Here is a 115,343-nt window from a genome sequence, read left to right on the forward strand (position 1 = left end):
GAAATGTAAAATCTTATGTTGCTTTTTCTAAACGATTGTAAGAAGCCTTGATAATCCCTACCAAACCTATCCCAATAAGGGTAGAAGCAATAAGTAGGTATATATGTGCTTGTGGAAGCCCTGCCGTGAACAGGGCTAAGAAGCCTTGCAGTGCCAAAACCAATTCATTTAATAAAACGCCTATAATAAATAGTGTAAAAAACTGCTTTGCGCGTGGGCTGAGTTCGAAGTAACCATATAGGTAGGCGTAACTAATTAAAAAAATAGACACGATAACCAGCAGCACGAGATGTAAGTAGCCTATAATAACAGGTCGGAAGCCATACACATATGCGCTGAGTGCAGGTATTACAGAGAGGGTTTGCAGGAAGAATTTAAAGAACAACGCAAAAGGCAGTAAGGAAAAAATGAGTTTTAAATAGTTGTCCATACATGCAAATTTCTTTCTAGTAGTCGGTGCATATAGGTGGATCATCCAATATATCCAAATCGCGAGTTGTCCTATGGCGAATATGACGATGGTTAAATATACGAGTGTGCTCGGTTTTGTCCATAGGATGGACAAGAAATACAAAGGAGCAGTCGCAATGGAAAGGATGTGAAATAGTTTGTCAGTTTCTCTTAGTGGAGCTTGCTGTTTATTCAATATATGTTGAACCAAACCCATTATAGCAAAGAAAAACCATCCATTGTATTGAAAATGTAAATAGAAGTATAGGCCCGACAAGTGTCCTTTGAGATTGGATTGTTGTGTCACCTTAAGGTAGGCGAGATAGAATGTCCCGAAGGAGGATAATACAAGAAAAACGAGGGATAGATAAAACCAACGCGCAATTTTTGGATCTAAGTTTTGTTGACGTATATCTCGCCACGTAAAAATTGCAAAGACGTAGGATACTAATATGCTACCTGTAGAGAGCGAGATGGAAAGGCTACCATAGCCTTGGTACAAAAAACTAAAAAGCATACCAAGAGAACATAGCAGGTTCGAAAACAAGATTCTGTTTTGATGTGGTGGTAGATTGTCTTTTTTTTGAAGTCGAAAAGTGACGAGCACAAGAAATAACATCAACATATGTGTTACCCATCCAGCAAAAGCAAAATGCGAATGAGCGTGTTGGACATGTTTAAGATCAAGGAAGGGAATCGGTAGAATAAACTTCAATCGCATCAGTATGCCTAGAACAGCAACGAGAAGTAGGTTTAACACGCCTATCCTTATCCATCCTTTAATACTAATCTGTTCTACAAATCTCATGTTGCTAACAAAAGTAATTGGGCTTACGGAAACATTTTATGACTGTACGCACAAAATGAGGTCTGTCCAGGGGTATGCAGTATATTGCTGGAACTTTTTGTAAATTAGGCCTAGTTTTTATATTAATAGCGTATGTTCAAAAAAACACAATTAGTAGCCGCAATGATGATATTCTCTACTTCAGTGGCTGTCAGTCAAATGAAGGTTCGTGATGAAGTCCCTGACAAGTATAAGTGGAATTTATCTGATTTATATGCGTCGGATGATACATGGAAAGCAGAGAAGGATCGGATTCAGAAAGAAATACAAAAAACGGCGCAGTATAAAGGGAAGTTAACGCAGTCTGCATCTACACTATTAGAAGCGCTGACTTTAAATAGCAAGCTTATTAAAGAGTTAGTGAGACTGTCATCTTATGCTTCTATGAAGTCAGATCAGGACACCCGGGTGACAAAATATGCAGGAATGAAGCAAGAAATGCAACAGCTTTTTTCTGAATTTGGTGCATTGACGTCTTTTATGGAACCGGAGTTACTGACGTTGAAAGAAGATCAACTAAACGCTTTCGTGACAAAGGAAAAGGGTTTGCAAACCTATAAATTTTACTTGACGGACTTACTTCGTAAACGTGCCCATAGAGGTAGTGAAGAGGTTGAGAAAGTATTGGCTTATTGTTCGTTAATGTCCGGTAATGCTGAAAACATCTTTAGCACATTTTTTAATGCTGAATTCCCACATGCCGAAGTAGAATTGGATGGTAAATCGGTAAAGCTGAATTCCGCCAATTTTAATCTCTATAGAGGTAGCGAAAACAGGGATGTTCGAAAAACTGTTTTTGAAGCGTACTTTAAAAAGCTGAATGAGTTTCAGCGGACATTTGGGGCGCAGCTGTATGGAAACATTAACGCAGGTTTGTTTTATACGAAAGCACGGAACTACAATAGTACGCTAGAAAGTGCGTTGGATGCGGGCAACGTTTCTACGGATGTGTACAACAATCTTGTAAAGAATGTGAATACAAATCTTGGAACGTTTCATCGGTATTTGAACCTACGTAAAAGGATGATGGGGGTAGATACACTTCATTATTACGATATGTATGCACCGCTAGTACAGCAAGTGGATCTATCTTACACGGTAGAAGAAGCTATTGATAATATCTTAAAGTCGTTAAAACCGTTAGGTGCAGATTATGTGTCAATCTCGAACAAAGCATTTAGCGAAAGATGGATTGATATGTATCCCAACGAAGGGAAACGATCTGGCGCTTACTCTAATGGATCGGCCTATGATGTACATCCGTATATCTTGATGAATTATAATGGTAAATATACAGATATGTCCACTTTAACACATGAATTGGGGCATACCATGCACAGTTATTTGACCAATAAGAAGCAAGAATTTGCGAATTCGGATTATTCGATTTTTGTGGCAGAAGTAGCGTCTACTTTTAATGAAGAGTTGCTGATCGATTATATTTTGAAGCAGATTAAAGACGACAAAACGAGACTCGCTATTCTAGGAAATTATCTGGAAGGAGCAAAGGGAACGCTATTCCGTCAGACGCAGTTTGCTGAGTTTGAAAAAATGATTCATGAGCGGGTAGGCAAGGGGGAAGCCCTTACCGGTGAGGACTTTGATAGTATGTATTTAGAACTCACTAAACGTTATTATGGGCATGATAAAAATATTTGTGTGGTGGATGATTACGTAAAATCTGAATGGTCTTATATTCCACATTTCTATTACAATTTTTATGTATACCAATATGCAACTTCCTTTACAGCTTCTACCGCATTATCTGAGAAAGTTTTAAAAGGTAACGATACAGATCGTAAAAGATACCTTGATTTTCTATCTGCAGGAAGCACGAAATATCCCGTAGAATTATTAGCCGATGCAGGCGTTGATATGAACACTGCAGAACCGTTTGATCTGACCATTACTAAGATTAACAAGGTAATAGCTGAAATGGAAGCTATCTTAACACGTTTAGGAAAATAAAACAACAAGTTATCGACTAATATCTAGTTCGGTAAGTACCAATAAAACGACGCTGTAGCTGTCGTTTCTGACCTCCATAATGAAATCATCATGGAGGTTTTTTTGTTTTTACTCCCTCAGTGTTTAACTTTAGTATTAAGGGAAACTTCGTGATAAGGAGCATTCCCCGTAGAGTGGGGCATGATTAAGGAAAAACAACTTTTGTAAAACATAATTACAGGTAATCAAGTTATCTATTTTAAATTTTTAATTATGGGAGAGACTAAAAAATATACGGCCAATAAAGACATTACGGTTTTATGGACTCCGTCAAAATGTATACACGCAAGAGTATGTGTTAAATCGCTACCACAGGTGTATAATCCACAAGAACGACCATGGATTGTTCCAGAAAATGCGACGGCTGAGGAATTAAAGAGACAGATTGATCGTTGTCCATCAGGCGCATTGGGTTATGAATTAAATGAAGGGTAGGGAAGCTGCTTGCCGATCAAATAAATTGGGTATTCTCCATTTTTTGCGTTTAATTTGCAAAGAAATGAATATTAGAATAGACCTCTTATGAAAAGTAGCGACCAAGGTATCGAGACGGCTGAACTGGTGAAGAGGGTCGCTTTGGGTGACGAACAGGCATATCGAATAATCTATGATAGGTATAAAACCAGCATTTACTCGACGATACTAAACCTCGGTGATGATGAGTTCTTAGCGGAAGAGGTGCTGCAAGAGTCTTTTATTCGGTTGTGGAACTATCGCGATAAATTGCATGATGTTGAAAAATTTGACGCTTGGATTTACCGAGTAGCAAAAAATGTTTTCCTGACCAAAATAAAAAGCCAATCTATACCAACCGAACCTCTTGATTTAATCTTACATGATATTTACCACGCTCCCATGAGTCACGATAGTACGGATTTTAAGGAGTTAGAGTCTGTCTTTGAGAAGGCGATTTCACATCTTTCACCGAAACAACGAATGACCTACCAGATGATTAAGTTGGAAGGTTTATCTAGAAAAGAAGTAGCACAAATATTAAATGTGTCGCCTGAAACAGTCAAATGGAATCTAGATGAGTCTGTCAAAAAAGTAAGGTCTTATATGTTACAGGCGCTCGATAAGCTCCCTTTGGTTACAGTTTTATATTTTTTGTCAAAGAAGTAGCAAATAGACGGTATGGTTTAAAGAAAGGGCCTTACGGTATTACTTACGATGCAAAAGTATTTTTAATGAATAAAGCGACTGCTAATAAAATCTATATCGGTAGGACGATGGGGGTGTTCGTTGGACAATTTAATGATAATGCCTTACACAAGCATTATGCCCTTCAAATCAGTGTGACAGCGTTCGGAGAGTTCCAAATTACAGACGAAAATAACCAGCACCTATTTTATTCTACTTGTTTTATTAGCAGTAATATAAAACACAGGTTTAGTAGTGATGAAACAACATTGATTATCTTAATTAACCCAATTAGCACGCTTGGACATCAGCTTGCTGCAAGGTACAGGGATAAGAAAATTGTAAATTTAGATCACGAACTGAAACCACTGGTAGATTTCTTGATAGCGTATCTAAACGATGGCAACAAGTTTGACATTTTGATCGATAACCTTACAACTTTTCTTACGAGATTCAAATGTGCGTGTGAAAACCATTTTGAGGACGATAGAATTTATAGTGCGATCACATACCTAGAAAATAATTTCGACCGTATAGTATCTCTTAAAGAAATTGCAGCTCAATCTTTTCTTTCTGAAACGAGATTTCTGCATCTTTTCAAAGAAAAAACCAATTTGAACTTTAGACGATACCAACTTTGGAATAAATTAGTAAAATCATTACCAGCGTTAGAAGCTCATTCTATCACTGAAACGGCCCATCGATTTGGATTTACTGATAGCTCGCACTATAGTAGAACCTTTAAAGAAACCTTTGGGCTTTCTCCTAAGTTTTTACTCTCGCTTAAATAGCCGATTTATACAAGTTTGTTCAAACAAAGCTTTTCATCTTTGTGGTATAAAAAATGCTTTATGAAAAGATACCTTAAAGAGACCAAAATTCTAAACTATTCTCATCCATCGATTCAACAGTTGATTACGGATAAAAAATGGAATCAACTTGATTCTGTGTCAAGAGTAAAATCTATTTACAATTTTGTGCGCGATGAAATAAAGTTTGGTTATAATACGTCAGATGATATTTCTGCCTCCACGATATTAGCAGATGGATATGGACAATGTAATACAAAATCGACCTTGTTGATGGCTTTGTTGCGGGCCACAGCAATACCAAACCGTATCCATGGCTTTACGATTGACAAAGCACTACAAAAGGGTGCTATTACCGGAATCTGGTATAAGCTTTCACCGAGAAATATTTTGCATAGTTGGGTGGAAGTATTATTGGATGGTGAATGGTATTTTTTGGAGGGTGTTATTTTAGATAAGCCATATTTAACGAAGTTACAAGAGGTAAATAGCGACTGTAAAACAACGTTTTGTGGTTATGGTGTATATACAGATCGTTTTGAAAATCCGCCCATAGAGTGGGATCTCAATAATACTTTTATTCAAGACCAGGGAATCAATCAGGATTTTGGTTTATTTGACACGCCAGATGCGTTTTATGCCCAGCATAAGCAAAAACTAAATTGGGTCGAACAGTTTATTTTTCGAAATGTCGTTCGACATATTATGAATAAAAATGTAAGTAAAATAAGAAATAATAATTCCATTCCCCCCCAAAGTTCAGTGTACTGAAGTCTTTAAAGTATAGGGCTTGCCAAACAGCTTACGAACGTGATCCCTCTAACCATTTTTTATGAATATAAATTACCAGTACATCGATGAGTTGATCATAAAATGTTTACGTCAGGAGGCGTCTCCGGAAGAACGTAAAACATTATTGAATATATTAAAGTACAGCGAGGATCCTGTTTTAAATGAAAAGGTTGCTGCGGCGTTTTCTGCGTCGCAAGTGGAGACCACTCCATCGGATAAGGTGTGGCAACAAATCGTATTATCTACCAGTAAATCCTCGACTAGGTCTACTGTTACCCGCTTAGTGCCGCAGATACTAAAGTATGTGGCGGCAGTTGCTTTATTCTTGAGTTTACCTCTTTACTTGTACAAACAACAGCAAAGTACAAAACAGCATGAAGTTTTGGATAAGCAGGAAATAGTGGAGTTGAACTATGAAAAGGACACTAAAGTATTACCTAGTACGAGTACAGAAATACAACTTGAACTAGCTAGCGGGAAAATAATTGACCTAATGTCTAAAGATACGGCTCGTGTCGTTACTAACGATGGGAACGTTACAGTCGTGAAACAAGGTGATAAATTACAATATATTGCAGCGACTACAGTGTCGAAGAGTGATGATGTGGTTGTTTTTCACCGTGTTAAGGTTCCGTTTGGTAAGCGTTTAACCGTTGAGTTGGTGGACGGCTCTCAAATTGAATTGAATTCAGGATCGGAATTGAAGTATCCTGTTCGAGGAAATTCAAATAGGATGGATCTATATCTTAAAGGAGAAGGTTTCTTTGATGTCGCACATGTTCCAAGTCGATTGTTTAATGTGCATGTTGATGGTTTTGGACGTCGAAGAGATTATAATGTTCAAGTTTTAGGAACACAATTTAATATTAAATCGTTCCCCGAAGATATGTCGAGTAAGACTACTTTGTTTACGGGATCCATTCAACTTACCGGGCTCGGTAAAAATGCAGTACCACTAAAGCCGAACATGGAAGTCGATGTAGAGAAGGGGTATGAAATAGGTTCAGCTGATTTAGAATCGGCTATTGCATGGCGTAAAGGAGATTTTTTCTTTAAAAAAGCAAGTCTCTATGAAGTATGTATGGAACTTGGGCGCTGGTATGGTGTCGATTTTCAATACGATAAATCGCTTGAAAATATTCAGTTTTATTTTAACGTGTCAAGATCCAAACCCTTGGAAGATGTCTTGAAAATGCTAGCTGATAATGAAAGTATTGTAATTACCAAAAGGAAATCCGTGATAGAAATTACCCATAAATAACAAACCAAAATTCAATTATTAACCACTAACGCAAATGAATAAAAAACTTTTAACAAAGATTTTATTCGTCTTTTGGTGTACACTTTTGTCGATGAATTCTTTCGCACAGAGAATCACGATATATAAGCATAGTATACCTTTAGATGAATTGTTTCGAGAAATCAAGAAGCAAACCAGTTATGACATTGTATTAAGCTCGTCACAGATTAATCTCAATCAGCTTGTCGATGCTTACTTTAAAGACGAAAGTTTGGAAACTGTTTTGAAGAGTTACTTTCACCCCAAAACAGGCTTTCAATATAGAATCGACAATAAGTCGATTGTAATTCAGGAAAAGGGCGTGAAGCAAAGCTATATAGCTGGACGTATTTTATCGTCATCCACAAGCCAACCTTTGGCGGGAGCGAGCGTGAGGCTTGGCGCTAATTCTGTTACCAAAACAGATGGAAAGGGCTTCTTCGTCCTTGATTATAAGGATGATGCCAAGCTCCAGATTAATTTCTTGGGATATAAAAGTGTGACACATGCAGTTAATCCCAATTCATTTAGTATAATACGTTTAATCGAGGATGTTGAGACCGTCGAAGAAGTCGTTGTAACGGGTATTTTTAACCGTTCTGCAGAAAGTTTTACAGGAGCTGTGACCAGTATTAGTGGTGCGGAAATTAAGAAGATAAATACCAACTCGGTTCTGGCGGCTATCTCGGCGGTGGAGCCCTCCTTTAGATTGAAGACAGATAATCAATTTGGTGGCGATATTAATCGTTTACCCGATGTGCAGATGCGCGGTGAGAATTCATTCCCTAACCTGAGCGGTGAACTATCGAATAGACCGAATGAACCATTATTTATCCTGGATGGTTTCCAAGTGAGTCTGCAACGCGTCGTAGACTTAGACATGAATCTTATTCAGTCTGTTACTTTATTGAAAGATGCTTCAGCTACCGCTATTTATGGTTCCCGAGGGGCAAATGGCGTTATGGTTATCACTACAATTCCTCCTGCCGCAGGAAAAATTCAGGTAACCTTCACGAACGATTTCAGATTAAATACACCTGAATTAAGTGTCTATAATCTCCTTAATGCACGGGAGAAATTAGATTTTGAAAAACGTGCAGGTTATTATACAGGTACGACCAATCTGCAAAACTATTTCAGGGAGGTACATTACAATTCCCGATATAAGAATGTATTAAAGGGAATAGATACCGATTGGTTGAAAATCCCTACACAGGTGGGCAAAAGCAACAGATCATCATTGCGCCTTCAGGGGGGCGACCATGTTTTTCGTTACGGCCTTCAATTCACGGCTGATTTACAGCAAGGGGTAATGAAAGGACAGGACCGAGACAACTACAGTGGACAGATTGATTTAAGCTACAATGTGAGTAAGTTTAGATTTATGAACTCGCTTCGTGTGTTCCAAAATAAAGCTAACATGTCACCGTATGGAAGCTTCAGTCAATATGTCGGCATGAATCCCTACTTTTCGCCTTATGATGATGAGGGAAATGTTCCACAGTTACTGGAACAGGTTTATTATCATTCCGCATATGAACCTTATGTTACGATCAACCCGTTTTATAACACAACATTGCACTCTGTAAATAAGTCTGAATATTTTGGTGTGACCAATAACTTCTCAGTCCGCTATAATATTTTACCCTCACTTTTTGTTGAATCGAACTTTAGTATCACCAAGCAAACAGAGGGTGCTGATCAATTTTTCTCTGCAAAAGATTCTCGTTTCGCCCGGATATCAGACCCGGGACGTCGCGGATCTTATACCGCACGTACAGGTAAGTCTTTTAATTATGAGAGTATGACTACCATAAACTATAATATAAAGAAGGATAAGCATCAGATATTTTCCATGGCAGGTTTTCACGGCGCAAGTAGTAGCAATGAGTTCTACCAAATTGTTGCGGAGGGATTTCCTTATGATCGACTTGACAACTTATTGTTTGCGAACCAGTATCAAGCCAATGGTAGACCTACTGGTGATGAAAATACATCACGTCGAGTTGGCTTATTATACTCTGGGAACTACAGTTACGATAATCGGTACCTAGTAGACCTTTCAATTAGACGGGATGGCTCTTCACAATTCGGTACTGACAAACGTTTTGGTACATTTTGGTCCGCAGGTTTAGGTTGGAATATCCATAATGAACAGTTCTTGAAGAATAATAGCAATGTAGGCAAATTGAGATTACGAGCGAATTACGGTAGTACAGGATCGCTAAATATCCCTGCGTATGCCGCACAATTTCGCTATAACTTTGGTGTATCCTCCTCGTATTACAATGAGTTAGGTGCTATTTTGAACAATTTAGGAAACTATAACCTGAGTTGGCAGAACGTTTACAAATTGAACGTTGGAATGGACGCTTCCTTGTTTGCGGATCGCCTGGACTTGCGACTAGACCTTTATCGGGACCAGACAAAAGATGCATTGACCTCTGTAACCTTAGCCCCGTCTACCGGATTTAACAATTATTCCGAAAATTTAGGTGAGCTTCAAAATACCGGTATTGAGTTTTCAGCACGATATGCCATTATCAAGCAGCCTACAAAAGGTATCCTTTGGACGGTAAATGTAAACGGTTTTTCGAACAAAAACATGCTTAAGAAGCTCTCCAATAAGCTCAAGTCAGCAAATAATGACTTAGATGCCTCAAATACTACGCAAATTTATCCTAATGTATTATTGCAGGAAGGGCAGTCCATGAACACCATTTATGCGGTACGTTCATTAGGTATTGATCCTGCGACAGGATCAGAAATGTTCTTAACCAAGGATGGACAAAAAACGTACGAATGGAATAGTCGAGATAAAGTCGCATTAGGGGTAGGCCAACCAAAATGGAACGGAAATTTTGGATCAAACGTAATCTATAAAGGTTTTGAACTCAATCTTATTTTCAATTATCAGTTTGGTGGACAGTTATATAACTATACGTTGGTCAATCGTGTAGAAAATATCGATGTAGCCAATAATGTTGACCGTAGAGCTTACGATTTGGGTTGGACAAAACCAGGGGATATTAGTTTATACAAACGTATCACGTCAACGCCAAATGAGACTCGCTCTACATCTCGGTTTGTACAGGATGATAATAACTTAAGGTTGACCTCAGCTTCTCTCGGTTATAATTTTTATGGCAAGAAATTCTTGAAACGTTGGGGGATGAACGGACTGTCTATTACAGCACTAACTAATGATCCATTTTGGTGGAGCTCTATTCAAATAGAGCGTGGTACGGATAATCCGTTCACGCGTAATTATTCTTTGTCGCTACGCGCAAGTTTTTAATTAGGATAAATTATGAAGAAATATTATTCGATTTTATTGTTGTTAAGCTTGATACTTAATAACAGTTGTTCCAAATATCTTGATGTTGCACCGAAGTCTTCCGTGGGGGAAGATCAGATGTTTGCTTCTGAAATAGGGTTCGAGCAAGCTTTAGTAGGGGTGTATTCACAATTGGGTAAACAGGAACTGTATGGTGATCGTCTTTCGCTTGGATTTGTTTCGGCATTGGCACAAAATTACGCCCAGACAAATGTTGCAGCTCCTTATTACAGGACAAGGACTTATGATTATAATACCGATGAGGTCCGTAAGCATTTATTGCAGATTTGGAGTTCAGGTTACAATGCCATTGCTGGTCTGAACAAAATTTTGGAGAAGGCAGAAACCAATCGTTCTGTGCTTTCGGCAAACGGTTATAACACGATTAAGGGGGAAGCACTGGCCCTTCGAGCGTATATTCATTTTGATTTGTTCCGTCTTTTTGGACCGGAATATCAAGGAAGCAAAGAAAATAAGGCAATACCATATGAAACACAGGTGGATGCTTTTGCAAATGTACCGAGTACAGCAAAGGATTTTTGTCAGTTGGTGTTAAACGACGCTAACCAAGCAGCCATTTTGTTGAAAGATGCCGACCCTATTTTTGTGGAAGGGAATGACTTGAATACACGCCGTATTAAGATGAACTATTATGCGGTGAAAGGGTTAGAGGCTAGAGTTAACATTTATATTGGTGAAAAACCGCTCGCATTTGCGGCTGCTAAGGAGGTTGTGGACGCAGCGAGATTTCCTTTTGTGGCCATCTCCGCTGTCAATGCAAATGCTTCCACAAAGGATCGTCTTTTTATGTCTGAATTAGTTTTCGCCTTACGGTCTAGGAATATTTTACAGTGGACAGAGAATTATTTCAAATTTTATATGAGTTCCGGAATGGGACTTACGCGTACTGCAGCAAATTTTAACACAATTTATGAGGCCTCGATAACAGATATTAGACGTTTGTATTTGTTTGAACAAGATCAAAATGTACTGTACCCTTCAAAATATTGGCAAACTTATACACCTTCAGTGACCGAAGGGCTTACCTCAGCATATCGCAAAGATCAACTCCTTCCCTTAATTCGGATATCCGAGATGTATTATATTTTAGCGGAAGCTGCGGCAACACCAACCGAAGGTGTGGTATACCTGAACATGGTTCGTTCCGCAAGAGCTATTAACAAACTCCCCGAAGGATCGACAACGACTCCTGCTTTTTTAGAATCAGAGATCCAAAAAGAGTATCACAAGGAGTTTTATGGAGAGGGACAATACTTCTTTTATTTAAAAAGAAAAAATATAAAGCGTATGCCATTTATGAATGTCGACATCCCATTAACCATCTATAAATTACCTATTCCGGATGTTGAATTAGAGTATAACCCTACTTACCAATAAGAGTATGAAAATTAAAATATTTATAATCGTTATTTTTTCTTTCATGGCATTTGTATCATGTAAGAAACAAGAGACCATGTACTATGAAGGGGGCGAGCTGATCACTTTCTATAGAGGGCGATATGATGTCGATTCGACGACATATACCTTTGCTTTTCATCCGAAACCTAAAGAACGAGACACCATTTATCTGAACATGCGTGCGCAAGGCGCCGCTCAGTCACGTCAGCGGTTAATTAAAGTCAAAGCAGGAGTAGGAACAACAGCCATTTTAGGTGAGGATTTCCTTCTTCCAGAAATATATCTTCCCGCAGATTCATTTAGCGTTAAATACCCTGTAATCATCCTTAATTCGGAGAAGATTAAGACGAAGTCGCTTAAAATAGTAGCAGAGGTCGATGCATCGACAGATTTGGTCCCTGGTGCTACAGGACGAGAAATTGGTGGAACATACGCCATGAATTCATATAAAATTTGGTTTTCCAATAAAGCCGATAAACCAGCATATTGGAGCCGAATTGAGTATTATTTTGGATCGTTTTCGGTCGCGCGCCTACGCTTTATGATCAGTACACTCGGAATTAGTGACTTTTCGGTCGAAGCTATTGGTGACTATGGCCTGTACAATTATCCCGTTACACTCCGTAATGCGATGAAGAGGTATGTAGAGGAGAATAAAGGTCCTCTTATTGATGAATTTGGAGAAATCGTGAACTTTTAGACTTCAATTATGATGAAAGATAAATTATTTAATTTTTTACCACATATACTCGTCGCATCGATTTTATCGATGTCATTACTTGGTTGTGCGAAGTATGATCAGAGTTTTAAGACGACGCCGGTTAATGAATTAACTATCGATGCCGGTGCTACGATTTTTACAGCGGTGCAGTTTGATACGTTTAAAATCCCTGTCTCTATTCGTGCTACGCAGCCGGATAAGGCAAAATACAGGTATATCTGGAAAGCTATCGCGGATGATTCGGTTTATGTATTATCGCACGAGCAAAATCTGGATATAAAAATGGAATTGCCACCGAAGCGTTATAACCTGCAGTTTACGGCAATTGATGAAGATAATGGTTTAGAACATAGTAAATTGTTTACGCTAGTGGTTACTGGTGTGTTTTCAGAGGGCTGGCTTGTTTCCCATAATATAGGGACGAACGGAAGGTTAACATTTGTACGGATGGATAATAAGATGTTTGAAAACCCAGCTGAGGAAGTTAATAATATGAAGTTTCCTGGTAAGGCAATGGCTGCTTTCTCTGCGGAAATTCCTAGTTATTCTGAGTATGCTTCCATACATTACTTTACAGAATCAGGTGTATATCGATTTGATCCAGTAGGTTTTCTTCTGACGGGCACTACCAATAATGTATTTACCAATCAAACGGTATTTAGCAATCCGGCTTACGGGGCTAATCTAACGCGTACAGACCAGTATTATGTAAACAATGGAGATGTACATGCGGGAATGGGGAGCTTTACACCGGATCAAATATCAATGCCTTTTTCTGAAGGTTTTGGCGGAGATTATTACCTTTTCCCAGTCGTTATAAATTCAGCCCAGCTCGGTACTTTCTTTTACGATAATAAGTACAAGCGTTTTTTAAATTTACCTTACTTAGATCGTCAATTAGTGCCAGCGGTAGGTTCGAGCAAAGACCTTTTTAATATGGCCGATGTTGGGAAGACGATGATAGCCGCGGATAAAGGAAGGGGGTCGTCCAGTACTGCTGTCTTCTATTTTATCATGGAGGACAATAGCGGGCGATACATTTACGGTTTAAATGCGGACAAACCAAGTTTGTTCCAGAAAATTGATCCGACGAAATGCCCAGAGATTAATCAAGCAACCGCCTTTGCTACTTCTGGTGTCTTGCAGCAAATGTATTATGCTGTGGATAATAAGATTTACCTGTATAATATAGTAGCTAATAGTGCGGAGCTCTTGTATAGCTTTCCTAATGCTACGAAAATCAGGGATATCAAAATGAAGAGAAGTACGAGCAAAACGTTAGCCGTTGCAACTTGGGCCAATTCGGCAGGTCAATTTCACACTTTTGATATTAATGATTTAGGAACTTTTGTCGGGAATAGCCCATCTAAGACTTTAAATGGTTTTGGTGAAATTGTACATATCAGTATTAAATAAAAATAGAAACCTTACTAATAAAATGAAAAAAATAATTTTAACCATCAGCCTCACAACGTTGTTGCTAACGGCTTTTGCGCAGACAGAGAAAACACAAAGTATACGCGAGCGATTAAAGGTATTAGTGGAAAATAAAGATGAAAAAGTGGTTGCTTCGTCGCTTAAGAAGCTAGAAAAAAGTAAGAATGAGAGCGATAGAATGTTGGCGTATTCCTATTATCGAAGCACGGGTAATGAGGAAAAAGAAAATGGGGTAAAAGAATCTACTATTAAAGATTTTCCAAAAGGGCAGCTCGCATACGATGCGCGGATTAAAGAGATAAGCCAGATAAAGAGTTTAGACGAAAAGGATGTCCTGTATAAAGCTTTGCTAATGGAGAATCCCGACGTTCAAGTGGGCTTTGAGATGCATATGATGGCTATGTCATATGCAGATCAGGGAAATGTAGAGAAAATGAAGGAGTATGTAACGCTTTATCGCAAATATGCGAGAGAGCGTGGCGGCAAAGAGATTGATGAGAAGAAAGCATTGGCCTCGATGGCCGTTAATCTTGTTCGCAAAAATCCTGCTGCCGCTATTCCTTTCTTAGCTGAAGGTTTAGAACTTCACCGTAAAGATCTCGCTGAACCTGAAGAAGGGGAGACGGAAGATATCCGAACACAACGTAGGGCACGCGCGGAGTCTAACTATTATGGGATGTTAACCACATATGCAGATGCCTTGATGGGAAGCGGGAAAGAAGCAGATGCGCTTCAATTGTTGGCGGCCGTACGACAAGAGGTTAAGGATAAGAGAGCATATCAATCGGTTCAGTTTAGCTATGTGAATGCGCTGCTAGCAAATAAGAAATACGCTGAAGCCTTGCCTTTCCTCGAAGAAGATTACAAGAGGCATAATATATTCGCGACAAATGAAGAGACGTTAAGAAAGGGGTACGTAGCAGCTATAGGCTCGTTGGAGGGTTTTGAGGCATATAAGGGTGGTCTTGATGATGCTAAGCGCGTGTTTGCTAAGGAAGTGTTGATGAAAAAAGTGGTAACAAAGGAAGCGCCTGATTTTGAGCTTAAAGATGTCGATGGGAATACGGTTCGCTTAGCTGATTTGAAAGGGAAGGTCGTTGTGCTTGATTTTTGGGCAACTTGGTGTGGACCTTGTAAGGCCTCATTTCCTGGTATGCAAAAGGCAGTGGACAAGTACAAAGACGATCCGAATGTACGCTTTTTGTTTATTCATACCTGGGAAAAAGGTAGCGGAGACCCGGCGGCAAATGCGAATAAGTATGTAAAGGACAATAATTATACCTTTGAAGTTCTGATGGATTTGCGAGATGCCGCAACAAAAGAGAGTGCCGTTGCTAAGGCTTATAAGGTGGACGGTATTCCTGCAAAATTTGTTATTGATCCTAAAGGTCGGATCCGTTTTGAAAATGGCGGTGCTTCCATGGATATAGAGAAAAGTGTAGAAGAGTTATCTGCAATGATTGAGTTTGCGAGAAAAGGATAAAACTGCATGGTGCGTTTAAGTTTTAGCCTCCAGGATGGTTTTCCATCTTGGAGGTTTTTTTATTTAATTTAGCTAATTTTTTGTCGAAAATGTAAATGTTTACCAACCAATTTGTAGCTTTTATTACAATTTGCATGTGCTTTCGTGGCAAAGAAGAACCTTTTGATGAGATTCCTGTAAAAAGAAGTACATTTAAACAATTAACAAAACCTTATAACTTAAATTTTAAGTAAATAAAATGGCAGGAAAGAATGTTTTATGGAGACAGCGTAGAGGAGGGAGCTTTGCTGTAATAGTGCTATGCCTTGTATTTATTCAATGTGCAGTGGGGCAAAATAAGGAATTCGTATTGCTCGAGCATCCTTCCGAACAGGATAGTTTTCAGCTTTATCATTATCGTATTAATACTTTGGATCTGTATAAGGTGGACTATAATGTGGAGCTATACAACGTTGTTTTTCCAAGAAATGAAAGGAGCTATGAGAGGATTATTTTGTTTTCTGCGCTTCCTGATTTCCATTCGAAGTCGCTATGGCGTGAAATCAAAGACACTTCGATTCTGGTAAATGTGAGAAAAGTAAAAGAGTTGGAGAATCTTTTTATGCCTTCGCTGGGGTACCATGACGGAATGGATTTGAAACGAAAATTTTTGCACGAATACATTTTGGTAAAGAAAAGCGGTGATACGTATTTCCAGGCTAAAGTGTGTTTAATGGAGATGTTTGAGGTAAAAAATATGACACCGATTATTCCTTCACCCTATGGTTTACTTAATTTACAGGAACAGCCCCTAAGTTTAGCGGCGTATCTGAAAAATTATACGGAGGATACTGTTCGTTCACAATCTTATCCAGTGCATATTTTTGGAAAGGAATATGGGGTAAACTATAAAGAAGGTTGGCGTATGTGGAAGGAATATTTATCGAGAGTCTTCGTCACCAATACAGGTCAATCTGCTTACCAGTTTTGGACATCGGCAGCGTCAAATATTGCTGATTTTCCAGATATTTCAAGGGGGATAGAAAGGTTTGTTTATGTGCCGGGGCGTGGAATAATTGGTGGATCGTATGATTTTCATTTCTTTAAGCATGATCTTAGGGTACTGGACCACAATCCTGACTTACTTCCGACGAATAGCTTAACCAAAGAAGGATGGAATGAAAATGTGTTAACAGAAAAGGTAATGATGGGGGACTTCATCCGCTAAAAGCTTGTGATAAAGTATTCAAAGGCCGTGCGTCTGTAGGCCCCACTAAAGCTCCCAAACGATTGGGAATACGTCCAATATAACCATTCACAGGCGCTTTAATCACAGCAAAACCTATGTTGACATCAGCTGAAGCCACTAAGGTTTGTTGCTGCTGTACTGAGGCTTTAGCATTTTGATAGGCTGTTTTAGCTTTTTGGTGTTGGAAATCCGCTACAACTTTTTTATTGCTTAACACTTTGTATTTATCCAATTCTAATTCAGCAGTTGCTAATTGTGATCTTGCCATTTCAAGTGAGGCTAAGGCGGTGTTTTTCTGTTCTCTATAGACAGTAGCATTAATACGAAATATAGGTTGACCACTTTGGACGTAGGCACCTTCATCTACATAAATTTTGTCGATGTAGCCACTAATTTGTGGGCGTAACTCTATATTTGTTTTACCTTGAAGATTTGTACGAAATGATTGATCAATCTGTGCATTGACAATTTGAAGGGGCAGGACTTCTGCTTCTATGGTTTGTGGACTATCTTGAGTATTCTGTTCGGTCTTATTACAACTGTGCAATGAAAGCATAGTCGTTAAGAACAAAACTAATACATTTTTTTTGCTTGTAAAACGCTTCATCGGTTATTATTTTTTATCATTATTCCTGACAGATGTACTAAAAAAGTGTTGATCGCGCAGCATATCATATTTTGCCCGATGGTCTGCCTAATCTATTATCTGAAATATCGAGTAGTTACGACTTCGAATTTGTAGATAAGATGAAATCACATGAATAACTTAACCTAAAAATGTTATTTATTAATTAGGCTGCTGATTTTTTAAAAGGTTGAATGTTTAATTTTGCTGGACATGGTATTCTAGTACGAGGAAATCTGTAACGGATTTCCTCGTACTAGAATATTAAAAGCCAGTGTTAATGACATTGTCTTTTTTTTGTAGTTTAGCTGTATAGACAAGAAGTTATTCGATATAACACCTAACCAAAATCATTCACAGATGAAAAGCATGTATTACATTTTATTTTTAGGAGTTTTATTCCTGACAAGTTGTTCGAACGCTTCAAAACAAAGTGAGCCAATTCCTGCGCATGAAACTTTTACCCTTAAATCGATACAAATTGGTGAGGATAGAGTTATCAATATCTGGATCCCAGACGATTATATAAAAAAAACAGACAGTTTGCCCGTGATGTATATGGCTGATGGTGGAATAAAGGAAGATTTCCCACACATTGCCAATACTTTGGCTAAGCTTATTAAAGAAGATAAAATCAAACCATTAATTCTTGTCGGTATTGAAAATACGCAAAGAAGAAGAGATTTGACAGGGGTTACCGAAGTGGAAAAAGATAAGGAAATTGCATCTGCTGTTGGGGGGGGTGAAAAATTCAGAGCATTTATAAACGAAGAGCTTTTTCCTGAAATCAATAGACGATATCGGACTACAGAGGAAAAGAGTATTATCGGCGAGTCTGCAGCTGGACTTTTTGTAATGGAAACCTTTTTCCTTCACCCGACGATGTTCGACAATTATATCGCTTTTGATCCATCTTTATGGTGGAACAATCATTATTTAGTAAGAACCGCAAAAGACCATTTATCGGAATTCTCAACCGATAAAAAGGTTTTGTGGTTTGCAGGTTCAGATGCAGCAGATATTTCTCCTTATACAAAGGAGTTGGCCAATATTTTGAAAACAGAAAGTCCCGTGTATTTGAAATGGGAATATTCAGACGAACCTAATGAGAAGCATACAACAATTTTTAAAGCAGCTAAAGAGAAAGCAATAATATGGACACTGAATAATGCTGAGTAAAAAAAGTTTGTTAATGCTGTAATTATCATTCTAGACCTCTATAGTATGATTAAAGTATATCCTTATGAGGGTGGTAAGAAAGTTTTATCTGAAGTGTTTGAGTGTTTTTATTATATTAGGATTGAAAAACCATTATTTCACTCACATGGATCCCGTAAGTATATTTTTTTTTGCACTAGCTTCTATTATTGGTATAGAAAGTAATAGTATCGTTAGTCAAAAAGCAACTATCACAATAAATCCCACTGATCGAACTTTTGAAATTCATCAGGAAGACCTTTTTGCAATTATCATGACAGCAGAGGACAGTTTTTCCGTAGAAGATGAATTACGACAGATACTTGAATTTCATAAGAATATAGAGAGAAAAAATACGGATAGTTTGACTGTGGAAGAAATCGTATTCACTTTAAATGATGAGCAGTTAAATACCACTTTAAAAGGAAGTTATTTCGATTCGACTGTGCTTGAGGATGCTGGCATCTATCTTGACAAAATTACAAAGGACAGATTTTACTTGATGAATTTTCCGGACTGGAACATTAGGTCATCTGACGCTGTTTTGAAAGAAAACTATTGGAGCTGGCCGGTAGACAAGACCGTGACGATCATAATGGAGCCATTTAATGATATTCCGGATGAGTATAGGCAGCATCGACGAAGTATATTGACCTACTGGAAGCAACAGACGGGTCACCAATCGGAGTAAAGAAAAATACTTAGATGATAAAAATATTGAGGAGAAATAGAGGTACCTATTATCTCCCTGGTACAAAGAACGGGTCTAGTAAAATGTCCAATTACGATAACTTGCGATTTCCGGTTTCATAAATATCACCGTACTAGATGAAGATTTGTATGTGGTCGATGAACCGTTGCCGGCACATGGTTATGTACCTGTGTTTTTTATGGCTTTTTCATAGCCTAAAAAAATGGGTCTCGATTTTGCCCTTTTGCATATGAGAAATTGGAAATCTTAGGGAGGGGTTTAAAAGCAGAAAACCCCATAAATAGTGTTGTTTATAGGGTTCTGACATTATTTGCTGCCATTTGGCGGAGAGAGTGGGATTGGTTCAGCCCCTACATGCCCCAAGCACAACCCTGAGCCTCCTGTGGATCGAACCCGTGGGGTCTCATCCCTAAATGCTATTGCATAAAAAAAATCCAATCTTTTGGATTGAACTTTTTTTAGTCTTAGCGGAGAGAGTGGGATTCGAACCCACGGTACCGTTTCCAGTACGACAGTTTAGCAAACTGTTCCTTTCGGCCACTCAGGCATCTCTCCGTGTTTTGACATTGCAAACATAAGGCAAATATTTCAATCTGCAAAGCGTAAAACGGCTTTTTTTAGTAAATTTCAATAACTTTCTGAAACTCAAAACTATTATTTACACCGGTCATTTTTTAGGCCTGCTTTTTACTTGCTTCGTAATCGATTCGTACGTGATAAATACTCTTCAACATCGACTTAAAGATATCAGATACCTCCGTTATATCCCGCATGGTGATGTTCGCATGAATAAATTGACGTTGCGTAATTTTGTAGTCAATAATTTTATCCACCAAGGTATTGATTGACTCCTCGGTTGGTTCCTTCATCGCTCTAGAAGCCGCTTCCACAGAATCTGCAATCATCAGGACAGCGGTCTCCTTTGAGATTGGTACAGGCCCCGGATAGCGAAAGATACTCTCGTCAACCAGTTTGTTCGGGTTGTTCTTAATAAACATATTGTAGAAGTAATCCACTCGGGTGGTACCATGGTGCGTACGAATGAAATCAATAACCACTTCTGGTAATTGATTCTTCTTAGCCATCTCAATACCTTTGTGAACGTGTGAAATGATAATCTGTGCAGACTGCTCTGGTGTAAGCTCACTGTGGGGATTGCTGTCAGCCTTCTGGTTCTCAATAAAGAAAAGCGGATTAAGCATTTTTCCAATATCATGATACAAGGCCCCTGCGCGAACCAAGAGTGGGTTTCCTCCAATTTTGTATATGGCTGCCTCCGCGAGATTAGCCACCTGGAGGGAGTGTTGAAAAGTACCCGGCGCTTTGAGTGAGAGTTCCCGCAACAGCTTTGAATTACTGTTCGTCAGTTCCATCAACGTTAAATCCGAAACAATACCAAACAAACGCTCAAAAGCATAAATCAAAGGATAGGCGAGGAGGGTCAAACCCACACTCACAACAAAAGGTACAATGTCAGACCAGTAAATACTGTGCAGTGATCCATTACGCGTAAGGAACAAGCCGATATAGCCGATGATATAAGTGCTTAAAATTATGATGGCTGATATTAAGAACTGCTCACGTTTTACAAGCGTTTTAATACTATAAATGGCAACCATACCGGTCGTAAATTGCAAGAACACAAATTCATAACTATTCGGTACAAAAAGTGCGGCAATCAAAACCATTAATAAATGGATATTAAGCGCTACCCTTGTATCAAATAATACACGTATAATGATCGGTACGGAACAATAAGGAATGTAATATAAACTTGGTATCTTAACCGTAATGGCCCATGAAAGGACAGCTAGCATGGATAAGATAACGATCATGATGATCGATATAAGCCTGTTGTTGTAAAATATAGACTCACGAAAGAAAAACAGGAACACCATAAGCAATACCACGCATAGAGAGATCATGAGGAATTGACCTAAAGCAACATAGCTTTGGTTTCCACTAATCTTGGACTCATCCTCAAAAGCCCGTCGTAGCGACTCCAGTTTTTGGTAAATATCATTGTTTATGACTTTATCCTTCTCTACGATTAACTCTCCCTTTTGTACCATACCTCTTGTACTGGAGATATTAGCCAACGCGGTTTGTTCGATTTTGTTCGTTAGGTTCTCGTCAAAAATAAAATTGATGGTAATATAGTTTTTAAGGATCTCCGTTAACCACGCCTTACGGTCTATCTTGGTGTTTTTTGCAATAGCGTCCCGTACATATTCATTGGCCGCCTCAATAGTGAAGATATCAGCTGTATTTTTCTGCTGCGCGATGTTATCATGTACGAGGGTAAAATTATATTGTTTTTGTGCCTCATCGGTATTATCCCCATTTGCACCTTTGTTTTGATAGCGATTATTGAGAGATATTACTCCACGGTTATAGATATAATTTAACAAACTATTTCCAACCGATTGATAGGTCGTTAGTTCCTGCTTCGAAAGAGAATCCATATTACTGATCTGCCACTTTTCGATTACATCAATATTAAACTGGTCAATCTGCTCTTTGCTAATATTGCTATTGAGGTTATAGATTGGCTGCACAGTCTTTAGAATCTGCTCTTTATCGCGGTTAAGCTCCTCCGGTGTCTTTAGTATTGCAAAATTATAAGGCGAAATCAAATTATCATGATTCCATGCCTTTCCCTTTTGAAATTCGTATCGAAATCGAGGTTGTTTCGGAAGAAAAATGCATATCAGGATAATGGTGGCCATTACCATGGCTACCTTAATGATAAATGAACTATTTTGTGTTTTGCCCCGAACGTAATTTATTTTGAGTTTCGCCACTGGATAAAGTGTTTTTAATCTTTCTACAACTGTATTATATAACAAACTTAGCTAAAAATGCGCACATCTATATTGAGCATTGTTTTAAAATCTTACATGCAATAAGCAAAATCTGCCTTTTGTCGAAATGTGGGTCTTGTTACATAGGTGTCGTTTGAAGTAATTCACGTTGTTTTTTTCGGCTATTCGTTCAGACTTCGTTATCTTTGTCGTGTAAAACATAAAATAGCAACATGTCCACATCAAAACATTTAATAGCTCCTTCCGTTTTGGCAGCCGATTTTGCAAACCTTCAACGCGATATTGAAATGGTGAATGCGAGTAAAGCAGATTGGTTCCATATCGATATTATGGATGGCGTTTTTGTTCCTAATATTTCTTTTGGTTTTCCGGTGATGCAAGCCATTGCTAAGCATGCTAAAAAGCCATTAGACGTACATTTAATGATCGTTGATCCAGATCGTTATTTGCAAGTATGTAAAGATTCTGGAGCGGCCGTTATTACGGTACATTACGAAGCTTGTACACATTTACATAGAACATTGGCGGCAATCAAAGAGCTTGGATGTAAAGCAGGTGTGGCCTTAAACCCACATACTCCAATAGGGTTATTAAAAGATATTATTCAGGATATTGATTTAGTTTGTCTAATGTCTGTGAACCCAGGTTTTGGTGGGCAGAAGTTTATTGAACAAACTTATAATAAAATCAAAGAACTACGCGCATTAGCTGCTGGGGTAAACGATGGCTTACTCATTGAGGTTGACGGTGGGGTAGGAGCGGCAAATGTAGATAAGCTTTTAGCCGCAGGTGCGGACGTTTTGGTTGCTGGAAACAGTGTTTTTGCAGCGGAGAACCCGACTAAAGCGGTTGAGGTATTGAAAAATGCAACAGGTTTAGTAAGTCAGGAAGCATAACTCCTTGTTTACTTTTCGTTATTTTGATTGTATAGGAGCCACAAGATATTGTGGCTCTTTTTATTTTGCAGGGTGTTCTTCTGCCTGCTTGCCGTTCCTGCAGTTCATATGTTTTAAGGTTCTCAAACAGTTGTTTGGATTGATTCCAAATTATGGTTAGGTGGCAGAAAACTACCATAAACGTATTCTTTTTTGTATTTTTGTATCAATTGAAAATCAGGCAACCGATTGGATATTAGTTACACAGTACATCAAATAAATTATTAAATAGAATGGCTTTTGATATAGAAATGATCAAGAAGGTTTACAGCCAATACGATGAGCGCATTGCTGCTGCTCGTAAATTGGTGAATAAGCCTTTGACCCTATCTGAGAAAATTTTGTACGCTCACTTATGGGCCGGAAATGCCACAGAAGCTTACGAGCGTGGTACTTCTTATGTTGACTTTGCACCAGATCGCGTAGCGATGCAGGATGCAACAGCACAAATGGCGTTGTTACAGTTTATGCAAGCTGGTCGCCCGAAGGTAGCTGTACCTTCAACGGTACACTGTGATCACTTGATTCAAGCTAGAGATGGTGCGGAGCAAGATTTAACACGTGCTAAAAACGAAAGTTCGGAAGTGTTTAATTTCCTTTCTTCGGTATCTAATAAATATGGTATCGGTTTCTGGAAACCAGGAGCAGGTATTATTCACCAAGTCGTATTAGAAAACTACGCTTTCCCGGGTGGTTTGATGATCGGGACGGATTCACATACTGTAAATGCTGGTGGTCTAGGAATGATCGCTATTGGTGTTGGTGGTGCGGATGCATGTGATGTAATGGCAGGTCTTCCGTGGGAGCTTAAATTCCCTAAACTTATTGGCGTTAAATTAACAGGTAAGCTATCAGGCTGGGCATCTCCTAAAGATGTGATCTTGAAAGTTGCTGGTATTTTAACTGTAAAAGGTGGTACAGGTGCTATCGTTGAGTATTTTGGCGAAGGTGCTGAATCCCTTTCTTGTACAGGTAAAGGTACAATCTGTAATATGGGTGCTGAGATTGGTGCAACAACATCTACTTTCGGATACGACGAATCTATGGAGCGTTACTTACGCGCTACAGATCGTAATGAAGTAGCTGATGCAGCAAATGCAATCAAAGGTCACTTAACTGCGGATGCTGAGGTTTATGCAAATCCAGAACAATATTTCGATCAATTAATTGAAATCAACTTGTCAGAATTAGAGCCTTCTTTGAATGGTCCTTTTACACCTGACTTGTATACACCTGTTTCTCGTATGCGCGAAGAGGCAGAGAAAAACGGATGGCCTTTAACTGTAGAATGGGGATTGATCGGTTCATGTACAAACTCTTCATACGAAGATTTGTCTCGTGCAGCTTCAATCGCTAAACAAGCAATTGATAAAGGTCTTGTAACCAAAGCTGAGTTTGGTATTAACCCAGGTTCTGAGCAAGTTCGTTATACAGCAGATCGCGATGGTTTATTAAAAACTTTCGAAGATCTTAATGCAACAATCTTTACTAATGCATGTGGTCCATGTATCGGTATGTGGGATCGTAAAGATGCGGATAAGCAAGAGAAAAACACGATTGTACACTCGTTCAACCGTAACTTTGCAAAACGTGCGGATGGTAACCCGAATACATATGCATTCGTAACTTCACCAGAGATGGTAGCTGCGATTGCTATTTCAGGTAACCTAGGATTTAATCCTGTTACGGATACCTTAACAAATAAAAATGGTGAACAAGTTAAACTTGATCCACCTGTAGGTGACGAATTGCCAACAAAAGGTTTTGCAGTAGAAGATGCAGGTTACCAAGCACCAGCAGCAGACGGATCGAATGTCGTTGTTGATGTAGCGCCGACATCAGATCGTTTACAATTGTTGGAACCTTTCGCAGCATGGGAAGGTACAGACCTTAAAGGTTTGAAACTTTTGATCAAAGCAAAAGGTAAATGTACTACCGACCATATCTCAATGGCTGGTCCTTGGTTGAAATACCGTGGTCACTTGGATAACATCTCAAACAACATGTTGATTGGAGCGGTAAACTACTTCAACGATAATACGGATGATGTTAAAAACCAATTGACAGGTACATACGGTGCTGTTCCAGCAACACAACGTGCCTATAAAGCGGCGGGTATTGGTTCGATTGTGGTAGGTGATGAAAACTATGGTGAAGGTTCTTCACGTGAGCACGCAGCGATGGAGCCTCGTCACTTAGGTGTTCGCGCGGTATTGGTTAAATCATTTGCACGTATCCACGAGACAAACTTGAAAAAACAAGGTATGCTTGGTTTGACATTTGCAAACAAAGATGATTACAATAAAATTTTAGAAGACGATACAATTGATATCGTTGGCTTGACTTCTTTTGCTCCAGGAACACCATTAACATTGGTATTACACCATGCTGATGGTACAAAAGAAGAAATCTTAGCGAACCACACTTACAATAAACAACAAATTGAATGGTTTAAGGCCGGCGGTGCGTTGAATATTATTCGCAAGAATCAAGGATAGTTATTCCCAAAATTTATTTTGAGTGTTTAACCCGGTACTTTCGTACCGGGTTTTCCATTATACTTTATGAAAAACATAATTTTATCTGCCCTTTTAGGGGCATGTGCTGTTACTTCCGTTTTTGCGCAAGAAGAGCGTAAAAGCATATTTAATCCAAAAAACCATCGTATTGAAAGTAATAATGGTCGCTTTTTCGTTCACTGGGGCTACAACTTTTCAAGCTATGCCAAGTCTGATATTCATTTCAAAGGACCAGGTTATGCTTTTACCTTACACGACGTAAAAGCAGGCGATCGCCCATCTAAACTATCGCTAGATTATATTAACCCCGCAAGGATAACGATTCCACAGTTTAATTTCCATTTTGGTTATTTTATCAACGATAATTATTCTATATCCTTAGGTTGGGACCATATGAAATATGTGGTGAATACACCACAGTCTGTTAAATTTACGGGGTACGCTGATGCACAAGTTTCGGATCCAGCGATACCGAGCGGCATTTTTGGAAATACACAAAGTGGCGATCAGGTTCTATTGAACCCTGATGAATTTAAATACGAACATACAGACGGTTATAATTTTGCTACAGTTGGTCTGGAGCGCTATGACGATATCTGGGTAGCACCTTCAGGAAAGATGTATTTAACGATGGAAACAGGGGTAGAAGCAGGGCTTATTATTCCACGATCAGACGTGCGTATCTTTGGTGAGGGAAAAAATCACTACTGGAATATTTCTGGGTATGGTGGCGCAGCCAAAGCCGGAGCCCAGTTTCATTTTAACAAGAGATTGTATTTGCAAGGTAGTTTTAAGACTGGGTGGACGGATATGCGGACCATTCCGACCACAGGGCGAAAAGGGATTGATAATGCAAAACAGAAGATTTGGTTCTTTGAGAACTACTGGGTTCTAGGTGTTAAGATCTAGAAAAAAAATGCAACTCTTTCATTATCTAGCTGTTCGAAAATAAGAATTTATATTTCATTTTTCCTTGCGTAAAGTGATCTAAAAACACTATTTTTGCCAGCGAAGCTTGCGTAGTTCAATGGATAGAATATCAGATTCCGGTTCTGACGATGTGGGTTCGACTCCCGCCGCGAGCACAAAAATAAAGATGGCAGCAAACTGTTTTAGTGCTGTCGAGACATCAGATTTGGTTGCGCTGAGCTCTTCTAGATTTGTGTCTGTCTAAAACAAAAAAGGTTGTACATATTGTACAACCTTTTTTGTTTTCATGCGTAGGGGCGAACTACTCCACCACAACGCCCATATTACTAAATTTATCAATACGTTCTGTTACGAGTGTATCACTATCTTTAGCACCCAACACTTTTAAATCAGCTAATATTTTTGCTTTTACATTTTCTGCAGTTGCAGCAGGGTCTTGATGCGCACCACCAATTGGCTCTTCAATGATACCATCGATAAGGCCATTTTGCAACATATCTTCCGCAGTCAATTTTAAGGATTCTGCTGCTTTTTCTTTTTGATCCCAGCTACGGTATAAAATCGATGAACAGGACTCAGGAGAGATAACCGAATACCATGTGTTTTGTAACATGTAAACGCGGTCTCCAACACCAATACCCAATGCTCCACCAGAAGCACCTTCACCAATGACAATACAAATGACAGGAACCTTCAGAACGGACATTTCCAGCAAATTTCTAGCAATTGCTTCACCTTGACCACGCTCTTCGGCTTCAAGACCGGGGTATGCACCCATCGTATCGATTAACGTGACAATCGGTTTGTTGAACTTCTCTGCCATCTTCATCAAGCGAAGAGCCTTACGGTATCCTTCTGGATTAGCCATACCAAAATTCCGATATTGACGTTCTTTAGTGTTCTTACCCTTCTGGTGACCAATAACCATAACGGATTCGCCACCAATGGACGCAATACCACCCACGATAGCTTTGTCATCACGGACCGTACGATCGCCATGAAGCTCAATAAACTCATCACAGATCATTTCGATATAGTCGAATGTTTGTGGGCGCTCAGGATGGCGAGACATCTGAACCTTTTGCCAACCGGTCATGTTGGTATATATATCTGTTTTCGTTTGTTCTAGCTTAGCTTTCAGCTCATTGATCGTAGCGCTCATGTCTACTTTTGTCTTTTCTTGAACCTGTAACACTTTTTCCATCTGTGTCTGCAAATCTGCAATCGGTTTTTCGAAATCAAATGTTGTTTCCATAATTGTATGTATCTAGCGCATTTCAGCCCGCTAAGTTAATTTATTTTTTAGCGATATGGAAATTACAGAGCGATAAACCGCCATTAGGTACTGTTTTTTTTACGCTACAGCATATTTATTGAGCCTACTAAAATGAAAGGAGCTGTTTTAAGTAAGAGAGAGACGATTTGCGTGTATCGTTTTAATTTCTATATTAAGTGTTGCAGAACAAACATAAAAGTAATAATTTAGATTATACATAAACATGATGAACGACGAAAATAATAAGTTTCAGATATCGCTTCAATTTATTCTTAAAGTTGTATTGCTACTTCTATTATATGCCAGTTTTTGGTATGCCCCTGATTTTTATAAGGATAAACCTGGACTCGATAAAGTAACAGACGCGATCGCACTCTTTTTAGCATCTAGTATTATTTTCTCGATTGGCCGATATACGCTTATTGCATTGTATCGTCGCCAGCATGGAGATCGTAACGTTCGTGGAAATTTTGTGCTTGGAATTGGTCGTCTCACGGCTGTACTAAACACCGTCATGTTTTTCATTGCCTTGATGCTCTCTTTTGGTATCGATCCAAGAAACTTTCTTACCAGCCTTACGTTTGTAGCGATGGCTATTGCTGTTACTTTTAGAGAGTATATTACGAACATGATCTCGGGCTTATTTATTATGTTTTCGGACAGCCTATCCGTTGGGGATCGTGTAAAAATTGGAGAGTATAAAGGGCGTATAATGGATATTACCTTTTCTAGCTTAATTATTCAGGATGAAGATGAGGATCTAATTACCGTGCCGAATAACCTTGTATTTACGATGCCTGTGGTAAACTTATCCGCACATCCATCAAGTTTTTTTACTGTTCGTTTTGAACTTCCTTTACAAGGCGGAATGGATGTGGATTTATTGGAGGATCGCATAAAAACAATGCTGCGCAATCACCCTAATCTGACTGGGGAGGATACACTCGATTTAAAGATCATGGATATTGGTAAAGATTTCGTGAAGTATAAAGTCGATATGCATGCTACGAGTAATAGCAGTAAACTTCACCGTAAGCTCATGAATGAAATCTTACATGAAGTTCTACGCTTTAAAAAAGAATACGAATATAAAGGACAGGATTAAACTTTTCTAACCCTTACATTTTTAACAAAATGATGCGATCCTTTTTCAAGGATAAGATCAGCGCGGTATCGTGTAGGTAGTATATTTTCTCTAAGATTTGGCTTATTGATTTCGTTCCAAATATTTGTGGCCATTGCTAAGCTTTCTTCAGCATTCATATTGGCAAAACGATGAAAGTAGGAGTCTGGATTCTGGAAAGAAGTAGCACGTAACGATTCAAACCTGTTGATATACCAATCCATAATGTCGGCCTCATCGGCATCGACATATATAGCGTAGTCAAAATAGTCCGAAACGAAGATATTATTACCCGTAGTCGAGTTCACTTGTAAAACGTTAATACCTTCGACAATCAAAATCTCGGGCTGATGCACGAGTTGTTTCCTATCCTTTAGGATGTCGTATTCAACATGGGAATACATCGGAACTTCAAAGCACTCTTCACCAGATTTCATGGCAGCAAGGAAATTCAAAAGCAATTTAGTATCATAGCTTTCTGGAAAACCTTTGCGGTTTAAAATCCCTCTTTCAATGAGTGTAGCATTGGGGTAGAGAAAACCATCGGTTGTCACCAGGTCTACTTTTGGTTTACCCGGCAGCATCGACAGCACCTTTTGCAATACACGTGCTGTCGTACTCTTGCCCACGGCAACGGAGCCTGCAATACCAATAATAAAGGGAAGCTTTTGGGTATGTTTTTGCAAGAATCCATTGACATTTACATGCACCTGTTTTGTCTCCTGGAGCATTATATTCAAGAGATGAGCTAAAGGAAAATAGATATCTTCAATCTCTTCGATAGTTAAAGGTTCATTGAGTGCATGCAGGTTTGCAATATCACTTTGCATCAAATCGTATGAAAACTGACCATTTAGATTCCTCCATTCATTTCTGTCAAACAGTTGGAACGGACCTCCACTAACTCCCTCTTTTCTATTTAGAGACATACCGCGCTATTTAATTGTGGGCAAACTTAGATAAATTTACTTTTTTTTTCAAAACTAAATTTTATTCTAACGTGCATTTTGCCCCAATGGATGCTATACATACGGATTCCGTTATGTAACAATTACAGGAGACTGCTTTCAATGATTACGGGGTTATTGAGAATCTTATGAATCGGACATTTATCCGCAATGGCCAGTAAGCGTTGGCGTTGCATGTCATCGAGATCGCCCAAAAGATTGATGCGACAGTGTACAAAGGTTGTGTTTTGTAGTTCTGCTTTCTGTGTACTTAGCGATAGCTCTATCTCTACGCCATCCAAGGGCCATCCTTTACGATCTGCATACATTCGTACGGTCATAACCTTGCAAGTGCCAAGAGAAGACAGAAACAGTTCCTTCGGAGAGGGACCGAAGTCGGTACCTCCAACCTCCTTAGGTTCGTCCGCAATAATGTGATGTTGCGCTATCTGAACCTCTGTTTTATATCGATCTTTTCCTATTTTGACACTTACATTTCTTTCCATAACAATTTTATTTATCTTATAATAAACCCTTTATAATTAAACTGCCCGTAGCCGGATTTGTCGCCAAGGGTACATTATATAAATCGGATATACGCATAAGCATTTGTATATCTGGCTCATGAACATGTTTGCCTAAAGGATCTCTGAAGAAAATAATTCCATCGACTTTTCCCTCGGCAGTTAAGGCTGCAATCTGCGCATCTCCACCTTTCGGGCCGCTTAGTTTGAGCTCAACGGGGAGCCCTGTCTTTAAAACATATGAACCTGTTGTTCCCGTAGCAATAATATTGGCCTGTCTTAGGTCTTCTAAATGATCCTTAACAAAGGCAACCATATCAGCCTTTTTACCATCGTGCGCAATCAGCGCAATCGTCTTCTTCATACAAATACTATTAACCAAAGAATATATAAGAAACAATAATCGCTGCAATCACACCGACTAACTCAGCTAACAAAGCGCAAGGCAAAGCATGTCTGGTTTTCTTGATGGCTACAGAGCCAAAGTATACCGCTAAAACATAGAACGTTGTTTCCGTAGACCCTTGGATCACACAGGCTACACGCGAAGCAAAGTCATCAGCTCCTTTTGTTGCCATCAGCTCAACCATCAGGCCGCGTGCACCAGAACCACTCAACGGTTTCATAAAAGCAACTGGTAGTGCCTCTACGAACGATGTGTCGATACCAACTTGTGCAATGAGGTAAGAAATACCACTAACAAGGTAGTCCATCGTTCCGGAAGCGCGAAAAACCGCTATACCAACCAATATAGCAACTAGATATGGTATAATCTTCACCGCAACGTCAAAACCTTCTTTTGCTCCCTCAATAAAAGCATCGTACACATTTATACGCTTTATAAAAGCGAGCCCTATAAAGGAAACAAACAAACCAAAGAGAACAAAGTTTCCAAATACACGAGAAATAACACCTATTTCTTCTTGTCCCAAGGTACTGAAGTAGTATAGCGTGCTTCCTACCAATATGACTAAGCCGCCTAAGTACGCGAGGATAGTTTTATTGAAAAGATTGATTTTTTGATAGATTGAAACTAAGATTAGGGCCGCTAGGGTAGAGAAGAATGTTGCAATCAGGATCGGTAAAAATATATCTGATGGTTGCGCGGCTCCTGCTTCTTGCCGATAGGCCATAATAGAAATAGGCAATAACGTTAAACTAGAAGCGTTGAGGACGATAAACATGATTTGCGCATTCGAAGCGGTGTCCTTCTGTGGGTTAAGCTCCTGAAGTTCCTTCATTGCTTTAAGTCCTAGTGGTGTCGCGGCATTGTCTAACCCAAGCGCATTTGCAGAGAAATTCATCAAAATAGAGCCCAGTGCGGGGTGGTTTTTTGGAATTTCAGGGAAGAGCTTATTAAAGAAAGGACCAACAATCTTAGCAAAGATATTGATCATACCGCCTTTTTCTCCGATTTTCATAATACCAAGAGCAAAAGTCATCATTCCGATTAATCCCAGTGAGATTGTTGCACCATTGGCTGCACCCTCGAAAAGTGAGTTGACGATATTCTGAAAAACTTCAGTATCACCTCCGATAAGTTTAATCAATGCAACGAAAAAGGTGATTAGGAAAAAGGAAACCCAAACGTAATTTAGTGCCATATAATTTTTTTTACGGTGGTAAATGTAAGATTAAAGATTAATTCTTCAAAAAGTTCCATACAGAGCGTTCCCGACTATTTTTCTTGTCTTGAAGAAGGTCTGTTACAATATCGTTTATTAGGTTTTCGTTTTCGCTAATCATGCGATCGGCTATTGCTATGATTTTCTGTATATTACGAGGCGTAGCAGCGTCCATAGCTGGGTTTGCAGAGGATAGGTTTTCTGGTTCTACGCGAATGTAATTATTTGATTTATTTACAGACCGAAATAATTGCTTGAGGTAATAATCGGTACTCTCAGCGGAACTACTTCCCATAATATCGACTAAAGCAGGGCCAATAGAGATGGCCCATTTTTTCTTGAAATCTTCATAGTTATAAGAAACTTTTGATATTCCCGTACCTAGAGATAAGATAGATATATCGCTAATACGGTAGCTGTTGAAGCTTTTTATTACCTCCAGGAGGGCTGATAATGAGGGGTTATGCGCGAATACACCACCATCGACCAAAGGATACCGTGTACCCGCAACAGAGAAGATTTCGGCCACAGCAAAATATGTTGGGGCAGCTGATGTTGCACGACACACGTCTCGTAACAAGAAATCACGCTGTGCACCGTGGGATATTGCTTTCTGCTGTCGAAACAGGTGGTTTTTACGAAGTTCGATGTTATACGCTGTGATGATACAAGGTTTTAAAAGTTCACATAATTTGTGATCCCCAAAGTAGGAGAGCAGCACTTTGTTTAAGTTTTGCTCATGGTAAAGCTCGCTAACGAGACCGAAACGACTTAGAAAGCGTCGGAATGGTGTCGTGGAAAATATTTCAGTTCCATGTTCGAGATAAACATTCAAGGCATCTCGTGTGGTATATTTGTGTTTGGTTGGGGTCTCGGGGTCAGGGCAAAGAAGGAGTGAAGCTAGGATTCCGCCGGTACTGGTGCCGGCAAAGAAATCAAAGTAATCCGCAAGGCATGCATTGGAATCGTTCGTTGCCTCTTGGAGCTTCTCCTCGAGAGCTACTAAGAACATCGCAGGTATGATTCCTCGGATGCCACCACCATCTATAGACAGGATTCTTTTCATTGGCTGAATTAATTGTATTCCATTAAATGTAGCTAAAAAGCATTGGATATTCAATCTTTATTGCAGCAAATGAAGGAGTTACTTACGGATGTAGATTTTAGCCTCAAAAAAAAGTAAAAATAGTCGCTAAATTGGGGTGATTCTGCTATCTTTGCGAACCAATCAAGGAGAGGTGTCAGAGTGGTCGAATGAGCAGACCTGGAAAGTCTGTATACGGGATGACTGTATCGTGGGTTCGAATCCCACCCTCTCCGCAAGAAAATCCTTCATCGAAAGATGAGGGATTTTTTGCGTTCAGGGTGGATGAGAACCCAGGGGTTGGATCCGTAGGAGCTTAAGGAAAACCCACTATTGTCCCTGTTCGACCCTTTTTAAGTCGTCATTCTGCTTTTTCCTAAATTGGAAATTCTGGAACTCTGTATCTCTTGGTACTTCCAGTTCAAAACTTTTGAGCTTCGCAATTTCAACTTTCAGATTTTTGCCTATAAAATGAAGAATGTGTCCACCTTGCTGTTTGTCTGTCGATAAAAAATGAAGGTGAAATCCACTAGCTGTTATTCCATTCAAATATTCAGGAAGATGATAACCAATAAGAGTTCCTGTAGTGTTTTGATGCACAAAAAACTGCTGTCTCTCTAGTATAGAGGAAAGCACAGGAAAAGGTTCCTCCTTTACAGGAGGGAATGCTCTAGTTTTTATCGTGCTAAATGTTCCTGTTACACGAATAGCATACATCGCATTTTTAATGCTGAGCTTCTTGAGGATAGCATCCAACACAGCTTCTTGTTCCATATTTGTATCGATGTAAAAAGTAGTGTCTGCTTTAAAAAAAGTAACGGAAGAAAAAGCTGTTTTGTGATCATCGGGTAACACAACGGTTTTACCTGTGGCTTTTGTCTGATAGGCTTTACCATCAAGCATTGTCAGTTCCCCGTTCAACATATCGGGAGCACCGATACCGAAATCACCTTTTAGCTTTAGATCTCTAACCGGTAGTGTTCCCTTATACAAACCACCAATAAAAGCATCGATGACACCATAATTGTACAGCACATTAGCGTTCTTATGCTTACTTGCAAACAACTCTTCCATTGGAGTAATAACAAGCTTATTTTGGAACATCTGCGGTATCCATATTTTACTGCCGCTATGGTCAAAGTAAATATCGGCAGCACTTTCTTCTGTGAATTGAAAAACAGCCTGTTGGCTTTTTAAATCATATTTCCAAAGTTTTCCAAAACCTTTAACGGGAAAGGTTACCCAGTCGGAAATCAGTAGATGATTGTCATCAGTGAATTCGATGCCATCAAAAAATCCGGTAGCTATATTCGGTAATATGCTAAAATCCTCAAGACCTCTTTTTATGTAAACGTTCCCATCGCCGTAGTTTGTGCCATTGGTGCAAACGACCAACTGATCTGTATTGCGATTGTATGCAATTCCGTTTGCCGTTGGTAGATTACCGATTATTTCAAGGGACCTAGTCTTCGTGTTTATTTTGTAAATGTTTCCAGAAACTGTTTCTGTTATTCCTATGAAATCGTTTTCTAAACGACAGATATCATTCAGCACCTTTGCTTCAGGAACATTAATTTCGAAAATAGTATTTCGGGTTTTAATATCAAAACCAACAATTCGATCCAAATCCGCTACATACAAAATATGATCGATAATCGTCATTCCTTTGGGCGCATTTAAGATACCATTCTTCGGAAGGAATTTTAGATTGATTAATTGCCCATCGGCAGAAACTTCACTAATAAAACCATCTCCGTCCTTACTAAATACATCCTGACCTTGATTGGAAACAAAAAAACGTTTGCCATTAGATGCTACACTTTCAGGCATCGAAAAGCCATTGATATGTTGTTGTGCGTAGGTTTGCGATCCAAGGAAGATAAGAAACAGGAGTAGGTAATTTCTGATACTCATTTTTTTAGGTTTGAATGGTTTTTAGAATTTGACAACGATTTTCCCGAAAGCCGTTCGAGAACGGAGCTTGTAAAATGCCTCCTGCACTTGATCGATAGAGAAAACACTGTCTACGACAGGTTTGATATTATTCTTTTCAATTGCCTTTACCAATTCATGTAGTTCCTGTGCATGCCCGACAGAATAACCTTGTAAACGGATATAATTCATAATTACGGGTAGAATATTGAAGGAAAGCTGTGCGCCTGTCATCATTCCGATAAGCCCAATATAGCCGTGTTCCTTTACAGAAAGGATACTTTGATTAATGGTTTCACTACCGGCAACATCAAGAGTTAGGTCAACGCCAACTCCATTGTTTCGTCTTTTCACTTCGCTACTCCATTCCGGAAATTCTCTATAATTGATGATTTCATCGGCTCCTAAGTTTTTCAGTTGTTGCTCTTTCTCTTTGCTTCCTGTTGTGGCAATAACTTTCAGGCCGAAAGCTTTGGCAATCTGAAGAGCAAATAAGGAAACACCACCACTTCCTTGTACCAAAATAGTTTGTCCGGCCTTGATATGAGCCTGCGTTACCAAGCTTGCCCAAGCGGTAAGCCCAGCAACAGGTAGTGCGGCCGCTTCTTCATCGGTAAGGGTGGTGGGCGTGCGCACTAATGTGTTTTCGGGTTGTACGGTAAACTCAGCTAATGTGCCAGAAGTTTGCATTCCCGTTCTTAGCGCATTATGATAAGGTGTGGTTTTGCCGGATTCCCAACGTGTGATGAAAGGAATGATTACTCGATCTCTCTTTTTCCAGCGCGTGACATTGTTGCCTACATTTTCAACCACCCCTACACCCTCTGAAACCGGGATAAAAGGTAATGGGATGTTGAAGCCCGCTGTGTTTTCGGCTAGAATTAGATCGAGATACTGTAACGAAGCGGCTGTGGTTCTTACCAATACTTCGTTCTCACCAATAGTTGGTGTTGACACCTCCGCTAGTTTGAGGTGCTCGATACCGTAGTTTTCTAATTGTATTGCTTTCATAAATAAAATCTTATGAAGCAAAACTAGATAGACTTGCCTTTAAAAAATTATGCTAATCAAACAGAAGGTTATTATACTGAAACAATGTCCTTCCGATATTGCAGTGGAGAAAGTAAGGTGTGTTTTTTAAAGAAGATATTGAAATTTGAGGCGTGTTCAAAACCTAAGCTGTAGGCTATTTCTGCCATATCCCAACTGCTGAATTGCAATAAAGCCTTTGCTTCTTTAATCGTTCTTTCAGCCACCCATTCGGTCGTGGTTTTTCCTGTAGTCTCTTTCAATGCTCGGTTTAATGTGTTTGTATGTATGTTTAGTTGAGTTGCAAACTCATTCGCATTTTTAAGGGAGAGAACCTGATCTGGAGCATCTATGGGGAATTGTCGTTCTAATAATTCTATAAACAAGCCTGTAATACGTTCCGAAGCATTGGCGGGCTTATAAAATGTGTCGGCGGGTTGTATTTTCAACGCTTCGTGCATGATAATCTGTATGTAGCTTCTAAGCAGCTCATATTTGTTTGCGTAGCCGGAATGCATTTCTTTCAACATGCTTCTAAAAACACCCGTCAAAAGATTCATACTTTCCTGATCGGGAAAAAAAATATGATTTCCTCCTGCTTTAAACAAGGGAGAGTGTGATAGACTTTCGCTTTTGAGGTTATGATTGACAAACTCCTCCGTAAACAAGCAGAAGTATCCGGTTTGTTCATCATCACATGCGTCCCACGAAAAAGGGACTAAGGGATTCATAAACAGCAAAGCGTTGCCTTGAATGTTCAGCGCTTTATCTGCAATGCCGATTACGCCACTACCTTTGATTATCAATGATATTTTATAAAAGTCTCTTCTGTTCGGCAACATGGAGGTCGCACTGCACGCAAAACCGTCTCTTTCAAATACGTTAAACTGTCCTGATTTTGAAAAATCCTGTCCGTGTTGTGTGTAGAATTGCTTTAGAGTCTCTCTTGCTTTCATTTTATAAAGTTATGAAATTCAAACGAGCATATAGTCGGTTATCTATCATCTGAAGCACCTAGGCAAGCATGACCTCCTTTAAATAACGACGAACATCAAGTTCCAATTGTACGGGATACGCATATCCGAGCTTCCTTGCAATCTCATTACCGATTTCGGAAACCAAATCTGTTATCATATAGAGGGAGTCCCAGTTGCGAGATAGGTCTGCATCAGCGAAAGTCTGTTCAATACGCGACCACAAGGCAGGGCTTAGGTATTCTTTGAACAAACGACCATGCTTGTTCGTGGTAACTTTCCAATCGTGTTGCATCGCAATGTACCATTCCAATAAAGGAACCATATAATCTGTTCGGATTACATTTTCAGTCATAAACTTAGCGTAAAAAAGATCTTCTCTGGCTAGACATTTGGCTACATAAGTTGTGTCCCACCAAAAGTCATGCAGAAGTTGTGTGAAACGCGCTTCCATGGGTTTTTTGATGACTGAAACTTGGTAGGATGGCGGATGCATAGAAGGAGTTAAACCATCTTTATCTAACAAAACTTTATATCCAATATCCCAATCTTCACACAATATCGGCTGTTTAACTTCTGTAGAAAAGGATGATACACTATAGAGCTTAAAATCAACTTTGACCTGATCCTCATATAAAACCATTTTCATGGCATGCTTCCCATCAAAAGCAGATTCATCCTCTTCAACCATAGCTATTGGTCTACCGAACAATTTAAGCCAGGAATTATCCTGTACATATTTTGCGTTATACTCAAAAACAAGTTCAATATCTAAGTCACTATACTTATCGACTGGTGCTAGCGGATTCACTAAGGAGCTCGTAAGAAGTACAGTTCGTACATCCGGATTCTCTTGTGCCCAATCTATAATTTGATTCAATTTCTTATCTCGCATTGGTTTTATATTTAAAAACCTATTTTAAATTTCCCCATCAGCAATACCATTTTTGAAGTAAATTAGTCAAAGAAAACAATACTAATAAATTTTAACTGATGAAACAAAAACTACTAACTGAATTAACAGATCAGGAGCTCCTGGAGATGAAAAAGAAAGCAAAATCCAATAACATAATAAATGCAGCAATTATCGGATTTATGTTTGGTGTAACCGTCTATGCCGCAGTAAATCATGGCTTCAGCTTTTTTACACTTCTTCCGCTTGTATTAGCCGCGTACGCTGCTGTCAAATGGAATAAAGAAAAGAAAGCTTTAGAAGACGAGTTAAAGGCGCGAAACCTGTAACAGAACTAACGATAAAGGACGTCCATTATCATTAATTCTTTCTATTTAAGTAGGAGCGACAAACAATAACAGCTTCTAATTGTCTTCAATTTATTGATTATTAAGATTTCTTTTTTCTTAACCGATCATTGTTCTTTGATGAAGTAAGCAAGTAGCTTTAAAGATACGTGTCTATAGGCACAATGATACCTTTTACCGGAAATACGCCCCAGTCTTCTGTTTCTGTATAGCAGGGAAGTGTCGGTTCAATAGAATACGATATGCTAGCAAGTTAAAGGTAGAGGTTCAATTCCTGGTTTAGTAGGTTCGAATCCTACATCACGTAAGTTTAGGCTTTCTATAAAAAAGTCACCATGAAGCTACCTGTCTTTCGTTCGGTTGCAATGGTTTATTGTTTCTATTCCCGGAGTCTCTCCGCTGAGGAGAAGCATGACCAGGCAACAATTGCAACTAAACTTCGTAGCTTAAAACAAGTGTTCTCGGTGGTACTGCTTATCCTATTTGTCTACGGACACATTAGGCAAATCTTTACCTACAGTACATTCCTTTTAAGCTCCGTTCAGAAGCAATGAAGGGAGGATAGGTAGCTTTCTAATACGCAAAAAAACAAATATGTAATTGTAGAATAATTATGAAAAGGGTAACGGTAGATGTAAATCAAGTCGGTTTGGTGGTTAAAAACAATGTGGTGAAACGCGCCTTGCGCGCGGGTAGCTACTGGATAGGCTTTGGCGCTAAGCTGGAGACCTACAATATGTCCCATAACTTTGTAACACCACATAACATCGATGCGCTTTTGCAAGTAGATGGATTTAAGGAAATGGTAGAGGTTGTGGAAGTTGCGGATGATCAGATCTGCATTGTTTATCTGAACAATAATTTCTATAATGTACTTTCTGCTGGGCGACACTTCTTTTGGAAAGGATTACAAACCTATCGTTTTCAGATCGAAGACATCTCCACTATAGATATCAAACCGTCGGTCAGCCGTCAGCTGCTAGCCAGTCCAGCTTTTTCTTACTATGTATGTTACTATACCATTGAACCTTTCGAGCAAGCCTTGCTGTTTGTGGATGGCGCTTTTGTCAAGATCCTAGAGCCGGGAAACTACTACTGGTGGAAGAATGCGACGACTATCACAGTGATCAAAACCGATATGCGTGTTACAGCAGTAGAGATCACTGGTCAAGAGATTCTAACGAAGGATAAGGCACAGATCCGAGTGAACTTCTCTGCTCAATATCAAGTGAAAGATATTGTCAAAGCGCTCGGTGATAATAAAGAGTACGAGAAACAACTGTATACGCTGTTGCAATTGGTGCTACGTCGTTATATCGGACAAATGACGCTAGATGAGCTAATGGATAGTAAATCAGAAATATCAAAATACGTTATCGAGACTACGTCAACCGAGGTCGCCGCACTAGGATTAGCATTATTAAATGGTGGGGTAAAAGATATTATCTTGCCCGGAGATGTTCGTGAGATTATGAATCAAGTTCTTATTGCCGAAAAGAGAGCCCAAGCAAATATCATTACACGACGTGAGGAGACGGCATCTACCCGAAGCTTGTTGAACACCGCAAAGCTGATGGAAGAAAATGCTATGCTTTTCAAGTTGAAAGAAATGGAATATGTTGAGAAAATAGCCGAGAAGATCAACAGCATCTCCGTTTCTGGGAATGGTCAGATTGTGGATCAGCTAAAACAGCTTTTTGTCAAAAGTTAACGCCAAAGTACCCACCTTATTTCTTGACTTCAAGCAGTTTGTTTCTTGTATTTGCTTCATTTTTTAAAGAAACCTATCTCCCTTAATTGCCGACATTTTTTTAAAATCGTCTCCTGTTTTGTTACATCAACTTTCATATATCTAATTTAATGGTTAGTTCAACTGCCTAATCCGTCTCTCTATCGATAAACCTCTTTTTCCGATTTAGTTATAAGGTAGCTTTAACTTTATAAAGGAGCAAATAGAGATTTATTGACTATGATATATAAGGATGGTAGATTTGATAATAAAGAAGGCCAATTGATAAGAAGAAAGATTCTATCATTTATCGTTTATGGCGCCAGTTTATTATTATCAATATTCTTTATCTATACAGGCACCTATAAAATACTTCATGCAAAGTTGTTTGAATTTAATGCTCAACGTATTAGTCTTTTTCCATCATTCATAATTCCTTACTTGGCATATTTGATTGCTCTGGTCGAATTTATCGTTGCTATACTTCTCATCATTAAACCTTTAGTGGGTCATATGCTGTTCGCTTCAATAATGTTACTGTTTTCTGTTTATATCGTATATCTAAATTATAATCAGCTGTATGAAGTATGTGGATGCGGAGGAATCTTGAATGGGTTGGAATATTCCAGCCATTTGGTTCTTAATGTAAGTTTACTAACAATATCACTTTTACTCATTCACTACTTTGTAAGTGAAGATAAAAGGGTTTTATAAAGAAATATAATGAAGACAAAACATGTATTCTTTTCCATTTCTTCGATAGCTGTTTTAATAGTATTGTACTATGGTATTGTAGGAAATAATCGAACATCTTTTGAACGTACTTTTGTGCACGTTAACTTAGATACTTCTGATGTTTTTACCTCCAAAAACGAATTGGGTTTTAAGGATTTTGTTATTAATTCAATGGATGGTCGTATCCATAGATTAATTGCCCTAAAGCAAAGTAATGATAGTGTGGATTCTATTACATATCACATACAACCAATTATAAGTGATTCTATGGGGCAATTTGAAGAAGGTTTTGCTTTTACATTCCCTAAGAATGCACGTGTTAGATTCCTGAAAGATAAGAGCGTCTACTCTTATCACCGTTTTGGTCTATACATTGTAGACCATCAAAGCACTTTAATTCTTAACCCTGTAAATGTCTCTATATATGATGCCTATCCTCTTGTAAATGGTAATATACTTTGCTTAGGAGAAATTAAGGATACTAACTCGGAAAAGTTTGCTTTTGGTTTTTTTGAACTTAATGAAAGTACCAACGAAACTAATATTAAACATTTAATACGAGAAGAGAGTACTTCGACTAGAAGCAGTGATCTTCTGTCCTACGCTGGTCGTTTCTGTGATCTTGGTAAAAAATTAGCTTTTGTTTATGAGAGAGTCGGACAGATATTCTTTTTTGACAATAACAACGGTACGAAAATTATGACATTGCATACTATCGATAAGACCCCTGTCCCTGAAACCGTCATGTTTGGAGATTTTAATACGTACAAAAGAGGAAAAGCAAAACTTTCGAATTCTGCCGTCCTTATTGTTGATAAGCTAATAGTCGTGATTTCAAAACAGCCTATTGTAAAAGAAAAATTGATTTTAGACGTATATAAGGATATGAAATACCAAAAAAGCTTATTGTTGAAACTAGATGGAGTAAATTCAAATGATGTTGTTTTTTTTAATCAAACTGAATCTCAGTTTTTCCTAGGAACAAAAAAAGCATTATATACCATACCTATTGAGCAGCTGTTAATCAGAATAAATTTTAGTAAAACTTAAAAAAGAAAAAGATGAAAAAGAGAGCAATTTTTTTAGCAATAGCGGCAGCAGTTGGAGCAACTACTGCGCTTTATTCATTTGGCGGAGACCTGACAACGGAAGCATGTTCAGGTGACACCTCGAGATGTATCACAAAGGCGAATGGTGACGTCATCTGGGGGAATTGGGTTAGTTCTGTTCCAACACCCTCACCTCTTTAATTGATTGGGAGCTGGTCAATAGGATTACTTTTGATTCTCATTGATCAGCTCCTTTATATTGAAATTCATGTTTCCACCACTATCCTGATTAACCTAATTTTAAATGAAGTTCGCTCTATTTTTTATCATATTCATCATTTGTAGTAGAATTGGTTATTCCCAGAAAATCAGTGGTAGCGTATTTCATCAGGATGTCCCTTTACCTTATGCCTCAGTAACTATTTTCGATGAAAAAGATTCTGTTTACATAACCTTATTAACCGACGAGCAAGGGTGGTTCCAAACGACAAATTACAAAAACGCAGGTAAGATAACTATAGCGGTTACTTATATTGGTCTTAAACAGTCTAAAAAATCATATACAACGGCGGAGCTATCTAAACCTTTGTTAATTAAGCTGGAAAGAAGTAAGCAAGATATCGAAGAAATACAGGTAATTGGAGAGCTGAACAAAGTCATGTTAGATGTAAATAAGCGTGTATATAAATTCAATCAAAGTGACTTTATAAAAAATACAACAGCTGATATAGCCATAAATAAGGTGCCAGGTGTTGTGTTTTCAGAAGAAATAGGACTCAAGCTAGATGGTTACCAAACGCCACAACTATATATAAATGGAATTGCGAGTAGTACTCATAATCTGAAAAATATAGAGGTCGATGATATAGAACAAGTTGATATAGTAAATCATCCATCAGCGAGATTTAATGTGGAGCGGAGTTCTGGTATTATCAATATAATAACAAAGCATAAGGCCACTCCTTTTTACAAGGGACGTTTACAGGTTACAAAAGGCACATTGCTGGAACGAACAGGCGTGAACCCTTCATTTTCATTCAAAAAAGGTAAGTGGTTAGTAAAAATGGTATGGGACAAAAGTCGAAACGTTCAAAAGACCAACACAGATATGTACAGAAGTGCCGAAAGTTTATCTTATTATCAATTTAATTTTCGAAAAAGTACAGTAGTACAGGATAATGGGAACATAGAAATAAGACGTGATATAGACACCACAAGCTCTATTTTCCTGCGATCAGCATTTTTTGGATACAAGTTAAACGGCAATACGACCGGAAAAATTAACAATATCGAATTTCTAAATGCATCTAGAGATAAGTATTGGATTTATACCATCGATGGTGTGTACGACAAAAAAATCAGGGAGGGGCTTTTGTCTATTAAGGGAAACTACAATCTATACAGAAAAGAGGATTCCTTTCTAATAGAAAAGGAGGAGAAGTTCGAAAATACCATCAATTCCGGATTATCAGATATTGCCCTCGAAACGAGTTTCAACCATAAGCCAGATTTACTTAACTGGGCAAGCCATGATTTTGGAGCAAAATATGTAAACCGTACCTTTTTACAAGTAGAAAATATAAAATACAAACAACACAATATTGGGATCTATTCAGATTGGCGTATAAAGGTTAACCCCAAAATAGAAATATCAAACTCTATGTACTTTGATATTTCCAAAAATAATGTGGGAGATTATACAAATACCTATTCTACTTTTTTGCCATCAATAACAATTGATTGGAAAAAGAAAAATACGGCTAAATTTTCAACCTCTTTTGCTAGAAGGGTGAACAGACCTAATCCAATGGATTTAAATGAAACGATTATAATGCTAGATCCTACAACTTTCCAAAAGGGAAATATAAATTTAAAGCAGGCATCCCTTAGCACCTTAACTTTTTCCTATGTAAATGCTTATAGAAATAATTTCTTTACGGCGAATATTTTTTACGGAGCTAACAGGAATGTTATATTTCAAGATGTGGAGACCATACAAGATACCTTGATTCTTTCAAAATCGAATTTAGGAAATGTTAATAGGTTTGGGGGAGTGATTGGTCATGATTTATCACTTGGAAAGTCTATAAATATATATACCAGTGCAGGTGTAAATTACAACCAGTTGAAGAAGAGCGACAATGAACAATTGTTTAACAGCGGGTATGGTTTTATTTGCACGGGAAATATTTCGACAAAACTATTCAATAGGATAACAACAGTTGCGCTATTTGATTACAACTCGAGGAGGTACGATCTATATGCGACTACAAAAGAACGGCCTTTCACCAGCCTTCTGCTATCGGTTAATTTTATCAAAGATAAAGTTAACCTACGTTTGGCCTATGTGGATGTATTTAAAATTAATGCACGGAGAGAAATCTATTTATCATCTCCTAGTTTCGAACAAACAACATATCAGAACCGTAATTTTTCCAATATTAATATTGCAATATCATATTCTTTTGGTAAGAAATTTTCGGACGCAGTCCGCAATAAGAAGATTAAAAGTGATGATATTCAGCTTCGGTAGCTTCTATTGGTAAGGATTAAGGAGGCTGGTGGCAAAGTGTTGGCGTTTAAGAGTTTAGGCTCGACTGTATGCCTAATCTATCAAAAAGCCTGTTTTTATAGTTTTTTCCTATAGCGAGTTGCTCTCCGTTTTTCAATTTCACGTGTTGAGCATCGATGGATCTTACTTGATCCATCTGAATAATACATGAACGGTGAATCCGTATAAATGCTTGTTGCGGGAGGAAACACTCTAATTCTTTAAGGGTTGTTTTAATCGTTAGTATATCCTGAACCGTAATAATCCGCACATAATCTCCCCACGATTGAAATAGGATAATATCACTAGGTAATAAAAAAAACGTTGTTCGCCCATCTCGAAATTGCAATATCTCCTGATTGGCCCTACATCGAAAGCAACGGTATACACCGACCACCGATAATATAGAAGGAGAAGATAGCAAAGTTGACAAGCGCTTCTTCACTAGCATTATATTCGTATCGAATACTGATTTTACATCCTCACCCAACTATAAGCCTCCTTTCAGAAATTAAGTATTGCAATCCAGTTATATGACACAATATAAGTAAAATGGATTAAAAACAGAATAAAATATCTATAATTATCCATTAATCGATATAAAGGTTTGTTAAGGCAAGGGTGGGGGCTAAGGTTTTTTAGAATTCACCTCTCGCGCCTTCTTAAATAAACCAGGCGAAATGTGACAGTAACCACCGGGATTTTTATTCAGATAATCCTGGTGATAGTCCTCTGCCGTATAGAAATTCTCTAACGCTTTTTGTTCGATAACAACCGGTTTGTCAATGGTGGCGGCCAAAGCTTTTATCTTTTCTTGTATCAACACCGCATCCGCTTTATCCGTATAGTATATACCCGTTCTGTATTGAGAACCAATATCATTTCCTTGTTTATTTAAGGACGAAGGATCTACACTTTCAAAATATAAATCAATCAGTAAAGCGAGACTTACTATAGAAGGATCATAGACCACCTTTACTGTCTCCGCAAACCCACTGTTTCCGCGCGAAACCGTTTTGTAATCCGGATTCCGGGACTTTCCGTTCGCATAGCCTACGGCCGTAGCGGTAACACCCCGAACCTGCTGAAACAGGTGCTCTGTTCCCCAAAAACAACCGCCTGCGAAGTAAATTTCTTTGACTGTACCAGTTGCATCGGTGACATTTTGCTGCCCCACGCCTTCATCATTACTTGAGCGCGATGCAACATTCGGCTGTATTAATACCAAGGTACAAACGACAAGTGTTAACAAGACTACAATCTTTTTCATATTCTACAATACTATTCGTCTTATCAAAGATAAGAACTTCTACACAAAGGAAGACTCCGGTCTGTCATCCAGAAATAATATAACAAATAGCCGAAATTATATAAGTACACCTTCCATAGAAGGTTTAGTTTTGCACTTTAGTATATGAAAAAGCTATTTGTCGCCATTCTTTCACTCGTATATTTGGTACTGTCTACCGGCTTTACCCAATATATTCATTTGTGTAAGGGAACGGCGGCAAAACAGATCAGCTTCACCGATCTAACATTTAAAAATACGAATGATCCTTGTCCAATATGCACCAGCAAACACAAGGGTCTTAAAGAGAAAAAGAAGGACTGTTGTAAACACGAGACCGAAGTTGTCAAAGTCGACGACACGCTGAATGGCCAGTCACAAACCGACCAACCTGTCAAGTTTTGGGGGAATGCTATTCCCACGAATATGCTGGAAGCTTTGTTTGATGCGCAATCACTTGATGTATCGAGCAATAACGACCAATCTTATTTAACCTCAAAAGTCCCACTTCGGGGCAATCCCCTCTATATTATTCATTGCAGTTACAGAATTTAACAGTTGACTTTATGCACACCAGGTGCGCAGCATGCTATTGAGGCATGTTGAAAAAACAAGTTAAACTTTAAATTTTAGTACGATCATGAAAGCAAAAATAGTTGCTTCCATGGGTTTTGTGTGGCTATTGGGCTTTAACAGCCATGGTCAGACTTTACACCTAGAGGAAGCATTACAACGTGGTATAGTAAACTACGATAAACTGAAGGCAAAGAAATCCATTCTTTATGCCGCAGGGGAGAATACCCAATTTCAAAAACAACAATACTTACCCGATGTTACGCTGGGGGCACAGCAAAGCCTTGGGACCGTGAATATGGTTAATGGGCCGATGTATGGTCAGGGAGGACTGGCGGCGGCTTCCACTTCGATGCCGCTAGCCGAACAAAACTGGAACGCGGCATTTGGGTCTTTGTATTTCGCCAATATCAACTGGAATATATACACCTTTGGAAGATTAAAAAATCAGGTAAGGTTGGGTGCAGCGCAAGAAGAACGGGCACAAGCTGATTTGGAACAAGAGATTTTTCAGCACGAAGTCCGTATTAGCGCCGCTTACTTAAATCTATTAGCAAGTCAACGTATTGTTTATGTTCAAGAGCGCAACCACGATAGAGCCAGTGTTTTCTACGCAATGACTGATGCGCGTGCTAAAAGTGGACTAATTCCAGAAGTGGATGCCTCGCTTGCAAAAGCTGAAGTGTCGAGTGCCAAATCCTTATGGATTAAGTCGCAAGATAAAGTATTCGACTATAGCAAATCATTAGCCGTGCTCTTGAATGATGATTTTCAAGCCTATCAGCTGGATAGCTTGTATAGTACGAGCGTACCATCTGATAAGGAGGAGCGTACGACCGACCGAGTGAGCCTACATCCGTGGTTAGCCTTGCAGCAAAGCCAGATCGATGAAAGTATACAAGCCGAAGAACTTCTCAACACGCATAAGCGACCAACGGTCTCTGCTTTTGGCGTCTTGCAGGGGCGTGGTTCGGGATTCGATTGGAATTATGTACAGGATAATAGTGCCTATTCCGGAAGCTACCTGAAAGGTGTAGGGATTGATCGCAGTAATTACCTCTTAGGGGTATCATTAACCTGGAATATTACTAATCTATATCGATTCAAGTCCCGCGTGAAGGAACAGCAGCATAAAAGCCAATCGTTGCGTTACCAGTATGATCTGGGGCGTAAGGAGCTCGATAATCAGGCAAAAATGGCGGATGCACAACTTCATAATGCGTATGCAAATTTCGATGAAACGAAAATTCAGCTTACTGCAGCCAATTTAGCCTACAAGCAGCACACGGCATTGTATGAAAATGGTTTGACCACCTTGGTTGATTATACACAGGCACTTTACAGTCTCAATAGGGCGGAAATTGATTACGAAATAGCGCAGAACAATGTGTGGCAAGCTTTATTGTTGCTGGCTTCCGCAAAAGGTGATATCAGCCTATTTAGTAAAGCCGTTGGCAGCAAAGTAGTCAATAAGTACTAACAACAAACAACTCACATATGAATTTAATACGTTTTGCATTACGCAAACCCATATCTATTATGGTTATGGTGCTGGGGCTGTTGTTCTTCGGGATACGTTCAGCCAAGGATATCCAAGTCGACATCCTCCCAGAAATGAATCTTCCGGTAGTTTATATTGCGCACTCTTTCAATGGTTATACCCCCGAACAGATGGAGGGATACTTTACAAAGATGTATGTCAATATGATGCTTTTTACAAATGGCATCAAGAGCATTGAAACCAAGAATACGCAAGGCCTCACCTTGATGAAAGTTAATTTTTATGAAGGGACAGAGATGGGCCAGGCTATCGCGCAGCTATCGGCGTTATCGAACCGCTCGCAAGTGTTTTTGCCGCCCGGTGCACCGCCGCCCTTTATCATCCGCTTTGACGCGTCGTCACAACCCGTCGGACAGCTGGTTTTCAGAAGTCCTACGAAGACCAACAATCAGCTTCAGGATATAGCCAATTTCACGGCACGTCCTTTCTTGATTGCTATTCCAGGGTTAACCACCGCACCACCGTTCGGAGGAAGTCCGCGTACCATTGAAATTAATGTAGACCCTACGAAGTTACGCGCACATAATATGTCGCCCGAGCAGATCGTCGAAGCTATCAGTCGGCAGAACGTTACTTCACCTGCAGGAAATATTTATATTGATGACACCAACTACCTGACACCAACCAATAACACATTAAAAACGGTTGAAGAATTTGGTGATATCCCGCTCTTCAAGGGCCAGGTAGAGAATGTGTACGTCCGCGACGTGGCTACCGTTAAAGATGGAGCCGATATTACTACAGGCTATGCATTAATCGATGGCAAAAGATCGGTTTATATCAATGTTGCCAAGTCGGGTAAGGCTTCGACCTATGATGTGGTTCAAAATCTAAAAAAGACGATACCCAACATCCAACGCAACCTCCCGGATGATGTGACTATATCGTATGAATTTGACCAGTCCGTTTATGTGATTAATGCTGTTAAAAGTTTAATTGTCGAAGGTGTTCTGGGTGCTTTGTTGACGGGGTTAATGGTTCTTCTGTTTCTTAAAGATACCCGGGCCGCCATTATTGTAATTCTAACAATTCCGGTTTCCATTATATCTGGTGTTCTGTTTTTGAAACTTTTTGGACAAACGATCAATATTATGAGTTTATCCGGCTTGGCATTGGCGATTGGTATCTTGGTCGACGAGAGTACGGTAACCATCGAGAATATACACCAACATTTTGCGATGCGGAAAAGCAAGGCTCAAGCGATCTGGGACGCATGTAAGGAGGTTGCTTTCCCAAAATTGTTAATTCTCCTCTGTATTCTTGCTGTATTTGCTCCTGCACTGATGATGTCTGGTATTCCAGGCTCTTTATTCAAGCCGTTAGCTTTAGCTATTGGCTTCTCGATGCTGGTGTCGTTCCTGATGTCGCAGACCTTTGTGCCGGTTATGGCCAATTGGATGATGAAGAACAAGCATCAGGAAGTGGATACACATAAAGTAGGTGCATTTGATCGCTTTAAGGTGAAGTTTTTAGATTTTCTATCTACACTGATGAAGGGTAAAAAATGGATTGTTTCCATCAGTTTGGTGACAATTGTTGCTGTTGTGGCGGCCTTGTACCTCTATATAGGTAAAGATGTGTTGCCGGCAGTGAACTCCAGTCAGTTTCAGGTTCGTATTACAGCCCCTGAAGGTACGCGTATTGAAAAAACGGAGCAGAAGGTAAAAGGTGTACTCAAGGAATTGGAACATTTAATCGGTAAGGAAAAAATTGCTATATCCTCTGTTTACGTTGGTCAACATCCTTCTACTTTTGCGGTTAGTCCCATTTATTTATACAATGCCGGACCGCATGAAGCTTTGATGCAGGTGGCGCTTCGTGATTTCAAAGGTAGTACGGATGAGCTGAAAGATAAGATTCGTATGCATCTCAAGCAGAAGATGCCAGAATTGAGGCTTTCTTTTGAGCCCATTGAGTTAACAGACAAGATTCTGAGTCAAGGCGCGAATACACCGGTCGAGATCCGGATTTCGGGGATGATGAAGAAGATGAATATGATGACGGCAAAAAAGCTATTGGCTAAGCTACAGGAGCTGGATTACCTGCGTGACCAGCAAATTCCTCAGTCTATGAATTATCCTGCATTAGAAATCAATATCGATCGTACGCGTGCGGCTCAGTTGGGACTTGATGCGCAGGATATTGCAAAATCCTTAGTGGCCAGTACAGCCTCCTCCCGTTATACGAGCAAAAATATGTGGGTCGGTGGTATGATGGGAATTGCCTATGATGTGCAGGTCCAGATGCCGCAACACTTACTAAACAGCAAAGACGAGCTGGCCAATATTCCATTGTCCAAGAATGCCGAACGCCCGGTGCTAGGCGATGTTGCTACAATCACACCGAAGAAAGCACTCGGGGAGAGTTATAATCTAGGAACGATGGGGTACACTACGGTGACGGCCAATGTGCATCAGGCAGATTTGGCGCGTGCGCAAAAGGATATCGAAACCGCAATTGCTTCTTTAGGCGAATTGCCAAAAGGTGTAAATATCCAGTTGGCTGGGTTGACTCCGGTATTAGATGAAACAATGACAGGTTTAGCCAGCGGACTCCTAATCGCTATCGTTGTTATTTTCCTGATTCTATCCGCTAATTTCCAATCCTTCCGCGTTTCACTGGTCGTATTGACTACCGTACCGTTTGTGGTTATGGGGGCTTTGTTGTTGTTGTTGCTGACAGGATCTACCATAAATCTACAGTCGTACATGGGAATTATTATGTCGGTCGGCGTGTCGATTGCTAATGCTGTGCTCTTAATCAGTAATGCGGAGACACTCCGTCTTCAAAGCGGTAATGCTTTACAGGCGGCTATCACGGCGGCTGGTGTTCGTATTCGTCCGATCATTATGACCACCTTGGCAATGATGGCCGGTATGTTGCCTATGGCGATAGGTTTTGGAGAGGGAGGCGATCAGGTATCTCCTTTAGGGAGAGCCGTTATAGGCGGTCTTTTTGCATCTACTTTTTCGGTACTGATCCTCTTGCCGCTTGTCTTTGCTTGGATACAAGGTAAAGCAGCCACACAGTCGCCGTCTTTAGATCCGGAAGATGAACAAAGTATTCACTACAATCAACTATCAAAATAAAATAATGAAATCTATTATAACGATGCTTGCTGTCGGAACGATGTTATTGACAGCTTGCCAAACAGAGAAAAAAGCGCCAGTAGAAAAGAAAGAGGCTATGCCGGGTATGATGATGAACCCGATGGAAACTGTTGCGATTCAAAAGAGCAATCCAAAGGTCTTGTTAAAACTGGCCGGAGAGTTAAAGCCTGATCAGTATACAGAATTGTTCGCTAAAGTGAATAGTTATGTAAAAGGTTTGCGCGTGGATGTTGGAGATCGCGTTTCTGCGGGACAAATTCTAATTGTTTTGGAGGCTCCCGAAATACAATCGCAGGTCGCTCACGCTAAAGCTAAGATTAAAGCCCAGGAAGCAGTTTACCTATCTACGAAGTCGACCTACGATCGGATGATGAAGGCCAATGAAACGCCTGGTGCAATTGCGAAAGATGCAATGGACCAAATCATAGCTAAAAAACTAGCAGATGAAGCACAGCTGCTTGCCGCCCGTTCTACCTATGAGGAAATCCGTAATATTGATGATTACTTGGTAATCCGGGCGCCTTTTAGCGGCACTATTACGGGGCGCAATGTCGATCTAGGTGCTTATGTTGGTCCGATGGGAAAAGTGCCTCTTTTGGTGATTGAGAATAACGATAAGCTCCGCTTGAATTTATCGATTCCGGAAGCTAATACGCCATATGTACAGGTGGGCGACACGATCAGCTTCTTTGTACGTTCACAACCGCAGGAACGTTATGTGGCCCGAGTGAGCCGTAAATCGGGTAGCTTGGATGTGAATTTGCGATCTGAGAAGATCGAGGCGGACTTTAGCAATACAGGCGGTCGCTTAAAACCTTTTATGATCGCGGAGAGTAGCATTCCGTTGCAGCATAGCGAAGCAACATTTTTTGTTCCGAAACCAGCGGTCGTCGAAAGTGGTATGGGGGTATATGTTATTCGTGTGGAGAACGGAAAGACAAAAAATATCCCGGTACGGAAAGGACGTGTGATGCCCGAACAAATTGAGGTGTTTGGTGAATTAAATGAAGGAGATACGATTCTTAAAATGGGATCAGAAGAAGTGCAGGAGGGAACAGTGGTTCCACCGGCAAAGGCAGGTATGAAAATGTAATGTTATGAGATATTTAGTAAAAATATGTTGTATTGCTGTATCCGTATTAATCTTTATGGCGTGCGGTTCGGAACAGAATAATGAAACGTCATCAACGGAGCAGGCACCGAAAGGTATGTTGTTTTCCAACAATCCCAAAAGGGGAGATGTGGTTCCGAACAATCTTGTTTGTATGGTAAACGATGCCTATATGGGGAAGAAGCAAATCGAAGTCCCTTTTGAAGGGAAGATGTATTACGGTTGCTGTAATATGTGCAAGGAGCGGATCCCGAAAGATGCCAAAATTCGCTATGCGATCGATCCTTATACCTTGGAAAAGGTGGATAAAGCAACGGCTTATATTGTTTTAATCGGTGATCAGGGGGAGGTGGCTTACTTCGAAAATGAAGCCAGTTATAGAAGCTTCGAAAAGAGGCGATCATAAGGACAGAAAGGCAGGGCGTGTCCCTGCCTTTTCTATGACTTGTTTATTTTTGCCATCCAATGGTTTTGAGATATTTTATTTAGTTGCCATACGTAGGGGCTGGGCTTGTCCCCGCCCTTTTTTGGATTTGTATGTTTTCCAGTGCTTTCTAGTTAACTTGTACCACCTCCTTAATATTTGTAAGTTGTTGTAAACGAAAAAAAGATGAAAAACCAATTGAATCGACGGTCTATACGTTTACAAGGATATGATTACTCTCAACCCGGTATGTACTTCATTACACTCTGTACCGACCGGAAACGATGTCTTTTCGGTTTTATACAAAGTAATGCAGTACAGCTTAACGAATTTGGACAAAAGGTTAAATCCATTTTGTTATCGTTATCCAAACGATTTCCACACGTAACATTAGATGAATTTGTAATCATGCCGAATCACATTCATGCTATTATTGTTATCTCAAAGCCCGAATATCAATACAAAGATATCAGCACAGTTCCTCCTTCCGTTGAAAGTACTCCAGGTTTATCACAAATAATAGGTTCTTTTAAATCACTAGTATATAGGCAATACACACTGGAGAGAAACAAATTCGCAGAACAGCAGCAAATAAAACAGCATAAAATTTGGCAACGAAATTATTTTGAACATATCGTTCGTGACGGAAGTGACTATGATCGTATCGTAAATTACATTAGGGATAATCCGATGAATTGGAAGGATGATAAGCTATATACAAGTGCTACATCCTAAAGGACACTATTTTTGAGAATAAAAAAGAAACGTACGTAAACAGATGTTTGATAGTACCTACGTGGGCGACCGCAAGGGTAGCCCCTACGTAGAAAGAAAAGCATCTTCAGCATCAAAAAGCTTATTGAGCGGCAATCTCTTTGTAAAAAAATCTGTACCCCAAATAAATCATTTTTCTGTATCTGTACCTCTTTCCTGTGATGCTGTAAATTCGTCTCAAACGAAACAGTAAAATGAAAACCCAACCCGATACCTTGACAAAAATTCAGGTTCAGAACGTCTACCTTTCTGAGCTACGCGCTGTAGTAAATCTTTACAAACGTCAAATATTGCATATCTCTGAGACAGAGGTCGCCAACGCGAAGCTCACAGCTGCATTCGGACTTCCTTTAGCAGTCCTTACCAGTGATCGTAAAGTCGTTGGTTTCGCAAGGGCGCAGATTAACGATCTTGGAGCGATTGATTTGTCGTGCTACCTTGAAGAAGACTTTCTTGACGACAAACACTATATGGCATTAAAGGCCAAGGCAGAGGACAATCTGCACTATACCTTCAGCCGAGAGAACCAACAAACGGAAGACCTAGCCAGTGCGATAGAACAGCTAATCTATTGGTTGAATTTGGCATCATAAGAAATCGTAACTATATTGGATTTCGTTACGCTTAAGAAACGCGCATAAATAACATGTTACTCAAAAAAGAACCTTTATACCTCCATATTGCCAATTTGATTGAAGAGCAAATTTTGGCGGGTACGCTGCAATTAGGGGATAAGCTACCGTCCATTCGCACGGTAGAAAAGATGCATAACGTTAGTATTAATACCGTTAAACAAGCTTTTTTACTTTTAGAAAGCAAATCCCTTATTGAGTCAAGACCTCGGTCTGGTTACTTTGTGAGCAAAACGTCCATGCGTCGTTTTGCGCTCCCAACGATCGGAGACCTTGCGGCAGCTAAGAATATACGTCCTGCCGAAGACCTAATTGATAAGGTGTTTAATACCCTCAAGCAAGATGTTACGCAGTTTTCCCTCGGTGTTCCTGGCGATAATATGTTGCCTATCGCGAAGCTCAACAAAAGCTTAATAAAAGTTATATCGCGGCTACCCGACGGAGGCACAGCCTATGAGCCCGTGCAAGGGAGTCCCAATTTACGAAGAAGCGTGGCCAAGTGGAGCATGCATGCTGGAGCACATGTGACGGAAGAGGACTTGGTGACCACTTCTGGTGCAATGAATGCGCTATCCAATTGTTTAATGGCGGTTACGAAGCCTGGCGATACGATCGCGGTCGAGACACCCACATATTTTGGAACCCTTCAACTGGCTAAATCTCTAGGCTTACAGGTTATCGAGATTCCGTCCCATCCGATAACTGGACTCGAGTTGGATGCATTGAAAAAGGTACTTCATAAGATTGATATATGCTGCTTTACGGCCAATTTCAGTAACCCTTTAGGTAGCCTGATGCCTGAAGAACACAAGATAGAGTTGGTGCGCTTGCTTACAGACTATAATATCCCATTAATAGAAGATGACCTTTATGGCAATTTGTTCTTTGGCCCGAGTCGACCAGCGCCTTGTAAAGCGTATGATGAAGCGGGTATCGTTATGTGGTGTGGATCGGTCTCCAAAACATTGGCACCGGGATATCGTGTAGGCTGGGTGGCACCCGGGAAATTTAAGGATCGAGTAATCCGACAGAAGCTTTTACATACGATATCCACTCCAATTCTGTATCAAGAAGTTATTGCCGATTTTATGGAGAATGGGCGATATGAACATTATTTGAGAAATTTCCGTAATCGATTGTATGCGAACTGTATGCAGTATCAACGATCTGTCGAAGCCTATTTTCCGGAAAACACCAAGATAGCACAACCCCAAGGTGGTTTTGTCCTTTGGTTAGAACTGGATGCAAAAATTGATACTGCAGCACTATATGATAGAGCATTACAGCAGAAAATTAGTTTTGCACCTGGACGAATTTTTACGCTACAAGATCGCTACCATAACTGTATGCGACTAAATTATGCGCTGGACTGGAACGATCAACTTGAAAATGACATCAAGCGCCTAGGTAATATTGTGAAATCTGTATTGTAGCGTCGTGATATGTAGTTTGTAACCCTAAGCTCCTCGCTGGCGCGAGTCTGTGGCCTGTGTCCAAAGTTAAATAAATAGTTAAGGCACGAGCTGAAAGCTCGCGCCAGCGATTACGGTCAACAAACAGCCGCAAGATTTAGCTGCGCGATGTCTGCGGTAGGCAGGTTTTCAGCCAGTAATTGATATTTCTACAAGCCTATCTTACGATGAGCATTGCGCTAAGATCGTTTTAGAATCTATAAGAAAGACCGATCGAAGCATTACTGAAAATATCCTGGAGTGCTGTAAAGGTATGGGCTTTCCCATTAATACTCTTCACGGTAGTGTGTGTATATTGGACGAGATTATTCAAGCGTCCCTCTACACCAAGACCTTTATAGAAATTATATCTACCCCCGAGGTGTAAACCACCACCATACACATTCGCTTTTCCATTTTTTTCTGCGAAGGTCTCTGATGATTCACCATCTTTGCGCTTTAAACTTCCTTTACTAGCATCCAATTCCATAAAGAAACTAGTTTTTCCATTATCATATAAATAACGTTGAGCAAAAATACCATACCGATACATCTTCTCTTTTTCAACAGTCTCTATAGAAACGAGACCTTGGGGGAAAACTGTTACATAACTAGTTGTTGTCCGCAAGTTGCTGAAGCTATAAACTCCCCCGATTGCCCACCCCTTGTTTAAACGGTAACCAAGACGTGGGGTCACTACATGCCCTTTACTTATTTCTACAGGTCTATCATCAGCTACTACACTTCCGGCATCTGATTTATTATAGGAATAATGCGCGGATACAAAAAGGCCCTTCTCTTGCGCCTTTACACTACTGTAGATACAAAGTGCAACAAATACGATTAAAAATCTATTCCAATACATCATTAAAAAGTATAAACAGCTGAAAGAAATGCATTATTAAATGGCGACTGGAAGACGTTAAAATTCGTGTTCTTATAGTCTCCAAATGTATGGTTAACATTCACCATATTATGTAAGGAGAGCTGTACTTGGAAATGGTTAGAGAACCGATAAGCACCACCTACACGCAAGTCTACATCCAATGCCTTTATCTCTGTTTCGGATTTCGTTTCAGAAGCGCTTACATATCCACTACCAGGAGTATAGAGATCATCTAGCGGCCTCGTTAAATTGGATGACTTATATTCTTTTTTTGTTAGTTGGTAACGTGGCGTTAAATCGGCGAAAAGGTTCCAACCTAACTTTTCAAATGGTTTTACGTAAGCCCTATAGAAAATTCCAAATGATTGTGTCTTTGATTTTAATTCCGTTTGATTTAGAGACACAAGATTGTTCATATACAGGCTGTATTCTTGCGAACTTTTGCTCCTTGAGAAATCATAAGCCAAACCAATAAAGGAGTGAGCGGATAGCCCGAAGCCCAGCTGTGCGTTAATTTTTGGTGTCCCAGCAGAATATTCTTGATCCATGTTCATATCAGCCACCGAGTAAGCCGCTGTTGCTGATTTCGTTTTGCCAAAAGATCCACCAGCTTCAATAAACACTTTTGATTGTTGGCCTTTGGCCATAGTAACGACGCCTAGTATCGCTAGACCGATTAGTAATCTCTTCATTTAATATCAATAATTGGATGATTGCCAAAGGTAGAAAAAACATATAAGCCAATCAATTTATTGATAAATAATAAGACTATATCAATTTCAGCTGATTAATCAAGTGCTTTATGATCGTTGTACATGAGTCTTCCCGATAAGGCTGTAGGGATTGTCCTGCCCATAGGCTTATAAAATCAGTCCGCTCCTGCGTTCGTGCCAACTGCCGTAACGGTGCCGTCAGCTTATTTTGGTAGGGGTAGGGTAATACAAAGCCACTATCTTCCATCTGTGTCATAAAGGTTGTATTCAATCCACGGGCATAGCGCCCTGTGAAGCTCTTCGTTAAGCAGTTGTCAGATTCTATAGCGTTACGTAGACGTTCTTTTTCGAATGGCTGAAGTGCACTTTCTGCCGACCCCAGGAACATACTGCCCAATTGAAATGCTTGCGCACCGAGATCGTATGCCGCTTGGATAGTATGTACATTATATAAACCACCGGCATAGATGAGTGGCAGGTTCACCGCATCATAAACTTGCGCAAGCAAGGATAGACCACCGATCTGGGGGAGTGGTCCTTCCAGGAACGTTCCGCGGTGACCGCCCGCTTCAATACCCTGTACACAAATCGCATCTATACCAGCAGCTTCCAATACTTTTGCTTCAGCGACCGAAGTGCAGGTGCCAATTAAGAACACACCGCTCTCTTTCAACCGCGTAACAGTTGCGGGATCGAGGTTGCCAAAAGTAAAACTAACAATAGGACAGCCCTCTTCGAGGATGATATCAATCTGATCCTGGTAGTTGGTCAAAGAAATAGTATCAATATCCGGTAAAGACACTTCCAAACCATGCTTTCGTGCTAAATCTTGCACAAATAAACGGGTTTTATTGTAGCTTGTTCGTAGTTCGTTAGATAATCCGGGAATAGAATGCGCAAAGAAATTTACCGCAAAGGGTTTCTCCGTTAAGGTCTTGGTTTGACGAATCAAATCCCGACATACTACGGCAGGTAAGTCTCCTAAGGCAAGTGACCCTAGTGCTCCAGCCGCCGATGCAGCAGCAACCATAGCAGGGGTCGTAACACCTAACATAGGCGCCTGCACAATTGGTGTGTCTACACCAAGCATCTGGGTCAGGTTATTTTTTAATAACACCATACTTCAAAGTTTGTAGATTAGGGGCTAAATAAAGCTACCATAAACTTATCAAAAAAACGTTGATAGCTTCGGTATAAAGATAAGTAGCCCAACGATAAAAGCCGTTATTGCACTTAGTAATACAGCCGCCGCGGCAAGATCCTTAACCTTTTTTAATAGAGGTTGTCTTTCTTCGCTAACAAAGTCGACTAGGGCTTCCAAAGCACTATTGAATAATTCGCAAATGAAAACGAGCCCCATACAGAAAATAACAGCTATCCATTCATAGCGATTCAAACCGAAGGAGAACCCTAAAATAGTGGTCAAGACGGCAATTGAAAAGTGAATCCTACTATTATGCTCTTCCCGAAGCATTATGCGTAAACCATTCCAGGCATAACGAAAGCTTTTTAAACGCTTACTAAATGAAAACTTGTCATTATCCATACGGTGCGGTTTATTAGAAAAACAAACATCGTGTAAATTTATTGACTTTAATAAAAAAGCAGGAAATAATCTTTTTTACACCTCATTTCTAAAATGTTATCAAATACTTTTTTATGCATTTTTATGAAAGATTTTTCATAAGTTTGAGTATAAAACCACCAATAAACGTAAATATCTATGAATAAATACTTGCTAGTCCTTTTAATATGCTGTTTTATGCATGGTTTGACCCACGGTCAAATCAAGTATATGAATGATCATATTAAGACGGGTGCTGAACAGACAGAAAAGTACCTGCCCTTATTGAAAAACAAACGTGTCGCCATTGTTGCCAACCAAACAGCGATTATCGGTAAGAGCCATTTAGTGGATAGCCTCCAGAAGCGTGGCGTACAGATTGTGAAAGTCTTTGGCCCGGAGCATGGGTTTCGTGGGAACGCCAGCAACGGCACTGAAGTAGGGGATGAGGTTGATAAGGTGACAGGAATCCCTATTATTTCTTTGTATGGCAGTAAAAGGAAACCAAGTCAGAAAGACCTAGCTGATGTGGATATCCTCATCTTTGACATACAAGATGTTGGTTGTCGTTTTTATACGAATATAAATACCCTACGCGATGTTATGGAGGCTTGTGCTGAATATGGAAAAGAAATGTTGATACTGGATCGTCCTAACCCGAACGGTTACTTTATTGATGGTCCTATTTTGGACATGAAATACAGCTCCGGTATTGGTCAGTTTCCGATACCCATTACTCATGGATTGACGGTGGGGGAATTTGCACAAATGGTTAACGGAGAGCGTTGGTATAAAGGGGCAAACCGTTGTAAACTTCAAATCATAAAAAATGCAAACTATACGCATGATATGTTCTACAGACTTCCGGTTCCACCGTCGCCTAATCTGAATACGCCAGAAAGTATTCTATTATATCCTTCTACCTGTCTATTTGAAGGGGTAGCTTTAAACCATGGTCGTGGGACCGACTATCCATTTACACGGGTTGGTGGACCGATGCTCAAAGGTATTTACACCTTTTCGTACGTGCCTAGGAGTATACCAGGCAAGAGTGAAAGACCGTTGTTCAAAGGAGAGACATGTTACGGCATGGACTTGCGCTATTATCCACTAGACAAGCTGGTAAAGGAGAAAAAGATCAACTTGACTTGGATGATTGAATTATATAAAAATCATCCTGACAAAGATAAATTCTTTGATCGTACCTTAAGCGACCAGATAGGTAATATTGACTTCCTTGCAGGTGTTGCCGAATTTAAAGAACAGATCAAACAAGGTCTTACTGAAGCGCAAATACGTAAATCTTGGGAGCCCGGGCTTGAAAAATACAAAATTATGCGCAAAAAATATCTATTGTATCCGTAGCTAATATCCCCTTGAATTTGTGTTAATTAATTAGAAAAAAATTAACACAAATTCAATATCCATTCCTTACATTTGACGTTTCCATTTAACTTTTCTATGGCAGACGTGATACAGACATCAAAATTTACAGGGTACGAGAAGATTGTTATTCTCCTCTTGGCCCTTACGCAATTTACGGTGGTATTGGATTTTATGGTGATGTCACCCTTAGGTGATTTGCTTGTTTCATCCATGAACATCACAGCTTCTTCTTTTGGAAATGTCGTATCGGCATACGCATATAGTGCAGGTATTTCTGGACTATTGACAGCCGGTTTTGCCGACAAGTTTGACCGTAAGAAACTCCTTATTTTCTTTTATGTAGGATTTGTCATCGGAACTATCTGTTGCGGTATTGTGGATTCCTATACTGGAATTGTTGTTGCTCGTATAGTGACCGGTTTATTTGGAGGTGTAATGGGGTCTATATCAATGGCGATTATTACTGATATTTTTCCCTTAGAGAAGCGAGGTCGCGTGATGGGGTTTGTGCAGATGGGGTTTGGAGCAAGTCAAGTATTGGGTATACCTATTGGTTTGTATATTGCTAATCATATGGGCTGGGAAGCACCTTTTTTGTTTATCGCAGGCTTTTCGATCTTAATTCTTCTCGCTATTATTTTTGTTTTGAAGCCCGTGCAATACCATTTGCATATCAAGCGGGAGCATAATGCGTTAATCCATTTACTGCAGACCGTTAAGAACCCGAACTATCAGCGCGCGTTCTTAACCACGTCACTATTATCTTTAGGTGGCTTTATGATGATGCCATATGCTACTATTTTTGCCGTACACAATTTAGAAGTTACGAGTGAGCAATTACCTATTTTATTCATGGTATCAGGTTTGGTCTCCTTGTTACTTATGCCGTTTGTAGGTCGTTTGAGTGACAAAATAGATAAATTTAAACTATTCTCATTAGGTAGTATTTGGTTGGTTGTTTTTTGTATCCTGTATACGAATATGGCCGGACTTCCATTTGGTATAGTACTGGTGCTAAATACCTGCATTACCATTGGAATCTTGTGTCGTATGGTTCCTTCTATGGCTTTGATGTCTGCTGTTCCAGATAATCAGGACCGTGGCGCCTTTATGAGTATCCAGTCCTCCATCCAGCAGATTGCAGGTGGGATTGCGGCAACCATTGCAGGACTTATTGTTTTTCAACAAACACCGATGTCACCACTACAGCACTATGATATTGTTGGTTATGTCGTAGGTTTGTTTGTTTTCGTTTCGTTATTCCTGATGCAAAGGGTCGATCGGTATGTTAAAAGCAAACCGTTGAAGCGGACGAACTAATGGCGTTCCTTTAATGATTATAAGGTTGTTTAGCTAAACAATCCAACGACTCGATTGTTATTCTCTTTGGCAGCATAAATCCATAAATTTAAAGTAAATGAATATGCAAAAGGAGATTAGACTTTACATGTTTCAGACAGGTGTTCTGCAATGTAAAGAGAATAACATCAAAATGAATGCATCGCAGGAGCCTTATGAAATTCCTGTTCCTTGGTACCTGATCACACATCCGAAAGGCCATATTATTATTGATGGCGGAAATGCTGTTGAATGTGCCACAGATCCGAAGGGATACTGGGAAGGTATTACGTCGGTGTATTGGCCGGTCATGACTAAAGAAGAAGGCTGTGTACACACCATTGAAGCTTTAGGGCTAGATGTGAACGATATCAAACTAGTTCTTCAATCTCATTTGCACTTAGATCATACAGGCGCCGTTGGACGTTTTCCTAATGCAACACATCTTGTGCAACGCAAAGAATATGAATATGCCTTTACCCCCGATTGGTTTGCTGCCGGTGGTTATATCCGGAAAGACTTTGATCGACCAAACCTGAAATGGCAGTTTTTAGAGCTAGACTACAACGATGTTTACGATGTGTATGGTGATGGTGTAATCCGGATGATACCCACGCCGGGACATTCTCCGGGGCATTGTAGCTTCTTGATAACCTTACCAAATTCAGGCAGTATTTTATTGGCCATTGATGCGGCATATACCACAGACCATTGGGATGAAAAGGCACTCCCAGGCTTTCTAGCTTCTACTGTAGATGCGGTACGCTCGGTCAAGAAGTTGCATCAAATTGCGGATAAGTATGATGCCATGGTAGTGACGGGCCATGACCCCGCAAAATGGTCCACTTTTAAGAAAGCACCGGAGTTCTTTTACGATTAATAAACGGACATATGAAAACGAAAGCAGCTGTTTTGCGGCAGTCGGGCGGGCATGAACGTCCGTATACTGTTTCTAAGCCATTAACGATTGAGGAGGTCACGCTTGATAAGCCAGGAAAATACGAAGTAATTGTTCAGATTAAAGCCGCAGGGCTTTGCCATTCAGATCTTTCTGTCATCGACGGAAACAGGCCGCGTCCAATGCCTATGGTTTTGGGGCACGAAGCAGCCGGAATTGTCGTTGCCTTAGGCGAGGGCGTCACAACATTCAATAAAGGTGATCATGTCGTTTTTGCATTTTTACCGTCTTGCGGCCATTGCGAATACTGTATGTCCGGACGCGCGGCGCTATGTAATCCAGGGGCAAAAGCAAATAATGAAGGCGTACTGCTTAATGGCGGGCGTAAAATAAAAAACCATAACGGTGATGTATACCATCATCATCTTGGTGTTTCTGGTTTTGCAGAATATGCGGTAGCATCCATCTACTCACTTGTTAAGATAGATAAAGCGTATCCGTTTGAGATTGCAGCCCTTTTTGGTTGTGCCGTTATGACGGGAGTTGGAGCTGTTGTACATACGGCTCAAGTACATATGGGAGAGAGTGTGTTGGTGGTTGGCTTGGGAGGCGTCGGGCTATCGGCGATTCTGGGTGCCAAAGCGGCGGGAGCATCCCAAATTATTGCGGCTGATGTAAGTGAGGCCAAGCTACATGTCGCCAAACAATATGGTGCGACACATGTGGTTAATTCGAGTCAAGAACATGCATTGGATCAAGTAAAACAAGTGATTACGCCTTCTGGCGTTGATAAATCAGTTGAATTTGCAGGAGCGATGCCCGCCCTAGACTTTGCCTTCCATGCGACCAAGAAAGGTGGTGTTACTGTAACCGGAGCATTACCACATCCTGATGCAAGATTGAGCTTAAATCCATTAATTCTTGTCGGCCAAGAAAAGACACTAAAGGGATGTTACCTCGGAAGTTGTGTGCCCAGTATTGATATACCAAATTTCTTGGCACTATACAAAAAAGGAGACCTTCCAGTGGACCTCCTAATTACGCATCGATTGAAGTTAGATGAAATAAATGAAGGGTTCGAGCGCTTGGCAAATGGTGATGCTATCCGTCAAGTGATTATCTTTGATTAATAATAAATGTGAAAATGAATAATTATAAAGACCTCCTTTTTGAAGAGTCGTTTGTGGATGGCAAATGGCAACATGAAGGGCAAGAGCGTATAGAAGTTAAAAATCCCGTAGATCTTTCTGTTATAGGTAAGGTCTATGATGAGGGGCGTCCTTTCGTTGCAAAGGCTATTGATGCAGCTCACCGCGCTTTCCCCGCTTGGAAAGCCAAGTCCGCGAAGGAGCGTAGCGCAATATTATTGGCCTGGTACAGTCTTATTCAGGAAAATAAGGAAGCTATAGCAACTATTATGACACTCGAGAGTGGGAAACCATTGGGAGAAAGTCGAGGGGAGATTGATTATGGAGCGGGATACATCCAATGGTTTGCCGAGGAAGCAAAACGCAACTATGGAGATGTGATTCCCGGCTTTACGGCTGACAAACGTATTATGGCACTAAAAGAGCCTGTCGGTGTAGTAGGGGCTATTACGCCCTGGAATTTCCCTTTAGCCATGATTACCCGTAAGATCGCGCCCGCTTTAGCCGTAGGCTGCACCGTGGTTGTTCGACCAAGTGAGTCTACGCCCTTAACGGCTTTAGCGATAAATTATCTGGCACATCAGGCGGGCTTTCCTCCAGGTGTAATTAATACGGTAGTGGGTTCCAATGCTTCTGAGCTTGGGAAAGAATTGTGTGAAAGCAAGAAAGTTTCGAAGATATCTTTTACAGGTTCTACTCGTGTGGGACAAGTATTGATGGCACAATGTGCCCCAACCTTAAAGAAAATGAGTTTGGAGCTGGGGGGCAATGCGCCATTTATTGTATTTGATGACGCGGATATCGATTTGGCTGTAAAGGGCGCTATTGCGGGTAAGTTTCGCTTCGGGGGACAGACCTGTGTCTGTGTAAACCGAATACTGGTTCAGGCAGGTATTTATGACGCTTTCGCAGAGCGTTTTGTTAAAGCAGTACATGCGCTGAAAATGGGAAATGGTTTAGCTGAAGATGTTTCTATCGGTCCTTTAATAAACCAGAATGCAGTGAAAAGAATGGGGGATATGTTGGCAGATGCCGTTGCAAAAGGTGGTATAGTAGCAACTGGTGGACATGCTAAGGCGCCTTTATTTTTTGAACCCACAGTGCTTCTAAATGCAACCTCCGACATGGATTTTGCACAAAATGAAATCTTTGGCCCTATTGCGCCGCTGTATAAGTTTGAAACCGAAGAAGAAGCCATCCAGATGGCGAACGATACAATTTACGGATTGGCCAGCTATTTCTACACCAATGATTTAAATAGGTCTTGGCGTGTACGCGAACAATTAGAGTATGGCATCGTGGGTATTAATGAAGGCTTGGTTTCTTCAGAAGTGGTCCCGTTTGGAGGTGTTAAGTATTCTGGACAAGGAAGAGAAGGGTCTAAGTATGGGTTGGATAGCTATATCGATATCAAATACGTTTGTGTCGGTAATGTACGCTAAGTTTCACTAAAGCATTTGACAAAGTCTGAATTAGGGAGTTTGTCAAATTGCTTCTTATAATTTGCGGAAAAATGACCTGGCTTCGAGTATCCCACGACATAGCTCACCGCATTTATACTTTCATATTTCCCACTTTCCAATAGTTTCTTTGCTAGCAATAGTTTCTCTTGTATAAAGAAGTTATTGGGTGAGTTTTTTAGTATCTTTTTAAAGATCTTTTTATACTTCGAGGCTGACATTCCAGCCATATCTGCTAAATAATCGATTCCAGGAAAAGGTTCGAGTAGCCTATCAAGGAGGTACTTTTGTGACGCCATAATCATATGTACTTCCGTTGCGGAGAGCCGACCTAATTCAGGTTCTTCTTCCGACATTTTCTCTATGAGGTAACCAAATGCTTGTAATGCTGTACCCTGCGCCTTAAAAACAAAGGTAGCATCTGCAAAAGAGCAATCTCGCAAGTTCAATAGCGCAATTTTGGTACGACTATCCATATGAGTATAAAAGAAAATTGTATTTTTTCGCGTGTCAAAAGCTTTTTCAGCTTTGGAAAGGGGTAGTTTACCCGCTAAATAGTGTTTTAATAGTTCTTTAGATATCAATAACCTAAAGGAGTACATTCGCTGTCCAATTGGAGCAATATACGTACTCTCTAGGCTTCCATCAACGATGCCCATTCCCAATTGTGCTTGGTATCCGACCTGATGTTGCTCTCCATTGACGTGATGGATACTCAACTCTTCACTCAAATCATAATAAGCAATGCAATAGTCTTCCGAACTTGCATATTTAGTAAGGATATATTGTTCCCGGAAGGTAAAATCCACAATGAGTAGCATTAGGCCGGGTAATACTTCGAGATAGAAAGAACAGCCATCTCCGATCTCTTTAGGAAAAATCAAATAATGGTCGTTAAATGAAACCGCGCCTAAAGCATCCTTAAAATCTTGTTGCCAATCGATTGCTATCCCCATGCGGTGTTTGATGATCTTAGCTTTCATGTCTCTTTAGATTATAAAAGGTTACTATACTCTTTTGGCAATATCCCAAATCTATTTTTAAATAAGGATGTTAGGTGTGACGGATCAGCGAAATGTAGTCTATGGGCCACCTCTGCTATGGTGTACTGTGGATCTTCGAGCAGCTCACGAGCAAGAGTTAGCTTATTATCCATAAAAAAGGAACTCGGAGACATGCCTGTTACCTTCAGGTAAAGACGTTTAAATTTAGTCTCTGACATGTTTGCATCTTTAGCGAGAACACTGATACCCGGAAAGGGATTTTCTAATTGTTCGAGTAGGTAAGATTGAGCAGCCAATATGGCTTTGATATCTGTATTATCGACTTTCTGAATAAGGACATCTCGATTCAATCCCTGATCGATACAGCTTGCCAATAGAAAATAGACACTAGCCTGTAAAAAAACATCAAAGGAAATAGCGTTGGGATCTCGTCGCTGCAGGTCATGGATCACCTGCCAGGCGTGGTTGTCCATACGATCATACCGTACAATTGTATTATACGCATCATCAAATAGGTGATCTAATACATCTGTAAAAATATGAGAACGCGTTAGGTATTCTTTCAAAAAGCTTTTCCGAACGAACAAACTTAAGTTAAAGGTCTTGGTGCCTGCTTTGACCGAGTAGTCAACATCAAGAGCACTATCCAGGATTGCCAAATTAAACTTCCATCTCCCCATGGGACGTGCCGTTTCACCTAAAATGTGTAAAGATTCACCTTCATTTAAGTTAAAATAAATACCCACAAAATCATGGTTACGATTTCTTAGCTTGTAACAGACATCCTGTTGATAGGTCATGTCGGCCAGCATTACCGTAATATGGGGACTCACGGAGGTGACATAATGACTACCCGTATAAACCTCTCTCGGTACGATAAAACGACCGTTCACAACCTCTCCATCCAGTTGCTGAACCATATGGTCTACCCAGTCGGTCTCCACGCCAAATGAATGCGTTATTTCTTTCATCTTAGTTGACAGTTAAATCATTCTGAAAACAGGTATTACCAGACTTTTGTTCAGGCAACTTAATACTTTTTTTTGGGAAGAAATGATTTTGATCCTTAGCTTATAGTATAAAGTCTGTTGTTGGCCTTTTACTACCTGTTTGCACACTACTTTTGTAACGTAAATAATGCACAAATTGATACAAACGAATAATAACAATGAAAATTAAAAGCATCAGAAAACTCGTTACCAATATCGTAACAGCGCTTGAGCGTTAATTTGTTGCAGTAAAATCTTAACATTTTTCAGCTGTTTTAGTACGTTCATAACTAACAATCCCTTTACTAAAACAAGAAACCTCCATCTATACGCTATATGTAAAGATGGAGGTTTATATTTTACGTCAATTAAGTCAAGTTTTACCCCGCTTCGTTACGGCTGAAAAGTGTAGTCCCCATACTGGCTAATACGACACAGGCAATCGAAGTCCATTGCAAGGGTGTAAGTTGCTCTTGTAAGAAGATCAAGCCCGAGAAAGCAGCAAAAGCAGGATGTAAACTCGTTAAGACGCTAAAAGTTTTTGCCGGAATATTTTTTAATGCCACAAAATCCAGGGTAAAGGGGAGGGCACTGGAAAGGATCGCGATTCCAAGACCTTGAAGAAGTATAATGGGGGTTACATGAAAAATGGCGCCATCCCATAATGCAAAGGGGAAAATAATAGCCGCTGCAACCAACATACCTGTTGTCACAGCATCTCTGCCTTTCATTACTTTGGATATTTTACCACCTATTATAATATAGAGAGCCCAAAACGCGCCCGCTAAGAATGCTAAAAACAAGCCCAATAAGTCAAGGTGATCGTTTTGCCACGGTACAATCAGTAGGATCCCGAGGCAGGCGAGCATAGCCCATAGAACATCAAGCCACTTGCGAGATAGGGCTAGTGCGAGGAATAAAGGGCCCACAAACTCAATTGTTACGCCGAGTCCAAGGGGAATTCGTTGGATTGCCATGTAGAAAATAAGATTCATCGCTGCGATACCAAGACCATACAAAAAGCAATAAAGCCATTGCTTGCGTGTAAACTGACTTAATTTTGGACGATTGATCAATGTTAAAATAATGGCTGATATACCGATACGTAAAGCGCTGGTTGCCACAGCCCCAACTACCGGAAACATTCGCTTAGCGATAGATGCTCCACCTTGAACACAGATCATAGATAGCAGCGCCGCAGGAACTGCCATTTTAGTTTTTTTCATACTTAACTTCCCACAAAAAACGTCCTGGGTTGGGGATTCCGACAGAGGGCATTTTTGAAGGTGCAAAATTACATATTTAATACCGCTCACCGCAATATTTTTTTCTAGCCATCTACTTTTTAGATCTCTTTCAGCTCACGTTAATATAACCTTGTATAAAAATGTGTCTTATTTCACTTTCTTTCTACCTTATTGTGGTTCGAAGTAGAAATAAAATACCGCTACTTTGTCGTATAGATTATTCGTAATCCATACTAAATCTTGTCTTAATACCTGTCAAAGGTGCATCTCTGTAGGGTGCACCTTTTTCGTCTACTAAGACTAAAAATTAATATTTTCATAATAGAAATTACAGTAGCTTTGTAGCTTACTCGTTTATTGAACTATTATGAAAAGGAAAAATACCCGTTGGCTTGTGCTAACCGTGTGTGGTTTGTTTTTGGCAGTAAATGGTGCGCAGGCACAATTCGGAGATCTGCTAAACAAAGCTAGTAAAGCCGTTACCTCAAAAGCAGCGAAATCTTTTGGCGTAGACAAGTTGTTAAAAGAGCCGGAAGCAATTTCTACGAGCTTCGAAGATGTGAATAGAAAAGGGGAGGAACGTCCTTCATTTCATAATGACGCGACCTATAAACCGTTGGACCAGCTGACAAAAAATGGTGCAGATGGATTTGTCTTGGCTGCTGGACATTTTGAAATGACGGCAAAAAGCTACTGTCTTAAGGCGGGAACATACGCGCCTTCTTCCGGGGATGGGTATATGTACGCGCCAACAGAAGGAAAAAAGAAGGATATTGTAATTGCAATCTTAAAAAGTGCAGAAAAACATCCGGAAGTAGAGCAAACGGATATACAGATGCTCTTATGGACCATTATTGCGCGTACTAAATTTATTGATTATTCGGGACCTGTGAAGGAGACGGCATTAAAATTATTAACGCCACAACAAATTTTGCAACTTGAAAATGGTGCGTTGGGTATTCTTCCTTTTGATATTGTGGAAAAAGCAAAAGGTGAAATGCCGGCTTTCATGCGTACTATTTTTGAAGCAGAGAATAATATCAGACAACTCGTGTCTTCGGGCAACTACTCTTATGCTGAGTTTGAGCAGTACGCTATTTTAGCGGGGATGGCAGAAGTACGGAGTGATGTGCCTAGTGGAGTATGGACGTTACATCCCGATGGTTACTATGTGCGTTACTTTCCAAGCGGATTTTCTCGGACAAAAGTTCAGGTATATGTTCCGGAAGAATTGATCGCCACGAAGGGAAATAAACCGCTTGTTTATGATGCTACGAATGATGTAGCATGCCCTGCAAATACAGGATCACAGCGATTGGCTATTACCAATGAAAAAGCTGAATAAAAAAAAGAGGCGCTAATAGGTAGCGCCTCTTTTTTTTTATTTATTCAAGAATACAAACTGGCCGTCAAAGACATCCAGTTTAATATGGGCATCTCGTGATACTTTTCCAGAAAGGATTTCCTTGGAAAGCTCATTTAAGATACGCTTCTGAATCACACGTTTTAAAGGACGTGCTCCATACACCGGATCGTAGCCCAATTGTGCCAACCAGTCTAATGCTTCATCACTCGCTTCAATCTGGATATTCTGTTCAGCGAGCTGTTGCTGCACATGCTTAAACTGCATTTTAACAATGTCACCAATCTCATGGCGACTTAATGGGGTGAACATAATCACTTCATCAATCCTGTTCAAGAACTCCGGACGGATCGATTTCTGTAATAGATCGAATACTTCATCCTTTGTTTTGGCTACAACTTCATCGTGGTTGGCTTCCGTTAAATGCGAGAAGTTTTCCTGGATGATATGTGACCCCGTATTCGACGTCATGATAATAATGGTGTTCTTAAAGTTCACAACGCGACCTTTATTATCTGTTAAATGTCCATCGTCCAATACCTGTAACAAGATATTGAAAACATCCGGATGCGCCTTTTCAATTTCATCGAGTAAAACCACCGAATAGGGTCTCCGCCGTACCGCCTCTGTGAGTTGTCCACCTTCATCATATCCAACATATCCTGGAGGGGCACCAATCAAGCGGGAGACTGCGTGGCGCTCCTGGTATTCAGACATATCAATACGCACTAAAGCGTGCTCATCATCGAATAAGAATTCGGCTAAGGCTTTCGCAAGTTCGGTCTTACCAACTCCCGTTGTCCCCAAGAAGATAAAGGACCCTATTGGACGTTTCGCATCACTCAGTCCTGCACGAGAACGTCGGATCGCATCCGAAATCGCTTCGATCGCCTCATTTTGGCCCGCAACACGTTTATGTAGCTCATCTTCCAGATGCAGTAGCTTTTCGCGTTCCGATTGCACCATCTTGCTCACGGGGATACCTGTCCATTTGGATACCACATCAGCAATATCATCGGAGGTAACCTCTTCCTTGAGCATACGGCTGCTATCTTGTTTTTCTTCCAACTCTGCTTTTAGCTTCTCTACAGTATCTTGTGCTTCTTTTATCTTTCCATAGCGCAGCTCGGCCACTTTACCGTAATCACCCGCACGTTCCGCTTGGTCGGCTTCCAACTTATAGTTTTCAATATTTTGGATCTCTTGGTTTACACGATCTACCAAAGATTTCTCCGACTGCCAAGCTGCTTTTAAAGAGTCGCGTTCGCTCGATAAGTTTGCAATAGTCTCAGATAGCTCACTGACTTTCTTTTCGTCGTTCTCACGCTTGATCGCTTCGCGTTCAATTTCTAACTGCATAATTCGTCGGTCCAGTTCATCAACAGATTCTGGGACAGAATCCATTTCCAAACGGAGTTTAGACGCAGCCTCATCAATTAAGTCAATCGCCTTATCCGGAAGAAAACGATCGGTAATATAACGTTGTGATAACTCTACAGCTGCAATAATAGACTCATCGAGAATACGCACTTTGTGATGTGTTTCATAACGCTCTTTCAGACCCCGGAGAATGGATATCGCATCTTGCGTATCAGGCTCTTCCACCATTACCTTTTGGAAGCGGCGTTCGAGCGCCTTATCTTTTTCGAAGTACTTTTGGTATTCATTCAACGTTGTGGCACCGATAGCACGCAATTCTCCACGCGCCAAAGCAGGCTTTAGTATGTTCGCTGCGTCCATAGCGCCCTCGCCGCCTCCGGCACCCACCAGGGTGTGGATCTCATCAATAAATAGAATGATCTCCCCATCACTGTCCGCAACCTCCTTGACGACCGCTTTTAGACGTTCCTCAAATTCGCCTTTATATTTTGCTCCCGCAATTAGCGCCCCCATATCAAGCGAAAACACAGTTTTACTCTTTAGGTTTTCTGGCGCATCACCCTTTATTATACGGTGCGCGATGCCTTCGGCAATCGCCGTTTTACCAACACCTGGCTCACCTACTAGGATAGGGTTGTTCTTGGTGCGGCGTGATAAGATCTGCATCACGCGGCGGATTTCTTCATCCCGACCAATAACCGGATCAAGCTTGCCTGACTCCGCAAATTCATTGAGGTTACGCGCGTATTTGCCAAGGGCATTATACGTCGCTTCTGCATTCTGATCCGTTACGCGGTTGTTACCACGAAGTTCCTTGATCGCTGCTTTAAGATGCTTCTCCGTAACGCCTTGATCTTTTAGCAACTGCGCTGTTTTGTCGCCTCCCGAAAGTAAAGCCAAAAGCAAGTGCTCAATGGAGATAAACTCGTCGTTGAATTCCTTGAGATAGCTTTGTGCTTTTTGCAGTACTGAACTCGTCGCATTGCTTAGATATACATTGCTGCCGCTGACTTTTGGTAAGGACTGAATTTGCACATCATTTTCTGCTTTGATAAAGTTTAAGTTTGCATTCAGTTTTTTTAGTAAGTGACTGATAATATTGTCATCTACCTCTAGTAATGCTTTTAATATATGTGCAGGTTCGATCGCTTGCTGTTGATTTCCAGCCGCAATCTCCGAGGCTTTCTGAATAGCCTCTTGTGCTTTTATGGTATAATTATTAAAATTCATATTATGTTTTTCGTTATAGTTTTGTTCTTGAATACGCTAGCTATATAACAATTAAAATACCTTTTTGATTTTTTTATTGATAATCGGAATTTTTGACAGTTAAGATGTAGGTTATGAAGACATTTTGACATTTTTTGTGTACAATGAATAACGCTGAAGTGTTAGCCACAACCTAGCTAAATTCGACGGATCCTTTGGGTAGGTAACGTACTATATGTAGTGTAGGAGGGGTAAACTGCTCACTATGGGTATATGATTACCTTTTGAGATATCGAAAAATAAATCACACATTGATGGGTTGCTATTTTTTTTCTTTGATTGTCAAATGATTACTACTTAGGAATCGAAAAAACAAGAAATGGGTTTGGAATTTAACGTTCGGATACTGATATTTGCATCATCAAACGGGGAATACTCGTGAGAAAAGCCTCCTTAGCTCAGCTGGTAGAGCAACTGACTTGTAATCAGTAGGTCATTGGTTCGATTCCGATAGGAGGCTCAACAAAAAAACGGTTCTTAATATAAGAACCGTTTTTTTGTTTTAGATAGATCCTGATTTCTTTGTTGGCTCGATCTTTTCAGCAAAAGATTTATATTTAGGTAAAAAAAATGCTAACGAACGTAATTCCTAAATTACCAATGCGGAACATAACCGCTACAAAAGAATTTTATATTAATAAACTGGGGTTCAGTGAAATTTCAGATTACGGAGACTATTTGTTGATAGGTAAAGATAATATTGAACTCCATTTTTTCACCTTTAAAGAACTTGATCCAAAAGCAAATTATGGACAAGTGTATATCAGAACAAGCGATATCGACACACTTTATGAAACGCTCTTGTTTAATAAAGTCTCGATTCATCCAAACGGACAATTAGCAATTAAACCTTGGGGGCAAAAAGAGTTTTCGTTACTTGATCCTGATAGCAATTTGCTAACCTTTGGTCAAGAGTGGTAATACTATCCATAAAATAGAAATTCTGTACAAAACAAACATACTTTGAACAAGATCTAGAGCGCCTTATCGGTTGACAAATTAACCTGGAATACGACACATGAACTAAATAAGCGGCTTATCTTTATAAGCCGCTTTTAGTAATATGCGCTACGAGTAGATAACCGAGTAACCAACATGGCCCAAAACCACCTTGAGAATATGGGTTTATCCTAAACGTGGGGATGTTTGGACTAGCAGAGCTAGTCGTCCAATTAAATACATTATAGTCGTTTTGATAAAGGTCGTAAAACACTATACCGGCAATTGCCAAACAAGATAGATACAGAACTAGTACTAAAAGTTTTCGGGTCTGCTCATATAAAGCTCGCTGCTTGCCCTTGTCACTTTTGACTGTTCCAATAGACCGTTTCAAACATAAGCCCGATGAATTGTGACTCTTTGCGTTCGAAGGCATGATATCTTGCTATCTCGTCGTATAACCTCCATTGGCAAAAATTGTCTGTCCTGTAATCCACCAACCATCGGTTACAAGGAATTCAACAAGAGGCGCAATATCCCTGATGTCGGTCAAGCCACCAAGATCGGACGCCTGTTTGTGATAAGCCACCGCCTCATCGCTTTCCTGCCCATAGAAGAAAGGAGTGTCCATTGGTCCTGGCGCAACCGCCGTCACTGAAATACCACGTGGACCAAATTCTTTAGATGCGGCTCTGGTAAAGTGTTCTACCGGGGCTTTGGATCCGGCATAAGTAGCGTAATAGCCTGTGAACGCCGCCAGCAAGGAGGTTACAATCGTGTTAATCTTACCATTGTTGTTTAGTTTCTTTCCAGCTTCCTGAATAAAGAAGTAGGCTACTTTAGCATTAATATCAGTCATGCTATCGTATTCTTCTTCAGAGGTGTCGGCGAATGGTTTTTTTAATACTTTACCTACCGTATTGATGGCGATATCGATTCCTCCAAATCTGTCAATTGCTGCATCAAAGAATTTAGTGATGTTTTTTACATGGGTGAGATCTGCTTGGAAGAGAAAGGCTTCTCCACCTGTTTGCAGAATATCTGCCAGTGTTTTTTCAGCCTCATCTTTTGTACTCTCACTGTTGTAGTGGATCGCTACTTTTGCTCCCTTAGCGGCAAAATTGCGACTCAATAAACCTCCCAGATTTTTCGCACCGCCTGCAATTAATACTACTTTTCCATTTAAATCGTTTCTTGTCATATCCTTTTGTTTTAACTGGTTACATTAGGTAACACACAAAGATGACAAGTCGGGAATTATAAATCGTGGTGAACTTTTCGGAACTTTTACTTTTTCAGGTTTCTAAACTGTCCTGGGGTTTGCCCAGTAAATTTCTTAAAGAATTTTGAAAAATTAGAGGGATCGTAAGTGAGTATCTTTGCGATTTCAGAGATGGATTTGTCTGTTTCAGATAACATCTTTTTTGCCGCTTCAATTATTTTGGAATCATAAAAATGACAAGGATGTCGCCCCATTTCTTTTTGAATGGTATCGGTAAGATGCTTATGGGAGACAAAAAGCTCGCTCGCTATCTGATTAATTTCCTTGAATTCGTCTACACGACCTGACACAACATCGTCAATATGTTTATCAAGAAATTGGAAATAGGATTCCGTGATTTCACTTCCTCTCTTAATTTTGAATTGTTCCGTTGTACACATGAATCTGATTAAGTTTGTCTATGATAGAATTCTTTATTGTGTATGTCGTTTAGATAAATTGGACATTTTTTTAACACCTGCTTTCTAAGTATAAAGCTAATATATTTTTGTTGTAGTAATCATCTTTTTGCTCATTTGATGTTTGACTTTTATACATCTTCAAGACAAGAGGTTATTTAGCATTACGCTCTGTTAGCGGTAAATCCAATGATCAATTTATAGGATTCATATAAACTAATCACGGTTAATTATCGACGGCTGAAACAGCAAAATAAAGCAGTGCCAACTTTCACTTTCCTGATAAGACCCACGCGTAAAAAGAGGTAATTATCTCGTAACAACGATATTGAGAATTTGATATAACTTTTATTTTGCCGAACTTTATTTTTACCAATTATTATTTTGAAATAAAAAATGGAGGGATAGCAATATGAGTAGTTTACGAAAGCGAAAAGAAACGCATGATGTTTTTTCACCGGGCAAGCTTGGCCCAGTAACTTTACCGAACCGATTGATTAAGGCCGCCACCAGTGAGGGGCGCAGCCCGGAGGGAAAGGTAACACAAGCACTTATTGATTTTCACCGGGGTTTTATTGAAGGAGGAACGGGGATGACGACATTGGCTTTTTGTGCCATTTCCCCAGCGGGATTTGCGGCACCTGGTGAAATCTTAATGATCCGTAAAAATATTCCAGGTCTTAAGAAATTTACGCAGGCCATGCACGAGGCCGGAGGACTGGCTTCCGCGCAATTGGGGCATGCAGGGCCTGTGGCATCAAAACAAATAACGGGATCCCAACCAATAGCTCCCTCAAGATTTATTAATCCAACGAGCTTCCAGATCTGTCGACCAATCACTCGGGATGAGATGACAAAGGTTATTGAGCAGTTTGCCGAGGCGGCCGAAGTGGCTGCTGATTCTGGCTTTGATGCTATAGAATTACACTTTGGTCACCTCTATCTTGTTTCCGCCTTCTTTAGTCCTTGGATCAACAAACGCAAGGATGAGTATGGCGGTTCCATTGAAAACCGGACCCGATTTGCCAAAGAAATTCTTCTAGCGGTAAAAGAACGCATCAAAGACCGCCTTGCAATTGTTATTAAATTATCTATGGACGATGGGGTTAAAGGATCTATCTGGCTTGATGAATCTACCGAAACTGCGCGGATACTTGACGAAACAGGCGCTGTGGATGCCTTTGAACTAACGATGGGTTCTTCGGTGTATAAGCAGATGTACCTGTTTCGTGGAGAAACAGATATCGATGGAATGGCGCAAACACAAAAAGGGATTTTCCGATTGGGGGTCAAACTATTCGGACGGAGGATGTTGGGGGAGTTTCCTTATAAAGATCTGTATATGCTGGAAGCCGCAAGGCAATTTCAACCGATAGTTAAACATGCGCAATTGATTTTGCTTGGAGGAATTAACGATTATGCCCACATGGAGCAAGCGATGGAGGAAGGGGTTTCTTTCATTGCCATGGGAAGAGCGCTTTTGCGTGAGCCTAATATTTTAAATAAAATGAAGCAGGATAAACAGGGGCGGGGACTTTGTATTCATTGCAACAAGTGTATGTTCACGGTTTATGCAACAACAAACTGCGTGTTTACCAAGGAGTACGCGACCTCGTCCAAAGTGCCTGTTTGATAAGAGCTAATGAATTAAGACGTTGTTTTTTACTGTTTCATGGCGCGAGGAAAAGTATGTGACACGGATAATTATGCCTTCTATAGCGAACGATTTCAGTCTTAAAGCAGTTGTTTTTGAGCCTAATGAGCAGGTTACGCCTCGTTTTTATGCTACATTTGCTGTTTAAAAGTATACAACCATGCGAGATGATTTTGCCACAGATTACGAGAAGGAACAATTGCCTTCATTGAAAAATATATTAAAATCAGCAAAACATATCGGTTTTTCTGGAGGGAAGGTCATCTTCTATGTGATATCAGCATTCACCCTTGTAAACCTGGCCTGTATAGCTTATGCAGCTTCACGCTTTTTCATACTTGGATTTTCGTGGATAGCTCTTGGGATGCTTGCTATTACTATTGCACTGGGGATCGGTTTTAGCTTGTATGCAGTATCTATTACGTATCGTTACATCATTCTTACATCCCTAAAGAAGGTGTACGATTTAACGCTTCAGCAGCGTATATCGGTTTGTGAGGAGGTCATTAGTCGTGTAGAAGGTCTGTTCAGCAAACAGGAGGATGTACCACCCATTGCGCAGCTCAATCAGGTCATCGATTGGAGCAAAATAATCTATCATCACTATCAGAGAGTGCCGGTGTTTTTTCAATCAGGAATCACGCAATACTTGAACAGGATTCCTATTGCGAATTTTATTATCGTTCTTAAAGAAGACATACTTGAGGGTAATCAATCGATAGCAGCAGAAAAACTTCACTTTGCTGTTGATTCGTTCTTTAATGAAAATATCATAGGAGAACAAAACAATAAAAAGACGTGGGCGTTGCTCGGTGTAAATGTTGTGATACTATATACGTTTATAAATTACAGCGTGAAGGTCATTGCTACCACATGGGTGTAAGTTGTTTCTGTAATAAACCCTGTATAGGAATGACATAACTGTAATAAAAATAACTAACACAAAATGAAAACAATTATTAATCACCGCTTGAAGCATGTTGTTACTTACTTGAAGGCTATGGTTAACTGTTTTTATTAATAAACAGTATATATATTCTATTTTTCTTTCTTCCGTTTATTTTTTCACACCGGGGTTATAATGATGCACTACTGATAGTAAGGGATCCTGTTAAGTTTACTCTCAAGTATCGGGATACGAATCTCATTAAGGAAATTGTCTTTGATGGTGAGAAAAACCTTTACATTGACCAATCAGAAACGACATTGTATTATAAAGAAATTGCTTCCAGCAAAATAAAGAGGATAAAGGTTGAAAAGTTTGTCAGTACAAGGGAAAAGTAAAGATATATTCAAAACAGCTATACCTTTTGGAGTATACTAAACCAAACGACATCCATAAAAAAATCCCGATAGTGGATAACCATCGGGATTTTCATGTTTAAAAGTTCGGTTTCAGCAGATACTTATCGTAGAATCTAAAGATGTGTTCCGTAGCCTCTTCAGCGGTATCGACCAAGCGATACAATTTCAGATCTTCTTCCGAGATATAAGCATTCCCGAGCATCGTCTGTTCCACCCAATCAAAAAGCCCCTTCCAATACTCCGTACCCACAAGAACAATAGGGAAACGTGCGATTTTACCTGTTTGAATCAATGTAATAGCTTCAAAAAGCTCATCCATCGTACCAAATCCACCCGGCATCACGATATACCCCTGCGAATATTTCATGAACATCACCTTTCTGACGAAGAAGTAGTTAAATTCAAGAAGCTTATCTCTATCAATATATTTATTATGGAATTGCTCAAAAGGAAGTTCAATGTTTAGTCCAACAGACTTTCCGCCCGCTTCATATGCACCTTTATTTGCCGCTTCCATAATTCCTGGCCCACCGCCAGAAATTACACCATAGCCTTTTTCGGCTAGCAGGCGTGCAATTTCTACCGCTAGGTTATAATACTTATGATCAGTCTTCGTCCTCGCGGAGCCGAAGATCGACACACAAGGCCCAATCTTAGCCAATTTTTCGAAACCATCCACAAACTCTGACATCATCTTGAATATCTGCCAAGAGTCCTTTACTTTTATTTCTTGCCACGTTTTGTTCGCAAACGAATTTCTAATTTTATCCTCTTTCGCCATATCTTATTTTTTTAATCAATCGTAACCATTCACTGCGTCTTGTTCCTGCAAAAACTAGGAAATGTGAAACATACCAAGATATAAAAATTAATAATATTTGCGCCATACAATTCATGCATTTTATAAAAAAAATATACGTTTAGTTTGTATTTTTGTTGTCATGAATTTTTCGTCGCGACTTTTAGAACAGGCAGTAGATGAGTTTGGCCGTTTACCAGGGGTAGGGAAGAAGACTGCGCTACGATTGGTATTGCATCTACTGAAGCAACCCGATGCTGAGGTCGCTCGATTAACCGGCGCCCTAACGACATTGAAAGAACAGATCAAGTACTGCCAAGCTTGCTTTAATATGGCTGATCACGATCTGTGTGAAGTGTGTAGCAGTACCAAAAGAGACCAACAAACGATCTGTGTAGTAGAAGATACGCGGGATGTTATGGCGATAGAAAACACCAACCAGTATCAAGGTGTATACCACGTTTTAGGCGGATTAATATCACCTATGGATGGCGTTGGTCCTTCCGATTTGAAAATTGAAGCATTAGTAGATCGATTGAAAAATAATGAAATCAAAGAAGTTATTCTAGCGCTCAGTGCCACCATGGAAGGTGATACCACCATATTTTACTTATACCGTAAACTAAAAGATTTCAACATACCGATTACGACTATTGCGCGCGGTATTTCCTTTGGCGGAGAGCTCGAATATGTGGATGAAGTTACACTCGGTCGGTCTATAGCTACTCGTGTTCCATACGAACGAGAGGGGATCAAGCAACCCTAGCCACTTGTGCCTGCGCCTGCGTTCCAGATACTCCGATTACATTTTCTTTAAGATCCACGAAAATCCCATACTCGTAAAAAGTAGAACAAGTGCTGTTCCGTACCACAAAGTCTGGTACCCATAATGTTCCGCAACGTACGTACCTAGATAAGGCGAAAAGATATTCGCGGCAGCGAAAGCTAGCGAATTAAATCCCATATACGCACCTTGGGTATTGAATGTAGCGCGTGAAGCACTGATTGTCGCTGTAAAAGGCAATGTCAACATTTCTCCAGTAGAAAGAATAAACATCGCTAAATAAAGCCATGCAAGACCAAATGGCGCATTCAACATGAGATAGGATAATCCGGCAATCGCGGTGCCATAGATCATTACCTGGCGTGGTGTAAAACGACGTTCTACGCCGTGCACCAAAATCATCTCAAACAGTACAATAACAAAGCCACTAAAACCTAATAACAGACCAATAGCACCTTCGCTCATTCCACGATCCTCTTTATAGAATAGTGGTAAGGTGCTAAGCAGCTGAAAAAAAGCCATAGAAAAAAGGCAACAGAAAATATTGAAAACAATAAAGGGCGGATCGAGGTAAGCGTTTCGATCTTTCTTTTCATATTCTTTATCTTCCGGAATATTCAGCGTTTTGATTTTGTTTCGTGGAATCCGGTTTCTAAAAAAGTAAACAAATACAATAGCTGCTGCGAAAGCCGCTATTGCGTTTCCATAGAAAATCCAATCGTATGAAAAGCTAGCTAAAAAACCGCCGAGTGCCGGACCGATAGAAAAGCCTAAGTTGACCGCCATTCTATTTAGAGAATAGGCTTTGGTCAAGTTCTCCGGTTTTGCGTAACGAGCAACAGCAACCGAGTTAGCAGGTCTAAAGGTATCGGCGATCAGTGTTAATATAAAAATCATGAGCGCCAGCCCTTCAAAAGTTTTGAAGTTAGGCAACACCAGAAATAAAGGTACCACGAGAATTAAGCTAACAGCTTGTACCCTAAAGTTACCCAGTTTGTCGGTCAGCCAGCCACCAAGCCACGATCCACAGACCGAGCCTAAACCAAAGCAGCCCAATACAATTCCTACTTGAGATTTGCTGAAGTTCAACTCCGACGACATATACATACTCAAGAACGGAATAACCATAGAGCCTGTACGGTTAATCAACATAACAATGGCAAGCAACCAAGCTTCCTTCGATAAACCTTTGTACGAATTGATGTAGAGTTGAATGATTCTTTTCAAGAGACTGTCGTGTTTGTATTATGCCATAACTTGTTTATCGTAGCGTTGGTCAACAGTGTAGTTGCGCGCTAAAATTTGTTTCTTTCCTGTATTTTTATTGAGAATGACATCGAGACGCCCCAATCGGATTCCTGCAAAACCAACTTGATGGATCACCACTTCATGTCCATCTAAATCTTTTACTCGTGCTGGCTCATCCAAGAAAGTATGCGTATGCCCGCCCAAAATTATATCCACATGCCGTATTTGCGCAGCTAACTTCAAATCCGATATTTTATCATCATCATATTTATAGCCTAGATGCGATAAACAGATCACTAGATCACATTTTTTGTCCTCTTTAAGCATTTTTGCGATTCGGTTTACAACGGGTATCGGATCAAGATATTTCATCCCTTCATAACTCTTGGGGTCGACCAACCCTTCAATATCAATTCCTACGCCTGTAAGACCTATACGGATACCATTTTTATTGATAATCGTATAGTCTTTCGTCTTTCCCTCCAATAGTGTGCCACGAAAATCGTAGTTCGCCGTTAAAAAAGGAAAAGTGGCTTTATCGAGGTATTTTACCAAACCCGCAATTCCATTATCAAATTCATGATTTCCGAAAGTACCGGCTTCGTAACCTAATTTGGACATTAATTCCAACTCCAGCTTGCCTCCAAACATATTGAAATACGGCGTTCCCTGGAACATATCACCGCTATCCACTAGCAATACACTTTTCTCCTCGCTTCTAATTTTTTGAATAAGAGCGCTGCGACGTGCTACACCACCCATGCCTGCATAACGCGAGCCGTCCAGTGGGAAAGGCTCAATGCGGCTATGTACGTCGTTGGTATGAAGGATTGTCAATCTAAAATCTCCTTTCGCTGTCGCAAAAGCGGGGAGTGTCCCCACCACAGAGGCTGCCCCCAATAGGAGGGATCTTTTAATAAAACCTCTTCTATTCAATAATGAGAACTCTTCCATCAATAGTAGCTTGTATGTGTTTACCTTGTTTTGTTAATTCAGAAACATATTCCATCAGTGATTCGCGAATACGTTGTGTATAATCTTTGCGATCTAGCACTTGGTCCAAGAAATCGACATAGTCACCACCATTCGCAAGGTAATCGTAGGTCACTAATTTATAGGTTTGATTTGGATCTATAGGTTTTCCTTGTACCAAAAACTCCTTTACTTTTTTGTTTTCAATCAGTAGTTTAATGCCACTTGCAGGCTGGCCACCAGTCCGTGCCATATAATCAGCCCATCGAAGCATATCCTTACCTGATAAGGTCAATACCGTCACGGAATTTTCAAAAGGCATAATTTCGAAAATATTTCCTACCGTAATATTTCCAGCTTTCAAATCTGATCGTATGCCTCCTTTTGTCGCAAAAGAAACCTGCACGGCAGGATCCAGTTGTTGGCCTTTCCAAAGGAGAGCATCGGTAAAGAAATTACCTGCCAGACTTTCCGCCTCTCTTGTTTTTGTAAGATGCGCGTCTGAAAAACCGATCACTCGATTCATCTCGGATTCCAACTGTATTTTATACGGTGAATAATACTTAACAATGGCACTGTCGATGGAGTAGTTGGCATCAATTTGATAGTACTGAACCTTGTTTACGGTTGGTTGTAGCTGTGTTTTACAGGAAACCAGTAAAGCCGCAGAAACAAGGAATGATGCCCAGCGTATAGAACTTCCCATGTTTTTGAATTTTGAGAACAAAATTAGATAAATTTATTAGATAAGCAATGCTGCTAACAATTCCTTAAAGCAAGAAAGCGGATCCCGTAAGACCCGCTTTCTTGTTAAAATAGACCGAACATCTCGGCTTCTATCTTTTCAATTATTTTACCCAGGTCTTCGGGTTTGTTTGCAAAATCTAAATTATCCTTATCCAACACCAAAAGTTTGCCTTCGGTGTACCCACCAATCCACTTGTCATACTTATCATTCAATTTGGATAAATAATCTAGTCGAATAGCCGATTCATAATCGCGACCACGTTTCTGAATGTTATTGACGAGGGTAGGTACCGAGGCCTTTAAATAAATCAGCAAATCGGGTGGTTTAATGTAGTTTACGATCGTATGAAACATATTACTATAGTTCTCAAAATCACGCGCGCTCATCAACCCCATATCGTATAAGTTTTCTGCGAAAATATACGCATCTTCATAAATCGTACGATCCTGAATCATGTTGATTCCTTGCTGTTGCAGGTCGACAATATGTCGAAACCGACTGTTTAAAAAGAATATTTGCAAATTAAACGCCCAGCGTTTCATATCGCTATAGAAATCTTCTAGATAAGGATTATTGTCTACCGCCTCAAATTGTGGTTCAAAATTGAGGTGACGCGCAAGCATCTCCGTCAAGGTTGTTTTTCCAGCTCCAATATTACCAACAATGGCTATATGCATATACGTTTCTTCTTAAGAATCAAAAAAATACTGATAACTCCTTTAAAAACTGTGTGTTAATACAGCTTTTTTATACCGATTATTTCGCGAACTTCACGTATGGTCTTGCGTGCACTTTCGCTTGCTTTCTCTGCACCGAGACGAATAACCTTTTGGATATACTCGTCATCATTAGAAATATCCTCAATCCGAGAACGAACAGGTTCTGTAGCTAAAACCATATCCTCCGCCAATTGTTTTTTGAAATCACCGTAACGGATTTCACAATTATTGTAGAGTCCCTCAAAGTGAGCTAACGTATCTGGTGTTGACACCACCTTCATCAGATCAAACAGATTTTGAATAGCTTCCGGTTTTGGTTGGTTCATCTCTGTAGGTCCCGAATCAGAAACGGCACGCATTACTTTTTTACGTACAACATCAGCCGAGTCACTGAGGTAAACACAGCTCGCGTCACCGTTAGATTTTCCCATTTTCCCATTGCCGTCGAGACCAGGTATTTTAACTAACTTATCACTATACGAAAAAGCAAAGGCTTCTTTAAAGTATTCCACATCATACAATCGGTTAAAACGATTACCGAATGTACGTGTCATCTCCAAATGTTGCTCTTGATCTTTACCAACAGGCACTTTCGTGCCATGATGAATCAAAATATCACAAGCCATTAATACGGGATAGGTCAGAAGACCTGCATTGACATTGTCTGGACTTGCACGGACCTTGTCTTTAAACGCTGTAGCGCGCTCTAATTCACCGAGATAGGCATTCATGTTCATGTACAAGTAAAGCTCGGCTACCTCGGGTACATCTGACTGTACATATATCGTTGATTTTTCCGGGTCGATCCCTGCCGCCAGGTACTCCACTACAACTTGTCTTACCGTACGGCTTAAATCACCGGGCGTCGGGTGTGTCGTTAACGAGTGTAAATCCGCTATAAAAAAGAAGCAATTGTACTCATCTTGCATTTTTACAAAATTTCCCAATGCACCATAATAGTTACCTAAGTGTAATTTTCCGGTACTTCTAATACCGCTAACAACAGTTTCCTTCATGTCGCAAATTTAAGTATTAATTGCTAATTAAGCTAGGTATCGCCCTATAAGTTTGCTATTTTTACGTCATGAACATAAAGGTTATTTTAAGTACGCTATTTTTAGGTATAGCCTTATCAGGTGCGGTACACGCGCAGGTTAAAACACTGCTTTTTGAAGACGAATTATGTAGTTACAAAGGGTTTTATGATAGTAAAAAGTATACGGAAAGACAGCTGAAGGATACGTATACGCTTGTTACATCTTATGGCTATGTTGGTGACGAAGGCACCTTAGCAGAGATGACAGCCCGATATACGGCAGAAATTGACCGGTTAAAGAAGCTACAAATTGCAAATTCTTCCTATTTCAAGAATTTACAGCAGGATGTGCTTAACTATGTGCAACAAACATTCGCCTTGAAGAAGGTTCAAAAACAAGCTAAACAGAATCCGCAAGCATTAACAACCGCAGTTAAAAAGGGAGGAGCAGCCTATACTTATGGAATTGCACTCCAGAATGGTGGTACCGAATTGTTGGAATCTTATAAAGCCTTAACCTTGCAACAAATGAAGAATAATGCAGCGCCGGATCATTTATGGGATCAATATACCACTACTATTGCGCGAGCCGATAAATTGGAGAAAGCTTTTGCCTATGTGCTTGTTTATGGCTGGTGGAATAGTGCGAACAGGGAAGTTCATCATATTGAATATGATGGAACACAGTCCGAACAGTATCGGAAACTGTTTACAAAAATAGAAACAATAGATTGTGATGAGCCCTGATTAAGGGCTCGTCCTGTTGTCGTTATAACTTCTTAGCTTCGTTCCAGTAGACATCCATTTCTGCCAAACTCATATCTTTCAATTGTTGCCCATTTTCGGATGCTCGTTTTTCCAAATGGTTAAAGCGAAAAATGAATTTTTTATTTGTCCGTTCTAATGCATTTTCGGGGTTCAATCCCAGGTGTCTACCATAGTTAATCAAGGAAAAAAGTAAATCACCAAATTCTGCTTCAGCACGATCTTGATCTATTTCTTCTCCTTGTGTGAGGTTGAATTCATTTTTAAACTCTTCCAGTTCCTCTTCCACTTTTGCCCAAACTTCTGTCTTGTCTTCCCAATCAAAACCTACACCACGCACTTTATCTTGGATACGATAAGCTTTCACCAAGGCTGGCAATCCTTTGGGGACGCCAGATAATACGGAGCGGTTACCTTCTTTTAATTTAATCTGTTCCCAATTGCTCTTGACAACGTCCTCTGTTTCTGCTTCTACATCGCCGTAAATATGAGGGTGTCGGGTGATTAGCTTATCGCAAACAGCATTCAAACTATCGACAATATCAAATTGCTTTTGCTCCGAAGCGATCTTGGCATAAAACACCAAGTGCACCATCACATCGCCTAATTCTTTCTTTACTTCATCATAATCTTTATCCAAAATAGCATCCGTCAGCTCATAAAGTTCCTCAATACTCAATAAACGCAGCGATTCCATCGTTTGTTTACGATCCCAAGGACATTCTACGCGTAGGGTGTCAATAATTGTTACTAAACGCTCAAAGGCGCCTCCAGGTGTATGTTGTGTTTCTGGTGCTTGATGTGCCATATTACTCCGATTAATGCTACAAAACTACTATTATTATTCCGTTTAACTTACTATATTCGTTGGTATAGAAAGCTGTTCAATGGGTAAAAAATTATTTATGGTGCTCTTGGGTTGTAAGCCTCCAGGTCGCCACACCGAACAACATGACATGTATTTCGGAATCGCAGACGCGTTAAAAGATTTAGTCAATCCGATGCAAGCTTTTTGGCCCGAGGCGAAAGGAGAAATGCATGTTTATATCTGGCGACATGTGACATCCGTTATGGGGTATAATGTTAAAGTTGTACCAAAAGGCACACCCCAAAAAAACAACAAGAAGCTTTATTTTGTGAATTTGGGAGGCTATAGGGAGGATGACTTTGAAGAATATCACTACAAGCAATTGGTCGTCGCTGAGAGTACGGAAGAGGCAGCATCCCTAGCCCGAGAAACGGATTTCTATAAACAGGTGGTGACACCTCATATCGATGATCATTATGGAGTGGATGTGGATGACATATTTGAAATTATGGATATCCTTCAGCTTGACTGTAAGCAAACATATTCACTGGAAATCACAACCGAAAAGTCTGCTGGTAATGACCCCTTACATATTGGCTACCTCAAGTTCGTAGATCTACTATAAAATTTGTCCAACCTGCTTTGTAACTCGTCAGAAAAGGTTATTTTAGTCAGATGCAACTGATCCCTTATTTAGAAATGAATTACGGCTTGTCGGACCAGGTACTACAAGAAATCGATAAAGCAAGTGTAACTAAACAGCACGGAAAGAAATGTACGATTTTGGAGGCTGGTAACTATGCTAAAAATATCTTTTTCATTGAAAAAGGGCTCGTTCGATTGTTTTATTTTAAAGGTGGAAAAGCGATTACTCATTATTTTTTTAAGGAAGGTGACTTTGTCGCAGGAGCAGAAAGTACATTTCTACAGCGCAAATCTGTTTACGGTATCGAGGTTCTAGAAGAAGCGGTGATCACTGCTGTACCCTTTTCCTTGATCAACACGCTTGCTGTGGATTCTATAGCGGTCAATAAGCTTATACAATCCATCTTATTACAGTCTCTCATCGGTTTCTCCTCGCGCTTACAAAGCCTGCAGTTTGAGACAGCCCATGAAAGATATCAGAAACTTATTAACCAACACCCAGAGATCTTATTACGGGCACCATTAGGCGATATTGCTTCGTTTTTAGGCATATCGCAGCAAACGTTAAGTGTCATACGAGCGCAACGATAAAATGCGTCCAAAAATTTTTTTTTAAGATATCTGAAAAATTTGAAACTATAAATAGCTGACCTTTGTTTCATAATAAATAAAGGATACTATGAGAAAGAAATGGTTTTGGTTTTTATACCTGTCCTTTGGTGTGGTAGCACACCAAAGCGTCGTAGCCCAAACCGGAATAGCGCCGCAAGTGAAGGACGCTATCAAACAATCGTTTCAAGCCAGTAGAGAACTCAAAATAAAGTCATTAGAGGTAGACAAAACAGTATTGGAGGCTGACGGTGTGCGCGCAAAAAAGCTTCCACATGTTGATGCAACAGGGTTGTATGGTTTTGTCTATACAAACGGCAGCTTGGATATCCCTACACTCACTATTCCCATTCTCAATGTAGGATTGTTTGAAGGTGCGAGCGCATTTACAATGCGTACACAAGCTGCTTATGCCGGTGTTTCGGTTAAACAAGTCCTGTTCTCAGGGCTGCAAATTCCAAATGGTGAAAAGGCTTTACAAGAAAAGTCAAAAGCACAGACTCTTTTAATGGAATCGGGCAAGGAGGGTATGGCAAAGGAACTCATTGCAGCCTTTGATCAGCTGATGTTGCTTGGAGAAGTCGATAAATTAATCGCTGACTCTGAAAAAAGGCTATCAAAAGAGCAGGAAAAAGTAAATAAAGCCATTATGAACGGTTTAGCTATTCCTTATGATCGCGATAAACTAAAACTAGCCTTACTCGAACTTGAGGCCAAGAAAGTGGAAGTAGAGGGAAATAGGGATCTCTTGGTAAAAAAAATCAGACAGGAGACGGCCTTATCAGAAGAGGAAGTCCGGGAGGTACAATATGAATTAGTTGCCATCCTGCTTGCTGAAGTTCCCACAGATGTCCAAGATCGCAAAGAGCTACAAGCACTACAGGCATCTTCTCGTGCATATGACTACTTATACAAGAAAGAAAAAGGCGCTGCTTTACCTATGTTATTTGCCTTTGGTTCCGCAAATTACCTCAATGTATTCGATACGCACCTTTCACTAAAAAACAGACCACTAGTAGGGGATGTCGATTTATCAAATAATCATTTAAAAGGAAGACCGAATTTAATGGTTGGTATCGGTGCGAAGTGGGATATTTTTAATGGAGGCGAACATAAAAGCAAAGTGAAACAAGTACAGGCCGATCAAGCTATAAATACACTCAAGCTTCAAGATACGGAAGAGAAATTGAATTTACTTTTGGAGAAAAATAAAGTAGGCTATGCCGTCTCCAATCAAAAACTTCACGTAGGTGAGCAACAAATAAAAGTTGCAGAGAATAATTTACGCTTGGCATCGAAACAATATCAGGCGGGTTTAATTGATGTAACGGAGTTGCTTGCCGCAGAAAACGATTGGTATAAAGTGAACCTAGGTTATTATGGACATGTCATGGAGCAACGTCTTTCTGCAATTGAACTTCTACACGGTACAGGAAAATTATTACAAACTATATACGAGTAACAATGAAACATATATATATACTGATTTCGATGGCTTTACTTTGCTCTTGTCGATCAAAAAACGATGATAAATCTACCGTGGAAGGGAAGGTCGAGCGAGAGCAGATTACGGTGGTAACTAAGGTTCCTGGCAAGATCGAAAAGATCTTAGTTAGTGAAGGAAGCATGGTACATGCTGGCGACACACTTGCAATTTTAAGTATACCGGAAGTGGATGCGAAAGCAGAGCAAGCACAAGGTGCTTTACAATCGGCTGATGCGCAATACAATATGTCTGTCAAAGGGGCAACGAGTGGACAGTTGGTGCAACTAGAAGCCAAAGTGGCGGGTTTAAAAGAGCAGTATGAGTTTGCGAAAAAATCGATAGAACGATTGGATAACCTGTTGCGTGATAGCCTGATTCCGCAGCAGAAATACGATGAAACATACGCGAAATTCCAAGGTGCTAAAAATCAATATCTAGCAGCACAAGCTGAAATTGCTGAAGCTCGGAATGGGGCGCGCTTGGAGCAACAGATCATGGCATTGGGACAAAAGGAACGCGCGCAAGGAGCTGTAGCCGAGGTAAAGGTAGCCGCAGCAGAAAAATATGTCATTGCGCCACAGGATATGAGTATCGAATCGATTAACCTAAAAGTAGGCGAGTTGGCACTTGCGGGCTATCCGATTGTTAATGGATTTCTAGAAAACTCAACCTACTTCAGGTTTACCATTCCTGAAAATAAGATTTCCTCATTGCAAAAGGGGAGCGAGGTAACGTTGACAGCGCCATACTTTAATAATAAAGTAATCAAAGGTAAGGTTGTTGCTGTAAAAGCATTGAATTCATATGCTAATATTGCCACGGCATATCCAGACTATGATAATCAGTTGGCGCTCTTTGAGATCAAAGTCGTGCCACAGGATCCAACTGACGCAAATGAACTATTAACAAAGACATTGGTTGTTTTGAGTAGTAAGTAGTTGATAGATAGTAGATGGTAGTTGGTTGATGGTAGAGCCGCAAGATATTGTGGCTAGTTGAAAGTATCAGCAATAGACGTAAAATCAAAACTACAAACTATAAACTACATACCATGAACTATAAACTTTATAATTTGAAAACACTTTTAGAACTTATTGGTCGCGAGTTTACCTTATTCTACAAGAACAAGGTTTTATTGGTACTTTTCTTAGGGGCTCCGATACTCTATGGTGTATTAATTGGCCATGTGTATCAGCAGGGCAAGGTTACCCAGATGCCCATCGTTGTTGTCAATGAAGATAATGGACCGATGAGCCAAACGTTTATCGACATGCTTCGAGATAATGAAAGTATCCGCGTGGCACAAATATTACCCTCTTTATTTTCTTCGAAAGACGTGGCGCTGACACATGAAGCGACCACTATTGTGCATATTCCGCGAGACTTTAGTTCGGGCATACAGCAAAACAGACTGCCAGAACTGACCCTTTTTGTCGATGGTTCGAACACGTTGACTTCCAATACAGCAATGATGGCCGTGAACGTATGTGCAATGACCATGAAAGCGGGTATTCAAATCCAATCACAAATGAAGAAGGGCGTACCTGCATACATTGCAACACAGCAGTATGAGCCTTTTAAGACCACCATTGTAAAGCAAAATATCAGGAGCGGAAACTATCTTTATTTCATGCTTCCAGGGGTATTGATAACGGTTCTACAACAGGTATTACTACTCGCTTTAGCACTCACGTTCTCTTCTGAATTCGAGAATAATACGTTTGGGAACCTCGTTGCCAAAATGCCGAATGTTTTCGGGCTTATTATCGTTAAAGTTGTTCCTTACATGCTCATGTCAGTGGGTATAATCGCATTATACTGGGGATTTGGCAAGTACTACAAAATGCCCTTGCATGCTGATTTTTGGTGGTTTACCTTATGTACTTTTGTATTTATTCTAGCCGTTTGCTTTATCGGTATATTGGTAAGTGCAGTATTACCATCGCAGCTAAAAGCAACCGAAGTATTAATGGTTATCGCAACACCGGCATTCATATTAAGCGGGTTTACTTGGCCGGCAAGCCTGATGCCCACTTGGGTACAGTGGATCGCTAATGTAATTCCATCCACACACTACCTGCGCATTTTTCGTCTCATGTTCATCCAACATGGAGAAAACTACCATACAGACAAAGCATTAATTGCATTATCAATCATAGCAATAGTTAGCTTTATCCTCGTCGTTATAGTATTGGCGTGGAAGATGAAGAAAGTAAAAGCTGAAAAATAAAAGAGACGGTATTAATCTTCGTTTTCTGTGATATTGTTACCTAAGGGATTTATCTTAGAAACCAAAACTTTATCTATACGGTGACCGTCGAGGTCAATAACTTCGATACGATAATTTTTGAAAACAATGGATTCTCCTTCAAGTGGTATATGATCGAGTGTTAAAAATACAAGCCCACCAACGGTTGTGACGTTTGAGAGCTCATCCTCATCATCTTCATCCAAAGCAATATCAAAGTAGGTGAAAAAGTCAGAAATATGCATCCGACCGTCCACCAAAAATGTACCGTCTTCTCGCTTTGTAATCTGCGTTTCGCCCGTATTGCGATCGATATCCAAATCACCAAACAGTGCACGCACAATATCTTTAGTCGATACGATACCTTGTGGAATACCATATTCGTCTATTACCACCGCTAACTGTGACCTTGTATTTTTAAAGATATCCAATACGCTACTTGCGTAACTATTTTCGTTCACAAAGGGAACGGGTTCGATGAGATCTTCCAAGTTAATTGTTTTCTCGTCAATATAATGTTTAAGAAAGGTTTTTACATGCACAATACCTCGGACACGATCGAAACTACCATCTACCACCGGAAATTCAGTATGCTCTGAATTACGAATAATAGCTTTGTTTTCATCGATGGTATTTTGCAAATCCAAACTGTCGATATCAGAACGGTGAACCATAAGGTTACGCGCTTTTTTGTCTCCCAATAAAAGCAAACGATCCATAATATCATGCTCAAAATCTTCAATAACACCGCTATCGACACCTTCGTCAACAAGTGCTTTAATCTCTTCCTCGGTCACTGTGTTTTTAGAGACCTTAATATTTAACATCTTCACGATGGCATCGGTGGATGCGCTAAGTAACCAAACAAATGGTTTTACCAGTTTACTTAAGAAAAGCATAGGGGCAGCAACAAACATCGCGTACTTCTCTGGAATTGCCATACCGATTCGCTTTGGAACAAGTTCTCCTATAACAAGCGAAAGATATGTAATGACTAAAACAACCAATAGCACCGAAATTTGTTGACTGTAAGGAGCCAAAAAACCAATCTGATTAAATTGTTCTGCAAGGAAAGAAGATAGCGTACCGCCACTAAAAAAACCCGTTAAAATACCGATAAGTGTAATTCCAATTTGAACGGTAGACAAAAACTGATTTGGATTTTCTTTTAATGCTAGTGCTGTTTTGGCCGCCTTGTTGTTTTTATCGGCCGCTGCTTGTAGCCGTGCTTTTCGACTTGAAACGATAGAAATCTCTGAAGCAGATAGAATACCATTTAAAATTATAAGAGCAAGAATTATGAGTATCTCAGTGAGCATATAGTTGAATTTGTCTCTCTAAACTTAAAAAAAAAGGATGTAAAACCAAAATTAATATCGGTAACGATTCATCTACTGGTGTATACCTTATGGTTCTGCTGATGACAGACCTTGGATCTTTCATGATTTCGTGAAAACAAGCCTTTGGGCTTTGGTAAAGCGTTTTATCAAAACTAAACTAAGTTTAGTATAAATATACAATAAGAGCGCGATATGTAAATTAGTTGATACAAAAAAGCGATCCTCTTTCCACGAAAAGAAGTGCAAACGTTTGTCTTTATTGTAGGCTTTTCTTTTCCATAATATTTATAGATATTGGCTTTCTGTAAGCATAAATTATGTTAATTTTTGAAAGTTTCTAATGTTTGATTATAAAAATAATATTGAATTCGTAGCGGCAAACCAGTTTAGAATTAAGGGCGAAATCTTAAATATAGATCGCTTCGGATCGGGACATATAAATGATACTTTTTGTGTTCGCACAGATGCCTCTAATGGTAAAAGCTATTTATTACAACGCATAAATCATCATATTTTTTCCAATGTGGAGGGCTTGATGCACAACACGAAAATTGTGTTAGATCATCTAAAAGCAAAACTAGCACATCTTGGTACAGAGTATGTAGAAAAAAGTACGCTAACGCTGATTCCGACAATAGTGGATGGCCTGTATCATCAAGATGAAAAAGGTGATTACTGGCGCATGTTCTTGTTATTGGAGAACACCAAAAGTTATGATATTGTGGAGACCCCTCAACAGGCATTTTCTGGAGGACAGGCTTTCGGTCAATTTCAAAAAAGACTATCAGATCTGGATGCCCGTAATTTGGTAGAGATCCTTCCCAATTTTCATAACATTGATTTTCGGATGGATAATCTCCGAAAAGCGATTGCGGACAATAAAGCAGGTCGGGTAGATGCTGTCTCTGATATACTTGCCTATATTTTCGAACGTGAAGAGCGTATGCGTAATATACTCAAGATGGCTAACGCAGGCGAACTCCCATTACGTATCACGCACAATGACACCAAATTCAATAATGTTTTATTGGACCAGGATGACAATGTACAGTGTGTAATAGATTTAGATACGGTTATGCCCGGGTATGTGGCCTATGATTTTGGAGATGCAATTCGTACGATTATCAACTCCGCTGCTGAAGATGAGGAGGATGTAACAAAAGTGGTGTTAAACATCCCGCTGTTTCAAGCATATACAGAGGGGTATCTAAGCGAGGCAAGAGAATTCTTGACTGATGCAGAGATGAACTCGTTGCTTGACGGTGTGTTTTTGCTTCCTTTCATGCAAGCTGTACGTTTCTTGACCGACTATATTGATGGTGATACATACTATAAGATACATTATCCGGAACATAATTTGGTAAGAACAAAATCACAGCTTAAATTAGTGCAGGAATTAGAGCTTCATGAAGAAGAACTAGCCGCTATACTAACAGAAAATATTACTAAATAAGCACAGCTATATGTCTATATTACATGTTCCCCAAGTCGAAGTTCAGGTCCATAATTTTGATTATCATGCCTTACAGCAGCAGTTAACTGGACAGGAATGGCATGAAATAGGACATGTAAATTGGCCTGCGGAATATCCATATAAGCCCAAGGTAGCGTTTCAGATTGTACATAATGGATCATCCATCGTATTGCACTATGCCGTTGAAGAGGATTATGTGAAAGCGCAATACATCCGTCCGAATGAGGCCGTATGGGAAGATAGTTGTGTAGAGTTCTTTCTTTCTTTGGACAATAAAGAGACCTACTATAACATCGAGTTTAATGTATTAGGTACGGGACTGATTGGTTATGGACCAGGAGTAAAGAGTGAAAGAAATCGACTTACGCCGCAAGAAATTGAGCAGGTTTCGACAGCAACTTCAGTTGTGCAAAGATCGGGTGCAAAAAAGTGGAATATGATTATGGTTATTCCTGCCCTCGTGTTCAATAAGCAAGGGGACATAACTTTGTCTGGACTTCGTGCCTTTGGCAATTTCTACAAGTGCGGCGATGAATTGCCGCAGCCACATTTTATCTCGTGGAGCCCAATCGGACATCCTACACCCAATTTTCATCTCCCCGCATTTTTTGGGGAGCTGATCTTTGAATAGTCGAAAAGTTGAATTAAAATTTATCCTGCATACCCAAAAATCCTGTTAAGCCACCTGTGTGTACTAACAGGATTTTTGATTTTGGAGCAAAGTAACCTTGCTTTGCCAGATCATAGACCGCATAAAAAAGCTTACCGGTATAGGTCGGCTCTATTAAAATCCCCGTTTCTTGTGTAAATGTTTTAATGAAATCAATCAGTTCAGGTTTCGTTTTGGCGTATCCGCCGAAATGATAATCGGTATGGAGCGTAATATGGTCTGTTGTTATGCCCAACGCCGCAACCTCGTCGCGGATAAAATCACCTGCTTTTAATACAGGAACACCATGGAGCGCTGGTGCCTCTGCTGTAGGTGCTGTATCTAAACCTGAGCCTAAACCTAGCGAAAGTCCGGCCAAAGTAGCACCGGTGCCACAAGCGCAGAACAGGTGGGTATAATTGTCTTGAAGCTCCTCGATCAGTTCACTGACACCTTCTGCCGCAGCTCTGCTATAACCGCCTTCATCAATAAAATAACTCGCTGGGTCTTCACCAAAGTGTAGCGCATAAAGTAGTTCTTTGTTTTTGTATGCTTCCCGATCCACAAAGTGCAGCTGCATACCAAAGGTACGGCATAAGGTTAGAACTGTGTTGTGCACTTCCTCACCGCGCACAAAGGCATGCGTCTGAAAGCCGAATTTAGCACCAGCACAGGCTGTTGCTAATAAATGGTTCGACCACGCACCTCCGAAAGTGACAAGGGTTGTTTTTCCTTTTTGGTAAGCATCTTGAAGGGGATACTTTAACTTACGCCACTTATTTCCTGATATATAGGGGTGTATCATGTCGTCCCGTTTTACAAAAAAACGGAGATCTAACCCTTGGAATAAGGTCGTCACTATTTCTTCTTCAGGACTAAAAAAATCAAATCTCAGCATATTTACGTGACCAAAGTTAGTAGATTTTAAAGGATTTCAATACTTTTGTGTGATGGTAGAAGATTTAGATTTACAAGAACAGGACGAACAGGAGTTGTTTGAGCATTTACGTATCGAAGCAGATAAAGGACAAGCTTTGTTGCGCTTAGATAAGTTCCTGATGAACAGGGTGGAAAACACTTCCAGAAACCGGATTCAAAATGCAATTGAGGCGGACAACGTTCTTGTGAATGGTAAGATCGTAAAAGCAAGTTATAAAGTTAAACCGCTGGATGTGATCACGGTAGTGTTGCCGGATCCTCCACGTGATACAGAAGTTTACCCAGAGGATATCCCTTTGGATATTACGTATGAAGATGATGATCTGCTGATTGTGAATAAAGCGCCTGGAATGGTCGTTCATCCGGGATACAATAATTATACAGGAACATTGGTCAACGCATTGACCCATCACCTTAACCAGCTTCCAACGATGCCCGGTAATACTGGACGCCCTGGACTGGTTCACCGCATTGATAAGGATACATCGGGCTTACTTGTTATCGCTAAAAATGAATGGGCGATGACTTTTTTAGCTAAGCAGTTCTTTGAACACAGCTTAGAACGTAAGTATATTGCTTTGGTATGGGGCGACATTGCGGAGGATGGAACGATTAAAGGTTATATTGGTCGCAACCTAAAAGATCGTCGTATTATGGAGCTTTATCAGGAGCCTGAGCAGGGACGATGGGCGGTGACACACTATAAGGTGCTGGAACGTTTAGGTTATGTAACGCTATTGGAGTGCGAACTGGAGACGGGACGTACGCATCAAATTCGTGCAAGCTTGAAATCTATTGGACATCCGTTATTTTCTGATGAGGTTTATGGTGGGGATAAGATCTTGAAGGGGACTGTTTTTAATAAGTATAAACAGTTTGTCCAGAACTGTTTCGATATTTTACCGAGACAGGCACTTCATGCGAAATCACTGGGATTTATACATCCTAAAACGAAAGAAAAGGTTTACTTTGAAGAACCGCTACCGGCCGATTTCCAGGCGGGGTTAGACAAATGGCGTTCTTATGCTGCTATACTGCCATCAGACTCTAATGGTTGATTTTATCTATGTCAGTAGTGTATATAAATTTTAACGGGAAGATTATTCCCGCAGATGAAAATATTGCCACGGCCGATAACAGAGCACTCCGTTATGGAGATGGTTTGTTTGAAACGATGCTGTGGAAGGATGGTGATATCCGCTTTTTGAAATTGCATGTCGAGCGTTTGCAGCAGGGTTTGCAATTGCTGCAATTTGAAGAGTTTAGTATATTCGATACTTTTTTTATTCGCTCGAAAGCGGAGGAGCTGATCCGTAAGAACAATATGGTAGGGCAGCAGGTTCGTGTCCGCTTTATTGTGTACCGCGATGGCGGCGGATTGTATGCGCCAGATTCTAATAAACCGGTATATATCCTGCAGGTCGCTCGGATTCCTGCCTCTTTACGCGATAAAAAGGTGGGGTTGATTGTGGATCTGTTTACTGGTTTTAAGAAACCATATAGCGATCTTTCGCACCTGAAGTCGAATAATGCTTTGGTCTATGTGATGGCGGGGATCTTCAAGAAGAAATTTGACTATGATGAGGTTTTCTTACTGAATCAAGAGGGGTATCTCTGTGAAGGTCTGATCTCTAATATCTTTGTTTACTACGAGAAGACGCTTTATACGCCGGCGCTTACGCAAGGTTGTGTCGATGGTGTGATGCGTAAAGTGGTGATGGAGATTGCGGAAGCGGAAGGCATACCGGTCGTGGAAGCACAGATCAGCCCAGAAATCATGAAGCAGGCGGATGAGATTTTCTGTACCAATGCAGCGCAAGGTGTCCAGTGGGTTATGGGCTATAAGCAGAAGCGTTACTTCAATAAGATATCACGAATTTTGCAGGATAGACTGCAAACTTGGTCGCTGAACGAAGGGGGGTAGTACGCTGCTTCAATTAGCGTCAGTAGAAGACTTGCGCAGCTGTTATCATACCGACGCTAGGAGGTATCTACGCACTATTTCTATAACGGGTAAAACGTGCTTAGTTCGTAGATTCCTCCTCGTACCTCGTTCGGAATGACGGAAAAGCGTATGCTTGCGCTCTCTACAAACATCATTGCATGTTGATCTCTTTATCACTATATTGACAGCGTATGTACCGCTTTTCGAAGCAGTGTACCTATGCTACAGCTCTTATAGTTACCATCATACCGACGCTAGGAGGTATCTAATCACTATGTGTAATAGCCCTTGCTAGCGCGATCCTGTGGCTCGTGTCCAATATTGGATTATCTAAAAGGGCGACCTCAAGGGTAGCGTGGGCATGAATTGACATACGTAGGGGCTGGGCTTGTCCCTGCCCTTGACTTTGGCTTGTTATTACCCGCCACACATGCTTGTTTTTTGGTTTCGAAAAATATAAACACTGTGGTAGCGCTATTTAATTGTCGGTAAACTTACGGCCAATGCCTTTAAATTATACTATTGTTCTACAGTAGTGCTACGGAATCGGTACATTAATGTACGGGTTTAGTACATCTCCCGTAGGACTTCAGTACCTTCGTCCTACTAAACTAGTACATCAATGGTACATTAATAGGCCTTCAATAGTACTTTAGCATGTAAGTTAGCTGCGCTGGTCTTTGCTGAACTAGGAACAAAGCAGTCGCAGCAGGACTCGCTTGCTGGCGCGAGCCTAATATTAAACGTATAAGTATAAAGGCACGAGCTAAAAGCCTGCCTACCGCAGGCAGGCTCGCGCCAGCGACGGCCTTTGGCTCGTGTCCCGTGTTAGTTAAATGCTTAGCGGAAAGCCCTAGTCACCGCTATAAAGTCAATCCCCCCTAATCCCCTTAGGAGCCAAACTTTTTCGTTCCGGCGACACACAAAACCACGCCAGCTGTAACAGCAATCATATCTGTACTCACCGTTTCGTGCAGGATAGTTGCCGCAAGTGTCATCGCAAAGAAAGGCTGTAATAATTGCAACTGCCCAACCTGCGCAATTCCACCTTGCGCCAGACCACGATACCAAAAGATAAAACCGATAAACATACTGAACATGGACACGTAAGCCAATCCAATCCATGCAGGTGTGCTCACCTGGGTGAGTGTTGTCGGCCAGTATACCCCGATAAAAGGTAACAGAAATGGTAGCGCAAAGACCAATCCCCAAGAGATAACTTGCCAACCTTCCATCGATTTAGCCAATCTAGCTCCTTCGGCATAACCTAGTCCACATAACAAGATTGCTCCCAGCATTAACAGATCTCCGACAGGAGACACCGTCAGTCCTTCCCGAATAGCATATCCGACCACTAAAAGACTCCCCAAAATGGAAAATAACCAGAAGATGGGTTTTGGTCGTTCACCACCGCGCAGGACACCAAAGGATGCCGTGACCAAGGGGAGGAGACCAACAAAGACGATAGAGTGCGCGGAGGTCATGTGCTGCAAAGCTAATGCACTCAACAGCGGGAAACCGATGACAGCGCCAATAGTAACGAAGAGCAAAGGTACTCGGTCTTGCTTCTTAGGCCATTTTATGCCGAAGAATGTAAGTACAGCAAGCGCCAATAACCCGGCTACTGCTGCACGAATTAGTGTGACAAACACAGGATCCAAATCCTGCACTGCAAGCTTTGTTGCCGGAAGGGAGCCGCTAAAAAGTACAACGCCAATGAAGCCATTAATCCAACCGCTTTTGTTGCCTTTCGATACAGTATTCGTCTTATCCATTATATTTTATTCAGGAATATTAGATAACAAATCTATATCTATAAACGCAACTATAACAGACTCAGTTTTTGTGATTTTAATGGGTACAGATTGGAGATTAGACAAATTAATGCAATAAGAAAATACGATCTTGTGTAAAATTTTATTTGTTTAATCTATATATTTTAAGAATTTAATTCTGATAAATTTTGTTTTTTGATTTCAAGCTACCTATATTTACCCATAAAGCGCCTCGAATACAATACCATAAAGATGCACGAGTTTCTTTACATTCTCTGACGTCTTTCGATTAAGAAGTAAACTATAACCCCTCTTGCTTTTCACAGGAGTATCTTGAAAATCCTTAAAGGGTAAAGCAAGTTTTTTAAAGTGATTATTATGAAAAAATTATTATTTGTATTTTTTAGTCTTTTTTTATTGTTTTCTTGTTCATCAGAAGATGATAATTTAAAGGTTCAGCCAGAACAAGAGTTAAATGAAACAGAAGTAATAGCTATTTTATCAAGTTCTATGCACGAGTTAAAAAGTAGAAAATTTCTACTTTATGAAAGCAATGATAAAATAGATATAAAAGAGCAGTACAAATTGAACTTAGAATATCTTAAAAGTAGAACAGGAGTTGATTTAGAATATAATGATGATGAGTTTGATAATATGCTGAGTATATTTCAAGGAGATTTAACATCTGATTTTAAAATAAATGAGGAAAAAGTAAAGAAATATAAAGATGAACTTTATAAAAGTGGTAAAAAAGAAGTTTATGACAAGTCTTTAAAGATTCTTAATATAGTATATGCGAATGATCCTTCTAACTCAATAATTTCACCTAGAATTTCATGGGGCTGTGGGCTTGCTATTGCATCTAATGTTGGCGCAACATTAGGGTTAACAGCTTGTGTAACAGGAGTAGGCTGTCCTCTTGCTGTAGCAATGAAAGCTCTAGCTTTAGTGGCGGTTGTAGAAGCTTGCTAATAATAGAGAATTTAGATATGAAAAAAAAACATTATATATATGTATATCTTATGTTTTGTTTGCTATTACAAATTGCTTTGGTTTATTTTTACGTGATTAAAAAAATTAACACGAAGGAATTAATTCTAATAGGATGTGTTAACACAGGTGTATTGTCTGTTTTTATCTTAAACATCAAACACTTTAATAAAAATTAAATATGTAGCCTCACCATTTGGTTACTTTAACAAAGAAAGACGCCTAAAGGCGTCTTTCTTTGTTTATCTAAATACTTCTACCGTTTCAGCGGTGTTTCTCTATTAATTTCAGTCATATCGACATCGTTATATTTCGAATCACCCAAAAGGTGCTCAGAGAAGTAATCTGCCATCTTCCAGAAGAAATACTCCGTCATATTCCCGAAAGCATGACGCTGTCCTGGGAGCAATAAGAAGTCGAAACGTTTATTCGCTTTAATCAAAGCATCTACCATACGGATCGAGTTTGCCGGGTGCACATTATTATCAATATCACCCGTTGCAATCAACAACTTACCTTTCAAGTTCTTTGCCAACTCGGTGTTTTTATCAATCTGGTACGAGAATGTTGTATCACCTTTCGCGCTTACTTTCTCCACCACACCGTGGTGACGCTCACTCCACCAACGATTGTAAATGTTGTTTTCATGGTTACCAGCACCTGAAACCGCTACTTTAAAGAAATCCGGGTACACCAACATTGCAGCAGTCGACATAAACCCACCGCCGGAGTGCCCCGTGATCCCCACACGATTTACATCCAAGAATGAATAACGATTTGCCAGCTGCTCCGCTGCAACTTTTTTATCTTCCAAGCCGTAATCACGTAAGTTACCATAACCATAGGTATGGTACCATTTAGAACGCGAAGGATGCCCACCGCGGTTACCTACTGTAATCACGACAAACCCCATTTGCGCTAAACGATCGATACGATCCATGCTGCGACCAAAAGATTTATTGACAGCCTCTGTCTGTGGTCCAGGATATACGTACTCCACAATAGGGTACACACGCGTAGAGTCGAAATCAAATGGCTTGTACATCACCCCATAAAGATCCGTAATTCCATCTCCAGCTTTTACTTTGAACGGTTCCGGGAACTTATATCCAGCCGCAAAAAGTTGACTTAAATCCGCTTCTTCAAGCTTCATGATTAGCTGTCCAGAGGCACTATATAGATCAGATTTTGGTGCGGTATTAACGCGAGAATAGTTATTTACAAAGTATTTTCCACTTTCACTAACCTCCACCTGGTGGTCAAAATTACCTTTATTCAATAGTTTAGGTTGCCCACCATTAATGGATAGACTATAATGGTGCAAGTAGTACGGATCCTCATTTAATTCCTTTGCATTCGCTGTAAAGGTAAACTGCTGCGTCGCTTTATCGTAGCCCGTAATCGCTTCACAGTTAAACTCTCCGCTGGTAAGCTGTCGTACTAATTTACCCTCTTTGCTATATAAGTAGAAATGTCCCCAGCCATCGCGCTGCGACCAATGTATAAACTGACTTTCATTATTTACGAAGTAAGGTTTTTTGATGTCCTGATAGACATTAGAGCGCTCTTCCACAACGGTACGCACATCACCATTGATCGATACGGCAACAATATCGATCCGCTTTAAGTCACGACTACCGCGTGTTACATAAAACTCCTGATTGTCACCCAACCAGTAGCTTATAAAGTGTTTTCCTTTATAGCTAGATTTATCTTGATCTTTCCCATAGATGGCTATCGTTTGATTCTTAAACGCGCCAATTGATACCTGCTTAGCGTTAAAGTTTGCCGCATTAAAGATATATAATTCTGCTTCTGTAGAGTCCGTCTCTCCAGGAACAAGATACTTATACGTCTCCAATGTAGGTCTCTTCTGTCCAACATTATTGATTACCCAAAGCGGGTTCAGGTGACGGTTATCTTTTCGCGTTAGTGCAAAGTATTTACCATCTGGAGACCAGCTTAAACGAACAGGCTGTCTTTTCTTACTTTCATCTTCGTCCTTATCGTTGCCCGTTGTCACACTATATTGATCGCCTCCCCAAGCATAATACTGCATGCCATCCTTGGTTACCTGATGTTCTACAATCGTGGAATCTTTATCATCTTTGATCGCTTTTTCTAAATTAGCGCGATCCATCCAATAGATGTTGTAATTTTTGGCAAAGAAAACCTTATTGGTATCCGGAGATACCGATGCCCAGTAGGGTTTATCCTTCTCTTTCAACGTATCAGCAATCTCGCGCAGTTGTTTGGTTGCAATCGTATACTCGAGAAAATAGGTCTTTTTCTTTATGCTATCTGCTTTGTTTTTAAGCTTTGCCAACTCATCTTTGCTCTTCACGGTATCTTTTGTGCTACGCACCTCAAAACGGACGTGTTTTTCATCATCCGTAAATTTCAAGTTCTCAACAGCCAAATGCTGCGCATCAAAAGGGTTTTTGACAATCCGCGTTACCTGTGCGGCCATATCGGCATTATCAAACAAGACATAGCGACTTTTTGCTAATGGATCTACAACATACCATTTTTTACCTGTAGAGGTTTGGTATTCGTACCAAAAGCGGTCACTATGGTTGATCCAGTTTGGTTTTACTTCAGTGGTGAAGATCATTGTACGTAATTTGGAAGGCGAAAATTTCGCTGCCAAATTGTAATTCGCTTTGACCGTAGGTTGTTCGGTCTGCGCCATGCTCCCAAGGCTCGCGCCCAATAGGAGTAAAGAGAGTAATTTACGCATGAATATGAGTCAATAATATGATGCGCTAAAGTACAGAAAAGCCCTCTTAGGGAGGGCTTAAAGATTGTAATAATTTAAGGACATTATCCTTTAAATACGGTTTATTTCATGTTTATTACTTGATCGACGATATAACGTGTGTTTCCTCGCCAAGGCAAAACACCATGGTACTCCTTGTAGTGGAGGTCAAAAAACTTCCCACTATTAACTTCCAACATGTGGAAGATACTATCATTCTCAACCGAAAAAACGAACTCGTTACTAGAAATGCCTACACCAGCTTTAGCACTCCCAAACCCTTCTTGAATAAGCTTTCCTTCGTAGGTTTTAAAGAGATTTCCCTTTTTTACGGCGTAGTTAAGATATCCCGATTTTACTCCTTCTCCAAATACAAAGAAGTATTTCCAATAAACAAAGGCGCCGATTCCCAGAAAAGCAATAATAAGAAACCAACTTAAGAATTTACGAAAGCCATTGGATTTCTTCACAAGAGGATCATTTGATGTTGTCATACACGTAATTTATATGTATTAAAGATATTGTCTTTTTGTGATAAAATAAAATTTTAGTTATTAAGCATTATTTACCGGCGGGTAAAAACGAAACTTGATCTCTGATTTCTCAATCAGACGTCTACCATCGTCGTTAACCGACTCAAGGTACACTGTCTTATTTATTTTATCATAACGATCCTGAACCTTTTTAAGGGCTTCAAGGGCAGACATATCTACAATACGGCTTTCGGCAAAATGAATAATCACCCGATCCGGATCATCGTTGTAGTCAAATTTCTCTACAAAGGCAGAGGCAGAACCAAAGAAAAGTGGCCCATGAATATGGTAGTGCTTCACGCCATTTACATCGGTTGTTTTTCGTGCACGTATCATTTTTGCGTTGTCCCAGGCAAAGACCAGCGCTGAAATAACAACCCCGGCAAGTACAGCTAAAGCCAGGTTATGCAGAAGAACCGTAATAACGGCAACTAAAACACAAACGAATACATCCGATTTTGGCATTTTATTGAGTATACCAAAGGTGCCCCATTTGAAGGTTGTAATGGCGACCATCATCATAACGCCAACGAGCGCTGCCATGGGAATGCGCTCAATGACAGAACTACCAAACAGAATAATAAAAAGGATGGTCAAAGAACCAATGATGGCACTTAATCGGGCACGAGAACCCGCATTCAGATTCACAAAAGTCTGCGCAATCATCGCACAGCCGCCCATCCCTGTAAACAGGCCATTCGCCATATTAGCGGCTCCTTGCGCTACACATTCGCGGTTTGAGTCGCCCCGCGTGTCGGTAATCTCATCCACAATAGTAAGCGTTAGCAAACTTTCAATAAGTCCGACACTCGCCATCACCAAAGCATAAGGGAAAATAATGTATAAGGTCTCTAAGTTGAAAGGAATTTGCGGGATATGGAAAGGTGGCAAGGAGCCATCAATCTGCGCGATATCACGGACAGATTTTGTTGGGATACCAAAAGCCATGACCAAGGCAAAAACAACAACGATAGCAATTAGGGATGCTGGTACAGCTTTCGTTATTTTTGGCGCAATAAAAACCACTAATATCGTAAGGGCCACCAGTCCCAACATAGACCATAATTGTTCACCTTGAAGCCAAACCATTTCTCCATTATTCAAAACTTTAAACTGGTCAACCTGAGCCATAAATATAATAACAGCTAAACCATTAAGGAAGCCATACATTACTGGTTCCGGGATAAGGCGAACAAACTTCCCCAGCTTAAATACGCCGACCAGTATCTGGATAATACCAGCCAATAGGACCGCTGCAAAGAGATACTCTACACCGTGGCTCGCAATCAAAGCAACCATAACCACCACAGTAGCTCCGGCACCGCCAGAAACCATACCAGGGCGACCGCCCAGCACAGCCGTAACCAACCCCATAATAAATGCGGCATAAAGACCAGTTAGGGGAGCTAAACCTGCGAAAATGGCAAAAGACAATGATTCTGGAATCATGGTCATCGCCACGGTTAACCCGGCTAATATTTCGTTTTTATAGTTTACTTTCTGCTTAAAGTCAAATAAAGGAATACCACGCATCTGCTGAAAAATCTTAAAGTAGGCAAAAGTGGTTATTTTAATCCAATTTTAGCTTTTATACCTAAACCATTTTATAAGTTCTTTAAAGCTGGCTTTTTTACCGTACATCAAAATACCCACACGATAAATGCGTGCAGCAATAAATGTGGTAACTAAGAATCCCGAAATCAGTAGAACAACGGATACTATAATTTGCCAAGTGGGCACCCCAAAAGGAATACGTACGAGCATGGCAATAGGAGAGGTGAACGGTATAAAGCTCAACCAGGTAGCAATAGCCCCATTAGGATCGTTTACCAGGACACCAAACGAAAGTATATAGGTGAGGAGTAGCGGCATTGTAATAGGCATCGTAAACTGTGAGGCCTCCGTTTCACTATCCACTGCCGATCCAACAGCAGCAAACAGTGCGCTATAAAGAAAATAGCCACCTAAGAAAAAGATGAAAAAGCAAGATAACAACAAAGGGAAATTAACAGAGTCGAGTGCTGTCATCATATCAAAACCCATCTCAGATTTAGTCAATGCATCTTGCTCAATCCCACTTTGGAGAAGCTCAGTCTGTACATTAGCACCATTAAAAATGAAAGCCGTAGCCACACTGGTTAAGGCTATGGATAAGATAATCCACAATAGGAACTGTGTAATACCGACAAGACCAATACCGATAATTTTTCCCATCATCAGTTGGAAAGGCTTTACAGAAGAAATAACAACTTCCACAATACGACTTGTTTTTTCTTCAATAATACCACGCATAACCTGTGCACCATACAAGAACAGGGACAAATACACCAGTACAGATAACGCCATTGCAATTCCCATCGCAACCTCAGTATGACTTTCTTTAGCATCTCCTGTATCACTGATCTCTTTCGCTGTTACCGTTATTTTATCATCAATATTTTGAATAGCCTCAATATCCAACCCCAATCTTGCATATTTATCGTTTCGGATAATATCTTTCAATTGATTTTTAACCTCACTCTGGGTTGTTATATTGGGCTTCCCTGCAGACAGAAGCTCGATGCGCTGGCTGCTGTAAAAATCTTGAGGAATAATAAGCAGGTTATTATTGTCCTCTCCATCCTTTAGTTCACCCATTTGCTCCGTTAAGCTCTTGGCTGATACTTTATAGGTGATATTCTTGTTGCTCTTTAGTTTACCACCAATATTACCTTCAAGATCAATAATATAAACCGTCGCATGGGAATCTTCAAAACTCTTTTTTGTTAAGAAAAATATGCCGACATACATACCAATAAAGAAAAGCGGCACTAAGAAGGTTGTTAATAAGAACGATTTTTTCTTTACTCGACTCAGGTATTCTCGTTGTATGATTAATAGTATTTTATTCATTAGGATGGTTATTTATAGGATAGCGGCACTGGTCACTTGTTTAATAAAGATATCGTGCATAGAAGGGATTACTTCAGACACTTGTTTAATGTTAACCTGCGGTATCAAGGCCAATAATAAATCATTTAGGGATTGTTCATTATCCACATGAACCGTAAGCTCATAATCATCGAGTGCAGCTTTGTTTTCTACAATTTCGAATGCAGGAGGTAAAGTTAGCGTATCTACCACATCTAGATACTGATACGTCACGATATAGGTTTGATTTCGGTAGGAGCGTTTTATATCCTTAACCGAGCCATCCAGAATTTTCTTCGATTTATTGATAAGGGCTATATTATCGCATAGCTCCTCTACCGATTCCATACGGTGGGTGGAGTAAATAATGGTCGCACCTTTTTTGTTCAATTCCAGAATTTCATCTTGGATGATTTGTGCATTGACGGGGTCAAAGCCAGAAAAAGGTTCGTCGAGGATAATCAATTCGGGATCATGCACCACGGTAGCAACAAATTGCACTTTTTGTTGCATCCCCTTGCTTAGATCTTCCACTTTCTTATCCCACCAATCTCCCATGTTAAGACGCTCGAACCAATAGTTGATCTTTTGAATAGCTTCTTGTTTTCGAAGTCCTTTAAGCTGGGATAGATAAAGTAACTGTTCTCCAATCTTCATTTTCTTATACAACCCACGCTCTTCCGGGAGGTAACCAATCCGCGCGATATGTTTAGGTTGTAAGAGTTCACCATCAAAATACACTTCCCCCTGGTCCGGCGCCGTAATTTGATTGATAATACGGATAAGAGAGGTTTTGCCGGCACCATTCGGTCCCAGCAGACCAAAGATACTTCCTTTGGGTATAGTTAAGCTCACATCGTCTAAAGCACGATGGTTGCTGTATTGTTTAACGATATTCTTAACAGTTAGCATTGGCATCTTTATCTTTGTTTTAAAGAAAGGAAAAAAAAGGCGCTTCACGTAACAAAACGTATAAAATAATTGTTATTCGTGATAAGAAATAAGAATTCTTTAACTTTGCCGGATGCTTATTAAAACCGCAGAATTTGTTTGTAGTAATACCAGAGTCGATTTGCTTCCAGCACCGACCCTGCCTGAATATGCTTTTATTGGTCGTTCCAATGTCGGTAAATCGTCGTTAATCAATGCGATGACCCGCAAGAAAGGATTGGCAAAAACGTCTCAGAAGCCTGGTAAAACACAACTTATCAATCATTTCGTCATCAATAGTAATTGGTATCTGGTCGATTTACCGGGATATGGATTCGCGCAGACTTCTAAGAAGAATAGAGCCGATTGGGAACGCTTTATCCGAAAATATCTCAGACAACGAGAAAACCTTCAATGTGTGTTTGTGTTGATTGATAGTCGACATGAACCACAGAAAATTGATCTTGACTTCTGCTGTTGGTTGGGAGAAGAAGGAATTCCGTTTATGCTTGTGTTTACTAAAGCAGATAAACAATCGGGGGTAAAATCCGATCAGAACATTGCACATTTTAGACGCGCACTACTCAAGTGGTTCGAGGAAATTCCACCACATTTCTTGACTTCGGCCGAAACAAAGATCGGCACAGAAGACATCTTGAAGACTATTGATGAAATCAATATCAATTTTGAACCACCTACACTTGTCGAAAGTTAATACATGAAGAAATATATGTCGCTGGTGCTATTTGCACACAGCGTTTTTGCATTGCCATTCGCTGTAATAGGCTTTTTCTTGGCCATACAAACTACCGATCAACCTTTTGAATGGAAAAAGCTACTGCTCATGCTGCTCTGTATGGTCACAGCGAGAAATGCAGCCATGGCATTTAATCGTTACTTAGATCGCGATATCGATGCGATAAATCCGCGTACAGCTATGCGTGACATCCCGGCAGGTAAGATTTCTGCGAATCGGGCCTTAGCGTTCACGATCGTGAACTGCTTGATTTTTATGGCAGCAACATACTTTATTAATAGTCTTTGTTTTTATTTGTCACCGATCGCCTTGTTTGTCGTCTTGTTTTACAGCTATACCAAACGCTTTACGCCTTTATGCCATCTCGTATTGGGTGTAGGATTAGGGTTAGCACCTATTGGCGCCTATCTGGTGGTAACAAATGCCTTTCATATTATTCCGGTCTTCTATGGACTGGCAGTCATGTGTTGGTCGGGTGGATTTGATATTATATATGCGATGCAGGATGAAGAGTTTGACCGTGAAAACGGACTGAATTCCATTCCGGCTTATTTTGGAGGAAAACGAGCACTCCGTATTTCGGAGTTGTTGCATGTTGCATCTTTTATCTTTGTACTACTTCCTATCTTTTATATGCCGGTTGGTTGGTTTTATTATATAGGTGTAGTTTTTTATGGTATGCTGCTTATTTATCAACATCGGATTGTAAGCCCTACAGATTTGAGCCGTGTAGACCGTGCTTTCATGACAACCAATGGAATAGCGTCAGTTATCTTCGCTTTATTCTATCTATTGGATATTATTTTTTTAGTATAGTTTCATCGTTAATTAATATAGTTTTTTAATAGTAAGTAATAAAAAGTATTGCCATTCCATTTATAAATACTTTTATTTGCAGAAATCATTCAATATAAATGGCAAAAAATTTACTGATAGTAGAGTCACCAGCAAAAGCAAAAACGATAGAAGGGTATTTAGGAAAAGACTTCCTAGTGAAGTCTAGTTATGGACATATTCGTGATTTAGTGAAAACTGATGACGCCATAGATACCGAAAATGATTTTAAACAAAAATATGAGGTACCATCCGATAAGAAGGCGGTAGTCAGTGAATTAAAAAAATTAGCAAAAGAAGCGGAAACGGTTTGGTTAGCGTCCGATGAGGACCGCGAGGGGGAAGCAATCTCGTGGCACTTATATGAAACCTTAGGCCTGAAAGAGGATAAAACTAAACGCATCGTATTTCATGAGATCACGAAACCAGCGATATTAAAGGCTATTGAAGAACCGCGCACCATCGATTATAACCTGGTTAACGCGCAGCAGGCTCGTCGTGTATTGGATCGTTTGGTAGGCTTCGAGCTTTCTCCTGTACTTTGGAAAAAAGTTAAACCTTCCTTATCCGCAGGACGTGTACAATCTGTTGCCGTACGATTAATTGTAGAGCGCGAACGCGACATCAATAAATTTGAGGCGGATGCTTCTTTTAAAGTGGTTGCAATCTTTACTACGGGAAAAGGAAAAGAACAATTTAAAGCAGAATTACCACAGCGTTTTGATAAAAAAGAAGAGGCAGCTGAGTTTTTGAATGCGTGTATTAAAGCGATATTCGAAGTCAGCTCTCTAGAAAAGAAGCCTGCTAAACGGACGCCATCGGCACCGTTTACGACGTCTACCTTGCAACAAGAGGCCAGTAGAAAATTAGGTTTCTCGGTTGCGCGAACCATGCAGGTTGCGCAGCGTTTATATGAAGCGGGACGGATTACCTATATGCGTACCGACTCGGTAAACTTAAGTGACACGGCCATTCAGGCGGCTGAGCAAGAAATTGTGGGCGCCTACGGAGAGAAATACCACAAACAACGTCGTTACAAGACCAAAGCTGCTGGTGCACAAGAGGCACACGAGGCTATCCGTCCGACCTATTTCTCGGAACATACCATCGATGGTGATAATGCAGAACGTCGCTTATATGAGTTGATATGGAAGCGTGCAATTGCTTCACAAATGAGTGAAGCAGAGTTTGAGAAGACGACGGCAAAAATCAATATATCAACACGTTCTGAAGATTTTGTAGCAACAGGTGAAGTGATGAAATTTGATGGATTCCTGAAAGTATATATGGAATCTACCGATGAAGAGTCAGAGCAGACATTTGATAATGACGGAGACAATGCGTTGTTACCTCCGTTAGAAAAAGGACAGCCGTTGTCGTTGAAGTCATTGCAAGCGACAGAACGTTTCTCACGTCCGCCAGCACGCTATACAGAGGCTTCTTTAGTGAAGAAACTAGAAGAATTGGGTATTGGTAGACCGTCTACCTATGCACCTACTATATCCACGATACAGAACCGCGGTTACGTGGTCAAGGAAGATCGTGATGGAAGGGAACGGAGCTATGTGACACTCACGGTAGAACAGGAAGCCGTTGTCGAACAAATAAAAACGGAAATCACCGGTGCCGAACGTTCAAAAATGTTCCCGACAGATATCGGTGTTTTAGTGAATGACTTTTTGGTAGAGCATTTTAACGATATCGTCGACTACCATTTTACGGCAAAGGTGGAGAAGGAGTTTGATGAGATTGCGCAAGGTGACAAGGAGTGGACAGATATGCTCAAAAACTTCTACGGACCATTTCACGATGGTATTCAAGACACGTTAGAACATGCAGATCGTGCTACGCACGAACGCGAGCTAGGTGTTGATCCCGAAACGGGCAAGCCTGTAAGTGTGCGTGTAGGTCGTTTCGGACCGCTCGTGCAGATTGGTGCAGCTGATGATGAAGAAAAACCTCGTTTTGCATCGCTTCGTAAAGGTCAAATGATTGAAACCATCACCTTTGAAGAGGCTATGGATTTGTTTAAGCTACCCAAAAAAGTAGGGGAGTTTGAAGAAAAAGATATGACCGTCGCAATTGGTCGCTTTGGTCCTTACATTCGTCATGCCAGTGCTTTCTATTCCTTACCTAAAGGTTTAGATCCGATGGATGTGACGGAAGAAGAAGCGGTACAAATTATCAAAGAGAAACGTCAAAAGGATATTGAGAAAGTTATCCGTGTGTTTGATGAGAATCCAGAAGCACAGATCGAAAATGGCCGTTGGGGTCCCTTTATCCGTCTAGGAAAACAAAATATTAAGATCCCTAAAGGAACTGAAGTTGAAAAAATAACGTACGAGGATGTTTTGAAATGGGCAGATGCGGATCCAAAAGGAAAAGCAAAGGCGAAAGCAAAAACAGCATCAGCGACTAAAACAACAAAGAAAGCTCCGACTAAAAAAGCGGCAAAGAAGAAATAAAGCAAGAACTTAAGCAATCCCTGGCGTTTTTGATGAATGAAAAACGCCAGGGATGATGGAATATAGTAAGAATAACCATGAAGAAAGATTTACCGGAGAACGTTGTGGAGGACATCTCGATTGCTGTAGTCTTGGAGAATGAGACACCAGCAGAGAAGATATGGAACGTTTATCTAGTTAATGAGAAAGGGGTGCCTTTAAAAAATGTATTCGTCACGTCTAAAGGATACGGCAAGAAGGATGAGCGAGAGGTGAAGACAACCACATTAAGACATTTTTTGGGTGATGTGGATGCGAATAGCAGCTTAAAAATTGAAGCGATCGATACACAGGTTTTTGGTTTGACCAATGAATACTGGCTGAGCTATTATATAGGCGAAACGATATATGATAAAAAGTATATCTTCCTTCCTGAGAGTATCGTAGATGAGAACCTGATTAAAGTACCGCTTGTCGATAAGGCAGGAATTGTGATTGGAGGAAGCAAGTAATGGCGCATAAGAATTTTATTATTGCGATTGATGGTTTTTCGTCGTGCGGTAAAAGCACGGTAGCAAAGGCTTTAGCGAAAGAGCTTAATTATATCTTTATTGATAGTGGGGCTATGTATCGGGCGGTTACGCTTTATTTTTTACGTCATGCTATTTCGCTTGATGATAAGCCTGCTATTGTAGAGGCATTGGCGAATATCCATATTGATTTTATACCCAGTACGGAAAAAACACAGATTTTACTGAATGGGGAAGATGTATCGGAAGAAATTCGCCTGATGCATGTGTCGAACATGGTTAGTGAGGTTAGTGCGATTAAGGAAGTCCGGACAGCGATGGTTGCACAACAGCAGCAGTTGGGAAAAACCAAGCATATCGTGATGGATGGCCGGGATATTGGTACAACTGTTTTTCCAGATGCAAATCTTAAGATATTTATGACAGCGAGCCCAAGCGTACGTGCAGAGCGTCGTTTTGCTGAACTTGCTGCAAAAGGTGAATCGACCACGATGGAAGAGGTTGTAGCGAACTTAGCACATCGTGACCATATTGATAGCACACGTGAAGAAAGTCCGCTTAGACAGGCTGAGGATGCTATTGTTTTGGACAACTCTGACCTTACACAGGAAGAGCAGCTTCGCTTCGTAATTGATGAGGTTCAGAAAGCGAAATTAAAAGGGTAGAGGGTTTACTTTTGCAACATCCGCACCTTTTCCGGATTGGTTTCCGCATAACGCAATACTAACGTTTGCATATAGTGATTACTGATACATTTGTCTTTATAAGAAACTATATCTTCAACTTCAGTCCAATCATTCAGATCGTCAATAAAACCAAAAGCGAATAGCTTTTCTTCTTTAAAGTAGATGTAACTCTGCTCTTCGTCATGTCGGCCCGCATCGGTCAAAATAAAAGAACGTTGCTGCAAACGTAAATGTTCCAGAAGCGTGTAAATTGTTTGATTGTGGTCTTCAAGGTTCGGCATTTCGACCTCATCCTTATTTGTAACCAACACTTTATCTTTCCCTCCAGGAGAGTAAAAGTTACACAAAGACGGAGATAGTTGATGTTCCTGCATCAGTTTAGCGAGGAAAATATTTGCTTCACCGGCCGTTTCGAAATACTGTAAACCTTGAACACCAGCTGTACTTTTTGTTATTGCTAGGTGCTCAAAGCCGCAGATATCCTGATAGTTAAAGAGAACAAACTTAGGTTCATATTTTTTTAATGCGTTGTTATAAATAGGCCAATGCTTTTTAATCAACTGGCACTCCATCAACAACGCCATCAGTTCCGTGCCCGATTCTTCAAAATCTATATGACACACTTCATTAATAAACTGTTGCCTGCGTAAGCTGCTGTTGTTACCACTGAAATGACTAAATACTCTTTTCTTGATATTTAGTGCTTTACCTACGTATACAATTTTTCCTTTTTGATTGCGGAGAATATATACCCCTGTTGTTTCGGGTAGTTTATCGAATTGTTCTTTTGGAATATGTGTCGGAAGGCGGTGTGCGGTATTTACCTGGAGGCTTTTTTGAATATGCCCCTCATCATCCTGAGCAAGTAACAGATCAAAAAGTTTAACGGTTGCTTCCACATCCCCCATAGCACGGTGCCTATCGGTAATTTCAATGTCTAAAGCACGACATAGGTTTCCTAAACTATAGGAGCGGTGTCCCGGTAATATCTTGCGTGATAACCTGACCGTACATAGCTTTTGTGCCTGCCAATCATAACCCGACTGCTTAAGCTCCTTATTTAGAAAAGAATAATCGAAATTAACGTTATGGGCAACAAATACCTTTCCCTGTAACAGGTGAAAAATATCTTCCGCTATCTCCTCAAAGCGTGGCGCGTCTTCCACCATTTCATTGCTTATTCCAGTAAGTGTTTGGATCGCATAGGGAATGTGCACATCTGGATTAATCAGCGTATGGTAGCGCTCTATTACTTTTTTGCCATTATGAATTAAAATAGCTACTTCCGTAATCTTAGCGCCGCCGGCATGACTTCCCGTTGTCTCAATATCGACAAGTGCAAAATGCTTTTGTTTATTCACATCACAATATTACTAAATTAATTAGTAACATCAAACACTTTTGATTACTTCACTGGTGTTCCCATTAGCTCCCGTATAGCAACCGAAGCGATGGCGCCCCCGAAAGCCGCTGGAAGATAGGACATGGTGCCGTAAGCCGACTTTTTGAAGTTACTACCATCGGTATAAAGAAGGGAGTTCTTATCTGGAAGTTCTGTTGAGAATGCTACTTTAACACCATTACGAATACCATGTTTGCGCAGTTTTTTTCGGATATGTTGTGCCAGCTTACAATTATAGGATTCACCGATGTCGGCGATTCGAATTTTAGTGGGATCCACCTTTCCACCAGCCCCCATGGAGCTCACAAATGGAATGCCTGCATCTAACGCTAAACGGATAAAGAATAATTTGGGTGTAATACTGTCTATCGCTTCTACACAATAGTTCGGTTGGAGATCCAATAGACCAGGTATCTTTTCGGGGATAATGAAATCTTGGATTACCGTCAGCTCAAGCTCCGGATTAATGGCCAGTAGGCGCTCTCGCATAATTTCTGCTTTCGCTACGCCATGATTTGTTGATAAGGCTGGCAGTTGACGGTTTCTATTGGATGGATCGACGGTATCACCATCGATAATCGTCATCTTGCCGACTCCTGCACGGCATATAAATTCTGCCGCAAAAGAGCCCACACCACCCAAGCCCAACACCATCACGTGTGAGTTGGCCAGTTTCTCTAAAGCATCTCTTCCTGTTAAAGCTTCTGTTCTTGACAACCAAGATAAATCTTTCATCTTCCTAGCGGATAGTTAAATATATCTACGAAATTTTTATAAACCTGTTCCTTCAATAGATTAAGGTCTATTTTTTGAACGCGGCAAAAATACGTATAAATATCTACTATTTTACTAGATTTGTCGTCCGTTTCTAAGAAAATTCGATCCAACGGTATTCCGGTAATAAGATCATCCTTTTTCGTTGTCAAAAGCGAGGCACCTAGACTCAGGTAATACCCTTCACCCAACAGCTGTTCGGCAAGTTCTATTTTTTTATCAAAGCCGTGAAAGAGAACGGGGACAGCTACTTTCTCCTCCCGCAGTATACGGATGCATTCTTGGTATGCACGAACACAATGTATGATTAATGGTTTGTTAAGGCAATTAGCTATAACAATCTGTTTTCTAAATACATGCTCTTGAATATGAAATTCGGTATCACATAGTTTATCTAGGCCACATTCACCTATCGCTAAAATATTTTGTTGTTTACCATATTGATGTAACACATCAAATTGCGCTTCATAATTCCGATCTACATACCACGGATGAATTCCGAGTGTGCAAGGTTGAGGAATAAGATAATTTTTGGAAACGATAATGTTAGGAAGAGAAAACTCTTCGGCCGTGTTCTCCTTATAATGGTGGGTATGTATATTTACGAATAGAGAACGCATACTCAAACTTAAAAAACTTTCTTCGAAAAAGCAAATAATGGTATGGTTGAAAGTTAAGGAGTTAGAGGGTTAAGGGGGTGAGAAGGTACGAGGTGAATGGAGGACCTCAATATAACTATCGCTGGCGCGAGCTTGTAGCTCGTGTCCTTTTGTATAAAGTACTAGTTGAAATCCTGTTGACTGCAGGCAAGGTCGGGGTGATATTTACGACAACGATCCGCCTAAAACTTGGACAATAGCGGAAGCTTTCAGTAAGCACTCGTCGTACTCCTTTTCGGCAACAGCATCAATGGTAATGGCACCGCCCGTATGAAAAGAAAGATATTTACTGGTTTTATTATATAGAATAGAACGGATAACTACATTAAAGTCGAAATCACCATCCGGAGCAAAGTAACCGACAGCCCCGGAGTAAACACCGCGCATACTGTTCTCGTAGCGATCACAAAGCTGCATCGCACTGATTTTAGGCGCACCTGTCATCGATCCCGGTGGAAAGGTATTCTTTA

102 protein-coding genes and 4 tRNA genes (1 of these 106 running past the window's edge) are annotated in these 115,343 nt (G+C 40.2%); 61 read left to right on the forward strand and 45 right to left on the reverse strand.

The features are described 5' to 3' along the window. Nucleotides 1-13 precede the first annotated feature (13 nt). Complete coding sequence (locus E2P86_RS09480; RefSeq protein ID WP_134432664.1) at nt 14-1,258, reverse strand: hypothetical protein; 1,245 nt, start codon at nt 1,256-1,258, stop codon at nt 14-16. Nucleotides 1,259-1,390: 132 nt separating this feature from the next. On the opposite strand from E2P86_RS09480, the gene pepF reads away from it, so the two are divergent. The 12 genes from pepF to E2P86_RS09540 all read left to right on the forward strand — a co-directional run bounded on the left by pepF (nt 1,391) and on the right by E2P86_RS09540 (nt 16,928). Further along, nucleotides 1,391-3,265, forward strand: coding sequence for an oligoendopeptidase F (pepF, locus tag E2P86_RS09485; protein WP_134432666.1), 1,875 nt, complete (start codon nt 1,391-1,393; stop codon nt 3,263-3,265). A gap of 252 nt (nt 3,266-3,517) precedes the next feature. After that, nucleotides 3,518-3,739: a (4Fe-4S)-binding protein gene (locus E2P86_RS09490; protein WP_085471853.1), complete on the forward strand. Its 222-nt coding sequence runs from the start codon at nt 3,518-3,520 to the stop codon at nt 3,737-3,739. Nucleotides 3,740-3,826: 87 nt separating this feature from the next. Next, entirely contained in the window at nt 3,827-4,426 is a 600-nt protein-coding gene (locus E2P86_RS09495) for an RNA polymerase sigma factor (protein ID WP_085471852.1), read from the forward strand. A gap of 65 nt (nt 4,427-4,491) precedes the next feature. Next, nucleotides 4,492-5,235, forward strand: coding sequence for a helix-turn-helix domain-containing protein (locus tag E2P86_RS09500; protein WP_134432668.1), 744 nt, complete (start codon nt 4,492-4,494; stop codon nt 5,233-5,235). A gap of 60 nt (nt 5,236-5,295) precedes the next feature. Then, a complete protein-coding gene (locus tag E2P86_RS09505; protein ID WP_085471850.1) occupies nt 5,296-6,024 on the forward strand; it encodes a transglutaminase-like domain-containing protein in 729 nt (242 codons plus the stop codon). Between the two features lie 61 nt (nt 6,025-6,085). Beyond that, on the forward strand, nt 6,086-7,306 hold the full coding sequence (locus tag E2P86_RS09510; RefSeq protein ID WP_085471849.1) for a FecR family protein: 1,221 nt from the start codon (nt 6,086-6,088) through the stop codon (nt 7,304-7,306). 34 nt (nt 7,307-7,340) lie between these two features. Then, nucleotides 7,341-10,622, forward strand: coding sequence for a SusC/RagA family TonB-linked outer membrane protein (locus E2P86_RS09515; RefSeq protein WP_085471848.1), 3,282 nt, complete (start codon nt 7,341-7,343; stop codon nt 10,620-10,622). 12 nt (nt 10,623-10,634) lie between these two features. After that, nucleotides 10,635-12,059 carry a RagB/SusD family nutrient uptake outer membrane protein gene (locus E2P86_RS09520; RefSeq protein ID WP_085471847.1) on the forward strand — a complete coding sequence of 475 codons (1,425 nt, stop codon included), beginning with the start codon at nt 10,635-10,637 and terminating at the stop codon, nt 12,057-12,059. A gap of 4 nt (nt 12,060-12,063) precedes the next feature. Beyond that, the gene (locus E2P86_RS09525) at nt 12,064-12,780 is read left to right on the forward strand and encodes a DUF4843 domain-containing protein (RefSeq protein WP_085471846.1); all 717 of its coding nucleotides are present in this window, start codon (nt 12,064-12,066) and stop codon (nt 12,778-12,780) included. A gap of 9 nt (nt 12,781-12,789) precedes the next feature. Then, nucleotides 12,790-14,217, forward strand: coding sequence for a PKD-like family lipoprotein (locus E2P86_RS09530; RefSeq protein ID WP_134432670.1), 1,428 nt, complete (start codon nt 12,790-12,792; stop codon nt 14,215-14,217). A 22-nt stretch (nt 14,218-14,239) separates the two neighbouring features. Further along, the gene (locus tag E2P86_RS09535) at nt 14,240-15,721 is read left to right on the forward strand and encodes a peroxiredoxin family protein (RefSeq protein WP_159451811.1); all 1,482 of its coding nucleotides are present in this window, start codon (nt 14,240-14,242) and stop codon (nt 15,719-15,721) included. A 238-nt stretch (nt 15,722-15,959) separates the two neighbouring features. Further along, the gene (locus E2P86_RS09540) at nt 15,960-16,928 is read left to right on the forward strand and encodes a hypothetical protein (RefSeq protein WP_085471843.1); all 969 of its coding nucleotides are present in this window, start codon (nt 15,960-15,962) and stop codon (nt 16,926-16,928) included. Here the strand turns inward: E2P86_RS09540 and E2P86_RS09545 are convergent. After that, on the reverse strand, nt 16,918-17,556 hold the full coding sequence (locus tag E2P86_RS09545) for an efflux RND transporter periplasmic adaptor subunit (RefSeq protein WP_085471842.1): 639 nt from the start codon (nt 17,554-17,556) through the stop codon (nt 16,918-16,920). The two genes, E2P86_RS09540 and E2P86_RS09545, sit on opposite strands and share 11 nt — an antisense overlap. A gap of 378 nt (nt 17,557-17,934) precedes the next feature. On the opposite strand from E2P86_RS09545, the gene E2P86_RS09550 reads away from it, so the two are divergent. Continuing rightward, nucleotides 17,935-18,753 carry an alpha/beta hydrolase gene (locus E2P86_RS09550; RefSeq protein ID WP_085471841.1) on the forward strand — a complete coding sequence of 273 codons (819 nt, stop codon included), beginning with the start codon at nt 17,935-17,937 and terminating at the stop codon, nt 18,751-18,753. Between the two features lie 145 nt (nt 18,754-18,898). Next, nucleotides 18,899-19,462 carry a hypothetical protein gene (locus tag E2P86_RS09555; RefSeq protein WP_166785183.1) on the forward strand — a complete coding sequence of 188 codons (564 nt, stop codon included), beginning with the start codon at nt 18,899-18,901 and terminating at the stop codon, nt 19,460-19,462. Between the two features lie 489 nt (nt 19,463-19,951). Here E2P86_RS09555 and E2P86_RS09560 read toward each other — a convergent pair. Further along, nucleotides 19,952-20,038, reverse strand: a tRNA-Ser gene (locus E2P86_RS09560). A gap of 119 nt (nt 20,039-20,157) precedes the next feature. Then, complete coding sequence (locus tag E2P86_RS09565; protein ID WP_134432674.1) at nt 20,158-22,287, reverse strand: HD family phosphohydrolase; 2,130 nt, start codon at nt 22,285-22,287, stop codon at nt 20,158-20,160. Between the two features lie 233 nt (nt 22,288-22,520). Here E2P86_RS09565 and rpe point away from each other — a divergent pair, with 233 nt between their 5' ends. The 4 genes from rpe to E2P86_RS09585 all read left to right on the forward strand — a co-directional run bounded on the left by rpe (nt 22,521) and on the right by E2P86_RS09585 (nt 26,847). Next, the gene (gene rpe, locus E2P86_RS09570) at nt 22,521-23,204 is read left to right on the forward strand and encodes a ribulose-phosphate 3-epimerase (protein WP_085471838.1); all 684 of its coding nucleotides are present in this window, start codon (nt 22,521-22,523) and stop codon (nt 23,202-23,204) included. Nucleotides 23,205-23,476: 272 nt separating this feature from the next. After that, nucleotides 23,477-25,741 carry an aconitate hydratase gene (locus tag E2P86_RS09575; protein ID WP_085471837.1) on the forward strand — a complete coding sequence of 755 codons (2,265 nt, stop codon included), beginning with the start codon at nt 23,477-23,479 and terminating at the stop codon, nt 25,739-25,741. Nucleotides 25,742-25,807: 66 nt separating this feature from the next. Next, nucleotides 25,808-26,671: a hypothetical protein gene (locus E2P86_RS09580; RefSeq protein WP_085471836.1), complete on the forward strand. Its 864-nt coding sequence runs from the start codon at nt 25,808-25,810 to the stop codon at nt 26,669-26,671. 104 nt (nt 26,672-26,775) lie between these two features. Further along, a tRNA-Arg gene (locus tag E2P86_RS09585) sits at nt 26,776-26,847 on the forward strand. Nucleotides 26,848-26,993: 146 nt separating this feature from the next. Here the strand turns inward: E2P86_RS09585 and E2P86_RS09590 are convergent. Beyond that, nucleotides 26,994-27,947, reverse strand: coding sequence for an acetyl-CoA carboxylase carboxyltransferase subunit alpha (locus E2P86_RS09590; RefSeq protein WP_085471835.1), 954 nt, complete (start codon nt 27,945-27,947; stop codon nt 26,994-26,996). A 244-nt stretch (nt 27,948-28,191) separates the two neighbouring features. Here E2P86_RS09590 and E2P86_RS09595 point away from each other — a divergent pair, with 244 nt between their 5' ends. Next, the gene (locus E2P86_RS09595; protein ID WP_085471834.1) at nt 28,192-29,073 is read left to right on the forward strand and encodes a mechanosensitive ion channel family protein; all 882 of its coding nucleotides are present in this window, start codon (nt 28,192-28,194) and stop codon (nt 29,071-29,073) included. On the opposite strand, the gene coaA is transcribed toward E2P86_RS09595, so the two are convergent. From coaA to E2P86_RS09620, 5 genes are all read right to left on the reverse strand, one after another. Further along, nucleotides 29,070-30,020 carry a type I pantothenate kinase gene (gene coaA, locus E2P86_RS09600; RefSeq protein ID WP_085471833.1) on the reverse strand — a complete coding sequence of 317 codons (951 nt, stop codon included), beginning with the start codon at nt 30,018-30,020 and terminating at the stop codon, nt 29,070-29,072. The two genes, E2P86_RS09595 and coaA, sit on opposite strands and share 4 nt — an antisense overlap. 122 nt (nt 30,021-30,142) lie before the next feature. Further along, nucleotides 30,143-30,544: an OsmC family protein gene (locus E2P86_RS09605; protein WP_085471832.1), complete on the reverse strand. Its 402-nt coding sequence runs from the start codon at nt 30,542-30,544 to the stop codon at nt 30,143-30,145. A gap of 16 nt (nt 30,545-30,560) precedes the next feature. After that, nucleotides 30,561-30,926 (reverse strand): methylglyoxal synthase, encoded by a 366-nt coding sequence (locus E2P86_RS09610; RefSeq protein WP_085471831.1) that lies wholly within the window; start codon nt 30,924-30,926, stop codon nt 30,561-30,563. A 10-nt stretch (nt 30,927-30,936) separates the two neighbouring features. After that, nucleotides 30,937-32,166, reverse strand: coding sequence for a nucleoside recognition domain-containing protein (locus tag E2P86_RS09615; protein WP_085471830.1), 1,230 nt, complete (start codon nt 32,164-32,166; stop codon nt 30,937-30,939). A gap of 37 nt (nt 32,167-32,203) precedes the next feature. After that, nucleotides 32,204-33,253 carry a patatin-like phospholipase family protein gene (locus E2P86_RS09620; RefSeq protein WP_134432676.1) on the reverse strand — a complete coding sequence of 350 codons (1,050 nt, stop codon included), beginning with the start codon at nt 33,251-33,253 and terminating at the stop codon, nt 32,204-32,206. Between the two features lie 166 nt (nt 33,254-33,419). Between E2P86_RS09620 and E2P86_RS09625 the strand changes: the two genes are divergently transcribed. Beyond that, nucleotides 33,420-33,507 (forward strand) — tRNA-Ser (locus tag E2P86_RS09625). A 94-nt stretch (nt 33,508-33,601) separates the two neighbouring features. Here E2P86_RS09625 and budA read toward each other — a convergent pair. From budA to E2P86_RS09645, 4 genes are all read right to left on the reverse strand, one after another. Then, a complete protein-coding gene (budA, locus tag E2P86_RS18235) occupies nt 33,602-35,185 on the reverse strand; it encodes an acetolactate decarboxylase (RefSeq protein ID WP_206367953.1) in 1,584 nt (527 codons plus the stop codon). 21 nt (nt 35,186-35,206) lie between these two features. Beyond that, the gene (locus E2P86_RS09635; RefSeq protein ID WP_134432678.1) at nt 35,207-36,214 is read right to left on the reverse strand and encodes a zinc-dependent alcohol dehydrogenase family protein; all 1,008 of its coding nucleotides are present in this window, start codon (nt 36,212-36,214) and stop codon (nt 35,207-35,209) included. A gap of 71 nt (nt 36,215-36,285) precedes the next feature. Continuing rightward, nucleotides 36,286-37,188, reverse strand: coding sequence for a helix-turn-helix domain-containing protein (locus E2P86_RS09640; protein WP_134432680.1), 903 nt, complete (start codon nt 37,186-37,188; stop codon nt 36,286-36,288). 58 nt (nt 37,189-37,246) lie between these two features. Continuing rightward, nucleotides 37,247-38,101, reverse strand: a complete 855-nt coding sequence (locus E2P86_RS09645) for an AadS family aminoglycoside 6-adenylyltransferase (RefSeq protein ID WP_134432682.1) — start codon at nt 38,099-38,101, stop codon at nt 37,247-37,249. 98 nt (nt 38,102-38,199) lie between these two features. Between E2P86_RS09645 and E2P86_RS09650 the strand changes: the two genes are divergently transcribed. The 6 genes from E2P86_RS09650 (at nt 38,200) to E2P86_RS09675 (ending at nt 44,512) form a co-directional block, all read left to right on the forward strand. Beyond that, nucleotides 38,200-38,448 carry a hypothetical protein gene (locus E2P86_RS09650; protein ID WP_085471786.1) on the forward strand — a complete coding sequence of 83 codons (249 nt, stop codon included), beginning with the start codon at nt 38,200-38,202 and terminating at the stop codon, nt 38,446-38,448. Between the two features lie 631 nt (nt 38,449-39,079). Beyond that, nucleotides 39,080-40,177 carry a slipin family protein gene (locus tag E2P86_RS09655; RefSeq protein ID WP_134432684.1) on the forward strand — a complete coding sequence of 366 codons (1,098 nt, stop codon included), beginning with the start codon at nt 39,080-39,082 and terminating at the stop codon, nt 40,175-40,177. Nucleotides 40,178-40,435: 258 nt separating this feature from the next. Continuing rightward, complete coding sequence (locus tag E2P86_RS18390; protein WP_085471784.1) at nt 40,436-40,909, forward strand: MauE/DoxX family redox-associated membrane protein; 474 nt, start codon at nt 40,436-40,438, stop codon at nt 40,907-40,909. A 9-nt stretch (nt 40,910-40,918) separates the two neighbouring features. Further along, entirely contained in the window at nt 40,919-41,980 is a 1,062-nt protein-coding gene (locus tag E2P86_RS09665) for a hypothetical protein (RefSeq protein WP_134432686.1), read from the forward strand. 11 nt (nt 41,981-41,991) lie between these two features. Beyond that, the gene (locus E2P86_RS09670) at nt 41,992-42,180 is read left to right on the forward strand and encodes a hypothetical protein (protein WP_134432688.1); all 189 of its coding nucleotides are present in this window, start codon (nt 41,992-41,994) and stop codon (nt 42,178-42,180) included. A gap of 103 nt (nt 42,181-42,283) precedes the next feature. Beyond that, on the forward strand, nt 42,284-44,512 hold the full coding sequence (locus E2P86_RS09675; RefSeq protein WP_085471782.1) for an outer membrane beta-barrel protein: 2,229 nt from the start codon (nt 42,284-42,286) through the stop codon (nt 44,510-44,512). Between the two features lie 46 nt (nt 44,513-44,558). Here E2P86_RS09675 and E2P86_RS18395 read toward each other — a convergent pair whose 3' ends face one another. Together E2P86_RS18395 and msrA are read right to left on the reverse strand one after the other, a co-directional pair. Further along, nucleotides 44,559-44,981 carry a LytR/AlgR family response regulator transcription factor gene (locus E2P86_RS18395; protein ID WP_134432690.1) on the reverse strand — a complete coding sequence of 141 codons (423 nt, stop codon included), beginning with the start codon at nt 44,979-44,981 and terminating at the stop codon, nt 44,559-44,561. 177 nt (nt 44,982-45,158) lie between these two features. After that, nucleotides 45,159-45,800, reverse strand: a complete 642-nt coding sequence (gene msrA / locus E2P86_RS09685; protein ID WP_134432692.1) for a peptide-methionine (S)-S-oxide reductase MsrA — start codon at nt 45,798-45,800, stop codon at nt 45,159-45,161. Nucleotides 45,801-45,944: 144 nt separating this feature from the next. On the opposite strand from msrA, the gene E2P86_RS09690 reads away from it, so the two are divergent. From E2P86_RS09690 to E2P86_RS09725, 8 genes are all read left to right on the forward strand, one after another. After that, nucleotides 45,945-46,373, forward strand: coding sequence for an HYC_CC_PP family protein (locus E2P86_RS09690; protein ID WP_085471779.1), 429 nt, complete (start codon nt 45,945-45,947; stop codon nt 46,371-46,373). A gap of 85 nt (nt 46,374-46,458) precedes the next feature. Continuing rightward, nucleotides 46,459-47,871, forward strand: a complete 1,413-nt coding sequence (locus tag E2P86_RS09695; protein WP_085471778.1) for a TolC family protein — start codon at nt 46,459-46,461, stop codon at nt 47,869-47,871. A 17-nt stretch (nt 47,872-47,888) separates the two neighbouring features. Continuing rightward, nucleotides 47,889-51,041 carry an efflux RND transporter permease subunit gene (locus E2P86_RS09700; RefSeq protein ID WP_085471777.1) on the forward strand — a complete coding sequence of 1,051 codons (3,153 nt, stop codon included), beginning with the start codon at nt 47,889-47,891 and terminating at the stop codon, nt 51,039-51,041. 4 nt (nt 51,042-51,045) lie between these two features. Beyond that, nucleotides 51,046-52,155 carry an efflux RND transporter periplasmic adaptor subunit gene (locus tag E2P86_RS09705; protein WP_085472004.1) on the forward strand — a complete coding sequence of 370 codons (1,110 nt, stop codon included), beginning with the start codon at nt 51,046-51,048 and terminating at the stop codon, nt 52,153-52,155. Nucleotides 52,156-52,159: 4 nt separating this feature from the next. Then, complete coding sequence (locus tag E2P86_RS09710; RefSeq protein ID WP_085471776.1) at nt 52,160-52,579, forward strand: hypothetical protein; 420 nt, start codon at nt 52,160-52,162, stop codon at nt 52,577-52,579. A 204-nt stretch (nt 52,580-52,783) separates the two neighbouring features. Further along, the gene (locus E2P86_RS09715; RefSeq protein WP_085471775.1) at nt 52,784-53,332 is read left to right on the forward strand and encodes a transposase; all 549 of its coding nucleotides are present in this window, start codon (nt 52,784-52,786) and stop codon (nt 53,330-53,332) included. Nucleotides 53,333-53,565: 233 nt separating this feature from the next. After that, on the forward strand, nt 53,566-53,964 hold the full coding sequence (locus E2P86_RS09720; RefSeq protein WP_085471774.1) for a hypothetical protein: 399 nt from the start codon (nt 53,566-53,568) through the stop codon (nt 53,962-53,964). Nucleotides 53,965-54,017: 53 nt separating this feature from the next. Further along, the gene (locus tag E2P86_RS09725; RefSeq protein ID WP_085471773.1) at nt 54,018-55,436 is read left to right on the forward strand and encodes an aminotransferase-like domain-containing protein; all 1,419 of its coding nucleotides are present in this window, start codon (nt 54,018-54,020) and stop codon (nt 55,434-55,436) included. A gap of 229 nt (nt 55,437-55,665) precedes the next feature. Here E2P86_RS09725 and E2P86_RS09730 read toward each other — a convergent pair whose 3' ends face one another. From E2P86_RS09730 to E2P86_RS09745, 4 genes are all read right to left on the reverse strand, one after another. Next, nucleotides 55,666-56,322, reverse strand: coding sequence for an outer membrane beta-barrel protein (locus E2P86_RS09730; RefSeq protein ID WP_134432694.1), 657 nt, complete (start codon nt 56,320-56,322; stop codon nt 55,666-55,668). Continuing rightward, entirely contained in the window at nt 56,322-57,032 is a 711-nt protein-coding gene (locus tag E2P86_RS09735; protein WP_085471771.1) for an outer membrane beta-barrel protein, read from the reverse strand. Before E2P86_RS09735 ends, E2P86_RS09730 begins: the two co-directional genes overlap by 1 nt. Nucleotides 57,033-57,108: 76 nt before the next feature. Then, nucleotides 57,109-58,173, reverse strand: a complete 1,065-nt coding sequence (locus E2P86_RS09740; RefSeq protein WP_240775484.1) for an NAD(P)H-dependent flavin oxidoreductase — start codon at nt 58,171-58,173, stop codon at nt 57,109-57,111. Nucleotides 58,174-58,221: 48 nt separating this feature from the next. Then, entirely contained in the window at nt 58,222-58,599 is a 378-nt protein-coding gene (locus E2P86_RS09745; RefSeq protein ID WP_085471769.1) for a diacylglycerol kinase family protein, read from the reverse strand. A 216-nt stretch (nt 58,600-58,815) separates the two neighbouring features. Here E2P86_RS09745 and E2P86_RS09750 point away from each other — a divergent pair, with 216 nt between their 5' ends. The 5 genes from E2P86_RS09750 (at nt 58,816) to E2P86_RS09770 (ending at nt 64,829) form a co-directional block, all read left to right on the forward strand. Then, entirely contained in the window at nt 58,816-59,982 is a 1,167-nt protein-coding gene (locus E2P86_RS09750) for an exo-beta-N-acetylmuramidase NamZ family protein (RefSeq protein ID WP_394346512.1), read from the forward strand. A 96-nt stretch (nt 59,983-60,078) separates the two neighbouring features. Then, nucleotides 60,079-61,323: an MFS transporter gene (locus E2P86_RS09755; RefSeq protein ID WP_134432696.1), complete on the forward strand. Its 1,245-nt coding sequence runs from the start codon at nt 60,079-60,081 to the stop codon at nt 61,321-61,323. Between the two features lie 103 nt (nt 61,324-61,426). After that, nucleotides 61,427-62,221 (forward strand): AttM family quorum-quenching N-acyl homoserine lactonase, encoded by a 795-nt coding sequence (attM, locus tag E2P86_RS09760; RefSeq protein ID WP_200811746.1) that lies wholly within the window; start codon nt 61,427-61,429, stop codon nt 62,219-62,221. 11 nt (nt 62,222-62,232) lie between these two features. Next, nucleotides 62,233-63,369, forward strand: a complete 1,137-nt coding sequence (locus E2P86_RS09765; RefSeq protein WP_134432698.1) for a zinc-dependent alcohol dehydrogenase family protein — start codon at nt 62,233-62,235, stop codon at nt 63,367-63,369. A 14-nt stretch (nt 63,370-63,383) separates the two neighbouring features. Next, on the forward strand, nt 63,384-64,829 hold the full coding sequence (locus E2P86_RS09770; RefSeq protein ID WP_085471765.1) for an NAD-dependent succinate-semialdehyde dehydrogenase: 1,446 nt from the start codon (nt 63,384-63,386) through the stop codon (nt 64,827-64,829). On the opposite strand, the gene E2P86_RS09775 is transcribed toward E2P86_RS09770, so the two are convergent. The 3 genes from E2P86_RS09775 to E2P86_RS09785 all read right to left on the reverse strand — a co-directional run bounded on the left by E2P86_RS09775 (nt 64,826) and on the right by E2P86_RS09785 (nt 68,066). Then, complete coding sequence (locus E2P86_RS09775; RefSeq protein ID WP_085471764.1) at nt 64,826-65,830, reverse strand: helix-turn-helix domain-containing protein; 1,005 nt, start codon at nt 65,828-65,830, stop codon at nt 64,826-64,828. The two genes, E2P86_RS09770 and E2P86_RS09775, sit on opposite strands and share 4 nt — an antisense overlap. A gap of 11 nt (nt 65,831-65,841) precedes the next feature. Next, nucleotides 65,842-66,822 carry a helix-turn-helix transcriptional regulator gene (locus E2P86_RS09780; protein ID WP_134432700.1) on the reverse strand — a complete coding sequence of 327 codons (981 nt, stop codon included), beginning with the start codon at nt 66,820-66,822 and terminating at the stop codon, nt 65,842-65,844. Between the two features lie 398 nt (nt 66,823-67,220). Then, a complete protein-coding gene (locus E2P86_RS09785; protein ID WP_085471762.1) occupies nt 67,221-68,066 on the reverse strand; it encodes an EamA family transporter in 846 nt (281 codons plus the stop codon). A gap of 388 nt (nt 68,067-68,454) precedes the next feature. Here E2P86_RS09785 and E2P86_RS09790 point away from each other — a divergent pair, with 388 nt between their 5' ends. Then, nucleotides 68,455-69,432 (forward strand): hypothetical protein, encoded by a 978-nt coding sequence (locus E2P86_RS09790; RefSeq protein WP_085471761.1) that lies wholly within the window; start codon nt 68,455-68,457, stop codon nt 69,430-69,432. A gap of 36 nt (nt 69,433-69,468) precedes the next feature. On the opposite strand, the gene clpB is transcribed toward E2P86_RS09790, so the two are convergent. Further along, a complete protein-coding gene (gene clpB / locus E2P86_RS09795; protein WP_085471760.1) occupies nt 69,469-72,060 on the reverse strand; it encodes an ATP-dependent chaperone ClpB in 2,592 nt (863 codons plus the stop codon). A gap of 426 nt (nt 72,061-72,486) precedes the next feature. Between clpB and E2P86_RS09800 the strand changes: the two genes are divergently transcribed. Both E2P86_RS09800 and E2P86_RS09805 read left to right on the forward strand, forming a co-directional pair. Then, a tRNA-Thr gene (locus tag E2P86_RS09800) sits at nt 72,487-72,559 on the forward strand. Between the two features lie 110 nt (nt 72,560-72,669). After that, a complete protein-coding gene (locus tag E2P86_RS09805) occupies nt 72,670-73,020 on the forward strand; it encodes a bleomycin resistance protein (protein WP_134432702.1) in 351 nt (116 codons plus the stop codon). A 463-nt stretch (nt 73,021-73,483) separates the two neighbouring features. On the opposite strand, the gene E2P86_RS09810 is transcribed toward E2P86_RS09805, so the two are convergent. Both E2P86_RS09810 and E2P86_RS09815 read right to left on the reverse strand, forming a co-directional pair. Then, nucleotides 73,484-74,239, reverse strand: a complete 756-nt coding sequence (locus tag E2P86_RS09810; protein ID WP_134432704.1) for an SDR family oxidoreductase — start codon at nt 74,237-74,239, stop codon at nt 73,484-73,486. 86 nt (nt 74,240-74,325) lie between these two features. Beyond that, nucleotides 74,326-74,700 carry a helix-turn-helix domain-containing protein gene (locus E2P86_RS09815; RefSeq protein WP_085471757.1) on the reverse strand — a complete coding sequence of 125 codons (375 nt, stop codon included), beginning with the start codon at nt 74,698-74,700 and terminating at the stop codon, nt 74,326-74,328. A 430-nt stretch (nt 74,701-75,130) separates the two neighbouring features. Between E2P86_RS09815 and E2P86_RS09820 the strand changes: the two genes are divergently transcribed. Further along, the gene (locus E2P86_RS09820) at nt 75,131-76,351 is read left to right on the forward strand and encodes an NADH:flavin oxidoreductase (protein ID WP_134432706.1); all 1,221 of its coding nucleotides are present in this window, start codon (nt 75,131-75,133) and stop codon (nt 76,349-76,351) included. 181 nt (nt 76,352-76,532) lie between these two features. Beyond that, nucleotides 76,533-77,255 carry a hypothetical protein gene (locus E2P86_RS09825; protein ID WP_134432708.1) on the forward strand — a complete coding sequence of 241 codons (723 nt, stop codon included), beginning with the start codon at nt 76,533-76,535 and terminating at the stop codon, nt 77,253-77,255. Nucleotides 77,256-77,753: 498 nt separating this feature from the next. Here E2P86_RS09825 and E2P86_RS09830 read toward each other — a convergent pair whose 3' ends face one another. After that, nucleotides 77,754-78,458, reverse strand: coding sequence for an LOG family protein (locus E2P86_RS09830; RefSeq protein WP_085471756.1), 705 nt, complete (start codon nt 78,456-78,458; stop codon nt 77,754-77,756). Nucleotides 78,459-78,618: 160 nt separating this feature from the next. Here E2P86_RS09830 and recR point away from each other — a divergent pair, with 160 nt between their 5' ends. After that, on the forward strand, nt 78,619-79,242 hold the full coding sequence (gene recR / locus E2P86_RS09835) for a recombination mediator RecR (protein WP_085471755.1): 624 nt from the start codon (nt 78,619-78,621) through the stop codon (nt 79,240-79,242). Between the two features lie 36 nt (nt 79,243-79,278). On the opposite strand, the gene E2P86_RS09840 is transcribed toward recR, so the two are convergent. The 5 genes from E2P86_RS09840 to trpS all read right to left on the reverse strand — a co-directional run bounded on the left by E2P86_RS09840 (nt 79,279) and on the right by trpS (nt 83,963). Further along, nucleotides 79,279-80,487: an MDR family MFS transporter gene (locus E2P86_RS09840; protein WP_085471754.1), complete on the reverse strand. Its 1,209-nt coding sequence runs from the start codon at nt 80,485-80,487 to the stop codon at nt 79,279-79,281. A gap of 18 nt (nt 80,488-80,505) precedes the next feature. Then, the gene (locus E2P86_RS09845; RefSeq protein ID WP_134432710.1) at nt 80,506-81,462 is read right to left on the reverse strand and encodes a bifunctional metallophosphatase/5'-nucleotidase; all 957 of its coding nucleotides are present in this window, start codon (nt 81,460-81,462) and stop codon (nt 80,506-80,508) included. Continuing rightward, nucleotides 81,437-82,186 (reverse strand): 5'-nucleotidase C-terminal domain-containing protein, encoded by a 750-nt coding sequence (locus E2P86_RS09850; protein WP_240775485.1) that lies wholly within the window; start codon nt 82,184-82,186, stop codon nt 81,437-81,439. The genes E2P86_RS09845 and E2P86_RS09850 overlap by 26 nt, the downstream gene beginning before the upstream one ends. A gap of 104 nt (nt 82,187-82,290) precedes the next feature. Continuing rightward, nucleotides 82,291-82,905, reverse strand: a complete 615-nt coding sequence (locus tag E2P86_RS09855) for a deoxynucleoside kinase (protein WP_085471752.1) — start codon at nt 82,903-82,905, stop codon at nt 82,291-82,293. 56 nt (nt 82,906-82,961) lie between these two features. Then, on the reverse strand, nt 82,962-83,963 hold the full coding sequence (trpS, locus tag E2P86_RS09860) for a tryptophan--tRNA ligase (protein ID WP_085471751.1): 1,002 nt from the start codon (nt 83,961-83,963) through the stop codon (nt 82,962-82,964). 68 nt (nt 83,964-84,031) lie between these two features. Between trpS and E2P86_RS09865 the strand changes: the two genes are divergently transcribed. Next, the gene (locus tag E2P86_RS09865; RefSeq protein WP_134432712.1) at nt 84,032-84,730 is read left to right on the forward strand and encodes a hypothetical protein; all 699 of its coding nucleotides are present in this window, start codon (nt 84,032-84,034) and stop codon (nt 84,728-84,730) included. Nucleotides 84,731-84,752: 22 nt separating this feature from the next. On the opposite strand, the gene mazG is transcribed toward E2P86_RS09865, so the two are convergent. Beyond that, a complete protein-coding gene (mazG, locus tag E2P86_RS09870; protein ID WP_085471749.1) occupies nt 84,753-85,556 on the reverse strand; it encodes a nucleoside triphosphate pyrophosphohydrolase in 804 nt (267 codons plus the stop codon). Nucleotides 85,557-85,635: 79 nt separating this feature from the next. Between mazG and E2P86_RS09875 the strand changes: the two genes are divergently transcribed. The 5 genes from E2P86_RS09875 to E2P86_RS09895 all read left to right on the forward strand — a co-directional run bounded on the left by E2P86_RS09875 (nt 85,636) and on the right by E2P86_RS09895 (nt 90,526). Beyond that, complete coding sequence (locus E2P86_RS09875) at nt 85,636-86,181, forward strand: DUF1543 domain-containing protein (RefSeq protein ID WP_134432714.1); 546 nt, start codon at nt 85,636-85,638, stop codon at nt 86,179-86,181. A gap of 74 nt (nt 86,182-86,255) precedes the next feature. After that, the gene (locus E2P86_RS09880; RefSeq protein ID WP_134432716.1) at nt 86,256-86,792 is read left to right on the forward strand and encodes a Crp/Fnr family transcriptional regulator; all 537 of its coding nucleotides are present in this window, start codon (nt 86,256-86,258) and stop codon (nt 86,790-86,792) included. Nucleotides 86,793-86,880: 88 nt separating this feature from the next. Further along, nucleotides 86,881-88,272 carry a TolC family protein gene (locus E2P86_RS09885; RefSeq protein WP_134432718.1) on the forward strand — a complete coding sequence of 464 codons (1,392 nt, stop codon included), beginning with the start codon at nt 86,881-86,883 and terminating at the stop codon, nt 88,270-88,272. A 2-nt stretch (nt 88,273-88,274) separates the two neighbouring features. Further along, the gene (locus E2P86_RS09890) at nt 88,275-89,234 is read left to right on the forward strand and encodes an HlyD family secretion protein (protein WP_134432720.1); all 960 of its coding nucleotides are present in this window, start codon (nt 88,275-88,277) and stop codon (nt 89,232-89,234) included. A gap of 113 nt (nt 89,235-89,347) precedes the next feature. After that, nucleotides 89,348-90,526, forward strand: coding sequence for an ABC transporter permease (locus E2P86_RS09895; RefSeq protein ID WP_240775486.1), 1,179 nt, complete (start codon nt 89,348-89,350; stop codon nt 90,524-90,526). Nucleotides 90,527-90,537: 11 nt separating this feature from the next. Here E2P86_RS09895 and E2P86_RS09900 read toward each other — a convergent pair whose 3' ends face one another. Continuing rightward, complete coding sequence (locus E2P86_RS09900; protein WP_085471743.1) at nt 90,538-91,863, reverse strand: hemolysin family protein; 1,326 nt, start codon at nt 91,861-91,863, stop codon at nt 90,538-90,540. Between the two features lie 361 nt (nt 91,864-92,224). On the opposite strand from E2P86_RS09900, the gene E2P86_RS09905 reads away from it, so the two are divergent. Together E2P86_RS09905 and E2P86_RS09910 are read left to right on the forward strand one after the other, a co-directional pair. Further along, nucleotides 92,225-93,337: a phosphotransferase enzyme family protein gene (locus E2P86_RS09905; RefSeq protein WP_134432722.1), complete on the forward strand. Its 1,113-nt coding sequence runs from the start codon at nt 92,225-92,227 to the stop codon at nt 93,335-93,337. 10 nt (nt 93,338-93,347) lie between these two features. Next, nucleotides 93,348-93,989: a carbohydrate-binding family 9-like protein gene (locus tag E2P86_RS09910; protein ID WP_134432724.1), complete on the forward strand. Its 642-nt coding sequence runs from the start codon at nt 93,348-93,350 to the stop codon at nt 93,987-93,989. 13 nt (nt 93,990-94,002) lie between these two features. Here the strand turns inward: E2P86_RS09910 and E2P86_RS09915 are convergent, their stop codons facing one another. Then, a complete protein-coding gene (locus E2P86_RS09915) occupies nt 94,003-94,905 on the reverse strand; it encodes a 1-aminocyclopropane-1-carboxylate deaminase/D-cysteine desulfhydrase (RefSeq protein ID WP_134432726.1) in 903 nt (300 codons plus the stop codon). A gap of 52 nt (nt 94,906-94,957) precedes the next feature. On the opposite strand from E2P86_RS09915, the gene E2P86_RS09920 reads away from it, so the two are divergent. Both E2P86_RS09920 and E2P86_RS09925 read left to right on the forward strand, forming a co-directional pair. Beyond that, nucleotides 94,958-96,004, forward strand: coding sequence for an RluA family pseudouridine synthase (locus E2P86_RS09920; protein ID WP_134432728.1), 1,047 nt, complete (start codon nt 94,958-94,960; stop codon nt 96,002-96,004). An 8-nt stretch (nt 96,005-96,012) separates the two neighbouring features. Next, the gene (locus tag E2P86_RS09925) at nt 96,013-96,870 is read left to right on the forward strand and encodes an aminotransferase class IV (protein ID WP_085471738.1); all 858 of its coding nucleotides are present in this window, start codon (nt 96,013-96,015) and stop codon (nt 96,868-96,870) included. Between the two features lie 911 nt (nt 96,871-97,781). Here the strand turns inward: E2P86_RS09925 and E2P86_RS09930 are convergent. Further along, entirely contained in the window at nt 97,782-98,666 is an 885-nt protein-coding gene (locus E2P86_RS09930) for a DMT family transporter (protein ID WP_134432730.1), read from the reverse strand. Nucleotides 98,667-99,044: 378 nt separating this feature from the next. Here E2P86_RS09930 and E2P86_RS09935 point away from each other — a divergent pair, with 378 nt between their 5' ends. After that, nucleotides 99,045-99,638, forward strand: a complete 594-nt coding sequence (locus E2P86_RS09935) for a hypothetical protein (protein WP_134432732.1) — start codon at nt 99,045-99,047, stop codon at nt 99,636-99,638. Nucleotides 99,639-99,912: 274 nt separating this feature from the next. Here E2P86_RS09935 and E2P86_RS09940 read toward each other — a convergent pair whose 3' ends face one another. The 5 genes from E2P86_RS09940 to E2P86_RS09960 form a co-directional block, all read right to left on the reverse strand. Continuing rightward, nucleotides 99,913-102,396, reverse strand: a complete 2,484-nt coding sequence (locus tag E2P86_RS09940; protein ID WP_134432734.1) for a S9 family peptidase — start codon at nt 102,394-102,396, stop codon at nt 99,913-99,915. 101 nt (nt 102,397-102,497) lie between these two features. Further along, nucleotides 102,498-102,908, reverse strand: a complete 411-nt coding sequence (locus E2P86_RS09945; protein WP_134432736.1) for a hypothetical protein — start codon at nt 102,906-102,908, stop codon at nt 102,498-102,500. A 60-nt stretch (nt 102,909-102,968) separates the two neighbouring features. Then, a complete protein-coding gene (locus E2P86_RS09950; RefSeq protein ID WP_134432738.1) occupies nt 102,969-104,480 on the reverse strand; it encodes a SulP family inorganic anion transporter in 1,512 nt (503 codons plus the stop codon). A 48-nt stretch (nt 104,481-104,528) separates the two neighbouring features. Next, nucleotides 104,529-105,839 carry an ABC transporter permease gene (locus E2P86_RS09955; protein ID WP_134432740.1) on the reverse strand — a complete coding sequence of 437 codons (1,311 nt, stop codon included), beginning with the start codon at nt 105,837-105,839 and terminating at the stop codon, nt 104,529-104,531. Between the two features lie 12 nt (nt 105,840-105,851). Continuing rightward, nucleotides 105,852-106,775 carry an ABC transporter ATP-binding protein gene (locus tag E2P86_RS09960; protein WP_234991091.1) on the reverse strand — a complete coding sequence of 308 codons (924 nt, stop codon included), beginning with the start codon at nt 106,773-106,775 and terminating at the stop codon, nt 105,852-105,854. A gap of 106 nt (nt 106,776-106,881) precedes the next feature. On the opposite strand from E2P86_RS09960, the gene yihA reads away from it, so the two are divergent. The 5 genes from yihA (at nt 106,882) to cmk (ending at nt 112,017) form a co-directional block, all read left to right on the forward strand. After that, nucleotides 106,882-107,502 (forward strand): ribosome biogenesis GTP-binding protein YihA/YsxC, encoded by a 621-nt coding sequence (yihA, locus tag E2P86_RS09965; protein ID WP_085471731.1) that lies wholly within the window; start codon nt 106,882-106,884, stop codon nt 107,500-107,502. Between the two features lie 3 nt (nt 107,503-107,505). Continuing rightward, nucleotides 107,506-108,360 carry a 4-hydroxybenzoate octaprenyltransferase gene (locus E2P86_RS09970; RefSeq protein WP_134432742.1) on the forward strand — a complete coding sequence of 285 codons (855 nt, stop codon included), beginning with the start codon at nt 107,506-107,508 and terminating at the stop codon, nt 108,358-108,360. Nucleotides 108,361-108,458: 98 nt separating this feature from the next. Continuing rightward, entirely contained in the window at nt 108,459-110,843 is a 2,385-nt protein-coding gene (gene topA / locus E2P86_RS09975) for a type I DNA topoisomerase (RefSeq protein WP_134432744.1), read from the forward strand. A 77-nt stretch (nt 110,844-110,920) separates the two neighbouring features. Beyond that, complete coding sequence (locus tag E2P86_RS09980; protein WP_085471728.1) at nt 110,921-111,334, forward strand: hypothetical protein; 414 nt, start codon at nt 110,921-110,923, stop codon at nt 111,332-111,334. Further along, nucleotides 111,334-112,017 carry a (d)CMP kinase gene (cmk, locus tag E2P86_RS09985; protein ID WP_134432746.1) on the forward strand — a complete coding sequence of 228 codons (684 nt, stop codon included), beginning with the start codon at nt 111,334-111,336 and terminating at the stop codon, nt 112,015-112,017. The genes E2P86_RS09980 and cmk overlap by 1 nt, the downstream gene beginning before the upstream one ends. A 5-nt stretch (nt 112,018-112,022) precedes the next feature. Here cmk and E2P86_RS09990 read toward each other — a convergent pair whose 3' ends face one another. From E2P86_RS09990 to E2P86_RS10005, 4 genes are all read right to left on the reverse strand, one after another. Further along, the gene (locus tag E2P86_RS09990; RefSeq protein ID WP_134432748.1) at nt 112,023-113,399 is read right to left on the reverse strand and encodes an exonuclease domain-containing protein; all 1,377 of its coding nucleotides are present in this window, start codon (nt 113,397-113,399) and stop codon (nt 112,023-112,025) included. A gap of 44 nt (nt 113,400-113,443) precedes the next feature. Continuing rightward, the gene (locus E2P86_RS09995) at nt 113,444-114,175 is read right to left on the reverse strand and encodes a tRNA threonylcarbamoyladenosine dehydratase (protein WP_085471725.1); all 732 of its coding nucleotides are present in this window, start codon (nt 114,173-114,175) and stop codon (nt 113,444-113,446) included. Beyond that, nucleotides 114,172-114,834, reverse strand: coding sequence for a TatD family hydrolase (locus E2P86_RS10000; protein ID WP_134432750.1), 663 nt, complete (start codon nt 114,832-114,834; stop codon nt 114,172-114,174). The genes E2P86_RS09995 and E2P86_RS10000 overlap by 4 nt, the downstream gene beginning before the upstream one ends. Nucleotides 114,835-115,038: 204 nt before the next feature. Further along, a protein-coding gene (locus E2P86_RS10005; protein ID WP_134432752.1) for an anthranilate synthase component I family protein crosses the window boundary here: on the reverse strand, nt 115,039-115,343 show its end. The gene runs 979 nt beyond the window's last position; only the last 305 of its 1,284 coding nucleotides appear in the window; its start codon lies off the right edge, out of view; the stop codon is at nt 115,039-115,041.

Origin of the sequence: Sphingobacterium psychroaquaticum (genome assembly GCF_004421025.1) — a bacterium.
GTDB classification, from domain to species: domain Bacteria; phylum Bacteroidota; class Bacteroidia; order Sphingobacteriales; family Sphingobacteriaceae; genus Sphingobacterium; species Sphingobacterium psychroaquaticum.

Coding starts and splice junctions, on each gene's coding strand:
- E2P86_RS09620 (WP_134432676.1), bottom strand. CDS start 33,253: ATGAAAAGAATCCTGTCTATAGATGGTGGTGGCATCCGAGGAATCATA.
- E2P86_RS09505 (WP_085471850.1), top strand. CDS start 5,296: ATGAAAAGATACCTTAAAGAGACCAAAATTCTAAACTATTCTCATCCA.
- E2P86_RS09850 (WP_240775485.1), bottom strand. CDS start 82,186: ATGGGAAGTTCTATACGCTGGGCATCATTCCTTGTTTCTGCGGCTTTA.
- E2P86_RS09610 (WP_085471831.1), bottom strand. CDS start 30,926: ATGAAGAAGACGATTGCGCTGATTGCGCACGATGGTAAAAAGGCTGAT.
- E2P86_RS09955 (WP_134432740.1), bottom strand. CDS start 105,839: ATGAATAAAATACTATTAATCATACAACGAGAATACCTGAGTCGAGTA.
- E2P86_RS09780 (WP_134432700.1), bottom strand. CDS start 66,822: ATGAAAGAAATAACGCATTCATTTGGCGTGGAGACCGACTGGGTAGAC.
- E2P86_RS09815 (WP_085471757.1), bottom strand. CDS start 74,700: ATGTGTACAACGGAACAATTCAAAATTAAGAGAGGAAGTGAAATCACG.
- E2P86_RS09580 (WP_085471836.1), top strand. CDS start 25,808: ATGAAAAACATAATTTTATCTGCCCTTTTAGGGGCATGTGCTGTTACT.
- E2P86_RS09700 (WP_085471777.1), top strand. CDS start 47,889: ATGAATTTAATACGTTTTGCATTACGCAAACCCATATCTATTATGGTT.
- attM (WP_200811746.1), top strand. CDS start 61,427: ATGCAAAAGGAGATTAGACTTTACATGTTTCAGACAGGTGTTCTGCAA.
- E2P86_RS09605 (WP_085471832.1), bottom strand. CDS start 30,544: ATGGAAAGAAATGTAAGTGTCAAAATAGGAAAAGATCGATATAAAACA.
- E2P86_RS09720 (WP_085471774.1), top strand. CDS start 53,566: ATGAAAACCCAACCCGATACCTTGACAAAAATTCAGGTTCAGAACGTC.
- E2P86_RS09905 (WP_134432722.1), top strand. CDS start 92,225: ATGTTTGATTATAAAAATAATATTGAATTCGTAGCGGCAAACCAGTTT.
- E2P86_RS09940 (WP_134432734.1), bottom strand. CDS start 102,396: ATGCGTAAATTACTCTCTTTACTCCTATTGGGCGCGAGCCTTGGGAGC.
- E2P86_RS09640 (WP_134432680.1), bottom strand. CDS start 37,188: ATGAAAGCAAGAGAGACTCTAAAGCAATTCTACACACAACACGGACAG.
- E2P86_RS09730 (WP_134432694.1), bottom strand. CDS start 56,322: ATGATGTATTGGAATAGATTTTTAATCGTATTTGTTGCACTTTGTATC.
- E2P86_RS09590 (WP_085471835.1), bottom strand. CDS start 27,947: ATGGAAACAACATTTGATTTCGAAAAACCGATTGCAGATTTGCAGACA.
- E2P86_RS09525 (WP_085471846.1), top strand. CDS start 12,064: ATGAAAATTAAAATATTTATAATCGTTATTTTTTCTTTCATGGCATTT.
- E2P86_RS09855 (WP_085471752.1), bottom strand. CDS start 82,905: ATGCATATAGCCATTGTTGGTAATATTGGAGCTGGAAAAACAACCTTG.
- msrA (WP_134432692.1), bottom strand. CDS start 45,800: ATGAAAAAGATTGTAGTCTTGTTAACACTTGTCGTTTGTACCTTGGTA.
- E2P86_RS09930 (WP_134432730.1), bottom strand. CDS start 98,666: ATGGATAAGACGAATACTGTATCGAAAGGCAACAAAAGCGGTTGGATT.
- E2P86_RS09790 (WP_085471761.1), top strand. CDS start 68,455: ATGAAAAGGAAAAATACCCGTTGGCTTGTGCTAACCGTGTGTGGTTTG.
- E2P86_RS09515 (WP_085471848.1), top strand. CDS start 7,341: ATGAATAAAAAACTTTTAACAAAGATTTTATTCGTCTTTTGGTGTACA.
- E2P86_RS09765 (WP_134432698.1), top strand. CDS start 62,233: ATGAAAACGAAAGCAGCTGTTTTGCGGCAGTCGGGCGGGCATGAACGT.
- E2P86_RS09670 (WP_134432688.1), top strand. CDS start 41,992: ATGAAAAAGAGAGCAATTTTTTTAGCAATAGCGGCAGCAGTTGGAGCA.
- E2P86_RS09970 (WP_134432742.1), top strand. CDS start 107,506: ATGAAGAAATATATGTCGCTGGTGCTATTTGCACACAGCGTTTTTGCA.
- E2P86_RS09645 (WP_134432682.1), bottom strand. CDS start 38,101: ATGCGAGATAAGAAATTGAATCAAATTATAGATTGGGCACAAGAGAAT.
- E2P86_RS09980 (WP_085471728.1), top strand. CDS start 110,921: ATGAAGAAAGATTTACCGGAGAACGTTGTGGAGGACATCTCGATTGCT.
- E2P86_RS09775 (WP_085471764.1), bottom strand. CDS start 65,830: ATGAAAGCTAAGATCATCAAACACCGCATGGGGATAGCAATCGATTGG.
- E2P86_RS09785 (WP_085471762.1), bottom strand. CDS start 68,066: ATGAAAAAAACTAAAATGGCAGTTCCTGCGGCGCTGCTATCTATGATC.
- E2P86_RS09995 (WP_085471725.1), bottom strand. CDS start 114,175: ATGAAAGATTTATCTTGGTTGTCAAGAACAGAAGCTTTAACAGGAAGA.
- E2P86_RS09510 (WP_085471849.1), top strand. CDS start 6,086: ATGAATATAAATTACCAGTACATCGATGAGTTGATCATAAAATGTTTA.
- E2P86_RS09550 (WP_085471841.1), top strand. CDS start 17,935: ATGAAAAGCATGTATTACATTTTATTTTTAGGAGTTTTATTCCTGACA.
- topA (WP_134432744.1), top strand. CDS start 108,459: ATGGCAAAAAATTTACTGATAGTAGAGTCACCAGCAAAAGCAAAAACG.
- E2P86_RS09845 (WP_134432710.1), bottom strand. CDS start 81,462: ATGGAAGAGTTCTCATTATTGAATAGAAGAGGTTTTATTAAAAGATCC.
- E2P86_RS09535 (WP_159451811.1), top strand. CDS start 14,240: ATGAAAAAAATAATTTTAACCATCAGCCTCACAACGTTGTTGCTAACG.
- E2P86_RS09650 (WP_085471786.1), top strand. CDS start 38,200: ATGAAACAAAAACTACTAACTGAATTAACAGATCAGGAGCTCCTGGAG.
- E2P86_RS09520 (WP_085471847.1), top strand. CDS start 10,635: ATGAAGAAATATTATTCGATTTTATTGTTGTTAAGCTTGATACTTAAT.
- E2P86_RS09745 (WP_085471769.1), bottom strand. CDS start 58,599: ATGGATAATGACAAGTTTTCATTTAGTAAGCGTTTAAAAAGCTTTCGT.
- E2P86_RS09495 (WP_085471852.1), top strand. CDS start 3,827: ATGAAAAGTAGCGACCAAGGTATCGAGACGGCTGAACTGGTGAAGAGG.
- E2P86_RS10000 (WP_134432750.1), bottom strand. CDS start 114,834: ATGCGTTCTCTATTCGTAAATATACATACCCACCATTATAAGGAGAAC.
- E2P86_RS09635 (WP_134432678.1), bottom strand. CDS start 36,214: ATGAAAGCAATACAATTAGAAAACTACGGTATCGAGCACCTCAAACTA.
- E2P86_RS09950 (WP_134432738.1), bottom strand. CDS start 104,480: ATGCGTGGTATTCCTTTATTTGACTTTAAGCAGAAAGTAAACTATAAA.
- E2P86_RS09540 (WP_085471843.1), top strand. CDS start 15,960: ATGGCAGGAAAGAATGTTTTATGGAGACAGCGTAGAGGAGGGAGCTTT.
- E2P86_RS09880 (WP_134432716.1), top strand. CDS start 86,256: ATGAATTACGGCTTGTCGGACCAGGTACTACAAGAAATCGATAAAGCA.
- clpB (WP_085471760.1), bottom strand. CDS start 72,060: ATGAATTTTAATAATTATACCATAAAAGCACAAGAGGCTATTCAGAAA.
- E2P86_RS09615 (WP_085471830.1), bottom strand. CDS start 32,166: ATGGCACTAAATTACGTTTGGGTTTCCTTTTTCCTAATCACCTTTTTC.
- E2P86_RS09695 (WP_085471778.1), top strand. CDS start 46,459: ATGAAAGCAAAAATAGTTGCTTCCATGGGTTTTGTGTGGCTATTGGGC.
- E2P86_RS09545 (WP_085471842.1), bottom strand. CDS start 17,556: ATGAAGCGTTTTACAAGCAAAAAAAATGTATTAGTTTTGTTCTTAACG.
- E2P86_RS09910 (WP_134432724.1), top strand. CDS start 93,348: ATGTCTATATTACATGTTCCCCAAGTCGAAGTTCAGGTCCATAATTTT.
- E2P86_RS09595 (WP_085471834.1), top strand. CDS start 28,192: ATGATGAACGACGAAAATAATAAGTTTCAGATATCGCTTCAATTTATT.
- coaA (WP_085471833.1), bottom strand. CDS start 30,020: ATGTCTCTAAATAGAAAAGAGGGAGTTAGTGGAGGTCCGTTCCAACTG.
- E2P86_RS09715 (WP_085471775.1), top strand. CDS start 52,784: ATGAAAAACCAATTGAATCGACGGTCTATACGTTTACAAGGATATGAT.
- E2P86_RS09770 (WP_085471765.1), top strand. CDS start 63,384: ATGAATAATTATAAAGACCTCCTTTTTGAAGAGTCGTTTGTGGATGGC.
- E2P86_RS09530 (WP_134432670.1), top strand. CDS start 12,790: ATGATGAAAGATAAATTATTTAATTTTTTACCACATATACTCGTCGCA.
- E2P86_RS09690 (WP_085471779.1), top strand. CDS start 45,945: ATGAAAAAGCTATTTGTCGCCATTCTTTCACTCGTATATTTGGTACTG.
- E2P86_RS09665 (WP_134432686.1), top strand. CDS start 40,919: ATGAAGACAAAACATGTATTCTTTTCCATTTCTTCGATAGCTGTTTTA.
- pepF (WP_134432666.1), top strand. CDS start 1,391: ATGTTCAAAAAAACACAATTAGTAGCCGCAATGATGATATTCTCTACT.
- E2P86_RS09895 (WP_240775486.1), top strand. CDS start 89,348: ATGAACTATAAACTTTATAATTTGAAAACACTTTTAGAACTTATTGGT.
- E2P86_RS09555 (WP_166785183.1), top strand. CDS start 18,899: ATGGATCCCGTAAGTATATTTTTTTTTGCACTAGCTTCTATTATTGGT.
- E2P86_RS18390 (WP_085471784.1), top strand. CDS start 40,436: ATGATATATAAGGATGGTAGATTTGATAATAAAGAAGGCCAATTGATA.
- E2P86_RS09490 (WP_085471853.1), top strand. CDS start 3,518: ATGGGAGAGACTAAAAAATATACGGCCAATAAAGACATTACGGTTTTA.
- mazG (WP_085471749.1), bottom strand. CDS start 85,556: ATGGCACATCAAGCACCAGAAACACAACATACACCTGGAGGCGCCTTT.
- E2P86_RS09890 (WP_134432720.1), top strand. CDS start 88,275: ATGAAACATATATATATACTGATTTCGATGGCTTTACTTTGCTCTTGT.
- E2P86_RS18395 (WP_134432690.1), bottom strand. CDS start 44,981: ATGCTAGTGAAGAAGCGCTTGTCAACTTTGCTATCTTCTCCTTCTATA.
- E2P86_RS09830 (WP_085471756.1), bottom strand. CDS start 78,458: ATGGCGAAAGAGGATAAAATTAGAAATTCGTTTGCGAACAAAACGTGG.
- E2P86_RS09920 (WP_134432728.1), top strand. CDS start 94,958: ATGGTAGAAGATTTAGATTTACAAGAACAGGACGAACAGGAGTTGTTT.
- E2P86_RS09675 (WP_085471782.1), top strand. CDS start 42,284: ATGAAGTTCGCTCTATTTTTTATCATATTCATCATTTGTAGTAGAATT.
- E2P86_RS09725 (WP_085471773.1), top strand. CDS start 54,018: ATGTTACTCAAAAAAGAACCTTTATACCTCCATATTGCCAATTTGATT.
- E2P86_RS09810 (WP_134432704.1), bottom strand. CDS start 74,239: ATGACAAGAAACGATTTAAATGGAAAAGTAGTATTAATTGCAGGCGGT.
- E2P86_RS09755 (WP_134432696.1), top strand. CDS start 60,079: ATGGCAGACGTGATACAGACATCAAAATTTACAGGGTACGAGAAGATT.
- E2P86_RS09960 (WP_234991091.1), bottom strand. CDS start 106,775: ATGCCAATGCTAACTGTTAAGAATATCGTTAAACAATACAGCAACCAT.
- E2P86_RS09710 (WP_085471776.1), top strand. CDS start 52,160: ATGAGATATTTAGTAAAAATATGTTGTATTGCTGTATCCGTATTAATC.
- budA (WP_206367953.1), bottom strand. CDS start 35,185: ATGAGTATCAGAAATTACCTACTCCTGTTTCTTATCTTCCTTGGATCG.
- E2P86_RS09500 (WP_134432668.1), top strand. CDS start 4,492: ATGAATAAAGCGACTGCTAATAAAATCTATATCGGTAGGACGATGGGG.
- E2P86_RS09925 (WP_085471738.1), top strand. CDS start 96,013: ATGTCAGTAGTGTATATAAATTTTAACGGGAAGATTATTCCCGCAGAT.
- E2P86_RS09740 (WP_240775484.1), bottom strand. CDS start 58,173: ATGGTGTTATTAAAAAATAACCTGACCCAGATGCTTGGTGTAGACACA.
- E2P86_RS09820 (WP_134432706.1), top strand. CDS start 75,131: ATGAGTAGTTTACGAAAGCGAAAAGAAACGCATGATGTTTTTTCACCG.
- yihA (WP_085471731.1), top strand. CDS start 106,882: ATGCTTATTAAAACCGCAGAATTTGTTTGTAGTAATACCAGAGTCGAT.
- E2P86_RS09935 (WP_134432732.1), top strand. CDS start 99,045: ATGAAAAAATTATTATTTGTATTTTTTAGTCTTTTTTTATTGTTTTCT.
- cmk (WP_134432746.1), top strand. CDS start 111,334: ATGGCGCATAAGAATTTTATTATTGCGATTGATGGTTTTTCGTCGTGC.
- E2P86_RS09480 (WP_134432664.1), bottom strand. CDS start 1,258: ATGAGATTTGTAGAACAGATTAGTATTAAAGGATGGATAAGGATAGGC.
- E2P86_RS09915 (WP_134432726.1), bottom strand. CDS start 94,905: ATGCTGAGATTTGATTTTTTTAGTCCTGAAGAAGAAATAGTGACGACC.
- E2P86_RS09705 (WP_085472004.1), top strand. CDS start 51,046: ATGAAATCTATTATAACGATGCTTGCTGTCGGAACGATGTTATTGACA.
- E2P86_RS09575 (WP_085471837.1), top strand. CDS start 23,477: ATGGCTTTTGATATAGAAATGATCAAGAAGGTTTACAGCCAATACGAT.
- E2P86_RS09825 (WP_134432708.1), top strand. CDS start 76,533: ATGCGAGATGATTTTGCCACAGATTACGAGAAGGAACAATTGCCTTCA.
- E2P86_RS09875 (WP_134432714.1), top strand. CDS start 85,636: ATGGGTAAAAAATTATTTATGGTGCTCTTGGGTTGTAAGCCTCCAGGT.
- E2P86_RS09865 (WP_134432712.1), top strand. CDS start 84,032: ATGAACATAAAGGTTATTTTAAGTACGCTATTTTTAGGTATAGCCTTA.
- E2P86_RS09735 (WP_085471771.1), bottom strand. CDS start 57,032: ATGAAGAGATTACTAATCGGTCTAGCGATACTAGGCGTCGTTACTATG.
- trpS (WP_085471751.1), bottom strand. CDS start 83,963: ATGAAGGAAACTGTTGTTAGCGGTATTAGAAGTACCGGAAAATTACAC.
- rpe (WP_085471838.1), top strand. CDS start 22,521: ATGTCCACATCAAAACATTTAATAGCTCCTTCCGTTTTGGCAGCCGAT.
- recR (WP_085471755.1), top strand. CDS start 78,619: ATGAATTTTTCGTCGCGACTTTTAGAACAGGCAGTAGATGAGTTTGGC.
- E2P86_RS09885 (WP_134432718.1), top strand. CDS start 86,881: ATGAGAAAGAAATGGTTTTGGTTTTTATACCTGTCCTTTGGTGTGGTA.
- E2P86_RS09805 (WP_134432702.1), top strand. CDS start 72,670: ATGCTAACGAACGTAATTCCTAAATTACCAATGCGGAACATAACCGCT.
- E2P86_RS09945 (WP_134432736.1), bottom strand. CDS start 102,908: ATGACAACATCAAATGATCCTCTTGTGAAGAAATCCAATGGCTTTCGT.
- E2P86_RS09750 (WP_394346512.1), top strand. CDS start 58,816: ATGCATGGTTTGACCCACGGTCAAATCAAGTATATGAATGATCATATT.
- E2P86_RS09900 (WP_085471743.1), bottom strand. CDS start 91,863: ATGCTCACTGAGATACTCATAATTCTTGCTCTTATAATTTTAAATGGT.
- E2P86_RS09655 (WP_134432684.1), top strand. CDS start 39,080: ATGAAAAGGGTAACGGTAGATGTAAATCAAGTCGGTTTGGTGGTTAAA.